Origin of the sequence: Micromonospora sp. NPDC005979 (genome assembly GCF_040614415.1) — a bacterium.
Lineage (GTDB): Bacteria > Actinomycetota > Actinomycetes > Mycobacteriales > Micromonosporaceae > Micromonospora.
Window position 1 is genome coordinate 113,885 of record NZ_JBEXUR010000011.1, and the last position, 111,116, is coordinate 225,000.

General features: G+C 72.5%; 110 protein-coding genes, 1 tRNA gene, 1 other RNA gene, 1 pseudogene and 1 riboswitch (2 of these 114 running past the window's edge). Of the genes and pseudogenes, 61 read left to right on the plus strand and 52 right to left on the minus strand.

Translation table 11 applies throughout. The features are described from left to right. A protein-coding gene (locus ABZ272_RS19615) for a discoidin domain-containing protein (protein WP_355051372.1) crosses the window boundary here: on the plus strand, positions 1–65 show its 3' portion. 3,079 nt of this gene lie to the left of the window's left edge; 65 of the gene's 3,144 nt are visible here — the last part of the coding sequence; its start codon lies off the left edge, out of view; the stop codon is at positions 63–65. A 60-nt stretch (positions 66–125) separates the two neighbouring features. Here ABZ272_RS19615 and serS read toward each other — a convergent pair whose 3' ends face one another. The 5 genes from serS to ABZ272_RS19640 form a co-directional block, all read right to left on the minus strand. Continuing rightward, complete coding sequence (serS, locus tag ABZ272_RS19620) at positions 126–1,412, minus strand: serine--tRNA ligase (RefSeq protein ID WP_355051373.1); 1,287 nt, start codon at positions 1,410–1,412, stop codon at positions 126–128. 96 nt (positions 1,413–1,508) lie between these two features. After that, complete coding sequence (locus tag ABZ272_RS19625) at positions 1,509–2,609, minus strand: MerR family transcriptional regulator (RefSeq protein ID WP_355051374.1); 1,101 nt, start codon at positions 2,607–2,609, stop codon at positions 1,509–1,511. 25 nt (positions 2,610–2,634) lie between these two features. After that, the gene (locus tag ABZ272_RS19630; protein ID WP_355051375.1) at positions 2,635–3,885 is read right to left on the minus strand and encodes a saccharopine dehydrogenase NADP-binding domain-containing protein; all 1,251 of its coding nucleotides are present in this window, start codon (positions 3,883–3,885) and stop codon (positions 2,635–2,637) included. 51 nt (positions 3,886–3,936) lie between these two features. Further along, positions 3,937–5,079 carry an alcohol dehydrogenase catalytic domain-containing protein gene (locus ABZ272_RS19635; RefSeq protein WP_355051376.1) on the minus strand — a complete coding sequence of 381 codons (1,143 nt, stop codon included), beginning with the start codon at positions 5,077–5,079 and terminating at the stop codon, positions 3,937–3,939. Continuing rightward, positions 5,076–5,519, minus strand: coding sequence for a hypothetical protein (locus ABZ272_RS19640; RefSeq protein WP_355051377.1), 444 nt, complete (start codon positions 5,517–5,519; stop codon positions 5,076–5,078). Before ABZ272_RS19640 ends, ABZ272_RS19635 begins: the two co-directional genes overlap by 4 nt. A 181-nt stretch (positions 5,520–5,700) precedes the next feature. Here ABZ272_RS19640 and ABZ272_RS19645 point away from each other — a divergent pair, with 181 nt between their 5' ends. Continuing rightward, on the plus strand, positions 5,701–8,415 hold the full coding sequence (locus tag ABZ272_RS19645) for a LuxR C-terminal-related transcriptional regulator (RefSeq protein WP_355051494.1): 2,715 nt from the start codon (positions 5,701–5,703) through the stop codon (positions 8,413–8,415). A 13-nt stretch (positions 8,416–8,428) separates the two neighbouring features. On the opposite strand, the gene ABZ272_RS19650 is transcribed toward ABZ272_RS19645, so the two are convergent. The 3 genes from ABZ272_RS19650 to ABZ272_RS19660 all read right to left on the minus strand — a co-directional run bounded on the left by ABZ272_RS19650 (position 8,429) and on the right by ABZ272_RS19660 (position 10,219). Further along, positions 8,429–8,977 (minus strand): thioredoxin domain-containing protein, encoded by a 549-nt coding sequence (locus ABZ272_RS19650; protein WP_355051378.1) that lies wholly within the window; start codon positions 8,975–8,977, stop codon positions 8,429–8,431. Further along, positions 8,974–9,471 (minus strand): redoxin domain-containing protein, encoded by a 498-nt coding sequence (locus ABZ272_RS19655; RefSeq protein WP_355051379.1) that lies wholly within the window; start codon positions 9,469–9,471, stop codon positions 8,974–8,976. The genes ABZ272_RS19650 and ABZ272_RS19655 overlap by 4 nt, the downstream gene beginning before the upstream one ends. Before the next feature lie 61 nt (positions 9,472–9,532). Next, the gene (locus ABZ272_RS19660; RefSeq protein WP_355051380.1) at positions 9,533–10,219 is read right to left on the minus strand and encodes a BON domain-containing protein; all 687 of its coding nucleotides are present in this window, start codon (positions 10,217–10,219) and stop codon (positions 9,533–9,535) included. Between the two features lie 405 nt (positions 10,220–10,624). Here ABZ272_RS19660 and ABZ272_RS19665 point away from each other — a divergent pair, with 405 nt between their 5' ends. Next, entirely contained in the window at positions 10,625–13,381 is a 2,757-nt protein-coding gene (locus ABZ272_RS19665) for a cellulose binding domain-containing protein (RefSeq protein WP_355051381.1), read from the plus strand. Between the two features lie 170 nt (positions 13,382–13,551). Here ABZ272_RS19665 and ABZ272_RS19670 read toward each other — a convergent pair whose 3' ends face one another. After that, positions 13,552–13,959, minus strand: a complete 408-nt coding sequence (locus tag ABZ272_RS19670) for a hypothetical protein (RefSeq protein WP_355051382.1) — start codon at positions 13,957–13,959, stop codon at positions 13,552–13,554. A 140-nt stretch (positions 13,960–14,099) separates the two neighbouring features. Next, entirely contained in the window at positions 14,100–14,240 is a 141-nt protein-coding gene (locus ABZ272_RS19675) for a hypothetical protein (protein WP_355051383.1), read from the minus strand. Positions 14,241–14,616: 376 nt separating this feature from the next. Here ABZ272_RS19675 and ABZ272_RS19680 point away from each other — a divergent pair, with 376 nt between their 5' ends. After that, positions 14,617–14,979: an STAS domain-containing protein gene (locus ABZ272_RS19680; protein ID WP_355051384.1), complete on the plus strand. Its 363-nt coding sequence runs from the start codon at positions 14,617–14,619 to the stop codon at positions 14,977–14,979. A gap of 16 nt (positions 14,980–14,995) precedes the next feature. Here the strand turns inward: ABZ272_RS19680 and ABZ272_RS19685 are convergent, their stop codons facing one another. Then, positions 14,996–15,823, minus strand: coding sequence for a 5'/3'-nucleotidase SurE (locus ABZ272_RS19685; protein WP_355051385.1), 828 nt, complete (start codon positions 15,821–15,823; stop codon positions 14,996–14,998). Further along, positions 15,820–16,797: a PfkB family carbohydrate kinase gene (locus ABZ272_RS19690; RefSeq protein ID WP_355051386.1), complete on the minus strand. Its 978-nt coding sequence runs from the start codon at positions 16,795–16,797 to the stop codon at positions 15,820–15,822. Before ABZ272_RS19690 ends, ABZ272_RS19685 begins: the two co-directional genes overlap by 4 nt. A 170-nt stretch (positions 16,798–16,967) precedes the next feature. Between ABZ272_RS19690 and ABZ272_RS19695 the strand changes: the two genes are divergently transcribed. Then, positions 16,968–17,420 (plus strand): SRPBCC family protein, encoded by a 453-nt coding sequence (locus ABZ272_RS19695; RefSeq protein ID WP_355051387.1) that lies wholly within the window; start codon positions 16,968–16,970, stop codon positions 17,418–17,420. Between the two features lie 469 nt (positions 17,421–17,889). On the opposite strand, the gene ABZ272_RS19700 is transcribed toward ABZ272_RS19695, so the two are convergent. The 5 genes from ABZ272_RS19700 to ABZ272_RS19720 form a co-directional block, all read right to left on the minus strand. After that, the gene (locus ABZ272_RS19700) at positions 17,890–18,450 is read right to left on the minus strand and encodes a hypothetical protein (protein ID WP_355051388.1); all 561 of its coding nucleotides are present in this window, start codon (positions 18,448–18,450) and stop codon (positions 17,890–17,892) included. Positions 18,451–18,543: 93 nt separating this feature from the next. Continuing rightward, positions 18,544–19,566 carry a hypothetical protein gene (locus tag ABZ272_RS19705; RefSeq protein ID WP_355051495.1) on the minus strand — a complete coding sequence of 341 codons (1,023 nt, stop codon included), beginning with the start codon at positions 19,564–19,566 and terminating at the stop codon, positions 18,544–18,546. A 53-nt stretch (positions 19,567–19,619) separates the two neighbouring features. Continuing rightward, a riboswitch (cyclic di-AMP (ydaO/yuaA leader) is annotated at positions 19,620–19,751 on the minus strand. Positions 19,752–19,863: 112 nt separating this feature from the next. Then, positions 19,864–20,781, minus strand: a complete 918-nt coding sequence (locus ABZ272_RS19710; protein ID WP_355051389.1) for a cation diffusion facilitator family transporter — start codon at positions 20,779–20,781, stop codon at positions 19,864–19,866. Between the two features lie 107 nt (positions 20,782–20,888). Next, positions 20,889–23,006 carry an AAA family ATPase gene (locus ABZ272_RS19715; protein WP_355051390.1) on the minus strand — a complete coding sequence of 706 codons (2,118 nt, stop codon included), beginning with the start codon at positions 23,004–23,006 and terminating at the stop codon, positions 20,889–20,891. 107 nt (positions 23,007–23,113) lie between these two features. Beyond that, positions 23,114–24,088, minus strand: coding sequence for an alpha/beta hydrolase (locus ABZ272_RS19720; RefSeq protein ID WP_355051391.1), 975 nt, complete (start codon positions 24,086–24,088; stop codon positions 23,114–23,116). A 149-nt stretch (positions 24,089–24,237) separates the two neighbouring features. Here ABZ272_RS19720 and ABZ272_RS19725 point away from each other — a divergent pair, with 149 nt between their 5' ends. Then, positions 24,238–24,897 carry a carbonic anhydrase gene (locus ABZ272_RS19725; RefSeq protein WP_355051392.1) on the plus strand — a complete coding sequence of 220 codons (660 nt, stop codon included), beginning with the start codon at positions 24,238–24,240 and terminating at the stop codon, positions 24,895–24,897. 62 nt (positions 24,898–24,959) lie between these two features. Here the strand turns inward: ABZ272_RS19725 and ABZ272_RS19730 are convergent, their stop codons facing one another. Then, a complete protein-coding gene (locus ABZ272_RS19730; RefSeq protein ID WP_355051393.1) occupies positions 24,960–25,289 on the minus strand; it encodes a hypothetical protein in 330 nt (109 codons plus the stop codon). A gap of 307 nt (positions 25,290–25,596) precedes the next feature. Here ABZ272_RS19730 and ABZ272_RS19735 point away from each other — a divergent pair, with 307 nt between their 5' ends. After that, a complete protein-coding gene (locus tag ABZ272_RS19735) occupies positions 25,597–26,088 on the plus strand; it encodes a DUF3145 domain-containing protein (RefSeq protein ID WP_355051394.1) in 492 nt (163 codons plus the stop codon). A 96-nt stretch (positions 26,089–26,184) separates the two neighbouring features. Next, positions 26,185–27,918 (plus strand): glycoside hydrolase family 3 N-terminal domain-containing protein, encoded by a 1,734-nt coding sequence (locus ABZ272_RS19740; RefSeq protein WP_355051395.1) that lies wholly within the window; start codon positions 26,185–26,187, stop codon positions 27,916–27,918. 32 nt (positions 27,919–27,950) lie between these two features. Here the strand turns inward: ABZ272_RS19740 and ABZ272_RS19745 are convergent, their stop codons facing one another. Genes ABZ272_RS19745 through ABZ272_RS19755 form a run of 3 tightly spaced genes read right to left on the minus strand, consistent with a single transcriptional unit; the run spans position 27,951 to position 30,165 of the window. After that, positions 27,951–28,244 (minus strand): DUF1330 domain-containing protein, encoded by a 294-nt coding sequence (locus ABZ272_RS19745; RefSeq protein WP_355051396.1) that lies wholly within the window; start codon positions 28,242–28,244, stop codon positions 27,951–27,953. Positions 28,245–28,276: 32 nt separating this feature from the next. Then, positions 28,277–29,710: an MFS transporter gene (locus ABZ272_RS19750; RefSeq protein WP_355051397.1), complete on the minus strand. Its 1,434-nt coding sequence runs from the start codon at positions 29,708–29,710 to the stop codon at positions 28,277–28,279. Beyond that, positions 29,707–30,165, minus strand: a complete 459-nt coding sequence (locus ABZ272_RS19755) for a MarR family transcriptional regulator (protein ID WP_355051398.1) — start codon at positions 30,163–30,165, stop codon at positions 29,707–29,709. The genes ABZ272_RS19750 and ABZ272_RS19755 overlap by 4 nt, the downstream gene beginning before the upstream one ends. 98 nt (positions 30,166–30,263) lie before the next feature. Here ABZ272_RS19755 and ABZ272_RS19760 point away from each other — a divergent pair, with 98 nt between their 5' ends. Beyond that, on the plus strand, positions 30,264–30,482 hold the full coding sequence (locus ABZ272_RS19760) for a hypothetical protein (protein ID WP_355051399.1): 219 nt from the start codon (positions 30,264–30,266) through the stop codon (positions 30,480–30,482). A gap of 76 nt (positions 30,483–30,558) precedes the next feature. Here the strand turns inward: ABZ272_RS19760 and fabF are convergent, their stop codons facing one another. The 9 genes from fabF to ABZ272_RS19805 all read right to left on the minus strand — a co-directional run bounded on the left by fabF (position 30,559) and on the right by ABZ272_RS19805 (position 38,382). Further along, positions 30,559–31,785 (minus strand): beta-ketoacyl-ACP synthase II, encoded by a 1,227-nt coding sequence (gene fabF / locus ABZ272_RS19765; protein ID WP_355051400.1) that lies wholly within the window; start codon positions 31,783–31,785, stop codon positions 30,559–30,561. Positions 31,786–31,787: 2 nt separating this feature from the next. Further along, positions 31,788–32,027 (minus strand): acyl carrier protein, encoded by a 240-nt coding sequence (locus tag ABZ272_RS19770; RefSeq protein WP_007463517.1) that lies wholly within the window; start codon positions 32,025–32,027, stop codon positions 31,788–31,790. Between the two features lie 87 nt (positions 32,028–32,114). Beyond that, the gene (locus tag ABZ272_RS19775; protein WP_355051401.1) at positions 32,115–33,059 is read right to left on the minus strand and encodes a beta-ketoacyl-ACP synthase III; all 945 of its coding nucleotides are present in this window, start codon (positions 33,057–33,059) and stop codon (positions 32,115–32,117) included. Beyond that, on the minus strand, positions 33,056–34,012 hold the full coding sequence (locus tag ABZ272_RS19780) for an ACP S-malonyltransferase (protein ID WP_355051402.1): 957 nt from the start codon (positions 34,010–34,012) through the stop codon (positions 33,056–33,058). The genes ABZ272_RS19775 and ABZ272_RS19780 overlap by 4 nt, the downstream gene beginning before the upstream one ends. 78 nt (positions 34,013–34,090) lie before the next feature. After that, positions 34,091–35,407, minus strand: coding sequence for a helix-turn-helix domain-containing protein (locus tag ABZ272_RS19785; protein ID WP_355051496.1), 1,317 nt, complete (start codon positions 35,405–35,407; stop codon positions 34,091–34,093). Further along, a complete protein-coding gene (locus tag ABZ272_RS19790) occupies positions 35,404–36,243 on the minus strand; it encodes a septum formation family protein (RefSeq protein WP_355051403.1) in 840 nt (279 codons plus the stop codon). Before ABZ272_RS19790 ends, ABZ272_RS19785 begins: the two co-directional genes overlap by 4 nt. Before the next feature lie 100 nt (positions 36,244–36,343). Beyond that, on the minus strand, positions 36,344–37,000 hold the full coding sequence (locus ABZ272_RS19795; protein WP_355051497.1) for a response regulator transcription factor: 657 nt from the start codon (positions 36,998–37,000) through the stop codon (positions 36,344–36,346). A 2-nt stretch (positions 37,001–37,002) separates the two neighbouring features. Further along, complete coding sequence (locus ABZ272_RS19800; protein ID WP_355051404.1) at positions 37,003–38,190, minus strand: histidine kinase; 1,188 nt, start codon at positions 38,188–38,190, stop codon at positions 37,003–37,005. Positions 38,191–38,202: 12 nt separating this feature from the next. Next, positions 38,203–38,382 (minus strand): hypothetical protein, encoded by a 180-nt coding sequence (locus ABZ272_RS19805; protein ID WP_355051405.1) that lies wholly within the window; start codon positions 38,380–38,382, stop codon positions 38,203–38,205. Here ABZ272_RS19805 and ABZ272_RS19810 point away from each other — a divergent pair. After that, positions 38,381–38,920: a hypothetical protein gene (locus ABZ272_RS19810; protein WP_355051406.1), complete on the plus strand. Its 540-nt coding sequence runs from the start codon at positions 38,381–38,383 to the stop codon at positions 38,918–38,920. The genes ABZ272_RS19805 and ABZ272_RS19810 overlap by 2 nt on opposite strands. Before the next feature lie 104 nt (positions 38,921–39,024). Further along, positions 39,025–39,348 (plus strand): hypothetical protein, encoded by a 324-nt coding sequence (locus ABZ272_RS19815; protein WP_355051407.1) that lies wholly within the window; start codon positions 39,025–39,027, stop codon positions 39,346–39,348. A 55-nt stretch (positions 39,349–39,403) separates the two neighbouring features. Here ABZ272_RS19815 and ABZ272_RS19820 read toward each other — a convergent pair whose 3' ends face one another. Further along, positions 39,404–40,054: a hypothetical protein gene (locus tag ABZ272_RS19820; protein ID WP_355051408.1), complete on the minus strand. Its 651-nt coding sequence runs from the start codon at positions 40,052–40,054 to the stop codon at positions 39,404–39,406. A 238-nt stretch (positions 40,055–40,292) separates the two neighbouring features. On the opposite strand from ABZ272_RS19820, the gene ABZ272_RS19825 reads away from it, so the two are divergent. Next, complete coding sequence (locus ABZ272_RS19825) at positions 40,293–40,973, plus strand: copper resistance protein CopC (protein ID WP_355051409.1); 681 nt, start codon at positions 40,293–40,295, stop codon at positions 40,971–40,973. Between the two features lie 538 nt (positions 40,974–41,511). Here the strand turns inward: ABZ272_RS19825 and gltX are convergent. From gltX to ABZ272_RS19840, 3 genes are all read right to left on the minus strand, one after another. Further along, the gene (gene gltX / locus ABZ272_RS19830) at positions 41,512–42,921 is read right to left on the minus strand and encodes a glutamate--tRNA ligase (protein WP_355051410.1); all 1,410 of its coding nucleotides are present in this window, start codon (positions 42,919–42,921) and stop codon (positions 41,512–41,514) included. An 86-nt stretch (positions 42,922–43,007) separates the two neighbouring features. Beyond that, positions 43,008–44,285, minus strand: coding sequence for an MFS transporter (locus ABZ272_RS19835; RefSeq protein ID WP_355051411.1), 1,278 nt, complete (start codon positions 44,283–44,285; stop codon positions 43,008–43,010). After that, a complete protein-coding gene (locus ABZ272_RS19840) occupies positions 44,282–45,631 on the minus strand; it encodes a GH1 family beta-glucosidase (protein WP_355051412.1) in 1,350 nt (449 codons plus the stop codon). The genes ABZ272_RS19835 and ABZ272_RS19840 overlap by 4 nt, the downstream gene beginning before the upstream one ends. A 188-nt stretch (positions 45,632–45,819) precedes the next feature. On the opposite strand from ABZ272_RS19840, the gene ABZ272_RS19845 reads away from it, so the two are divergent. After that, entirely contained in the window at positions 45,820–46,263 is a 444-nt protein-coding gene (locus tag ABZ272_RS19845; protein WP_355051413.1) for an SRPBCC family protein, read from the plus strand. 264 nt (positions 46,264–46,527) lie between these two features. Here ABZ272_RS19845 and aceE read toward each other — a convergent pair whose 3' ends face one another. Continuing rightward, the gene (aceE, locus tag ABZ272_RS19850) at positions 46,528–49,266 is read right to left on the minus strand and encodes a pyruvate dehydrogenase (acetyl-transferring), homodimeric type (protein WP_355051414.1); all 2,739 of its coding nucleotides are present in this window, start codon (positions 49,264–49,266) and stop codon (positions 46,528–46,530) included. Between the two features lie 174 nt (positions 49,267–49,440). On the opposite strand from aceE, the gene ABZ272_RS19855 reads away from it, so the two are divergent. Further along, a complete protein-coding gene (locus ABZ272_RS19855; RefSeq protein WP_355051415.1) occupies positions 49,441–49,872 on the plus strand; it encodes a hypothetical protein in 432 nt (143 codons plus the stop codon). A 26-nt stretch (positions 49,873–49,898) separates the two neighbouring features. Next, entirely contained in the window at positions 49,899–50,303 is a 405-nt protein-coding gene (locus ABZ272_RS19860; protein ID WP_355051416.1) for a secondary thiamine-phosphate synthase enzyme YjbQ, read from the plus strand. A gap of 50 nt (positions 50,304–50,353) precedes the next feature. On the opposite strand, the gene ABZ272_RS19865 is transcribed toward ABZ272_RS19860, so the two are convergent. Further along, a complete protein-coding gene (locus ABZ272_RS19865) occupies positions 50,354–51,136 on the minus strand; it encodes a helix-turn-helix domain-containing protein (protein ID WP_355051417.1) in 783 nt (260 codons plus the stop codon). A 111-nt stretch (positions 51,137–51,247) separates the two neighbouring features. On the opposite strand from ABZ272_RS19865, the gene ABZ272_RS19870 reads away from it, so the two are divergent. The 8 genes from ABZ272_RS19870 (at position 51,248) to ABZ272_RS19905 (ending at position 58,592) form a co-directional block, all read left to right on the plus strand. Further along, positions 51,248–52,708, plus strand: coding sequence for an MFS transporter (locus ABZ272_RS19870; protein ID WP_355051418.1), 1,461 nt, complete (start codon positions 51,248–51,250; stop codon positions 52,706–52,708). A gap of 95 nt (positions 52,709–52,803) precedes the next feature. Next, positions 52,804–53,208 (plus strand): MarR family transcriptional regulator, encoded by a 405-nt coding sequence (locus tag ABZ272_RS19875; protein ID WP_355051498.1) that lies wholly within the window; start codon positions 52,804–52,806, stop codon positions 53,206–53,208. A gap of 51 nt (positions 53,209–53,259) precedes the next feature. After that, positions 53,260–55,710 carry a thiamine pyrophosphate-dependent enzyme gene (locus tag ABZ272_RS19880; RefSeq protein WP_355051419.1) on the plus strand — a complete coding sequence of 817 codons (2,451 nt, stop codon included), beginning with the start codon at positions 53,260–53,262 and terminating at the stop codon, positions 55,708–55,710. Positions 55,711–55,822: 112 nt separating this feature from the next. After that, a complete protein-coding gene (locus ABZ272_RS19885; RefSeq protein ID WP_132237238.1) occupies positions 55,823–56,260 on the plus strand; it encodes a DUF3052 domain-containing protein in 438 nt (145 codons plus the stop codon). Between the two features lie 86 nt (positions 56,261–56,346). After that, the gene (locus ABZ272_RS19890) at positions 56,347–56,811 is read left to right on the plus strand and encodes a peroxiredoxin (protein WP_355051420.1); all 465 of its coding nucleotides are present in this window, start codon (positions 56,347–56,349) and stop codon (positions 56,809–56,811) included. A gap of 67 nt (positions 56,812–56,878) precedes the next feature. Then, a tRNA-Val gene (locus ABZ272_RS19895) sits at positions 56,879–56,953 on the plus strand. Positions 56,954–57,101: 148 nt separating this feature from the next. After that, positions 57,102–57,866, plus strand: coding sequence for a hypothetical protein (locus ABZ272_RS19900; protein WP_355051421.1), 765 nt, complete (start codon positions 57,102–57,104; stop codon positions 57,864–57,866). 189 nt (positions 57,867–58,055) lie between these two features. Continuing rightward, positions 58,056–58,592 (plus strand): hypothetical protein, encoded by a 537-nt coding sequence (locus ABZ272_RS19905; protein ID WP_355051422.1) that lies wholly within the window; start codon positions 58,056–58,058, stop codon positions 58,590–58,592. A 106-nt stretch (positions 58,593–58,698) separates the two neighbouring features. On the opposite strand, the gene ABZ272_RS19910 is transcribed toward ABZ272_RS19905, so the two are convergent. Together ABZ272_RS19910 and ABZ272_RS19915 are read right to left on the minus strand one after the other, a co-directional pair. Continuing rightward, positions 58,699–60,144, minus strand: a complete 1,446-nt coding sequence (locus tag ABZ272_RS19910; protein ID WP_355051423.1) for an RICIN domain-containing protein — start codon at positions 60,142–60,144, stop codon at positions 58,699–58,701. Between the two features lie 191 nt (positions 60,145–60,335). Next, a complete protein-coding gene (locus tag ABZ272_RS19915) occupies positions 60,336–61,208 on the minus strand; it encodes a class I SAM-dependent methyltransferase (RefSeq protein ID WP_355051424.1) in 873 nt (290 codons plus the stop codon). Between the two features lie 240 nt (positions 61,209–61,448). On the opposite strand from ABZ272_RS19915, the gene ABZ272_RS19920 reads away from it, so the two are divergent. Continuing rightward, a complete protein-coding gene (locus ABZ272_RS19920) occupies positions 61,449–62,000 on the plus strand; it encodes a DinB family protein (RefSeq protein ID WP_355051425.1) in 552 nt (183 codons plus the stop codon). A 61-nt stretch (positions 62,001–62,061) separates the two neighbouring features. On the opposite strand, the gene ABZ272_RS19925 is transcribed toward ABZ272_RS19920, so the two are convergent. Beyond that, positions 62,062–62,520: a hypothetical protein gene (locus tag ABZ272_RS19925; RefSeq protein WP_355051426.1), complete on the minus strand. Its 459-nt coding sequence runs from the start codon at positions 62,518–62,520 to the stop codon at positions 62,062–62,064. A gap of 95 nt (positions 62,521–62,615) precedes the next feature. Between ABZ272_RS19925 and ABZ272_RS19930 the strand changes: the two genes are divergently transcribed. After that, a complete protein-coding gene (locus tag ABZ272_RS19930) occupies positions 62,616–63,245 on the plus strand; it encodes an HAD-IA family hydrolase (RefSeq protein ID WP_355051427.1) in 630 nt (209 codons plus the stop codon). Positions 63,246–63,256: 11 nt separating this feature from the next. On the opposite strand, the gene ABZ272_RS19935 is transcribed toward ABZ272_RS19930, so the two are convergent. Continuing rightward, a complete protein-coding gene (locus tag ABZ272_RS19935; protein ID WP_355051428.1) occupies positions 63,257–64,189 on the minus strand; it encodes a phosphotransferase in 933 nt (310 codons plus the stop codon). A 94-nt stretch (positions 64,190–64,283) separates the two neighbouring features. Here ABZ272_RS19935 and ABZ272_RS19940 point away from each other — a divergent pair, with 94 nt between their 5' ends. Then, positions 64,284–64,823, plus strand: coding sequence for a GNAT family N-acetyltransferase (locus ABZ272_RS19940; RefSeq protein WP_355051429.1), 540 nt, complete (start codon positions 64,284–64,286; stop codon positions 64,821–64,823). Positions 64,824–64,887: 64 nt separating this feature from the next. Next, positions 64,888–66,030 carry a polysaccharide pyruvyl transferase family protein gene (locus tag ABZ272_RS19945; RefSeq protein ID WP_355051430.1) on the plus strand — a complete coding sequence of 381 codons (1,143 nt, stop codon included), beginning with the start codon at positions 64,888–64,890 and terminating at the stop codon, positions 66,028–66,030. A gap of 7 nt (positions 66,031–66,037) precedes the next feature. Here the strand turns inward: ABZ272_RS19945 and ABZ272_RS19950 are convergent, their stop codons facing one another. Further along, the gene (locus ABZ272_RS19950) at positions 66,038–66,244 is read right to left on the minus strand and encodes a hypothetical protein (protein WP_355051431.1); all 207 of its coding nucleotides are present in this window, start codon (positions 66,242–66,244) and stop codon (positions 66,038–66,040) included. 82 nt (positions 66,245–66,326) lie between these two features. Between ABZ272_RS19950 and ABZ272_RS19955 the strand changes: the two genes are divergently transcribed. Beyond that, positions 66,327–66,848 (plus strand): DinB family protein, encoded by a 522-nt coding sequence (locus ABZ272_RS19955; protein WP_355051432.1) that lies wholly within the window; start codon positions 66,327–66,329, stop codon positions 66,846–66,848. 10 nt (positions 66,849–66,858) lie between these two features. On the opposite strand, the gene ABZ272_RS19960 is transcribed toward ABZ272_RS19955, so the two are convergent. After that, positions 66,859–67,734 (minus strand): PfkB family carbohydrate kinase, encoded by an 876-nt coding sequence (locus ABZ272_RS19960; protein ID WP_355051433.1) that lies wholly within the window; start codon positions 67,732–67,734, stop codon positions 66,859–66,861. A 155-nt stretch (positions 67,735–67,889) separates the two neighbouring features. Here ABZ272_RS19960 and ABZ272_RS19965 point away from each other — a divergent pair, with 155 nt between their 5' ends. Both ABZ272_RS19965 and ABZ272_RS19970 read left to right on the plus strand, forming a co-directional pair. Next, a complete protein-coding gene (locus tag ABZ272_RS19965; RefSeq protein ID WP_355051434.1) occupies positions 67,890–71,063 on the plus strand; it encodes a DEAD/DEAH box helicase in 3,174 nt (1,057 codons plus the stop codon). Continuing rightward, positions 71,060–71,980: an SWIM zinc finger family protein gene (locus tag ABZ272_RS19970; protein ID WP_355051435.1), complete on the plus strand. Its 921-nt coding sequence runs from the start codon at positions 71,060–71,062 to the stop codon at positions 71,978–71,980. The genes ABZ272_RS19965 and ABZ272_RS19970 overlap by 4 nt, the downstream gene beginning before the upstream one ends. A gap of 4 nt (positions 71,981–71,984) precedes the next feature. Here ABZ272_RS19970 and ABZ272_RS19975 read toward each other — a convergent pair whose 3' ends face one another. Beyond that, positions 71,985–72,242 carry a DUF3040 domain-containing protein gene (locus tag ABZ272_RS19975; protein WP_234586377.1) on the minus strand — a complete coding sequence of 86 codons (258 nt, stop codon included), beginning with the start codon at positions 72,240–72,242 and terminating at the stop codon, positions 71,985–71,987. Positions 72,243–72,672: 430 nt separating this feature from the next. On the opposite strand from ABZ272_RS19975, the gene ABZ272_RS19980 reads away from it, so the two are divergent. From ABZ272_RS19980 to ABZ272_RS20000, 5 genes are read left to right on the plus strand one after another with little or no spacing between them, the layout of a single operon-like run. Then, complete coding sequence (locus tag ABZ272_RS19980; RefSeq protein ID WP_355051436.1) at positions 72,673–74,796, plus strand: DUF1800 family protein; 2,124 nt, start codon at positions 72,673–72,675, stop codon at positions 74,794–74,796. Positions 74,797–74,804: 8 nt separating this feature from the next. Further along, positions 74,805–76,187, plus strand: a complete 1,383-nt coding sequence (locus ABZ272_RS19985; protein WP_355051437.1) for a DUF1501 domain-containing protein — start codon at positions 74,805–74,807, stop codon at positions 76,185–76,187. After that, the gene (locus tag ABZ272_RS19990) at positions 76,184–77,602 is read left to right on the plus strand and encodes a ferredoxin reductase family protein (protein WP_355051438.1); all 1,419 of its coding nucleotides are present in this window, start codon (positions 76,184–76,186) and stop codon (positions 77,600–77,602) included. Before ABZ272_RS19985 ends, ABZ272_RS19990 begins: the two co-directional genes overlap by 4 nt. An 11-nt stretch (positions 77,603–77,613) precedes the next feature. After that, complete coding sequence (locus ABZ272_RS19995) at positions 77,614–78,225, plus strand: FMN-binding protein (protein ID WP_355051439.1); 612 nt, start codon at positions 77,614–77,616, stop codon at positions 78,223–78,225. 49 nt (positions 78,226–78,274) lie between these two features. Then, complete coding sequence (locus ABZ272_RS20000) at positions 78,275–78,997, plus strand: FAD:protein FMN transferase (RefSeq protein ID WP_355051499.1); 723 nt, start codon at positions 78,275–78,277, stop codon at positions 78,995–78,997. 427 nt (positions 78,998–79,424) lie between these two features. Here the strand turns inward: ABZ272_RS20000 and ABZ272_RS20005 are convergent, their stop codons facing one another. Beyond that, positions 79,425–80,096, minus strand: a complete 672-nt coding sequence (locus ABZ272_RS20005) for a bifunctional DNA primase/polymerase (protein WP_355051440.1) — start codon at positions 80,094–80,096, stop codon at positions 79,425–79,427. Between the two features lie 246 nt (positions 80,097–80,342). On the opposite strand from ABZ272_RS20005, the gene ABZ272_RS20010 reads away from it, so the two are divergent. The 7 genes from ABZ272_RS20010 (at position 80,343) to mctP (ending at position 87,165) form a co-directional block, all read left to right on the plus strand. Then, entirely contained in the window at positions 80,343–81,572 is a 1,230-nt protein-coding gene (locus ABZ272_RS20010) for a helix-turn-helix domain-containing protein (protein WP_355051441.1), read from the plus strand. A 13-nt stretch (positions 81,573–81,585) separates the two neighbouring features. Continuing rightward, the gene (locus ABZ272_RS20015; protein WP_355051442.1) at positions 81,586–82,161 is read left to right on the plus strand and encodes a flavoprotein; all 576 of its coding nucleotides are present in this window, start codon (positions 81,586–81,588) and stop codon (positions 82,159–82,161) included. 212 nt (positions 82,162–82,373) lie between these two features. After that, a complete protein-coding gene (locus tag ABZ272_RS20020) occupies positions 82,374–83,246 on the plus strand; it encodes a Nif3-like dinuclear metal center hexameric protein (protein WP_355051443.1) in 873 nt (290 codons plus the stop codon). Beyond that, positions 83,236–83,973, plus strand: coding sequence for a C4-type zinc ribbon domain-containing protein (locus tag ABZ272_RS20025; protein WP_355051444.1), 738 nt, complete (start codon positions 83,236–83,238; stop codon positions 83,971–83,973). The genes ABZ272_RS20020 and ABZ272_RS20025 overlap by 11 nt, the downstream gene beginning before the upstream one ends. Positions 83,974–83,976: 3 nt before the next feature. After that, complete coding sequence (locus ABZ272_RS20030) at positions 83,977–85,134, plus strand: bifunctional RNase H/acid phosphatase (protein ID WP_355051445.1); 1,158 nt, start codon at positions 83,977–83,979, stop codon at positions 85,132–85,134. 139 nt (positions 85,135–85,273) lie between these two features. Further along, positions 85,274–85,516 (plus strand): DUF3311 domain-containing protein, encoded by a 243-nt coding sequence (locus ABZ272_RS20035; RefSeq protein WP_355051446.1) that lies wholly within the window; start codon positions 85,274–85,276, stop codon positions 85,514–85,516. After that, positions 85,516–87,165 (plus strand): monocarboxylate uptake permease MctP, encoded by a 1,650-nt coding sequence (gene mctP, locus ABZ272_RS20040; protein ID WP_355051447.1) that lies wholly within the window; start codon positions 85,516–85,518, stop codon positions 87,163–87,165. Before ABZ272_RS20035 ends, mctP begins: the two co-directional genes overlap by 1 nt. A gap of 922 nt (positions 87,166–88,087) precedes the next feature. Here mctP and ABZ272_RS20045 read toward each other — a convergent pair. Next, a complete protein-coding gene (locus ABZ272_RS20045; RefSeq protein ID WP_355051448.1) occupies positions 88,088–88,546 on the minus strand; it encodes a MarR family transcriptional regulator in 459 nt (152 codons plus the stop codon). Positions 88,547–88,600: 54 nt separating this feature from the next. On the opposite strand from ABZ272_RS20045, the gene ABZ272_RS20050 reads away from it, so the two are divergent. After that, positions 88,601–89,833, plus strand: coding sequence for an MFS transporter (locus tag ABZ272_RS20050; RefSeq protein WP_355051449.1), 1,233 nt, complete (start codon positions 88,601–88,603; stop codon positions 89,831–89,833). A gap of 145 nt (positions 89,834–89,978) precedes the next feature. Here ABZ272_RS20050 and ABZ272_RS20055 read toward each other — a convergent pair whose 3' ends face one another. Further along, positions 89,979–90,740 (minus strand): sulfite exporter TauE/SafE family protein, encoded by a 762-nt coding sequence (locus tag ABZ272_RS20055; RefSeq protein WP_355051450.1) that lies wholly within the window; start codon positions 90,738–90,740, stop codon positions 89,979–89,981. A 152-nt stretch (positions 90,741–90,892) separates the two neighbouring features. On the opposite strand from ABZ272_RS20055, the gene ABZ272_RS20060 reads away from it, so the two are divergent. From ABZ272_RS20060 to ABZ272_RS20075, 4 genes are all read left to right on the plus strand, one after another. Further along, complete coding sequence (locus tag ABZ272_RS20060; RefSeq protein ID WP_355051451.1) at positions 90,893–91,849, plus strand: threonine/serine dehydratase; 957 nt, start codon at positions 90,893–90,895, stop codon at positions 91,847–91,849. Positions 91,850–92,002: 153 nt separating this feature from the next. Further along, positions 92,003–92,419: RNase P RNA component class A (rnpB, locus tag ABZ272_RS20065), an RNA gene on the plus strand. A 178-nt stretch (positions 92,420–92,597) separates the two neighbouring features. Next, the gene (locus ABZ272_RS20070) at positions 92,598–93,233 is read left to right on the plus strand and encodes a hypothetical protein (RefSeq protein ID WP_355051452.1); all 636 of its coding nucleotides are present in this window, start codon (positions 92,598–92,600) and stop codon (positions 93,231–93,233) included. Between the two features lie 41 nt (positions 93,234–93,274). Further along, on the plus strand, positions 93,275–93,955 hold the full coding sequence (locus ABZ272_RS20075; protein WP_355051453.1) for a hypothetical protein: 681 nt from the start codon (positions 93,275–93,277) through the stop codon (positions 93,953–93,955). Here the strand turns inward: ABZ272_RS20075 and ABZ272_RS20080 are convergent. Continuing rightward, on the minus strand, positions 93,934–94,125 hold the full coding sequence (locus tag ABZ272_RS20080) for a DUF397 domain-containing protein (RefSeq protein ID WP_355051454.1): 192 nt from the start codon (positions 94,123–94,125) through the stop codon (positions 93,934–93,936). The genes ABZ272_RS20075 and ABZ272_RS20080 overlap by 22 nt on opposite strands. Continuing rightward, the gene (locus tag ABZ272_RS20085; protein WP_355051455.1) at positions 94,112–94,918 is read right to left on the minus strand and encodes a helix-turn-helix transcriptional regulator; all 807 of its coding nucleotides are present in this window, start codon (positions 94,916–94,918) and stop codon (positions 94,112–94,114) included. Before ABZ272_RS20085 ends, ABZ272_RS20080 begins: the two co-directional genes overlap by 14 nt. A 268-nt stretch (positions 94,919–95,186) precedes the next feature. Between ABZ272_RS20085 and ABZ272_RS20090 the strand changes: the two genes are divergently transcribed. From ABZ272_RS20090 to ABZ272_RS20100, 3 genes are read left to right on the plus strand one after another with little or no spacing between them, the layout of a single operon-like run. Beyond that, entirely contained in the window at positions 95,187–95,435 is a 249-nt protein-coding gene (locus ABZ272_RS20090) for a hypothetical protein (protein WP_355051500.1), read from the plus strand. Next, on the plus strand, positions 95,432–95,707 hold the full coding sequence (locus ABZ272_RS20095) for a hypothetical protein (RefSeq protein ID WP_355051456.1): 276 nt from the start codon (positions 95,432–95,434) through the stop codon (positions 95,705–95,707). Before ABZ272_RS20090 ends, ABZ272_RS20095 begins: the two co-directional genes overlap by 4 nt. A 52-nt stretch (positions 95,708–95,759) precedes the next feature. Continuing rightward, entirely contained in the window at positions 95,760–97,145 is a 1,386-nt protein-coding gene (locus ABZ272_RS20100; RefSeq protein WP_355051457.1) for a hypothetical protein, read from the plus strand. 87 nt (positions 97,146–97,232) lie between these two features. Here ABZ272_RS20100 and ABZ272_RS20105 read toward each other — a convergent pair whose 3' ends face one another. Further along, complete coding sequence (locus ABZ272_RS20105; protein WP_355051458.1) at positions 97,233–100,028, minus strand: TIM-barrel domain-containing protein; 2,796 nt, start codon at positions 100,026–100,028, stop codon at positions 97,233–97,235. Positions 100,029–100,376: 348 nt separating this feature from the next. Between ABZ272_RS20105 and ABZ272_RS20110 the strand changes: the two genes are divergently transcribed. Continuing rightward, positions 100,377–100,550 carry a hypothetical protein gene (locus ABZ272_RS20110; RefSeq protein ID WP_355051459.1) on the plus strand — a complete coding sequence of 58 codons (174 nt, stop codon included), beginning with the start codon at positions 100,377–100,379 and terminating at the stop codon, positions 100,548–100,550. Positions 100,551–100,739: 189 nt separating this feature from the next. Here the strand turns inward: ABZ272_RS20110 and ABZ272_RS20115 are convergent, their stop codons facing one another. Beyond that, the gene (locus tag ABZ272_RS20115; protein WP_355051460.1) at positions 100,740–101,663 is read right to left on the minus strand and encodes an expansin EXLX1 family cellulose-binding protein; all 924 of its coding nucleotides are present in this window, start codon (positions 101,661–101,663) and stop codon (positions 100,740–100,742) included. 229 nt (positions 101,664–101,892) lie between these two features. On the opposite strand from ABZ272_RS20115, the gene ABZ272_RS20120 reads away from it, so the two are divergent. The 6 genes and pseudogenes from ABZ272_RS20120 (at position 101,893) to ABZ272_RS20145 (ending at position 106,487) form a co-directional block, all read left to right on the plus strand. Further along, entirely contained in the window at positions 101,893–102,294 is a 402-nt protein-coding gene (locus ABZ272_RS20120) for a hypothetical protein (protein WP_355051461.1), read from the plus strand. Between the two features lies 1 nt (position 102,295). Further along, entirely contained in the window at positions 102,296–102,964 is a 669-nt protein-coding gene (locus tag ABZ272_RS20125; protein WP_355051462.1) for a haloacid dehalogenase-like hydrolase, read from the plus strand. A 177-nt stretch (positions 102,965–103,141) separates the two neighbouring features. Beyond that, positions 103,142–104,368: an epoxide hydrolase family protein gene (locus ABZ272_RS20130; RefSeq protein ID WP_355051463.1), complete on the plus strand. Its 1,227-nt coding sequence runs from the start codon at positions 103,142–103,144 to the stop codon at positions 104,366–104,368. After that, positions 104,369–105,322 (plus strand): thioredoxin, encoded by a 954-nt coding sequence (locus ABZ272_RS20135; protein WP_355051464.1) that lies wholly within the window; start codon positions 104,369–104,371, stop codon positions 105,320–105,322. It abuts the gene before it with no gap. A gap of 7 nt (positions 105,323–105,329) precedes the next feature. Then, positions 105,330–105,533: pseudogene (locus ABZ272_RS20140) on the plus strand (N-acetyltransferase); the annotation flags it as partial. An 87-nt stretch (positions 105,534–105,620) separates the two neighbouring features. After that, positions 105,621–106,487: a helix-turn-helix domain-containing protein gene (locus ABZ272_RS20145; RefSeq protein WP_355051465.1), complete on the plus strand. Its 867-nt coding sequence runs from the start codon at positions 105,621–105,623 to the stop codon at positions 106,485–106,487. Positions 106,488–106,506: 19 nt separating this feature from the next. On the opposite strand, the gene ABZ272_RS20150 is transcribed toward ABZ272_RS20145, so the two are convergent. Both ABZ272_RS20150 and ABZ272_RS20155 read right to left on the minus strand, forming a co-directional pair. Continuing rightward, positions 106,507–107,004, minus strand: coding sequence for an NUDIX domain-containing protein (locus tag ABZ272_RS20150; RefSeq protein ID WP_355051466.1), 498 nt, complete (start codon positions 107,002–107,004; stop codon positions 106,507–106,509). 60 nt (positions 107,005–107,064) lie between these two features. After that, positions 107,065–107,550, minus strand: a complete 486-nt coding sequence (locus ABZ272_RS20155) for a hypothetical protein (protein WP_355051467.1) — start codon at positions 107,548–107,550, stop codon at positions 107,065–107,067. 183 nt (positions 107,551–107,733) lie between these two features. Here ABZ272_RS20155 and ABZ272_RS20160 point away from each other — a divergent pair, with 183 nt between their 5' ends. The 4 genes from ABZ272_RS20160 to npdG form a co-directional block, all read left to right on the plus strand. Continuing rightward, the gene (locus ABZ272_RS20160; RefSeq protein ID WP_355051468.1) at positions 107,734–107,937 is read left to right on the plus strand and encodes a hypothetical protein; all 204 of its coding nucleotides are present in this window, start codon (positions 107,734–107,736) and stop codon (positions 107,935–107,937) included. 82 nt (positions 107,938–108,019) lie between these two features. Further along, complete coding sequence (locus ABZ272_RS20165) at positions 108,020–108,925, plus strand: histone (RefSeq protein WP_355051469.1); 906 nt, start codon at positions 108,020–108,022, stop codon at positions 108,923–108,925. A 163-nt stretch (positions 108,926–109,088) separates the two neighbouring features. Then, on the plus strand, positions 109,089–110,519 hold the full coding sequence (locus ABZ272_RS20170) for an RNB domain-containing ribonuclease (protein WP_355051470.1): 1,431 nt from the start codon (positions 109,089–109,091) through the stop codon (positions 110,517–110,519). Between the two features lie 90 nt (positions 110,520–110,609). Continuing rightward, a protein-coding gene (gene npdG, locus ABZ272_RS20175) for an NADPH-dependent F420 reductase (RefSeq protein WP_355051471.1) crosses the window boundary here: on the plus strand, positions 110,610–111,116 show its 5' portion. 192 nt of this gene lie beyond the right edge of the window; the window shows 507 of its 699 coding nt (coding positions 1–507); it begins with the start codon at positions 110,610–110,612; its stop codon lies beyond the right edge, outside the window.

Below are 111,116 nucleotides of genomic sequence, written 5' to 3' on the forward strand. Positions count from 1 at the left end.
TCGCGGTCGCCGACTGGCAGCCCGGTGACGCCCGGCTGACCTCCGTGGAGGTGTTCGCCGCCTGAAAGTTCGAACAAACGACGGCGGGGCTGGTGCGGATCGCACCAGCCCCGCCGCCGACTGACTCAGCGCAGGGGGGTCAGCCGGTCGATGCCCAGGCGGTCCTGGAGGACCTTGGGGACCAGGACGCTGCCGTCGGCCTGCTGGTACTGCTCCAGGATGGCCGGGAAGAGGCGGCTCGTGGCCAGGGCGGAGCCGTTGAGGGTGTGCACGAAGCGGGTCTGCTTGCCACCCGGCTCGCGGTAGCGGATGGCCGCCCGACGCGCCTGGTAGTCGCCGGCCCAGGAGACCGACGAGACCTCCTTGTACTTGCCCGTGCTCGGCATCCACACCTCGATGTCGAGGGTCTTCTTCATCGAGGCGCTGGCGTCACCGGCCGAGAGCAGCGTGCGCTGGTAGTGCAGGCCCAGCCCCTCGACCAGGCTCTCGGCGTGGGCGAGCATCTCCTCCAACGCCGCGTCCGCCTGCTCGGGCAGGGTGAACTGGAAGATCTCCACCTTGTTGAACTGGTGCCCGCGCACCGTGCCACGCTCGTCCGAGTGCGACCCGGCCGACTCCCGCCGGTAGCACGGCGTGTACGCGAACGCCTTCAACGGCAGCTTCGTGGTCTCCAGGATCTCGTCCTGGTACGCGCCCAGGATCGCCGTCTCCGAGGTGGGCAGCAGGAACTGTCCACGCGGCGCGGAGGCGGCGTCCAGGTGGTAGACGTCGTCGTAGAACTTGGGGAACTGGCCGGCGGCGAACCCGGCCGAGTCGAGCAGCAGGTGCGGCGGGAGCAGGAACTCGTACCCGGCCTTGATGTGCTGGTCGACGAAGTAGTTCAGCAGCGCCCACTCCAACCGGGCGCCGATCCCCGTGTAGATCCAGAAGCCGGAGCCGCCGAGCTTGACGCCGCGCTCGTAGTCGACCAGACCGAGCGCCCGGGACAGCTCCACGTGATCGCGGACCTTCTCGATCACCGGCGGCTCACCGAAGGTCTTGACGACCCGGTTGGCCTCCTTGCCGCCGGGGAGGATGTCGTCGGCGGGCAGGTTCGGCAGCTCGCTCATCGCGTCGCGCAGCCGGGCCTGCACCTCGTCCAACTGGGACTCCAGGTCGGCGAGCTGCTTGCGCTCCGCCTCGGGGGCGGAGACCTGCGGCTCGGTGCCGGCGCGCTTCGCCTGCGCGTACGCCCGGGCCTCGGCCTTGCGGCGTTGCCGCTCGGCGTCGATCTCCGTGATCAGGGCGCGGCGTTCCTGGTCGAGCCGCTGGATCTCGTCCAGGGATCGGGTGACCTCGGCGGGATCCAGTCGCTTCGCCAGCGCGGTCGCCACCGCCTCGCGATCCTTCCGGATCAACTCCATGTCGAGCATGCTGCTCCGTACGCCTCCGTCCGGGGTTCACTGGTGAACCATCAGATGTTACCGTCGCGCACGTTTCCACCCCGGGACGGGGAGCGCGAGGGGTTTCTACAACCGGATCGGCATCAGGACGGAGAACGTGTCCTCGTCGTCCGGGCGGCGTACGGCCAGCGGGGCGATCGGCCCGTCCAGCTCCAGCACCAGTTGCGGGCCGCCGGCCGCGTCCAGCGCGTCGAGCAGGTACGCGCCGTTCACCCCGAACCGCAGCTCGCCGTTCGGATCGGCGGGCAGCCCGGTCAGCTCGGTGGGGTGCAGCAGCCGCAGGCCACCCGCCTCGTCGAGGCCCAGGACGGAGACCGCCAGCGGCGTGCCCGCGTACTCGCGGGCGAGCGTGGGTGCGGCCGGGTCGCGCAGCGCGGCGCGCAGGGCCACCACGTCCACCGGGATGCGGTACGCGGCCGGCCGCGCGCCGACCGCCTCGCGCAGCAGCCGCCGGTAGTCCGGGAAGTCGTACGGCAGGGCGACGCCCGTGAGCGTCCGGCCGGCCACCATGACCCGCAGCTCGGGCCCGGCCACCGTCAGTCGTACCGGCCCGTCGTCGGTGTCCAGCAGTCGGCGTAGGCGGTCGACGAGGTCCACCGGCAGCAGCACCCGCACGGGCGGCCCGTCGACGGCGGCCCCGGCCCGGGCCAGCGCGAGGCGGTGCCGGTCGGTGGCGACCAGCCGCACCCCGTCCGGCTCGACGTCGAGCAGCATCCCGGACAGGGCCGGCAGCTCCGGGTCGACGCCGACGGCGAAGCGGACCGCGTCGAGCGCGGCGGCGAACTCGGCGGGGGAGAGCAGCAGCGTGGTCACCACGGCCGGGCCCGGATCGACCAGGGTACGCAGCCGCGTGATCTCACGGCGTGCGTCGGCGAGCCCGTCGCTCAGCCGGCGCAGGTGCGCGTCGAGCAGCCGGTGCACCTCGGCCGGCTCGGCGCGGACAGCGGCGGCGATGTCGGGCACCGGCATGCCGACCCGGCGCAGCCCGGCGACCAGCCGGGCCGGGGCGACCTGCGCGTCGGTGTACCAGCGGTAGCCGGTCACCGGGTCGACCAGGGCCGGCGTCAGCACGCCCGCCGAGTCGTAGAAGCGCAGCGCGCTGACGGTCAGGCCGCTGGCCCGGGCCAACTCGCCGATGCTGTGCAGGTCGCTCACCACGTCGGGCATCCTGCCCCCTCGACCTGGTCGAGGGTCAAGCGGCCGACCCGGCCCCACGCGCCGCCGTGTCGCGCGTCGCTTCCGCCGCCGACGAGCCCACTGCGACCTCGTCCCGCTTCAGCACCCGGAAGGTGAGCCCGGCGCGGACCAGCCGGTCGAGCAGCGCGTCGCCCATCGCGGTGACCGGGGTGAGCTGGCCGGCGGTCGGCGGCAGGTCGTCGAGCGCCAGACACAGCGCCGACTCGGCGAGCATCTTCGCCGTCTCGTCGTAGCCCGGGTCGCCGCCCGCGACCTCGGTGACCACGCGCTGTCCGCCCCCGGTGCCGACGAACCGGACCCGGAACCAGGACGACGCCCGCTGCTGCGCGCTGGGCCCCTGCCCGGAGGCGAGCCGACCGAGCAGCCACCGCCGGGTGGGCGGCACCTTCACCAGGCCGATCAGCGCGCCGAGCCCCACCGCGCCGACGAGCACCGTCGGCAGCCGCTTCAGCGCCGCGAAGTGCCGGTAGCGGAAGTCCGGCCCGTACTCCGGGCGGGCCGCGGCCGACCGGCGGACGACCTGCGGATCGATGGTGGGCAGCGGCACGGTCCAGATGCCCAGCTCCGCCGAGCGGGCCAGCCGGCCGGGTACCGCGCGGACCCGGCGGTCGGTGGGACGTGGCTCGACCGCCCGGCGGGCCCGGGCGGCCCGGCTGGCCTCCCCGGTCCGGGCGAAGGCGGTGAGCGCGGAATGGTAGGTGCCACCGGAGAACCGGGCGCCGGCGCGCACGTAACCGTCGACGGTGATCGGTTCACCGGCCGGCAGGTGCTTGACGGTGAACCAGACGCCCAGGTCGTGCGGGACGGAGTCGAACCCGCAGGCGTGCACGAGGCGGGCGCCCGTGCGGGTCGCCTCGGCGTGGTGGCGGACGTACATCAGGTCGACGAACTCCGGCTCGCCGGTGATGTCCAGGTAGTCGGTGCCGGCCCGGGCGCAGGCCGCGACCAGCGGCTCGCCGTGGTGGACGTACGGCCCGACGGTGCTGGCGACCACCCGGGCGCTCTCGGCCACCACCCGCAGCGACCCGGCGTCGCCCACGTCGGCGTGCAGCAGTGGCAGGTCGACCAGCGCGGGTTCGATCGCGGCGAGCCGGTCCCGCACGGCGGCCAGGCGACCGGGGTCGCGCCCGGCCAGGGCCCAGCGCAACCCGGGCGGGGCGTGCCGGGCCAGGTACTCGGCCGTCAGCCCGCCCGTGAAGCCGGTCGCGCCGAACAGCACCACGTCGTACGCCCGCTCGCCAGTCATCCTCCGAGTCTGCCACCGGTCATCGTCGCGCGCCGATCCGGCGAGGGCGGGTCACGGCGTGAACACGACCCGGATGCAGCCGTCGGCGCGGTCGGCGAACAGCGCATACCCCGAGGGGCCGTCCGCGAGCGGCAACCGGTGGGTGGCGAGGTGCTCGGTCCGCAGCTCGTCGCGGGCCATCCGGTGCAGCAGCATCGGTACGTCCCGCAGGTCCGGCCGGCGGGCCCCACGCACCGTGAGCCGCTTGTCGGTGACCGTGCCCAGGGCGAACCCGTCGACGGACCCGTGCGTGCCGCCGAGCACCACCACCACGCCGTCCTTGCGGCAGGCGTGCACCGCCTCGCGTACCGGGTCCGGCCGGCCGCCGCCGGCCAACCGGTCGACGACCGAGCGGGGTGGCGGCGGACCGGCGGCGACCACGCACACGTCCGGGCCCCGCCCACCGCTGCGCTCGCGCAGCTCGGTCGTCACATCGGCCCGGCGGTAGTCCAGCGGCTCCGCCCCGGCGTGCCGTTCGGCCATCCGCAGTCGCTCCTCGTAACGGTCGACGACGAGCACCCGGGCCGCCCCCCGCAGCACGGCGGCATGGGCGGTCAACTGGCCCACCGCGCCGGCTCCCCAGACCGCCACCACGTCGCCGGATCGCACCTCACCCAGTTCGGCCGCGAGCCAACCGGTCGGCGCCGCGTCGGCGGCGAAGAGCGCCCGATCGTCGTCGACCGCGTCCGGCACCCGGAACGCGCCGACGTCGGCGTACGGCACCCGCACGTACTCGGCGTGCCCACCGGCGAAGCCGCCCGCCGCCCGGGGCCGGCCGAAGCAGCCGGCGTCCGGACGTTCCCAGTCCGGATCGACGCTCGGCACGTCGACGCCCGCGTTGTCGCAGCACGAGTGTCGCCCCTGGCGGCAGTACCAGCAGCCGCCGCATGCCACGCCCGCGCCGACCACCACCCGGTCGCCGATCCGGTGCCGCCGGATCGCCGGCCCGGCCTCGACCACCTCGCCCACGAACTCGGCCCCCAGCACGTCACCGGCGCGCAGCAGCGGGTCCCGTCCCGCCAGCAGGGGCAGGTCACCGCCGCAGGTGGCGCTGCGGCGGACGCGGAGGATGACGTCCCGCTCGTTGCGCAACTCCGGGTCGGGCACCTCGCGTACCGCCAACTCGTCGGCGGCCACCCAGCACAGCGCCCTCACCCGGGGACCCTCGGGCGGTCCAGCGCCGAACGGTCCGCGCGCAGCACCTCGCCGGCCTCGGCGCGCTGCTTCACCTGGCGCAGGGCCCGCCGGACCAGCAGGCGCGGATCGTCGCCGACGAGGTGGGCGGCGAGGCCGGCCGTCGCGGCGGCACGGGCCAGTGGCCGGGCGGCCAGCTCGGTGCCCCGGTCTCCCGGCGCCGGTCGTACCCGCACCTCCACCACGCCGTCCAGGCGGCGCAACGGCTCCGGCCACCGGCCGTCGGGAAGCACCTGCCCCGGGGCCCGATCCACGGTCACGACCTCCCACCCGGCCGCGGTGAGGTCGCGGTCCGCGCCGGACCCACGCCACCGGGGTACGCGCAGCAGCCGGGCCGCCCCGGCCAACGCGCCGCCGCCGAGGGCCGATCCCGCCCGTACCAGCCGTCCTCTGCGCCCCATCGGTCCTCCCGGTCCACGTCCCCCGATCGTCGGTCGGGTCCGGGTGAAGCGGGCTCGCCCGGAAGGGGTGAACCGGTCCCCGCCGGGTAACCGCTCGCCGACCGGGGGGCGGAACGCGGGCGGTGGGGGTGGGAGCCGGGTGCCGGAACAGCAGGATTCCGGGCGGGTCGGCACGGCGGCGGTGCGGCCGGGGGAGCGGCGGCCGCTGCTGTCGTCGCGGCTGACGCCGTCCGTGCCGCCCGAGCCGGTGGTGGCCCGGCCGCGCCTGCTGCGCCTCCTCGACGAGGGCAGCGCCGGGCCGGTCACCCTGGTTGTCGCGCCCGCGGGATGGGGCAAGACGACCCTGCTCGCCTCCTGGGTACGGCTGACCGAACCCGAGGACGCGCCAGCGCCGGCGTGGGTCTCGGTGGAGGTCGGCGACGACGGCGACCGGCTGTGGGCGTACCTGGCGGCGGCCCTGCGCACGGCCACCGGCGCGGCGGACGACGACCTGGTCGCGCCCCTGCCGACCGGTCCGCCGCGCCCCGACCAGCTGGAGCTGCTGGCGGCCGGGCTGGCCGCCGCCGAGCGGCCCGTACTGCTGGTCCTGGACGATCTGCACCGCATCACCGACCCGGCCGCGTTGAGCGGGTTGGAGTTCCTGCTGCGGCACTCCGAGCAGCGACTGCGCCTGGTCGTCGGCGCGCGGGCCGGGCTGCCACTGGCCCTGCACCGCCTCCGCCTCGCCGGCGAGCTGACCGAGGTCGGCACGGACGAGCTGGCCTTCACCGACGACGAGGTGGCCGACCTGCTGACCGCGCACGCCGCGCCGCTGCCGGCCGCCGCCGTACACCGGCTTCGTGAGCGCACCGGAGGCTGGCCGGCCGCGTTGCGGATCGCCGCGCTGGCGTTGCGCGGCCGGCCCGACCCGGAACGGTGGGTGGGGCAGTTCGGCGGCGACCAGCCGGAGATCGCCGGCTACCTGCGCGAGGAGGTGCTGACCGCGATCGACCCGGCCGATCGGGACCTGCTGCGTCGTACGGCCCTCGCCGAGAGCGTCTGCGCCGACCTGGCCGAGGCGTTGACCGGCCGCGCGGACGCCGAGCAGGCGCTGGCCGACCTGGCCGGGGCCGGTGGCCCGTTACGCCGGGAGGACAGCCGTCCACCCTGGTACCGCTGCGACCCGCTGCTCGCCGACCTGCTCCGCGCCGAGCTGGCCCGCCTGCCCGCCGACGAGGTGCGCGAGCTGCACGCGCGGGCGTCCGACTGGTACGCCGGCGCGGACCGACCCGCCGACGGCCTCCGGCACGCCCTCGCCGCCGGCCGCTGGGACCTGGCCGCCGAGCTGTTCGTCGCGAACTGGCCGGAGCTGACCCGCTACGACCACGATCCGGTCGGTGGCCCGCCGCCGCCGTCGCCGCCCCCGGAGGCGGTCGAGGCCGATCCGGAGGTGGCCCTGGCCAGTGCCGCCGAGCGGGCGTACGCCGGCGACCTGAGCGCCGCCACCGGCCACCTGCGCACCGCCGCGTCGTACGCGGACGCGCTGCCGACGCCACGGCGGGACCGGTTCCTGCGGTTGGCGACCGCGCTGGAGCTGACCCTCGCCCGGCTCGCCGGTGACCTGCCGCAGACCCGTGCGGCCGCAGCGCGACTGCTGCGCATCCGCCCGACCGCCGCACCGACCGCCGGCTCACCCGACGGCCCGCCGGCCGGGCCGCTGACCGACTCCTCGCGGCCCGGGGACGCCGACCTGCGGGCGTTCACCGGGACCGCGCTGGGCCTGGTCGGGATGTCCGCCGGCGGGCTGCCCGACGCGCGGTTCGTCCGGGCCCGGGCGGCGGCCCGGGAGGCCGGCCGGCCGCGTACCGAGCTGGTCGCCGCCAGCCGCACCGCGCTGCTGCTCGCCGTGCGCGGTGACCTGCGTGCGGCGGAGCAGGCGGCCCACGACGCGCTGGGCATGCCGCCCTGCCGGGGCTGGTCCTGCCGGCTCGACTGCGGCTACGCGTACCTGGCCCTGGCGGTGGTGGCCCTGCACCGGGACCAGCCCGAGGAGGTCGCCGCGAACCTCGCGCTGGCCGCACCGGCCACCGACGCGCCCGGCGACGAGCCGGTGGCGGCGGCGGTCCTGGCGCTGTGCCGCGCGGGTCTGGCCCGGGACGCCGGTGACCCGGCCGCCGCCCAGCGGCTGCTCGTGGGCGCGCGCGAGGCACTGCCCGGCGAGCCGGCCGCCGCCGAACTGTCGAGCCTGCTCCGGGCCGCCGAGGCCGACGCCCGCGGCGAGCGGGGCGACCTGGACGCCGCCCGGGACCTGCTCGCGGACGTCACCGGCGACCCGGCCACCCCGGCGCTCGACGTGGCCCTGGCCCGGGTCGAGCTGCGGGCCGGCGACCTCGGCGCCGCCGGGCGGGCCCTACCGGACTGGCAGGGGCCGCCGGCTGCGGCCTGGCCCCTGTCGGTACGCCTGGACGCCGGCCTCCTGGAGGCGGTACTCGCCGAACGGGCCGGGGACGGACGACGGGCCGGGCGGGTCCTCGAACAGGTGCTCGACCTGGCGGGCCCGCAGGGCTCCCGTCGGGCGTTCACCCGGGCGCAACCGTCGGTCCGGGACCTGCTGGCCGCCCACCTCGACGCGGGTACCGCGCACTTCCCGCTGGTCGGTGACCTGGTCCGGGGCGTCGAGGAGGGCACGCCCCGGGCGGCGGTCGAGCCGGGCGGCCCGCTCGACGAGCCGCTCACCGAGCGGGAGCTGACCATCCTGCGGTACCTGCAGAGCATCCTGTCCAACGTGGAGATCGCCGGCGAGCTGTCGCTGTCGGTCAACACGGTCAAGACGCACGTACGCAACATCTACCGCAAACTCGGCGCGACCCGCCGGCGCGAGGCGGTCCGGCGGGCGCGCGAGCTGCGGCTGATCTGAGCGGTGGAGCTTGTCAGGCGTTCGCCGCCGCGTCCACGGCGGCCAGCAGGTCGGGCAGGTCGTACCCGCCGTCGTGCCGGACGTCGTTGACGAAGAGGGTCGGTGTGCCGTTGACCCCGCTGCGGATCCCGCCCACGAAGTCCCGACGTACGCGGTCGGCGTACGTCCGGCGGTCCACCTCGCCGTTCACCTCGTCCGTCGGCAGCCCGAGCTGCTCGACGCCGAGCGAGAGGTGGACGGGGTCCAACTGGTCCTGGTGCTCGTACAGCCAGTCGTGCATCTCCCAGAACTTGCCGCGCGCCGCGGCGGCCTCCGCCGTCTCGGCGGCCCGTTCGGCGTACGGGTGGACGTTGGCGATCGGGAAGTACCGGTAGACCAGCCGTACCGTGTCGGCGCGCTGGCGCAGCAGCTCGTGCAGGTTCGGGTACGCGGCGCCGCAGAACCGGCACTGGAAGTCGCCGTACTCGATGATGGTCACCGCGGCGTCGGACGGCCCGCGGACATGGTCCTCGACGGTCAGCGGCTCGCGCAGCCGCGCGGTGACCTGCAGTGGCGTGGTCATCGGGCCATCACCTTCCGCTCGTTGGTCAGGTTGTCCAGCGCGTCGAAGATCCCGTCCGCGCCCGGGTTGACGTCGGGGGCCGACAGGTAGCTCCACGCCACCGTCCCGGCCTGGTCGAGCACCACCAGCGCGCGGGCCGACTCACCCCGCGAGGTGTACGCGCCGTACCGGCGGGACACCTCACCCTTGGGCTCGAAGTCGGACAGCAGCGGGAAGGTGATGCCCTGGTTCTCGGCGAACGCCCGGTGCGACCAGATGCTGTCCACCGAGATGCCCAGCACCATGGCCTGGTACTGCTCGAACACCGGCGCCGCCGCCTGGTAGAGCGACATCTGGTCACCGCAGACGGGGCTCCAGTCGGCGGGATAGAAGGCCAGGACGACCGGGCGACCCCGGAACTGCTCGGGGCCGGTCTGCCGCCCGTCCGGAGTGCTTGCCAGGGTGAAGCCGGGGGCGGGGTGCCCGGGTTGGATCAGCCCGTTCGGATCACTCATGCCACCAGCCTGCCGCCGGGACGGGTGAGACGGACTCACCCGTCCCGGGTGGTACCCGTGCTCAGCGCAGCACCGGGGCGACCGCGATGTGGTTCTGGACCTCCCGGATGCCCGGCGCGGACCAGGCCACCTGCTCGACCTCGGCGCGTTCGGGCATGGAGTGCACCAACCCGGCGAGAACCGCCGTGTCGCCGTGCACCCGGACGGTGATCCGCTCGGCCTCGGTGGCGCCGGCCCGGGCCAGCGCGTCCACGATCTTCTCGGCCAGGTTCACGCCGTCCGGCGTCGCGTTCGGCTGGACGGTGATGCCGTTGCTGACCCCACGGACGCCGGTCAGCCGGCACACCGCTCGTTCGGCGGCCCGGCGCTGGTACTCCCACTCGACCTCACCGTGCAGCGTCACCCACCCGGCCGAGACGGTGACCTGGAGCTTCTCGATGGGCACGAACGCGTCCCACTCCAGGGCGTCGCCGGCCGCGGCGGCCAGGTCCGGGTCGGCGCGTTCGTCGCTGCCGGCCAGTTGCACGGTCAGGTCGTTGGCGACCGCCCGGACACCGGCGACGCGGTGCGCGGCGCGTTCCCCGGCCCACTTCTTCGCGTAGCTGTCCACCCGTCCGCTCAGCGTGACGACGCCCTCGGCCACGGTCACGCCGATCTCGTGCGGCTGCACCCGGGGTTCCCAGGTCAACTCGTCGAGGACGGCGGACTGGATGTCCTGGTCGGTACGCGTGATCGTCGCGATGGCCATCTGCCCCTCCCATCCGCTCGCGTGCCTGGCGGACCGGGTGTTGGCCGTGAACGGCCCGCCGAGGTCCGATCCTGCCGGCCGGGCGGGTTACCCGTCCTCACCCGATGCGGGTGGGGCCACCAGGCGGACCTGCGTGCCAGGCGGGCTCACGAGCGGCGTTGGGAGCGCTTCCATAGCGGCGTCGGATCGGTTAGGGTGAGTGCGTTCCTCGATCGCGGGAGCCTCGCGTCGGGTGGTTGGAGCCAGGGCAGCTCCGATCCGTCCCCCGCGTCGTCGTCCGTCCCCCGGGCCGCGACGCGCCATTTCCGGTCGACCCGTCCCCGCGTCGCCGTGCTCGTCCCCCGGGCCGCGACGCCACCCCGGTCGATCCCGACTCCCGGGTCCCCACCCCCGAGAGGAACGCAGATGCCCAGATCACTGGCCAGCGTCGTCGTCGCGGCGCTGACCGTCGCCACGGCCGTCGTGGCGGTCCCGATCACCGCCGCGGGTTCGGCGCCGGTCCCGGCCGCCGCCGAGGCGTACACCTGGCGCAACGTGCCGGTCGGCGGCGGTGGCTTCGTGCCGGGCATCGTCTTCAACCCCACCGAGAAGAATCTGATCTACGCCCGGACCGACATCGGCGGGGCCTACCGCTGGGAGCAGGGCAGCCAGTCGTGGACGCCGCTGCTCGACTGGGTCGGCGCGGACCGCTGGGGCTACAACGGCGTGGTCAGCATCGCCACCGACCCGGTGCAGACCAACCGGGTGTACGCGGCCGTCGGCATGTACACCAACGGCTGGGACCCGAACAACGGCGCGATCCTGCGCTCGACCGACAAGGGCGCCACCTGGCAGGTCACCGAGCTGCCGTTCAAGAACGGCGGCAACATGCCGGGCCGGGGCATGGGCGAGCGGCTGGCCGTCGACCCCAACCGGAACAGCACCCTCTACTACGGCGCCGAGGGCGGCAACGGGCTGTGGCGCAGCACCGACTACGGGGCGACCTGGGCCAAGGTCACCGCCTTCCCCAACGTCGGCAACTACCGGGCCGACCCCAGCGACCCGAACGGCTACAACGGGCAGAACCAGGGCCTCACCTGGGTCAGCTTCGACAAGAGCACCGGCACCGCCGGCGCCACCACGCAGACGATCTACGTGGGTGTGGCCGACAAGGACAACCCGGTCTACCGCAGCACCGACGGCGGTGTCACCTGGGCGCGGATTCCCGGGCAGCCCACCGGCTACCTGGCGCACAAGGGCGTCGTCGACCCGGTCGGCGGTCACCTCTACATCGCCACCAGCGACACCGGTGGCCCGTACGACGGCGGCAAGGGCGACGTCTGGAAGTTCACCCGGTCCACCGGCTCCTGGACGCGGATCAGCCCGATCCCCTCCACCAGCGGCGACGACTACTTCGGCTACAGCGGGCTGACCATCGACCGGCAGCACCCGAACACGCTGATGGTGGCCACCCAGGTCTCCTGGTGGCCGGACGCGATCTTCTTCCGCAGCACCGACGGTGGGGCGACCTGGACCCGCATCTGGGACTTCACCAGCTACCCGCAGCGGTCCAAGCGCTACACCATGGACATCAGCTCGGTGCCCTGGCTGACCTTCGGCACCAACCCGGCGCCTCCCGAGGAGACCCCCAAGCTCGGCTGGATGAACGAGTCGGTGGAGATCGACCCGCACGACTCCAACCGCATGATGTACGGCACCGGCGCCACCATCTACGGCACCACCGACCTCACCAAGTGGGACACCGGCGGTCAGTTCACGATCCGGCCGATGGTCCGGGGCCTGGAGGAGACGGCCGTCCTCGACCTGGTCAGCCCACCCAGCGGCGCGCCCCTGATCAGCGCCCTCGGCGACGTCGGCGGCTTCCGGCACACCGACCTGGAAACCATCCCGTCGATGCTCTTCACCCAGCCGGTCTTCACCAGCACCACGAGCCTGGACTACGCCGAGAGCAAGCCCGCGGTGCTGGTGCGTGCCGGCAACTTCACCGACTCCGACCGGCCCAACGACAGCCACGTCGCCTTCTCCACCGACGGCGGGGCCACCTGGTTCCAGGGCACCGAGCCGTCGGGCGTCAACGCCGGCGGTACGGTCGCCGCGGCGGCCGACGGCAGCCGGTTCGTCTGGGCGCCCGGCGACGCGGGCCAACGCGTCGTCTACGCGGTGGGCTTCGGCAACTCGTGGGCGCCGTCCACCGGCATCCCGGCTAACGCGACGATCGAATCCGACCGGGTGGATCCCAACCGGTTCTACGGCTTCAGCGGCGGCCGGCTCTACCTGAGCACCAACGGCGGCGCGAGCTTCACCGCGACGGCGGCGACCGGCCTGCCCACCTCCGACGTGCGCTTCAAGGCGTTGCCCGGCAAATCGGGTGAGCTGTGGCTGGCCGGTCCGGGCGGGCTCTGGCGGTCCACCGACTCCGGGGCCAGCTTCACCAAGCTGGGCGGCGTCAGCGCCTCCGGCAACGTCGGCTTCGGCAAGGCCGCGCCGGGGCGGACCAACCCCGCCGTCTTCCTCTACGGCACGGTGGACGGTCAGCCCGGCGTACACCGCTCCGACGACGGCGGCACGACGTGGGTACGCATCAACGACGACCGCCACCAGTACGGCAACCCGACCGAGGCGCTGACCGGCGATCCCCGGGTCTACGGGCGTGTCTACCTGGGCACCAACGGTCGCGGCATCCTGGTGGCCGACCGCACCGGCGGCACGCCACCTCCCACCACGCCGCCTCCCACGACCCCGCCTCCGACGACGCCGCCTCCCACGACCCCGCCTCCGACCACGCCGCCTCCCACGACCCCACCTCCCACGACCCCGCCTCCGACCACGCCGCCTCCGACCACGCCGCCTCCGGTTGGTGGGTGTGCGGCGACCTACCGGGTGACCGGCTCGTGGACGGGCGGATTCCAGGCCGAGGTCGTGGTCAGCAACCCCGGCACCAGGCCCATCGCGGGCTGGACGCTCGGCTGGACCTTCCCCAACGGCCAGCGCGTCAGCCAGCTCTGGGGCGGCACCCACACCCAGACCGGGGCGGTCGTCTCGGTCGTGGACAGCGGCTGGAACGGCGCGCTCGCCTCCGGGGCAAGCACCACGATTGGCTTCCTCGGTTCCTGGACCGGCACCAACTCGCCGCCCACCTCGGTGAGCTGCACGAGTCGCTGACCCGGTGGCCCGGCGTCGCCCGGGCCACCCCAGAACACCGGTCCGCCGGGGCTGCCTGAGGGGTCCGGCACCCCGGCGGACCGGGCGCAATTCCGCCCAGCGCCGCCACCGGTACGCGAGCGGGCCCCGCCGACGCGATGTCGACGGGGCCCGCTCGCGTACCGAAAGTGCTAGTCGTCCAGGCCGACGGGGGAGTTGGGGCGGTCGACGTCGACGAACTCGACGTCGTCCACGGCGCGGTCGTCCCGACTGCCGGCGGCGCGGGCGGCGGAGCCCACGGCCCAGCCGACCGCCGCGCCGACCAGCGCGGCGCCGATCAGCAGCGTCCACGGCAGCGCCGGCTGGCGTCCGGCGAGCGCGTCGAAGGCGCGCGACGCGCGACGCCGTGCCTCCTCCGCCGCCGAGCCCACCAGGTCACCGGCGCCGTCGGCGAGGTCGCCGCTGCTGCGACGGGCCGATCGCGCGGTGTCCCGGACACTGTCGCCCGCGGAGCTGACGGCGGAGAGCAGCTGCTCCCACGCCTGGTCCGCGATCCGCTCCGGCTTGCTGCGCCGGTCCAGCAGGTTGGTTCCGAACATCGTGGTTACCTCCTCAGGTGCCGAAGCCGCCGGCCACTTCGGACCTCGGCGTCCGTCCAGCGCGACACGGTTCGCTGACTGCGCAGTGCCCCGGGCCGGTCGCGCGCAAACCCGGCCCGGCATGGCGCACGCGCGGGAGGTCAGCGCACCGCCACCGCGGCAACACCGCGGGCGAAGTCGTCGTCATCGTCATCGTCGTCGTCTCCGCCGCCGAAACCGCAGGCCAGTACGAGGGCGAGCAGCAGACCGACGCCGGCCAACCCGGCCAGTCGCTTGATCATCGAAGGTCCTCTCCGTCACGGTGGGTGTCCCGGCCGATGCTAGGAAGCGTCGGCAACCACGTTGGCGGGTCCGACCGCGACACGCCGGTCCCACGCGGGGCGGGCGTGCGGGACGGTACGGATGTCGGGCTTGCCGGACCGCGACCGCTACCCTGGTCCGGCGGCGCGTCGGTTCCGACCGATCGTCGACTGATCAGATAACGAAAAGTATTGAATGATCAGATGCCGAAAAGTGAGGATATGGGCGACTTTGTCCGCTCGGATCCGTGAATTGCTCATCCCGAGGGGTGGCGACCGAGGCCGTTGGAGGAATACTCTCGGTCGCGGCCCGCGTACTGATGAGGCGCCCGGGGGACGGGCGGGTGGAGGTGCTCGCGTGAGCCTGTCGATTGTGAAGTCGGTCCTGTCCGGTGGTGTCGTCGAGATCGCCCCGCGGGGTGAGATCGACGTCGACACAGCGTACGAGGTGCGTGAGGCGATTGCGGAGGTGCTGGCCAAGAGCCGCCCGCTCCGCATCGAGCTGAACATGAGGCTGGTCACCTTCATCGACTCCGTGGGCATCAGCGCCATGGTCGCCGGCTTCCAGACCGCCGAGGTCAGTGGCGTCAAGCTGGTCGTCACCGAGCCGAGCCGGTTCGTGCACCGTCAGCTCTGGGTGACCGGCCTGCTCGGTCTCTTCGGCGCGCCCGAGCCCTACTTCGCCGGAACGGCCACGCCCGAGGTGCTTCCCGGCGCCTGAGGCGCGGCTGCCACCGTCAGGCCTGCTCGTCCAGACCGGTCAGGTCCACGTCGGTCACCTCGGTGACCGCCCGGATCGCCGTGACCGACGCGTACCCGGCGGCCAGCAACGCCACGTCGGTGCCGGGCTGCGCGGCCTGCCCGGGCTCCTCCAACGAGGTACGCACGAAGCCGTGACCCGACTCCGCCACCGTCATCTGCACCTGGCCGAAGCTGGCCAGCGCGCCACGGCGTACCCCGTGCAGCCGCTCGTGCGGCAGGTCGGGGGCGTTGACGTTGAGCACGCTCTCCGGCGGCGCAGAGGTCAGCCGGGGGAGCAGGTCCAGGGCCACCCTTGCGGCGGTGCTCCAGTGCCGCTCGGCGTCGCGTACCCGGCCCGCTGCGTCCACGGCGGCGCCACCGCTGGCCGCCGTGGCCTCGCCCGCGCTCAGCACGTCCAGCGAGACCGCCATGGCACGGCACCCGTTCGAGGCCGCGGTGAAGGCGGCGCCCACCGTGCCCGAGTGCAGCACCGCCCGACCGGCGTTGGCGCCCCGGTTGATGCCCGACAGCACCACCGACGGCGGCGGGCCGAACGCGCCGTGCAGCGCGATCAACGTGATGAAACCCGGCGAGCCGCCGACCCCGTACGCGGGCACTCCCTGCAGGTCGGGCAGCGGATGGTCGTTCACCACCACCCGTCCGTCCCGCTCGATCGCGCTCATCGAGGCGCTGGTGCCGCTGGCTTCTTCCAGCGGCGCCGCGACCACCACGTCCAACCCCCGCTCGGTGGCGGCCCGGGCCAGCGCCTGGATGCCGGGTGCGCCGATCCCGTCGTCGTTGGTGACGAGCACCCGCAGCGTCATCGCTCCACCACCCGGTCGGCCAACTCGTCGGGGGTGGTCCGCTCGTGTTGCCGGCTGTCTGTCGGGACGAGTCGGACCCGCTCCACGAGACCGGTGATCGAGTCCACCCGTCCGGTGCCCAGCCCGTGTCGGGTCACGTTCAGCGCGCCCGCCGCCGCACCGGTGCGGATGGCCGTACGGATGTCGCCGCCACGGGCGACCACAGCCGCCACGCCGGCGGTCATCGAGTCGCCCGCTCCGCGCGGGTCGGCGGCCTCCAGCCGGGGCATCTCCACCTCGAAGAGTTCCCCGTCGACGAGCGCCAGCGCGGGCTGCTCGGCGCGGCTCACCACGACCGTCTCCGCGCCGGCGGCGTGCAGGTCGTACATCGCCCGCGTCAGCTCCGGGCCGCTCCCGTCGCGGGCACGACCGTCCCGGATCAGCTCCTCGTGGCTCACCTTGAGGAAGAACACGCCGCTGTCCAGCACCGCGCCGAGGTGGTCACCGGACAGGTCGACGACCACCCGGCTGCCATTGGCGCCCAGGTCGGCGGCGAAACGCCGGTACAGGTCGGCCGGGACGAGCCACGGTGCGTTCGGGCCACTGAGGACGCTCACCTCGGCGCGCAGTCCTTCGCCGAGCGCCAGGTTGTACAGCTCGTCCAACTCGTGGCGGCTCAGGCGTTCGCCGGGCACGTCGACGACCTCCTGCCGGGAGCCGCCGCGACGGTCGTGCACGTACGCGCCGCTGCCGGAGTCGCGCACCACGACCTTCAGGTCGACCCCCTCGCTGACCAGCAGCGGCTCCAGCACCTGGCCGATCTCGCCGCCGAGCGCGGCGCAGAGCACCACGTCGACCCCGAGGGACAGCACCATGCGGGCCTGCCAGACGCCCTGACCGCCGGGGTGCAGGTGCAGCTCGGGCTGGTCGTTCGGCTGGTCCACGGTCACCGTCAGCTGCGGCGTCGGCGCGAAGACCATCACGTGCCCGCTCACCGGTCGTCACCGTTCATGTGTCCCCCTTCGTCACAACCGGTGATCTCCCATCAGCCGACCGTAGTGGGAACGCTGCGCGAATGCCGGGACAACGCACGGTGTCCGTCCGGCCGTTGCCAGCCTGGGCGGCGTACGGGACGATCGTGCGACCAGCGACGTCGGGAGACGGTGTGCTCAGCAGCGATACCTTCAGCTACACCGTCCAGGCCCGCTGCTCACTCGCCGACGCGGCGGCGCTGTTGAGCGACCTGAGCCGTCAGGGTGAACTGCATCCCCTGATCGTGCGGGTCCGCGAGGTGCCGCCCCGCCCGGGCGCCCGCGCCAGCTACACGATCAACGACAGACTGGTCGCCGGCCCGCTGCGCTTTCGCACCACGTACCGCGCGGACGTGCTGGTCAGCGAGCCCGACGAGATCGTCACCGTGGCCCGCCAGTGGCCCGCCACCACGGTTCGCAACCACACCCGGCTGCGCGCCGAGCCGGACGGTCTGGTCCGCATCGACGTCGACATCACCCTGCGCGCGCCGACACCCCTGTTCCGGTACGCCTTCGGCCAGGCCCGCGCCGCCCACCTAGCCCTGGCCGCGCGCCTCGGCGCGGCCCTCGACACCCCGGCGCCCTGACCGCAGGACCCTCCCAGATGGCCGACGCGGCACCGACGAGGCCCTGCCTCGGCGTAGCCCCGACCGCCCGTCCGGCCCAACACAACGCGGCCCACCCTGCCCCGCCCCGGCCCGCCCCGGCCCGACGCAAGGCAATGCGGCCTGGCCTGGCCCGGCTCGGCCCGCCCCGGCCCACCCCGCCCTGACGCCAGGCAATGCGGCCTGGCCTGGCCTGGCCTGGCGCGGCGCGGCGCGGCTCGGCCCGGCGCGGCTCGGCCCGGCCCGGCGCGGCTCGGCCCGGCGACCGGATGCCTCAGTTCGGTCCTTTGCTCTGCTTCAGCGGAGGCAACACAAATGGCCCCCGACTGTTGCCTCCGCTGAAGCAGAGCAAAGGGCGCGTGCACACCCTCCGGCACCCGGCGTGCGGCCGTCGTGATCAGGCTCCTAATGCGCCGGCTGCCCTGATCGTGATGGCGACTGCGTCACCGCGTCACCGCGTCACCGTGTTGCCGGTGTTGCCGGTGCTGCCGGTGCTGCCGGCGTGAGGGGCATGCGTCGCGGCTTGTGTCGCCTCGGGGCGGCGGGGTCGCGCGGGTCGGCGTCCCCAGGGCTTGTACGTCGACAGCACCGTCGCGATGATCATGAGACTGGTCGACACCGCGGGCGCGATCACCAGGTCGGCGCGGTCCCGCGCCGGTAGCGCGGCGCCCAGCGCGCCGGCGTGCCGCAGGTTCGGGGTGAGCAGGAACAGCACCAGCCCGACCATCACGGTGGTGATCACGAGCTTGATCACCACCCACCGGTAGCGCAGCAGGCCCCAGGGGGTGAGCAGCGCGCTGGCGACACCGACGAGCCACACGAGCACGCTCAGCGGCGCGAAGAGCACGGTGCCGACGAGCCCGGCGACCGGGTAGACCGCCGCCGGGTCGGCGCCGCGCTGTGCCGCGATGCCGAGGGTGAGCAGCACCAGGTCGGCCCCGAGCCAGCCGAGGGAGGTGACCAGGTGCAGGGTGAGCAGGGCCTTGCGGGTGCGGGGCGCGATTCGCGGCATACCCGAATGCTCCCGGCCCGACCCCGCGTGGTCGTCCGACCAGCGACGACGTCCGGGGTACGCCCGCTGACGTACCCCGGACGGCCTCGGCGGTCAGTACACCGACAGATGCACGTGGTTGGTGTGGTCGCTGGAGGGGTCGCCGTTCCCCCCGCTGTACGACTTCCAGCCGCTGCTGGGTAGCCAGATCTGCTTGAACCAGATCACGTAGAGCACCGCGAGCCGGTCGGCGTTGCGGATGAAGTACGCGGCCAGGTTGTTGCCGTACGTCTTGTCGCCGCCGCTGGCGATCCCGCCGAAGCCACCCTTCTGCGCGGCGAAGTCGCAGGCCCGGCCCTTGGGGTGCTCGCCCGAGCCGCCGTTGCGGTGACAGGAGACGTACCGGGTGAAGCCGGCGGCCTTGGCCTGGTTGAGCGCGTGCAGGGTGCGGGGGGTGATGCAGCCGCTGGCCGGGGTGGGGTCGTTGATGCTGCACGACTCGGACGGCCAGGAGCCGTCGGAGTTGCGGGGGGCGGGTTGAGCGTTGGCGGTGGAGGTGCCACGGTTGGAGCCGGTGTCGGCGGCGGCGGTGGCGCGTGCCTTGTCGTTGGCGACGGTCAGGGCCCGCTCGGCCTGCTCCTTGCGCTTGGCCATCACCTCGACCTGCTTACGCTGCTCCCGGATCTCGCCGTCGAGGGCGACGCGGGTGCGGTTCGCCTCGTCCCGGGTGGCGTGCAGGTCGCGCAGCACCCGGTCCTCGTTGGCGGCCACCACGTCGAGGGTGGCCGCCCGGTCCATGAACCCCTCGGGGGTGTTGCTGTTGAGCAGGGCCGAGACGGTGCTGAGTCGGCCGGTGCGGTACGCGACGCCGGCGATCTCGCCGACCTTGCCGTTGCGTACGGTCATCTCGGCCTCGGTGGTCTTGAGCTTGACCGCGAGCTGCTGCTGCCGCTGGACCGAGGTGTCCAGCGCGCGCTTCGCGTCCAGGTAGCCCTTGCTGGCCGCCTCGAGCTGGGCCCGTAGCGCCGGGGTGCCGCCCTCCTCGTCGCCGTCGGGAGCGGCGGCGGCCCGCAGGCCGCCGGGGGCAGCGGCGGTGGCGGCGCCGACCGGAAGCGCGACGCCGAGGGTGACCATCATGACGATCAGTGCCGCAAGTCGGGCGGCGGGTGGGCGTGCTGGTGCCACTACGCATGTCCTTCCGTCAGCCGCCGACCGGGTTAGCTGACGGGTTCGGGACGGAAGATCCCTACCGCTGACGCGGATGCACCCCAGGAACATGGTTCCCCGGTTCGCCCTGTCGGGCGATTAGGCGACGGCCGCCACCGGCGCCGGGAGGCGCCGCCGGGTGGTGGCCGGGACAGAGCCTACCGGTGCTGGTGGGGTCTGTGCAGCCGTTGTGACGGAAGGTGCTTACGCGGTCACGATGGATGACGGTCACCACTCGACGGAACCGCAGGCGCCCGGGGCGGCGCCGGGTTCGGTCTGCAGCGTGGCGTGCTCGATGCGGAAGTCGTCCCGCAGGGCGGTACGCGCCGCGGTGAGCACCGCGCCGACCTCCGCGCCGGGCGCCATGGTCAGGTGCGCGGAGGCCACCTCCATGCCCGAGGTGAGCGTCCAGACGTGCAGGTCGTGCACCTCGACCACGCCGGGCACCGCGGCCAGTCGGTCGTGCACGGCGGTGACCTGGAGGTGTTCCGGGGCGGCCTGCACGAGGATGCGGACGGCGGCCCGCCCCAGCCGCCAGGTGCGCGGCAGGATGAACACGCCGATCCCGACCGCGACCAGCGGATCGGCCCACCACCAGTCGGTGACGGCGATCAGCAGCGCGGCGCCGATCACGCCGAGCGAGCCGAGCAGGTCGCCCAGCACCTCCAGGTAGGCACCCCGGAGGTTGATGCTCTCCCGGGCGCCGGCGCGCAGCAGCCCGAAGGCGACCACGTTCGCGAGCAGGCCGAGGATGGCCACCGTGAGCATCGGACCGCTGAGCACCTGGTGTGGGTCGCCGAACCGGCCGATCGCCTCGATCACCACGTAGATCGCCACGCCGGAGAGCAGGACGGCGTTGGCCAGCGCGGCGAGCACTTCGAGGCGGTAGAGCCCGAAGGTGCGTTGCGGGTCGCCGGTGGCCCGCCGCGTGGCGGTGATCGCGGCGAGCGCCATCCCGATGCCGAGCACGTCGGTGAACATGTGCCCGGCGTCGGAGAGCAGGGCCAGTGAGCCGGTGTGGAAGGCGGTCACCGCCTCGACCACCATCAGGGCAGCGAGCAGTCCGAAGGCCGCCCAGAGCCGTCCCCGATGCTGGTGGGCGGCGTTGGCGACCGACCCGTGGTGGTGGTCATGTCCTGCTCCCACGGAACCCACCCTCCGACGCCGCCCGGGACCCGGTCAAATGTATGCTCACATCGCTATGTGTGCAAGTGTAGGGCGCGGGCCGCCCACGGGCGATGCCAACGCGACGGTCAGCCGGTCGGGTCGACGGTGGTGAGCCGCTGGGTGGCGCGGGAGAGCGCCACGTAGAGCGTGCGTACGCCGGAGCCCGGATCGGCCCGGATCTCGCTGGGGGCGACCAGCACGACTCCGTCGTACTCCATGCCCTTGGCCTCCAGGCTGGTCACCACCTGCAAGCGCGTCGCGCCGAGCGCGTCGAGCCAACCGGCGACCTCGTCGCGGCGGGTGACCGGCGTGATCACCCCGACCGTGCCGTCGACCTCGCCCAGCAGGCCGGTGGCCGCCTGCACGGCGGCGGCCTGGAGCCCGGCGGGCGGCACCACCAGCTCGACCGGGTCGACGCCGGTGGAGCGGACGGCCCTCGGCAGGGGCAGGTCCGGGTAGAGCCGGCGGATCTCCGCCGCCGCCACCGCGAAGATCTCCGCCGAGTTGCGGTAGTTGGTGGTGAGCGTGAACTCGTGCCGTTTGCGCCGGCCCAGCGCCTGGTCGCGGGAGCGGGTCAGCTCCTCGGGGTCACCGGTCCAGGCGGTCTGCGCCGGGTCGCCCACCACCGTCCACGAGGCCAGCCGCCCACGCCGACCGATCATCCGCCACTGCATCGGCGAGACGTCCTGCGCCTCGTCGACCACCACGTGCGCGTACTCCCGGTAGTCCTCCGGCCGCTCCCGGGCCGCCGCGCGGGCGGCCCGCTGCCGGTCGGCCGCGGTGCTCAGCTCACGAACGCCGCCCGCGAGCTGGAACGGGTCGCGCCGGGCCCGCGCCGGTTTCACCGGCTTGCCGAGCAGCGCGTCCAGCTCGTCGAGCAGCGCCACGTCCGCGATGGTCAGGCCCTCGGAATCCAGACTCTGGTACGCCGTGCCGAGCAGCCGGATCTCCGCGCCGGAGAGGATCCCGCCGGCGTACCGGCGCAGCCGATCCGGTCGAGCCAGCCAGCCGAGTACGTGCCGGGGGTGCAGGCGCGGCCACCAGGCCTTGAGGAACTCCCGGAACTCCGGCCGCTCCGCGATCTCGTCCTCGAAGGCCCGCTGCTCGGGCAGCCGGCCGATGTTCACGCGCCGGGCCTGCGCCCACAGCGCGGCGAAGACACCGTCGAAGCCGGCGCGGCGAACCTCGTTGCGCCGGGCGCCACGGTGCAGCGCGCGGTCCCGGATCGCGTCCAGCTCGCGGCGGTCCAACCGCAGCAGCCCTCCCCGGTAGAGCAGCCGCAGCTCGCCAGGAGCCCCCGGCGCCGCGTCGCGGGCCGCCCGTTCCAGCACCCGGCGCATGCGCAGCGAGCCCTTCACCGCCGCCACCTCGGGCGGATCGGTTCGGGTGGCCGTCATCCCGGGGAACAGGGTGCCCAGCGAGTGCAAAGTCGCGGTGTCCTCACCGAGCGACGGCAGCACCGAGGCGATGTACTCGACGAAGACGGTCGACGGCCCGACCACCAGGATGCCGCCACCGGCGTACCGGCTGCGGTCGGAGTAGAGCAGGAAGGCCGCCCGGTGCAGGGCGACCGCCGTCTTGCCGGTGCCCGGACCGCCCGCGACGATCGTCACCCCGGAGCCGGGCGACCTGATCGCCTCGTCCTGCTCCCGCTGGATCGTCGCCACGATGTCGCGCATGCCCCGACCGGTGGCCCGGGAGAGGGTGGCCAGCAGCGCGCCGTCACCGACGACCGTCATCCCCTCCGGGGCGGCCTCCGGATCGAGCAGGTCGTCCTCGATGCGGGTGACCCGCTCCCGCTGGGACTGGATGGTGCGGCGACGTACGACGCCCAGCGGCTGCGCGGGGGTGGCCTGGTAGAACGCCGACGCTGCCGGCGCCCGCCAGTCGACGACGAGGGTGCTGGCGTCCTCGTCCCGGATGCCGAGCCGTCCGACGTGCAGTACCTGCCGGTCGCGCAGGTCCAGGCGGCCGAAGACCAGCCCCTCGTGTTCGGCGTCGAGGGTGTGCCGCCGCTGTGCCGCGTGAAAGACCATCGCGTCACGTTCGACGAGCGCGCCGAACGTGCCCACCCGCGCCATCCGGTAGCCGTCCCGCTCGGCGCGCACCGCCGACTGCCGCAGCTCGGCCAGTCGGGCGTACACCCGGTCGAGGTGCCGTTGCTCGACGGCGATCTCCTGCTCCAGGGCGGTCTGGTCGGTCAACGCACGCTCCTTCGATGTCGCCGGCAAACGGCGCGAACCGCGCGGGCCAACCGCAGAAGGGTACGGCCCCCGACCCGACCCGCCGCGCCCGAGGTGCGCGAACGTGCTCAGCGACCCGCCGCGACGGCGCCCACGACCTGACCGCGCGGCGGCGGCGCGGCGCTCGGGCCGGGCCCGTGCGGCGGCGCGGCGAGCACCCGGCCCAGGACGCCGGTCAGGGCCGCGTTCACCTCAATCGGACGCTCCATCATCAGCATGTGGCCGGCGCCCGGGCAGACGGTCAGCTCGGTGGCCGGCAGGACGGCGGCGATCGACTCGGCGCACGGCGGCGGGGTCAGTCGGTCCCGGTCACCGACCAGGGCGGCGGCCGGCAGGTGCGCCAGGGCGGCGAGGGTGTCCAGACGGTGCTGAGCGCCGATCGAGGCGCGGAAACCGCCGATCGAGCGCAGCGAGGCGCGGGCCACCGCCGATGTGACCAGGCGGATGTCGCCAGGGTCGCAGCGGTCGCCGAAGAGCATCCACCGGATGCTCGGCTGTAGCGCGTTGAGCAGCGCCCGGGGCGCTCGCCACGAGCCGCAGCGGGCCAGTACGCCGGCGCCAGTCGTCTCGGCGAGCCGGATCAGCCGGGCGATGCGTGGCGAGAGCCCGTACACGGTGTGCGTGTGCCCCTCGGCGGTGGTCGAGACGAAGACCAGGCCGGCCGTACGCGCGGCGAAGTGCTCCCGGTGGCGGTGCGCGTACTCCATGATCGTCATTCCGCCCATCGAGTGCCCGACCAGGACCACCCGACCGCTCGGCGCGACCGCGTCGAGGACGGCGGCCAGGTCGTCCCCGAGCTGGGCCAGGGTGGCCGTGGGCAGCGCCATGCAGCTCGACCGGCCGTGACCCCGCGCGTCGTAGGTGACCACCCGCACCGAGTCGCCGAAGGACGACGTGAGCGCGTCGAGCTGCCGGTGCCAGCTGCGCCCGTCCAGCGTCCAGCCGTGCAGGAGGACCGCCGTCACCGGGGCGTCCACGGGACCGGTGGTCTCGACGTGCAGCCGTACGCCGTCGGGCATACCGACTTCGAATCGCTCCGGCATCGCCACCTCCCAGGGCCACCCAGGCATCAGCCGTACCTCCGATACCCGGCGGTAACACCGGCTACCCGTCGGACGCCACGCCAATCGCGGTCGAGCGAACATTCCCGGACCCGCCCACGGCCGTGTGCCGGCGGGCCAAGCTGAACGGCATGGAGTCGGCGCGGGCGACGCCGGTTCCGCCGGCGGGCGGGTCCGGGGGGCGGGGACGGCAGGCCGGCGGCACGCCCCGGGCCGCGTTGGCCGACCTGCTCGGTGGCAACCGGAGGTTCGTCAGCGGCCAGCCGATCCACGGGCACGACGTCACCGCCGCCGCGGCGGCCGCCTCCGGAGACCAGCAGCCGTACGCGGTGGTCCTCGGCTGCATCGACTCGCGGGTGCCGCTGGAGGCGATCTTCGACCAGACCTTCGGGGCGATCTGCGTGATCCGCACCGGCGGGCACGTGCTCGACCGCGCGGTGTGCGGCTCCATCGAGTACGTGGTGGGCCAGCTCGGCGTGCCGCTGGTCATGGTGCTCGGGCACGAGCGGTGCGGTGCGGTTGGCGCGACCGTGGACGCCCTGCGCACGGGCGAGCGCCCCGGTGGGTCGCTGGCCCACCTGGTCGACGAGATCGCCCCGGCGGTAGTCGAGGTGGGGCTGGACGATCCGGCGGTGCTCGCTCTCACGGTCCGCCGACACGTCCGGCGCACCGTGGACGCGCTGCGGGTCGACGACCTGTTGGCCGGGCCGGTGGCCGCCGGCCGGGTGGCTGTGGTGGGCGGCCTCTACGACCTGAGCACCGGCGAGGTCGCGTTGCTCGAAGCGTCCTGACAAACGAACGACCGCCCGCCGGGAACTCCCGGCGGACGGTCGATGGTGCGGTGGGGGAGGGCTCAGCCCTCGAAGACGCCGGCCGCGACCAGACGCTTCTCGGTGGCCTCCCAGCCGTCGTTCGGGTGAACGGTGGCCAGGTTGTTGATCTCCGCCCGGATCTTGGCGGCGTGGCCGGCGGCGGCCAGCGCCCGGATCTCCTCGACGAAGGCGTCGGAGTCGGTACGCAGGTGCGCGGTCTTGCCGTTGGTCAGGTTACGCACGTAGGCGTGCTTGCCGCCGTTGAGCGGGATGAGGTACTTGAACTCGCCCAGCACGCTGAGGGCGCCACCCTGGCCAGCCTGGCCGGCCCGGACGGACGCGCGCGCGGTCTTAGAGGTGTTGCTCGCCACGGAGGTACTCCTTGCAAGACGTACGGGAGGACTGGACGTCCGGGGGCTGTGTGCGGGTGACACTGCGTCGACCCGCAGAGGTGGAACGCGGCAGAAGCCGCCGATGGAACTGTACATGACCACGACATCAGGCTGGTCGTCGCGGTGTCCTGAGAGGCAACGGAGACCACCCGTCCGGCTATTCCGGGAGGCGTTTTTTCCGATTCCCTGGCGCACCATCCGTCACAGCAGTCATCATGTGTTGCAGCAACCACTCGGGTGGACGAGGTCGTAGGGGAAGACGCACCTCGCTCTCCGGGAGGTCACCGTGCCAACGCGTGGCGTCGTATACGTCCACTCGACCCCGCTCGCCGTGTGCTCGCACGTCGAGTGGGCGATCGCGCGCGTCCTAGCCGCGCCGGTCAACCTGCAGTGGACGGCTCAGCCCGTCGACCCCGGCGCCCGCCGGGCCGAGTGCGGGTGGACCGGCCGTCCGGGGACGGGCGCCGAGCTGGCTGCTGCCCTCCGGCAGTGGCCCATGATCCGTTTCGAGGTCACCGAGGAGCCGAGTCCCGGCGTCGACGGTGAGCGCTTCATGTACGTGCCCGCCCGTGGCCTGTTCCGGGCCACCGTCGGGGCGGCCGGTGACATCCAGCTCGGCGAGGACCGGCTGCGGGCCCTGATGGCCTCCGCCCGGGCCCCGGAGGCGCTCTCGCACGCCCTCGACAAGGCGCTCGGCACCGCATGGGACGCTGACCTGGAGCCCTACCGGTACGCCGGCGACGGCGCTCCGGTGACGTTGCTCACCCGGGTCGGCTGACGGCGGGGCCTTCCGCGCTGCCGACCTGGGTGTCGCGTCACCCTGACGGTGGCGACCGGTAAGGTCAAGTTGCCCCGATAAGGGGGAACTGGTGGGATGGTCGGCGTGCCGATTCGCTCGCGACACGCCGGTGTCGCCGTCGCCGCCCTGACCGCCCTGATCGTCTCCGGCTGCTCGGGTACCCCGGATCGTCCCGACCCGACGCCCGGCCCGACCGGCGCGTCGGCGGCCCCGAGCGCACCCGCCTCGCCGCCGACCGACGACCCGGCCGCGCGGGCCGCCGCGCTGGTCGCGACGCTCTCCGACGAGGACCTGGTCGGGCAGGTGCTGATGCCGTACGCGTACGGCGATTCGGCCACCAAGGTCTCCACCGGCTCGGCGGCCGGCAACCAGGCGCTCGCCGGCGTCGACACCCCCGCCGAGATGATCGCCAAGTACCGCCTCGGCGGGCTCATCCTGGTCGGCTTCAGCGCCGACGACCCCACCAAGGGCAACCAGGAGACCACGAACGTCGACAACCCGAAGCAGGTCCACGACCTGACCACCGGGCTGCGCGGGGCCGCCGGACGGCTGGCGGCCGGCCCGGCGCCCTTCCTGATCGGCACCGACCAGGAGTACGGCGTGGTCACCCGCGTCACCGACGGCGTCACCATCCTGCCCAGCGCCCTCGCGGCGGGCGCGGCCGGTGACCCGAAGCTGACCGAGGCCGCCTGGCGGGCCGCCGGCGCCGAACTCGCCGCCATGGGCATCAACATCGACTTCGCTCCGGTGGCCGACGTGCTGGCCACCCGCAGCACGGTGATCGGCTCCCGGTCGTTCGGCGCTGACCCGAAGATCGCCGCCGCGCAGGTCGGCGGCGCGGTCCGTGGTCTACAGGCCAGCGGCGTCGCGGCCACCCTGAAGCACTTCCCGGGGCACGGCCACAGCGCCGACGACTCGCACAAGGACCTGCCGGTGCTCACCCAGTCCGCGGCGACGCTGCAGAGCGGGGCGTGGCCGCCGTTCAGCGCCGGGTTCGACGCGGGCGCGATGGCCGTGATGTCCGGCCACCTGGACGCGCAGGCCATCGACCCCGGCACCCCGGCGACCTTCTCCCACAAGCTGCTCACCGACGTGCTGCGCGGTCAGCTCGGTTTCAAGGGCGTGGTGATCACCGACGGGATGAACATGCCACCGGCGAAGCGGTGGGCGCCCGGCGAGGCCGCCGTCCGCGCGCTGAACGCCGGCAACGACCTGATCCTCATGACTCCGAACGTCGGTCAGGCGTACGACGGGCTGCTCGCCGCCCTGCGCGGCGGGTCACTGCCCCGGGCCCGCCTCGTCGACGCGGTGACCCGGATCCTGACCATGAAGTTCCGGCTGGCGGCGGGCCCCGCCGAGCCGATGTCCACGCTCAACACCCCGGCGCACCGGGCGGCGGCCGACGCGCTGGCCGCCGGAGCGGTCACCGTGCTGCGCGGTGCCTGCGGCGGCGCGGTGCACGCCCCCGTCACCGTCACCTCCTCCGCCGGTCGGGACGGCACCCGGGCGGCGCTCACCGCCGCGCTGACCGCGGCCGGCGTGACGGTGAAGCCGAGCGGCGGGACGGTGGTGCACCTGGTCGGCTACGGCGACGGGGAGAAGGACCTGAGCGCGAGCGCGGCCGTCACCGTCGCCATGGACACGCCGTACGTGCTGGCCAAGGCCAAGTCGCCGACGCTGCTGGCGACGTACTCCTCCAGCCGGGCGTCGATGACCGCGCTCGCCGCCGTACTGGCCGGCAAGGCCCGCCCGGGTGGCCGGTCACCGGTGGTGGTGCCCGGCCTGCCGGCCACCACCTGCAAGAGCTGACGGCACCGGCGGGAGATCCGACCGCGCCCCGGTCAGTCGACGCCCTCGACGATGCGGAAGTCGCGCTCGACGCCGTCGGAGAGTGCGGCCAGCGCCTCCTGGTAGGCCGCACTCTCGTGCGCCGCGACGGCCTGCTCGAAGCTGTCGAACTCGACCAGGACCGTGCGCTCGGCGATCCCGGCGCCGTGCGCCACGATCCGACCGCCCCGGACGAGGGTCCGACCGCCAGCGGCCCGGACAGCGGGACCGGCCAGCTCGTTGTAGGCGGCCAGCTTCTCGGGGTCGGAAATGGTGCGGTAGGCGCTGACCCAGTAGCCCTTGGGCATGGAACCTCCTGTGTTCAGAGAGTGCGTCCGACTCACCTGTTGGTCGCGGACGATCGTCGTCGAGCGAGAGCGAGGCTCGTCAGCGTCGCGATCGCCATGGCGCCGATCCCGACCAGCGCCGCCGTGGTGTAGGCGCGGTCGTCGGGAAAGAGGTGACCGGGGCGAGTGCCCGCGGCCAGGACCAGGCCGCCGACAGCGCTGCCCAGCGAATACCCGACGCTGCGGACGACGTAGTTGAAGCTCATCGCGCTCGACGTCTCGCTCCTCGGAGTGACAGCCAGGATGACGCCGGGCATCGCGGCGGAGAAGCCGCCGACGCCGAAGCCGAGCACGCCCATCGCCGCGAACAGTTCGACCAGGTCCGACCGGGCCGCCGCGAACAGGGCGAACCCGACGCCGACCACGATGGCGCTGCCGGCCAGGAGCAGCGGGTCGGCGATCCGCGTGCGGATCCGCGGTGTGAGCTTGCCGGCGACGAACCCCAGCACGGAGAACGGGATGAGGACCAGCCCGGCGACGAAGGTCGTCAGCCCGAAGCCGTAGCCGACGCCGGGCGGCGTCTGCGCGTACCGGGTGATGAGCGTGAGCAGGAGGTACATGCCGATCCCGGCGACGAACATGGCGAGGTTCGCTCCCGCGACCGCCGGGTGCCGTACCGCCCGCACATCGATCAGGGGTGTCGGGCTGCGCAGCTCGATGACGGCCCAGACGCAGAGCAGCACCACCGCGACGACGGCGAGGCCCGCCGCCACGGCGAGGTGCCCGCTCCACAGATTCCGCTCACCGGCGAGGAACAGCACCAGGAGCAGCGCAGCGCTCAGGACGACCGCGCCTTTCACGTCCACGTGGGCGGATCGGCCTTCGGGAGCTTCGGGCATGGCGCGCCACGCGGTCAGGAGAGCGGCGGCGGTGACGACCAGGCCGAGACCGTAGGCGGCCCGTACTCCGCCGAACTCGGCGAGCAGTGCGGCCAACGGGTAGCCGACGCCGGCGCCGATGATCGAGACCACCGAGATCAGAGCGATCACGGCCGCGCTGCGCTCCTCGGGGAGGTGGTCCCGGGCCACGCCCATCATCAGCGCGGTGAGCCCGAGCCCGACCCCCTGGGCCGCCCTGCCGGTCAGTAGCCACGCGAACGGCAGTGGCAGCACGGTGAGCGCGCTGCCGGCGACGACGACGGCCAACGTGGCGAGGATCGTGGCCCGCCGGTGTGGACCGGCTCCGAGCCGACCCAGGACCGGCGTGGCGACGGCACCGCTGAGCAATGCGACGGTCAGCGTCCACTGCGCGCTGCCGAGCGAGACGTGGAACGAGGTCGCCACGCTGGTGATGAGCGGCGTCCCGAGACTGGCGACCGCCGCCACGACCAGCGCGATGAACATCAGGGCGGGGACCAGCAGCCGCGTCTCGGAGCGGGGCACCGGGAACGCCTCCAGCGCGCCCCCGCCGACCGGTTGCCCGGTCACCGCTTCGGCCCTTCGCGGTGCTGACCTTCGAGCTCCGCCAGATGCTCCAGCGCCGGCAGGGCCGCCACCAGCGCGTCGACCTCGTCGCCGGTGAGCCGGCCGATCAACCGCTCGAACGCGTGGATCCCCGCCTGGCGTCGCGTCCGGACGTAGGAGGCGCCGGCCTCGGTCAGGCACACCAGCGTGACCCGCTTGTCGGACGGGTCACCCCGCCGCTCGACCAGGCCGGATTCCTCCATCACCCGGACCAGGGTGGTCATCGCGGGCTGGGTGACGCCCTCGACCGCGGCCAGGTCGGTGATGCGCCGCGGACCCGTCCGGTCCAGGGTCGCCAGGGTGGCGGCAGACGTCAGGCTCATGTCCCGGGGCAGGCGTCTCGCGGCCCTGGTGGCCAGGCCGTAGAGGGCCGCCCCGATGGCTGCGGACGTGCCAGGAGGAGTGTCTGGACGACTCACGCCAAAAGCATAGCGCTTTTATATTCATGGTCTATGCAAGAGGCCATGGCCCGGGAATCCGGTCGCGCCCGCAGGGCCACCCTGGCAGCGTGTCGCCCATGGGTCAGGCGCAGGGCTTCCGGTACGACCAGCGGGCCGACGGCACGGTGGTGATCACCCATCACGGCCGGGTGGCGGGCACGCTGCGGGGCGCCCGCGCGGCGGAGTTCCTCGCCGAGGTGGACGACGACCCGCAACTGGTGATGGCCCGCTGGACCGGCAACTACCGCCACGGCAACGAGCGCACCGCCCGGCAACACCCCCGCAACCGACGCTGAACGCGAAAGGGCCCCCTCGGGAGAGGGGACCCTTTCGGAACGGCCAGCTCACGGCCGCTGTCTCACCGCCGCTGTCTCACGGCCGTGCGAACACCAGCGCCACGTTGTGACCGCCGAAGCCGAACGCGTTGTTCAGCGCGGCGGGGATGTCCATGTGGCGTGGCTTGTGCGCGGCGACCTCCAGGCTGAGCCCGGGCTCCGGGTCGTCCAGGTTGATCGTCGGGGGTACGACGCTGTCGCGGATCGCCAGGATCGTGGCGATCGACTCCAACGCTCCGGCCGCGCCCAGCAGGTGACCGGTCATCGACTTCGTCGCGGCCAGCACCGGGTGGTCGCCGAGCGCCTTGTGCAGCGCGCCGATCTCCAGCATGTCGCCGACCGGGGTCGACGTGGCGTGCGCGTTGACGTGCACGATGTCCTGCTTGGCGATGTCCGCGTCCGCGATCGCCTTGGCGATGGCCCGGATGGCGCCCTCACCCTCGGCGTGCGGCTGCACGATGTCGTACGCGTCGGACGTGATGCCGGCGCCGGCGAGGCGGGCGTACACCCGGGCGCCCCGGGCCGCGGCGTGGTCGGCCCGCTCCAGCACCACGATGCCCGCGCCCTCGCCGAGGACGAAGCCGTCGCGGCCGGTGTCCCACGGACGGGAGGCACGTTCCGGCTCGTCGTTGCGGGTCGACATGGCCCGCATCGAGCTGAAGCCGGCGATCGGCAGCGGGTGGATGACCGCCTCGGTGCCGCCGGCCACCACCACGTCGGCCCGGCCGGCGCGGATGATGTCCAGACCGAGCGCGATCGCCTCCGCGCCGGTCGCGCAGGCGCTGGCCACCGTGTGCACGCCGGCCTTGGCGCCCAGCTCCAACCCGACCCAGGCGGCCGGACCGTTGGGCATCAACATCGGGATCGTGTGCGGGGACACCCGCCGCGGCCCGGACGCCTCCAGGATGTCGTCCTGGGCGAGCAGGGTGGTGGCGCCACCGATGCCGGAACCGACGCTGACCGCCAGGCGCTCCCCGTCGATGCCGGCGTCAACCAGACCGGCGTCCGCCCAGGCCTGCTGCGCCGCGATGAGCGCGATCGCCTCGGAGCGGTCGAGCCGGCGCAGCTTCACCCGGTCGAGCACCTCGGACGGCTCCACGGCCAGCTGGGCGGCGATCCGCACCGGCAGTTGCGCGGCCCACTCCTGGGTGAGAGCACTCACCCCGGAGCGGCCGGCGAGCATGGCGTCCCAGGTCGACGCGACGTCCCCGCCAAGCGGGGTCGTCGCGCCGAGCCCGGTGACGACGACGTCAGGACGACTCATGATCAGGACTGCGCCTCGATGAAGCTGACGGCGTCCCCGACGGTCTTGAGGTTCTGCACCTCGTTGTCCGGGATCTTGACGCCGAACTTCTCCTCGGCGGCCACCACGACCTCCACCATGGAGAGCGAGTCGACATCGAGGTCGTCGGTGAAGGACTTCCCCTCGGCCACGTCGTCCGGGTTCACCCCGGCAACCTCTTCGAGGATCTCGGCGAGGCCGGTGGTGATCTCGTCACGGGTCATTGCGGTTGGTTCCTCTCATAGGGGGTTCTCTGGCGGCCGGCGTCGCCGGCCACCGCTCCTTCAGCGCGTACGCGCCTCAAGGGGGCTTCAGGGGCAGCGAACGACCTGACCGGCGTAGGTCAGGCCACCGCCGAAACCGAACAGCAGGACCGGGGCGCCCGAGGGCACCTCCCGCCGCTCGACGAGCTTCGACAGGGCCAGGGGGACGCTCGCCGCCGAGGTGTTGCCGGACTCGACGATGTCCTTCGCGATGATCGCGTCGGGGATGTTGAGCCGCTTGGCGATGCCGTCGATGATCCGGGCGTTGGCCTGGTGCGGCACGAACGCGGCCAGCTCCGACGGGTCGACCCCGGCCCGCTCGCACGCCTGCAGGGCCAGCGGCGCCAAGGCGGTGGTGGCCCAGCGGAACACCGACTGGCCCTCCTGCTGGATGTACGGGCGCCAGCCCTCGATGCGTACCGCGTCGCTCTTCTCCGGCGCCGAGCCCCACACCACCGGGCCGATGCCGGCGGGCTCGTCGTCGGCGGTGGCGGTGACCACCGCGGCGCCGGCGCCGTCGCCGAAGATGATGCAGGTGGAGCGGTCGGTCCAGTCGGTGAAGTCGGACAGCTTCTCGGCGCCGATCACGATCGCGTTGCGCGACGCGCCGGCCCGGATGGCGTGGTCGACGGTGCCCAGCGCGTACGCGAAGCCCGAGCAGGCGGTGTTGACGTCGAACGCGCCCGGTGCGGCGATGCCCAACTTGCCGGCGACCCGGCAGGCCACGTTGGGGCTCCGGTCGATCGAGGAGCAGGTAGCGACCACGACCAGGTCGATGTCGGCGGCGCTGAGCCCGGAGTTGGCCAGCGCCTTACCGGCGGCCGCGGCGGCCATGTCGGCCACCGTCTCGCTGTCGGCGATCCGCCGGGTGGCGATGCCCACCCGGTCGCGGATCCACTCGTCGTTGGTGTCCACGAGCTGGGCGATGTCGTCGTTGGTCACCACCCGGGATGGCTGGTAGTGCCCCATCGAGACGATGCGACTGCCGGTCATGAGTGTCCTCCGATGGGGGCGAGCGGTTGGCCCGCGGTGCCGTGGCGGGCGATCAGGTCCCGGGCGGCCGGCAGGTCGTCGGGGGTGTTCAGGGTGACGATCTCCGGGGCGCCCTCGCCCCTGAGCTCCCGCTTGACCAGGCCGGCGAGGGTGCCGGCCGGGGGCAGCTCGATCACGCCGGTCACACCGTGCTCGGCGAGGGCGCGCATGCACAGGTCCCAGCGCACCGGCGCGGTGACCTGGCGGACCAGGCGTCGCACCAGCTCGTGCCCGTCGGTGACGGCGGTCCCGTCGAGGTTCGACAGCAGGATCCGTGCCGGGTCGACGGGGGCGATCCCGGCGGCGACGGCGGCCAGCGCGGTCTCGGCCGGGGCCATGTACGGGGTGTGGAAGGCCCCGGCCACCTGGAGCCGGATGACCCGGGTCTTCGCGGGCGGCGCCGCGGCGAACGCGTCCAGCCCGTCCAGCGAGCCGGCGGCGACGATCTGGCCGGCGCCGTTGCGGTTGGCGGGGTGCAGCCCGTTGGCGCTGATCGCGGCCAGCACCTCGTCCGGATCGCCGCCGAGCACGGCCGCCATTCCGGTCGGCTCCAGCGCGCAGGCGGCGGCCATCTCGCGGCCACGGATTCCGGCGAGGGTGAGAGCGGCCTCGGCCGACAGCACCCCGGCCACCGCCGCGGCCCCCAGCTCGCCGACGCTGTGCCCGGCGGTGAGCGCCACGCCGTCCAGCGGCAGGTGCTCGGCGGCGAGCAGCGCCGCCGCGACGAGCAGCGGCTGGGTACGCGCGGTGTCCTTGATCTCGTCCGCGTCGGCGGCGGTGCCCAGGTGCACCAGGTCCACGCCAGCCAGCGCGGACCACCAGCGCAAGCGCGCCTCGGTGCCGGTCAGGTCGAGCCAGGGGGTCAGAAAGCCGGGTTTCTGGGAACCCTGGCCGGGACTAAGTACGGCGAGCACGCCTATGACTCTCCCGGATACGCGTGGGTAGCGCTGTGCCGGGGCCGACCAAACCGCACTAGAACCTTTGGAGGTTTCTTACAAAGATCGGCGGGGATCATCGCTGGTTTGGGCGGATTTCCGGGCGGCCGGGGTCAATGTCTGGGTCGGGACCGCCGAGGCCGCCGGGACCACCGGGTCCAGCCGACCGACAGTCAACGCCACCTGGAGGGCGAACGCGTCCCGGGGCGACAGCGGCGAGAAACCGGTCACCTCGGCGATGCGGCGCAACCGGTACCGCACCGTGTTCGGGTGGACGAACAGCGCCCGCGCCGCGCTCTCCAGCGTGCCACCGGCGGCCAGGAACGCGTCCAGGGTCTCCAGCAACTCGCCACCGGCGCGGACCAACGTCGCGTACACGTCGTGACGCAGCCGCCGGCGGGCCTCCGCGTCCCCGGCGAGGGCCCGCTCCGGCAACAGGTCGGCGGCCGCGACCGGCCGGGGGGCGCTCGGCCAGGCCGGCGCCGCCCGGAAGCCGGACAGCGCCGACCGCGCCGACTCCGTCGCCTCGTCCAGACTGGGTACGGCCGGACCGACCACCACCGGGCCGTCACCGAACGCGTCCAGCAGCTTCGCGGTGGCGCTCAGCGGGTCCGCCGCGCCACCCAGCACGATCACCAACCGGTCGCCGTGCACCCCGCCGATGACCTCGACACCGATCCGCCGCGCCAACCGGTACACCACGTGCAGCACGGCGGAGACCTCCCCGCCCGGGGAGTGGCCGACCGCCACCGCGACCGGCGGTGCGTCCGCCCAGCCCAGCGCGGCGGCCCGGCTCGCCAGGACGTCCGGCGAGTCACCCCGCAGCAGCGCGTCGACCAGCAGCGCCTGCAACCGGGCGTCCCACGCGCCGCGCGACTCGGCGGCCCGCGCGTACACCCGGGCAGCGGCGAACGCGATCTCCCGGGAGAAGCGGAGCACCGCCTCGCGCAGCAACTGCTCCTCGCCCTCGGCGGCGAGCTGTGACACCTGTTCCTCGACGACGTCGATGGTCACCTTGATCAGCGCCACGGTCTGCTGGAGGGTGATCGACCGGGCCAGCGCCTGCGGCGCCGCGTCGAACACGTCGTCGGAGACCTCCTGCGTGCTGTCCGCCGTGCCGCCGCCCTCGCGCAGCCACTGCACCAGCGAGCGGGCGCCCGCCTGGGCCACCAGCATCACCCAGGAGCGCTGGTCGGCCGGCAGGGCCCGGAACCACGGCAGCGTCTCGTCCATCCGGGCCACGCTGGCAGTGGCCAACGCTCCCGCCGAACGCTCGATCCGGCGCAGCGTGGCCGCCAGCTCCCCACCCTCGGCCGTGCTCACCGCTCTAGCCTGACACGTCGTGAGCAGGCCACGAACGCCGGCACCGGTCAGCGGGCCGCCAGGCCGGTATTCCTGAGGGACCGGTCGAGCTGCCGGTTCGGGCTGTGCAGGAAGCAGATGGCGCTGAGTCGGCCCGCGAGCCATTCCGGCTCACTCTCCAGGACGTACGCCAACACCTCCAGCCGGCCCTTCAGGGCGGCCTCTGGCGCACCGACGTACCGGGCAACCGTCGATCGGCATCCCGCCTGCATGACCTCCTCGGTGAGCTCCTCCACCTCCGGGCCGGCCGGCCAGATGCCGGCGAACTCGGTGCCGTGCGGTCCGGTGCAGGAGGCCGGCGGCAGGTCGACCAGGTCGTCGGCGTTCTCCTCGGGCGCGGTGAAGCACGTCAGCCGCAGCGGTGAGTCACCCGTCAGACCGGCCCGCAGGCTGTTCGCCCGAGGGTTCGGCACCCACCGGTCCAGCGCGAGCATCTCCACCAGGTCACAGCGGTACCACCGTTCGCCCGCCTGCCAACGCGCCGTCGACGGGGTCAGCGTCCGCATCGCCACTCGTGACTCGCGCCACTCCCCGCCCAGGAAGCGGGCCGCCTCGCTGTCGCAGGCATCGTGGAGACGCCACATCGCCTCGGTGTCCGCTGCCGGAGGCGCCGACGCGACACCATCCGTGCCACGGATGACGCCCACCAGGAACGTCTCCGCCTCGTGCTTGGAGGAGCAGGGGATCGGCGTGTACGTCTCGGGGCTGCGATCGTCCGAGGCGGTGGCATGGCACACTCCCGACGCGGGAGCGAAGGTCGAGGTCGACTTCCCGGCGGGACTGCCGTCACAGCCGCCCACCCCCACGGTCAGCGCCATCAGGACCGTCGTCCCCCACAGCCGTCGCATGTCGTCTCCGTTCGGGACAGCCATCATCGGTACCACTGGCCCGCAGCGTACGAGAGCCGGGCCGCCCCGCGTTGTCCCTAGTGGATCTTCCGGCCCGGAGTTACGGGGGTGTCGGCAGGCCCAGCTCCTGGGCCAGGATCGCGGCCTGCACCCGGCTGCGCAGGTCCAGCTTCGCCAGGATGCGACTCACGTGGGTCTTGGTGGTGCTCTCCGCCAGCACCAGCCGGTCGGCGATCTGTTGATTGGACAGGCCGAGTCCGAGACAGGCCAGCACGTCGCGTTCGCGCGGTGTCAACGTGTCCAGGGCGGCCCGGGTGGCGGTCGACGCGCCCGGAGCGGTGGCGGCGAAGGCGGTGATCAACCGGCGGGTCACCGCGGGGGCGATGAAGCCGTCGCCGCGCGCCACGGTTCGTACCGCCGCGACCAGCCCCGCGGCGTCGGTGTCCTTGAGCAGGAAACCGGCCGCGCCGGCGCGCAGCGCGCCGAAGACGTACTCGTCCCGGTCGAAGGTTGTCAGCACCAGCACGTCGGCGAGCCGGTCGGCGACGATCGCCCTGGTCGCGGCGATGCCGTCGAGGCGTGGCATCCGCACGTCCAGCACCGCCACGTCGGGGCGTACCTCCCGGCACAGCCGTACCGCCTCGTCGCCGTCGGCCGCCTCGCCGACGACCTCGATGCCCGGCGAGCCGGCCAGGATCAGGACCAGGCCCGCCCGTACCGCCGGCTGGTCGTCCGCGAGCACCACCCGTACCGGCACGGTCACCGCCCCGCTCCGGTGGGGAGCGCGGCCTGGACCTGCCAGCGGCCGTCCCGCGGCCCGGCGGTGAACCGTCCGGCCAGCAGCGCCGCCCGCTCCCGCATCCCGATCAGCCCGGCCCCGGCGCCCGTCAGCCCCGCCCCCTCCGGACGTACCGGGTTCTCCACGGTCAGCACCACCTCCGCCGGGCCGTACGCGATCGTCAGTTCCGCCTCGCCGGTGCCGTGCTTGAGGGCGTTGGTCAGCGACTCCTGGACGATCCGGTACGCGGCGAGATCCACCCCCACCGGCAGCGGACCCGGCGTGCCGTCGGTGCGGAACCGCACCGCGAGGCCGGCCGCGCGGATGCGCTCGATCAACCCGTCGGCCTCGGCGAGCCGCGCCGTGACCGCCTCCGTGCCCACCCCGCCCTGTTCGCCACCATCCGGCTCCCGCAGCAGTTCGATCATCTGCCGCATCTCGGCCAGACCCTGCACGCTGCTCTCCCGGATCACCCGCAACGCGGACTGCACCTGGCCGCGTTCCAGGCTCGGCACGGACAGCACGGCGGTGGCGTGGATGGCCACCGCGCTGAGGTGGTTGGCGACCACGTCGTGCAGTTCCCGGGCCATCCGGGCCCGCTCGGCGCTGACCGCCTGCCGACGGTCCAACTCGACCAGCCGGGCGGTCTGCTCGGCCCGCGTCCGCTCGGCGGCGGCCTGGTCGCGGTACTGCCGCACGCTGATCCCGGTCAACACCGGCAGCAGCCCGGCCAGCACCACCGGCACCCCGACGGCGGCCCCGCGCCACTGCCCGAAGCCGAGTACTCCGGCCGCCGCCCCGATCACGCTCAGCGTCACGGTGATCCCCAGCAGCCACCGCCAGAGCCGGGGCGGACCGTACACGCAGGCGTCGTAGAGGACCTGTGTGTAGACCACCACCGTGCCCAGCGAGTTACCGAGAGCCGTGTCCACCACCAGCGCGACGGTGCCCACCGCCAGACTGGCGCGGGGCGCCACCCGGCGCAGGCCGACCGCCACACACACCGCCAGCAGGGGCCCCAGGAACAGGGCGGGCGGCACGTCCGGGTGCGGGACGATCTGCGGCTGCATGCCCAGGCCGTAGAGCACCAGGCCACCGGCCAGCGACGCGCCGGCCAGCGTGAGGTCCCGGCCGGGCGTACCGGAGCCGAGCCACGGTGGCGGTCGCATGCCCCGATCCCATCACAACCGGCGGCCCTCCGACTCCGACCGGGGGAGGAGCCCGGTCGCTCCGACATGCGCCGAAAGGGGTACGCCGGACGGTCGGTCCATCGAAGGGAGGACCCGGATCTCGTCTCCGGTGTCGAGGTCCGGGCCCTGCCGGTAGGCGACGCTGGTGGCGTCGACGGGGGAGGCCGCCATGGTGGTCGCGGTGATCATCGCTTGTGAGATCGCGTTCTGGGTGCTGATCGGTGCCGGGCTGATCGCCCGGTATCCGCTGCGCCGGCCACGGGTCGGTGCGGTGCTGCTGCTCTGCGTACCCCTTGTCGATCTGGCGCTGCTCGCCGCGTCGGTGATCGACCTGCGGCGCGGTGCCACCGCCGACTTCGGCCACGGCCTCGCCGCCGTCTACCTCGGCTTCTCGGTGGCCTTTGGGCATTCGATGGTGCGGTGGGCGGACCAGCGCTTCGCCCACCGGTTCGCCGGTGGCCCGCCGCCCGTGCGCCCTCCCCGCCACGGCTGGGCCCGCGCCCGGCACGAGTGGCGGGAGTGGGCCAAGGCACTCCTCGGCTGGGCCGTCGCGTGCGGCCTGCTCGGCGCGGCGATTCTCTGGGTGAACGATGCGGAAAGAACCCGTGAACTGGGCAACTGGATCCGCAGCCTGACCACCGTGATCCTCATCTGGCTGGTCGCCTTCCCGGTCTGGGCGACCCTCTTCCCCGGTCGCCCGAAGCGCTGACCCCGGGGTACGCCGTGCACAGGCCGTCGGTCCCGGCCAGTACGGTGACAGGGCACGTACGGGGGCAGCACCTGCGCGTGAGTGCGAGCGTGAGGAGACCGGGGATGGCGCACGGGGAGGCCGAGCACGGCTGCGCCCAGGGCGAGCCCTGCCGCCTGGGGCACCACGACCCGCAGCTGGCCGGCAAGCCTCGCCGGCCGGTCGGCCCGGCGGCGGCGCACCCGAGCGAGGCGCCCGCCGGGCGGCCGGAGGAGGAGATCCCACGCCAGCGGGCCGCCGAGCCGGTGGCCCTGGGCGAGCCGGAGTCGGGCGACCCCGCTGGTTGCCTCAGTGAACTTCCTGGATGGGCGGGCGCCCACCGGCACGGCCCGGTCCGGCCACGTCAGCGGGGCACTCGGCGGGAGCGCCCGCCACGCCGCTGGTGCTGACCCCCCGAGGGCCGAGCGCTATGGCCCGCTGAACCGGCGTCTTCCGGCGGTCGTGTCAGCGGGTCCGGCGGCGGATCAGCAGGGCGATCCCGGCGAGGCCGACCGTGATGGTCAGCATCACCCCGACGTTGAGCAGCAGCAGTCGCTGCAACTCACCGAGCGCTTCGTCGATGTCCCGCACCGGATCCATCGTGTCCTCCGGCAGCACCCGCTCGCCGCCGCCCACGCCGCCACTGACCGTGTCGAACTGCCGCTCCAGCGGCACCCCGGCGGTGCGCAGCGTCTCGGACATGCTGAGCCGGCCCAGGAACCAGCCGGCGTTGGTTCGGCGACCGTCCGGCTGTTTGGCCGGGCGATAGACGCGCGGGCCGCCGGCCGCCTTGGGGTAGAGGTCGAAGGTCTGCTTCGGGGTCTCCCCGGCCAACACCACAACCGTGTACTTCGGACCGAGGTCGGCCGCCTTGGGGCCGGTCGGCATACCGGTGCGACCGAAGAAGTTGACCTGGTCGATGACCGCGAGGACGTGCGCGGGCTGGGTCTCAGACCGTAGCCGCAGAGGCTCGGTGAGCCCTTCGCCGGTGACGTCCACACCGGCGGGCGCAGGCTTGGGCGCCGCGCTCGCCGGGTTGGCGACGCCGAGCACCAGCACTGCCGCAGCCAGCGTGCCCGCCAGCACGGCGAGCCACCGCCTCATCTGTCGGACCATCCCGCCTCCTCGCCCCGTTCGATGGATGGCTTCGCCGTGACGTCCGGGTCGGTCGGCCGGTGACGGCACCGACCGGGTCGGTCCCACTCTCACAGACTCCGCAGAACGTCGATGGATTGCAGCTTGTGGAACAGTATTTGGAACTATCTGCGATCTCTGCTCGACTAACGAGGAGCTGTTTGATCAGCGGGCGGATCGTACCCTTACGGAGGGGTTCATGGGGGGCAGGGTTACACGGATGGCACGGCTCGTGCCAGTGGTACTCGGCGTGGCGTTCGGTGTGTCGTTACTGGCCCCGGCGACGCCAGCCGTCGCGCACAACTCGCTGACCGGCAGCGATCCGCGCGACGGTGCCCGGGTGGCCACCGTGCCCACCCGGATCGAGCTTCGTTTCCTGGCCAAGCCACCGCCGGCTACGACGAAGATCACAATAACCGGACCGGACAATGTGGTCGCCGGCGGGCGGCCCACGTTCGACGGCACCAGGGTGCGCGTGCCGTTCACGCCCGCCGCGGCGGGGCTCTACATCGTCGCCTACCAGTTGCCGTCGACCGACGGCCACCCGATCAAGGGCGAGGTGCGGTTCACCCTCACCACCGGCACGGCCGCCGACCCGTCCGCCAGCCCCGCAGTCCCCGGCTCGTCCGGTAGCCCCGCAGCCCCCGGCCCGTCCGGTAGCCCCGCAGCCCCCGGCCCGTCCGGTAGCCCTTCAGCGGCCGACAGCGGCCCGTCAGCGCCCGGCTCGCCCACGGCATCCCCGGCCGGACCCGTGTCACCGCCGGCCGACACCGTGTCCGCCGTGCCGACCGCCGAGGAACAATCCGACTCCGGTGTCCGCTGGTGGCCCTGGGCACTCGGCGGCGCGGTACTGCTAGCCACCCTGACAGTCACCCTGCTGCTCCGCCGCCGATCCCGCTAACTGCCCCGGGCCCCCGCCCCCGCCACCCCCCCCACGCCCCGACGCCCCGGCCCGGGGCCCCGCCCTCGGGGCCCCGCCCTCGGGGCCCCGACCGCGCCGATCTTGCACTTCCTGCGGCGACGTAACGGGCATCCAACCCCATACCGACAACCGAAACTGCAAGATCGGCGCGGCGGCGTGCGACGGCAGGGCCTGGCTCGGCGACAGCCGCTCCACCCCGGCGCCGATCTTGCGCTTTCTGTGGCGACATAGCCCGCGTCCCACTCATTTCGCCAGCCGAAACTGCAAGATCGGCGTAGCGGGGAGCGCAGACGCGACACCGCCTAAAGCGAGCCGACCCCTCGCCGCCCCGTCCTCCGCGCCGCCGCGGCGCCGCCGCCGGCCCGCTCAGTCTGGGCCGATCATGGACTTGTGGTGGGGGCGAAGTCGTCATAAAGGTGCCCAACCCGGCACCACAACTCCATGATCGGCAGGGCAGGGCCGGGGCAGAGGCAGAGGCAGGGCCGGGGCAGAGGCAGAGGCAGGGGCAGAGGCAGAGTTAGGCGAGGCGGAGGCGGGTTGCGCGCATTCTGGTCAGGGTGCGCTCGCGGCCTAGTACCTCGAGGGACTCGAACAGCGGCAGGCCCACGGTGCGGCCGGTGACCGCGACTCGTACGGGCGCCTGGGTCTTGCCGAGCTTGAGGCCGCGCTCGGCGCCGACGGCCTCCAGAGTCGACTTCAGCGACTCGGCGTCCCAGGACTCCAGCGCCTCGAAGGCCGCGACGGCGGCGTCCAGCAGATCGCCCGAGCCGTCCTTCATCGCCTTCGTCCAGGCGGCCTCGTCGATCGTGGGCGAGGCCAGGAAGAGGAAGTCGACGTTCGGCACGATCTCGCTGAGCACCGCGATCCGGGTCTGGGCCAGCGGTGCCACGGCGGCGAACGCGTCGGCGTCGTACTCGTCGGGCTGCCACGGCGGCGGCGCGATGGTCCCGGTGCCGGTCAGCCACGGCTGGCAGGCGTCGACGAAGTCGGCCACCGGCAGCGCGCGGATGTACTCGCCGTTGAACGCGCGCAGCTTCTTCTCGTCGAAGAACGCGGGGGAGGGGTTGACCTCCTCCAGGCGGAACTCGTCCTCGATGACCGACCAGGGCACGATCTCCCGGTCGCCCGAGGGCGCCCAGCCGAGCAGCATGAGGTAGTTGCGCATCGCGCCGGCGAGGTAGCCCTCGTCGCGGTACGCCTCCAGGGCGACCTTGTCGCGGCGCTTGGAGAGCTTCTGCCGCTTCTCGTTGACGACCACCGGCACGTGCGCCCAGACCGGCGGCTTGACCCCGAGGGCGTCCCACAGGAGCTGCTGCTTGGGCGTGTTGGGCAGGTGCTCCTCGGCGCGGATCACGTGGGTGATGCCCATGGTCATGTCGTCCACGACGTTGGCCAGTAGGAACACCGGCGAGCCGTCGCCCCGGGCGATGACGAAGTCCTCGATGAGCTTGTTCTCGAAGGTGGGCTCGCCGCGGATCAGGTCGACGACCACGGTCGTGCCCTCGTCGGGCGTACGGAAGCGCAGCGCGTGGCCCGGCCCCGGCCCGAGGCCACGGTCGCGGTGGTAGCCGTCGTAGCCCTGGTACTGCGAGCCGGTGCGGGCCTGTACGTCCTCGCGGGTGCAGTCGCAGTAGTAGGCGCGGCCCGACTCGTAGAGCCGGGTGGCGGCGGCCCGGTGCTCGCCGGCGTTCTCGGACTGGAAGTACGGCCCCTCGTAGCTGCCCCGGGAGATGCCGATCCAGTCCAGCGCGGAGAGGATGCCCTCGGTCCATTCGGGCTTGTTGCGCGCCGCGTCCGTGTCCTCGATGCGCAGCACGAACACCCCGCCCTGCTGCTTGGCGTAGATCCAGTTCTGCAGCGCCGAGCGGGCGCCGCCGACGTGGAACATACCGGTCGGGGAGGGGGCGAAGCGCACACGTACCGTCACGTCCTCCAGCCTACGGCGGCGGACAACCGAGTGAGGAAGGGCCCCTTGCTATCGCCTGGTGTTGTAAAGGTGCCCTTCCTTTCACCTCAGGCGACCGAGCGGATCTTGACGACGAGGGCGCTGCCCACCACGGTGACCACGGCGGTGACCGCGTAGAGCGTCGGATAGCCGCCCAGGTGGACCACGAGCGGGGCGGAGAGCGCCGGACCGAGCACCTGCGGCGCCGAGTTGGCGATGTTGATCACGCCGAGGTCCTTGGCCCGGTCGGTGGCGCGTGGCAGCACCTGCGTGATCAACGCGGCGTCCACCGAGAGGTAGACGCCGTAGCCGGCGCCGAGCAGCAGCGCGGCGACGATCGCCATCGGCCAGGTGGGCGCGACGGCGAGCAAAAGCGCCGCCACCGCCATGATCAGGCCGGAGACGATCACGTAGATCTTGCGCCGCCCGGAGCGGTCGGACAGCCGGCCGGAGACCACGGCGGTCAGCATCATGCCGAGCGTGTAGAGCAGGATCAGCACCAGCAGGCCGCCCTCGGGGTCGGGATAGTGCACCCCGTCGGTGAGGAAGTACAGCAGGTATAGGGTGCCGAGCGCGTTGCCGAGCTGGACCAGGAACCGGGTGATCCACGCCCAGGCGAAGTCCGGGTGCCGGCGCGGGCTGATCCACATCGAGGCGAACAGCGTGCGGACGCGCAGTGCCGGGCGGTTCGCGCGGGGCAGCGGGTCGTCGGGGGTGAGCAGCGCGAACGGCAGCGAGAGCAGCAGGATGGCCACCGCGATGGCCAGGTAGCCGGCGGCGTTCCCGGTGACCACGGCGGTGACCAGCACCGCCCCGAGGACCAGCCCGAGCGCCTGCGGGATGCCCACCCAGCCCGAGACGCCGCCGCGCTGGGTCACCGGCACCCGGTCCGGGATGGCGGCGGTGAGGCTGGCCAGCATCGCGTTGAAGCACGCCTGCGCGGCGACCCAGCCGACGGCGACCCCGAGGATCGTCCGCTGCTGGGCCAGCAGCACCAGCGCCGCCGCGCCGAGCACCGCGCCGCCGGCGGTCCAGACGTGCCGGCGACCGAACTCCCGACCGCCGATCCGCAGGCAGGTCCGGTCGGACAGCGCGCCCGCCAGGGGGTTGGCCAGCACCGCCGCCAACGCGCCCAGGCCGGTGACCACGGCCAGCATGGTCTCCTTGTCGCCGGGCGCGATCCGCTCGATCTGCTGTGGCAGCAGCACCTGGATGGGGGTGAAGAACGCCATCCACACGCCCAGGTTGGCGGCGAAGACCAGGCCGATCCAGCCGCGCCGCACCGGCACCGTCGGCTCGGCGAGCGCCGCCGGCAGCGCCGCCGCCGTCGGGTCCACGGTGGTCACCGCGCCGACCCCGGCGCGCTGCCCGCGATCAGGTCCCGCAGCCAGGTGTACGACGACTTCGGCGTACGCCTCTGCGTGGCGTAGTCGACGTGCACCAGACCGAAGCGCTTGGTGAACCCCTCGGCCCACTCCCAGTTGTCCAGCAGCGACCAGACGAAGTACCCGCGGACGTCCACCCCGTCGTCGATGGCGGCCCGGACCGCCCGCAGGTGCCCGTCGAGGTACGCGATCCGTTCCGGGTCCGCCACCTGCCCGTGCGCGTCCGGCTCGTCGTCGTACGCGCAGCCGCCCTCGGTGATCTCGATGGGCGGCAGCGCGTCGCCGTACGTGTCCCGCAGCCAGCGAAGCAGCTCGTGCAGCCCGTCCGGGGCGACCGGCCAGTCGAAGGCGGTACGCGGGTAACCGTCCAGCGGCACCAGGTCGAACGGCAGCGGCGAGCCCTCCTCGGCTGCCCGTACCCCGGTGGGGTTGTAGTAGTTGACCCCGAGCACGTCGATGGGCGCGGCGATGGTGTCCAGGTCGCCGGCGCGGACGACGGTCGGGTCGAGGCCGGGCAGGTCGGGGTACCCGCGTCCGAGCAGGGGGTCGGTGAAGAGCCGGTTGTGCAACGTCTCGTACGCGGCCCCGGCGGCCCGGTCGGCGTCGCTGTCGCCGAGCACCCGCACCGGCGAGTAGTTGTTGGCGATCGCGACCGGGCTGGTGGTGTGCGCCCGCAGCGCCTGTACCGCGAGCCCGTGGCCGAGCAGTTGGTGGTGGGCGACCGGAAACGCGTCGAAGAGCAGCATCTGGCCGGGGGCGTGCACGCCCATGCCGTAGCCGAGGCTCATCTGGATGAACGGCTCGTTGAGGGTGATCCAGAGCCGGACGCGGTCGCCGAGGCGGGCTGCGGTCCGCTCGGCGTACTCGGCGAAGTGGGCTGGGGTGTCGCGGCGCAGCCAGCCGCCGGCGTCTTCGAGGGGTTGCGGAAGGTCCCAGTGGTACAGGGTGGCCACCGGGTCGATCCCGGCGGCCAGCAGGTCGTCGACCAGTCGGTCGTAGAAGTCCAGGCCGGCGGCGTTGGTCGCGCCGCTGCCGTCCGGCTGCACGCGGGGCCAGGCGATCGAGAACCGGTACGCCCCGACGCCCAACCCGGCCATCAGCGCCACGTCCTCGGCGTACCGGTGGTAGTGGTCGCAGGCGGCCGCGCCGCTGCTGCCGTCGCTGATCCGGCCCGGCTCGCGGGCGAAGGTGTCCCAGATGGACGTTCCGCGTCCGTCGGCCGTGGTGGCCCCCTCGATCTGGTGGGCCGAGGTGGAGACGCCCCAGCGGAAGCCGTCGGGGAACTCGGGCATCGGTGCGGTCGACATGCGCCCTCCCGGTGAACGTGAAACGTGTTCGGGACTCTAGGACGCCGTCGATGAATGCGCCATAGGCCGGGCTGGCGTAATCCGCAATGGTTAATCGGCGTGTCTTTTTCCGAACCCGTCCAGGTAAGTCCGATTTGACGCATAGAGTGCCGATATCGTGGGATGTCCTCACTGGAGGCAAGACGGAAATGATCCTCGTGGAACGTAGTGCGCACGTGGCGGCGCCGATGGAAGTGGTCTGGGACGTCGTGCAGCGGGCCGAGCAGTTGCCGGCCTGGCTGGCGGGGGTTCGCGCGGCCGAAGTGCTCTCGGGGGAGGGCTTCGGGCGGCGACAACTGGTCCAGGCGGGGCGCTCGGCGCATGAGGCCGAGGTGATCGCCTATCAGGAGCCGACGCTGATCGGCTGGCGGGAGCGGGCCAAGGGGGCCGGTGCCCGTGCGGAGGCGCGCACCGAAATCTACGTCCAGCTCACCGAGGACGAGGAGGAGGGCGGGACGGTCGTGCGGCTCATCGTGGTCCGCTGGCCGGCCGGCCCCGTCAAGGCGGCTCTGCTGCGCCTGGGCCTGCGCCGGGTCGGCGCCGACCTGGAGGACTCGTTGGCCCGGCTCACCGACCTGGCCGCCGTCGGCTGACCATCCGTCCTTCCGGCGTCACCCGCCCCGGCGGTGGCCCGGCGTCCCCACCAGGAACGTCGGCCCACCGCCGCCGCATCCCCGCCGCCCCCGAGGAGCCGGGTCGATCATGAACTTGTGGTGCCCGGAACGAGGCGACTTCACCGCTTCGTCCCCCACCACAACTCCATGATCGACGCAGTGAAGGGCGGGGCGGGGTCCGGGGTGGGGATAACGGGGAAGGGCCCGGCGCGACGCGCCGGGCCCTTCTCTGGTAGTGCGGGTTTAGCTGTCGCCGCCGGTCTCGCCTACCGGGGCGGCGTTGACGTCGTCGATCGCGTACTTCTTGGCGGCCTCGGCCGGCACGGTGGCCTCGACCGCGCCGCTGCGGGCGAGCTGCCGCAGCGTGGCGACCACGATCGACTCGGCGTCGACGTGGAAGTGCCGCCGCAGCGCGTGCCGGGTGTCCGACATCCCGAAGCCGTCGGTGCCGAGCGACGTGTAGTCGCCGGGTACCCAGCGGGCGATCAGGTCCGGTACGGCACGCATCCAGTCGCTGACCGCAACCTTCGGCCCGTCCGCGTCGGCCAGCTTTTGCGCGATGTACGGCACCTTGGCCTCGGCGCCCGGGTTGAGCAGGTTGTACTCCTCGGTCTCCACCGCGTCGCGGCGCAGCTCGGTCCAGGAGGTCACCGACCAGACGTCGGCGGCCACGCCCCAGTCCTGGGCGAGCAACTGCTGGGCCTTGAGCGCCCACTGCATGCCCGTGCCGGAGGCGAGGACGTTGGCCTTCGGGCCGTCGACCTGCGGCGCCGGCGAGTAGCGGTAGATGCCCTTGAGCAGTCCCTCGACGTCCACGCCCTCCGGCTCGGCCGGCTGCAGGATCGGCTCGTTGTAGACCGTCAGGTAGTAGAAGACGTTCTCCTGCGCGTCCCCGTACATGCGGTGCAGGCCGTTCTCCATGATGTGCGCGATCTCGAAGGAGAACGCCGGGTCGTACGCGACCACCGCCGGGTTGGTGGCGGCGATCAGCATCGAGTGCCCGTCCTCGTGCTGCAGGCCCTCACCGTTGAGCGTGGTGCGCCCGGCGGTCGCGCCGAGCAGGAAGCCCCGCGCCATCTGGTCGGCCGCGGCCCACAGCCCGTCGGCGGTCCGCTGGAACCCGAACATCGAGTAGAAGATGTACATCGGGATCATCGGCTCGTCGTGGGTGGCGTACGCCGAGCCCGCGGCGGTGAACGAGGCGACCGAGCCGGCCTCGTTGATGCCCTCGTGCAGGATCTGCCCGGTGGTCGACTCCTTGTACGACAGGAACAGCTCCCGGTCGACAGAGGTGTACCGCTGACCGTGCGGGGAGTAGATCTTCGCGGTCGGGAAGATCGAGTCGAGACCGAAGGTGCGTGCCTCGTCCGGGATGATCGGCACCCAGCGCTTGCCGAACTCCTTGTCCTTCATGATGTCCTTGAGCAGGCGGACGAAGGCCATCGTGGTGGCCACCTTCTGCTTGCCCGAGCCGCGCTTGACGTCGGCGAACCGCTCCGGACCGGGGATGGTCAGCCGCTTGGTGCTGGTCCGCCGGGTCGGCAGGTAGCCGCCGAGCTGCTCGCGGCGCTCCTTCAGGTACGCCAGCTCCTCGGACTTCTCGCCCGGGTGGTAGTACGGCGGCAGGTAGGGGTTGTCCTCCAGCGCCTTGTCCGGGATGTCCAGGTAGAGCCGGTCGCGGAAGGTCTTCAGGTCCTCCAGCGTCAGCTTCTTCATCTGGTGCGTGGCGTTGCGGCCCTCGAAGTGCGAGCCGAGCGTCCAGCCCTTGATCGTCTTGGCCAGGATGACCGTCGGCTGACCGGTGTGCTCGGTGGCCGCCTTGTAGGCCGCGTAGAGCTTGCGGTAGTCGTGCCCACCCCGCTTGAGGTTCCAGATCTCGTCGTCGCTCAGCAGATCGACCATCTTGCGGGTACGCGGGTCACGGCCGAAGAAGTGCTCCCGCACGTACGCGCCGGACTCCGCCTTGTAGGTCTGGTAGTCGCCGTCGGTCGTGGTGTTCATGAGGTTGACCAGCGCGCCGTCGGTGTCCGCGGCGAGCAGCGGGTCCCACTCGCGGCCCCAGACCACCTTGATGACGTTCCAGCCGGCCCCCCGGAAGAACGCCTCCAGCTCCTGCATGACCTTGCCGTTGCCCCGGACCGGGCCGTCCAGCCGCTGCAGGTTGCAGTTGATCACGAAGGTGAGGTTGTCCAGCTCCTCGCGGGCGGCCACACCGATCGCGCCCAGCGTCTCCGGCTCGTCCATCTCGCCGTCGCCGAGGAACGCCCACACGTGCTGCTGCGAGGTGTCCTTGATGCCGCGGTGCTGGAGGTACCGGTTGAACCGCGCCTGGTAGATCGCGTTCAGACCGCCGAGACCCATCGAGACGGTGGGGAACTCCCAGAAGTCCGGCATGAGCCGCGGGTGCGGGTACGACGGGAGACCGCCGCCCGGGTGCGACAGCTCCTGGCGGAACCCGTCGAGCTCGTGCTCGTTGAGCCGCCCCTCCAGGAACGCCCGCGCGTACATGCCGGGCGAGGCGTGACCCTGGTAGAAGATCTGGTCGCCGCCGCCCGGGTGGTTCTTGCCCCGGAAGAAGTGGTTGAAGCCCACCTCGTAGAGCGACGCCGAGCTGGCGAAGGTGGAGATGTGCCCGCCGACGCCGATCTCCGGGCGCTGCGCCCGGTGCACCAGCATCGCGGCGTTCCACCGCACGTACGCCCGGATGCGCCGCTCGACGTGCTCGTCTCCCGGGAACCACGGCTCGCGCTCGGACGGGATGGTGTTGATGTAGTCGGTGGTGGTCAGGGGCGGAACCCCGACCTGGCGCTCACGGGCCCGCTCCAGCAGGCGCAGCATGACGTAGCGGGCGCGTTTGGCTCCCCGCTCGTCGATGACACCGTCAAGCGACTCGACCCATTCGCTGGTCTCTTCAGGGTCGATGTCCGGAAGCTGGCTCGGTAGGCCGTCGCTGATCACCGGGCGCTTGCGTTCCGTAGCCACAGGCGTTCCCTCGGTTGTGTGTGGGATAGGTCTCTAGCGCCATCCTGCCCCCTGGTGGCACCCGTCGTCACGTCTAGGTCCCCCGGACGCGATGCTGAACACAGGTACCCGCCGGTAACTTAGCGCTACGGCGGCCGGCTCGCCCGCTTGCCCGGGCTCGCTACGGTGCCGGATATGAACGGGCGGCGGGTGGTCAGCGGCGGCGTCATCCTCTCGGTCGGCGCGCTCGGGGCGCTGTTGTCCGTGCCGGTTCTCCTGGCCGGGGACACCGCCGTGCTGCCGATCACGATTCTCGGCGTCGTGGCGGTGGCGCTCGGCGCCGTCCAACTCCGCGCCGGACTGCGCGCGTCCGCGCCCCGCCGGGGGCCTCGTCGGGTGCCCGGTCCGCGCCGACGGCACGCCGACACCAGCGTCCCCCTGATGTACTACGGCGACTCGGGCGGCGGGGACCGCTCCGACGGCGGCGGTGGCGGCGATTCCGGCGGCGGCGGCTTCTTCGGCGGCGGCGGGGACTCCGGCGGTGGCTTCTTCGGCGGTGGCGGGGACTCCGGCGGTGGCTTCTCCGGCGGTGGCGGCGACTCCGGTGGCGGTGGCGGCGGTTCCTGATCGTCGACTGCGGCAGAATGCGACGTATGCGCAGTGACGTGATCACCGTCCAGACCGGGTCCCGGCCGGCCGTCCGGGACATCACCGCCGAGGCCCAGAGCTTCGTCTCCGGCGAGGGGGACGGTCTGCTGCACGTCTTCGTGCCGCACGCCACCGCCGGGCTGGCGATCATCGAGACCGGGTCGGGCTCCGACGACGACCTGCTCACCGCGATCGACGCGCTGCTGCCCACCGACAACCGCTGGCGACACCGGCACGGCTCGGCGGGTCACGGGCGGGACCACGTCCTACCGGCGTTCGTTCCGCCGTACGCCACGCTGCCGGTGCTCGACGGCCGGCTGGCCCTGGGCACCTGGCAGTCGATCTGCCTCGTCGACACCAACGGCGACAACCCCACCCGCCAGGTCCGCTTCTCGTTCCTGCCCGCCTGATCGCGCGCGGGCCGCCCCCGAGACTGTGCTCGGTCGTCGGCCGGGTGGGGTCAGACCTCTCCCAGCACCCGACGTAGCTGCCCGGGCGTGTGGCCCAGGTGGGCGTGCAGCGTCCGGGTCAGGTGCGCCTGGTCGGCGAAGCCCAGCTCGGCCGCCAGTACGGCGAGGCTCGGCGCCCCTTCGGCCAGCCGGTCGAGCGCACGCCCCACCCGCAGCCGGTTGCGGTAGCGGGTCACCGGCACACCGACCAGCGCCTGGAAGGACCGGCTCAGCCGGTACGGCGACACGCCGAGCGAGCGGGCCAGCGGGACGAGGGCGTCGGTGTGCGGCCCACCGTCGTGCAGCGCCGAGCGGGCCGCCTCCACCATCGCCCGGTCCCGTGGCGGCGCGTCGACCGCCGGACCGGTGGCGGCGCCCACCAGTCGAACCAGGCGTTCGGCGGCGGCGAAGCCCGCGTCGCCGAGGCGTACCGCCCGCAGCAGTCGCCGGTGCGCCAGGTCGATGCGGGCGTCCAGGTGCAGCACCGACGTGGCGGACCGGCCGGCGAGCAGTTCCCGCCACAGCCGGGGCGAGAGATGCACGGAGGTGCAGTCGTCGCCGCCGGCCGGGTGGGCGAACCGTTCCTCCTCGCCCGGCACCGTCAGGTAGCCCACGGTCGGGTCGACGAACTCCTCCCCGCCCCGACCGCGCCGCCGGAAGCCGCCCCGGCGGGCCAACACGATGCCGTGCGCCAAGGCGGGCTCCGGGCGCGACCAGCCGGTGTGGTCGTCCCGGCAGCGCACCGCGTGGACCACGAAGTCGGGCTGGCGCACGAGGGTGTGGCTGCTGCGCATGCCGTCAGGCTAGGCCCACCCGCCGACACGACACGCGACGTCGTACGTCGGATCTGGCGGCCGCAAGGATCGTCAAGACACGCGGCCGCCCAGGTCGCCAGGGTGGCCGGCATGACTTCCACCACGACCACGCAGGGACGCCGCGCCCCGCTCGTCGTCCTGCTCACCGGGCAGGCGATGGCCTCGATGGACACCTCGATCGCGGCGGTCGCCGCCCCGACGATCCGGCTCGACCTGGCTGGGCCGCCGGCACTGGCCCAGCTGGTGTTGGCCGGATACACCCTGGCCTTCGCCGTGCTGGTCGTCACCGGCGCCCGGCTCGGCTCCCGACACGGGCCGGCCCGGGTCTTCCTGCTCGGCCTCACCGGGTTCACCGTGGCGTCGCTGGCCTGTGGCCTCGCGCCGGGTCCGGTGACGTTGGTCGGCGCCCGCGTCGTGCAGGGCGCCATGGCGGCGCTCATGGTGCCGCAGGTCCTCGCCCTCATCCAGGCCACGTACGTGGGCGCTGCCCGAGGTCGGGCGATCGGGGCGTACTCGCTGATCCTGGCGCTCGGTGTCGCGGCCGGGCAGGTGGCCGGCGGCCTGCTCGTCACCCTGGATGCCGGCGGACTGGCCTGGCGTACCGCGTTCCTGGTCAATGTGCCGGTCGGCGCGGTGCTGCTGGTGGCCGGTCGGCGGGCGCTGGCCGCCGTGCCGACGACGGCCGTCCGGCCGGCGGCGCTCGACCTGCCGGGGGTGCTGTTGCTGGCCGCCGCGATGCTGGCCCTGGTGACGCCGGCGGTGCTCGGTCGGGACCTCGGTTGGCCGGACTGGTCGACGCCGGCGGGGGTGGCGGCGGGCGTGATCGGCGTCGGCGTGTTCCTGCGCCACGAGAGCCGCGTGATCCGGCGCGGAGGCACACCGCTGTTGGACGTGGCGGTGCTGACCCGTGCCGGCGTGCCGGCCGGGCTGCTCGCCGCCTGTCTGGTGATGGGTTGTTACGCCGGCTTCCTGTTCACCCTCACCCTGCGGTTGCAGGAGGGGCTCGGTTTCACCGCCCTCGCCGCCGGGCTGGCCTTCCTGCCCTACGCCGCCGGGTTCGCGCTCTGCGGCCTCGCGGTGTCCCGCCTGCCCGCGCGACTGCGCGACGTGCTGCCGCTGCTCGGCCCGCCGCTGTTGGCGGCCGTCGTGCTGCTGGTCGCGATGCTGACGCGGCATGGTTGGCCCTGGCTGCCCGGAAGCCTGTTGCTGCTCGTGGCCGGTGCCGCACACGCCGCCGGCTTCACCCCGCTGGTCGACCGGCTCGCTGCCGCCCTGCCGGCCGGCGCGGCGACCGCGTTCTCCGCGTTGATCTCCACCGGCACCCTGCTGGCCGCGGTGCTCGGCGTGGCCGTCATCGGAGGCCTGCACCTGGCGCGGCCCGACACACCTGCCGCCGCACTGGTGACGGCCGTCCTGCTGGTGACCGCCCCGGTGGCTGCCGGGCGCTGCGCCCGCGCCCTGCGTCGGCCCGCGGGACCGTCGTCCGCCACGACCGATCCGGCGCCATCGTCGGTCGGCGCCCCGGCCGAGGTCAGCGAGCTCGAACGCTGAGCCGGCCGGGCGGACCCGTTGCGTACGATGTCACCGTGACGCCAGCGGACGGGCAGGTGGACCGCGCCGGGTTGGCCGCCGACGTGGTGCGTCGGATGGCGCACCTGACGGCGTCCCTGCGGCATCGGCAGGGCACGGCCTTCGCCGAGTTGGGGCTCACCCCGGCGGCGGCCCGGGCGTTGCACGAGCTGGACCCGGACCGGCCCCTGCCGGCACGTGACCTCGCCGACCGGCTGAGCTGTGACCGGTCGAACGTGACCGCGTTGGTCGACAAGCTGGAGCAGGCCGGCCTGGTCGAGCGTCGGACCGACCCGGCCGACCGCCGGCAGAAGACGCTCGTGGTGACCGGGGAAGGCCGCGTCGTACGGGACCGGGTGGCCGAGGTGATGTCCGACTCCCGACTTCTCGCCGGCCTGCGCGACGAGGAGCTGTCCACCCTGCGTGACCTGGTGTGGAAGGTGTCCGACGGCGGTTGGCCGGAGCCGTGCGACCCGCAGTGAGTCGACCCGTGCCGGCCGTGTCCCACTGGGCGACGGTGGCCCGCGTCGGTAATGCTGTCGGACGTGACCACCCCGCAAGATCTCGACGACCGGTTCCGCGAGACGCTGGCGGCGCTACCCGCCGCACCGCAACGGCGTGACCTCGCCGATCCGGTCACCGACGATGCCCCGCTGACCGGCGCCCAACTGCTCGACCTGTTCGACGCGCAGGTGGCCAGCCGGCAGCTCGACCTGGCCGGGCGCTGGCTGCGCAGCTTCGGGGAGGGCTTCTACACCATCGGCTCGTCCGGGCACGAGGGCAACGCGGCGGTCGCCGCCGCGCTGCGCCCCACCGATCCCGCGCTGCTGCACTACCGCTCCGGGGCGTTCTACTGCGTGCGGGCGGCCCAGGTCGCCGCCGCCGTTCCGGCGTCCGCCGCCGACACCCCGACGCCCGCCGTGGACGATCCGGAGCCCGCCGCCGAGGCCCCGGAGTCGGCCTCCGACGCCGAGCCGGCCGGGTCCGCGACCCCCACCGGTGGGTTCGGGGGGTACGCGGAGGCCGCCCGGGACGTGCTGCGGGGCATGGTCGCGTCCAGCGAGGAGCCGATCGCCGGTGGCCGGCACAAGGTGTTCGGCCGGGCCGACCTGGCCGTCGTGCCGACCACCTCGACCATCGCCTCGCACCTGCCCCGCGCGGTCGGAATGGGGCTGGCCGTGGAGCGGCTGCGCCGGCTGGACACCGCCGGGCGGCGTACCGGGACGGGCGTACGGGTCGGCAGCGGCGCTGGCGCGGCCCACGTCCCGTGGCCGCCGGATGCCATCGTGGTCTGCTCGTTCGGCGACGCGTCGGTCAACCACGCCAGCGCCACCGCCGCCTTCAACACCGCCGGCTGGTACGACCACGCCGGCCTGCGCATCCCGGTGCTCTTCGTCTGCGAGGACAACGGGCTGGGCATCAGCGTCCGCTCGCCGGAGGGCTGGGTGGAGGCGACGCTGCGCGCGAAGCCGGGCATCCGCTACTTCAGCGCGGACGGCGCCGACCCGCTGCGGGCGTACACGGTGGCGCGGGAGGCGGCGGCCTGGGTACGCCGGTACCGGCGGCCCGCCGTGCTGCACCTGCGCACGGTCCGGCTCATGGGCCACGCCGGGGCGGACGCGGAGTCGGCGTACCGCAGCCCGGCCGAGCTGGCCGAGGACCTGGACCGGGACCCGGTGGTCGCCACCGCGCGGCTGCTCGTCGAGGCCGGTGTGGCGACCGCCGACGAGCTGCTGGCCTGGTACGACGAGACGGGCTGGCAGGTACGCCGGCTCGCCGAGGAGGTGCTGGGCGAGCCGAAGCTGGCCTCCGCGGCCGACGTGGTGTCGGCGCTGGCGCCCCGCCGCCCGGTGCGGGTCGCGCGGGCCGTGGCCGACGCGGCGGCCCGGGCCAGCGGGCCGGGCGCGGGGGCCCGCGAGGAGGCGTTCGGCGGCAAGCCGCCCGAGCTGGTCGGCCCGATGACCCTGGCGCAGAGCATCAACGCGGCGCTCGCCGACGGGCTGCTCGACCATCCCCAGATGGCCGTCTTCGGCGAGGACGTGGCCGCCAAGGGCGGGGTGTACGGCGTCACGAAGGGCCTGCGCGACCGCTTCGGGGCGGCCCGCGTCTTCGACACCCTGCTGGACGAGACGTCCGTGCTGGGGCTCGGCCTCGGCGCCGGGCTGGCCGGGATGCTGCCGGTGCCGGAGATCCAGTACCTGGCGTACCTGCACAACGCCGAGGACCAGCTCCGCGGCGAGGCCGCCACCATGCAGTTCTTCTCGCGGGGCGCCTTCCGCAACCCGATGGTGGTGCGGGTCGCCGGACTGGCGTACCAGGAGGGGTTCGGCGGGCACTTCCACAACGACAACTCGGTGGCCGTACTCCGGGATGTTCCCGGTCTTGTGGTCGCGGTGCCGGCGCGGCCGGACGACGCCGCGCCCATGCTGCGGACCTGTCTGGCGAGTGCGGCGGTGGACGGCAGCGTGTGTGTGTTCCTGGAGCCGATCGCGCTGTACCACACCCGCGACCTGTATGCCGATGGTGACGGTGAGTGGCTGGCCGGCTATCCCGAGCCGGGCTCGTGGGTGGCCGGGCACGTGCCGATCGGCCGGGCCCGGGTCTACCGGGTCGGGTCGGCCGACGACCTGACGATCATCACGTTCGGTAACGGCGTGCGGATGTCGCTGCGGGCCGCAGCCGTGCTCGCCGAGGAGGGCGTCGGCACCCGCGTGGTGGACCTGCGCTGGCTGGCGCCCCTGCCGGTGGCCGACATCATCCGGGAGTCCTCGGCGACCGGCCGGGTGCTGGTGGTGGACGAGACACGCCGGTCAGGCGGGGTCGGCGAGGGCGTCATCGCCGCCCTGGTCGACGGCGGATATGTGGGCGCAGCGCGGCGGGTGGCCGGAGTTGACTCGTTTGTACCATTAGGTCCGGCGGCACGTCATGTTCTGGTCTCCCCGGAAGCCATTACCGACGGTGCCCGTACGCTGCTGGCACGGTAAATTCCGTTCCACCCGGTGCGCCACTTGCGCGCAGACCCACAACTGTGTGGACTTTGCCTGACGGCGTCGGTCCGACGCCGCGAGCAGGGACGAGATGAGGAGGCACGCGACAGTGAGCGCGACCGCTGGTCAGGCCGCCGACGGGGTACGCAGCCTGGCGGACCGGTTCGGCATCGAACCGGGGATGGTCGTCATGGAGATGGGGTACGACGACGACGTCGACCAGGATCTCCGCGACGCCCTGACCGACCGCTGTGGAGATCTGGTCGACGAGGACACCGACGAGGTGGTCGACGCGGTGCTCGTGTGGTACCGCGACGGCGACGGTGACCTCTTCGAGCTGCTCGTCGACGCCCTCGGCCCGCTGGCCGACAACGGGGTCGTGTGGCTGCTCACCCCGAAGGCGGGGCGCGAGGGGCACGTCGAGCCGAGCGAGGTCGCGGAGTCCGCGCCCACCGCCGGTCTCCAGCAGACCTCGACCGTCAACGCCGGCCGCGACTGGAGCGGCGCCCGCCTGGTGCTGCGCCGAGGGGCCAAGGGCAAGAAGTAACCCACCCTCGTCCCCTCGCGCCCCGGCGGTTCGCCGCCGGGCGCGCTGGGCTGACCTCGTCCCCCGAGTCGACCCGAGGAGTTCGCATGCCGATCGAGGTGGGCGCCGAGGCGCCGGACTTCGTGCTGAAGGACCAGAACAACCAGCAGGTCCGACTCTCGGACTTCCGCGGCCGGCGCGCCGTGCTGCTGGTCTTCTACCCGCTCGCGTTCACCGGCACCTGCCAGGGCGAGCTGGCCGAGGTGCGGGACAACCTCGACGAGTACGCCAACGACGACGTCCAGGTGCTGACGGTCAGCGTCGACTCGGTCTACAGCCACAAGATCTGGGCCGACCGGGAGGGCTACCAGTTCCCGATGCTGGCCGACTTCTGGCCGCACGGCGGCGTCGCTGCGCTGTACGGGGTCTTCAACGACGTGGCCGGCTTCGCCAACCGGGGTACCTTCGTCATCGACAAGGCCGGCGTGGTCCGCTTCGCCGAGATGAACGGCCCCGGCGAGGCCCGCGACCAGCAGGGCTGGCGCAAAGCCATCGCCGACCTGACGGCCTGATGCGGCCGGGCCGGCGGCGAGCAGGTAGGCTTGCCAGCCACCGGCCCGCCGCAGACGGGGCGTTCCGGGGCGCGTAGCTCAGCGGGAGAGCACTCGCCTTACAAGCGAGGGGTCGCAGGTTCGAAACCTGCCGCGCCCACCAATCACCAACAGCCAAACCCGCCCGGATCACTGCCCGGAGACCTTGGTTACAGATCGGTCTGAGAACGTCTGTGACCCCTTTGGCTAGACGATCCTGTCCGCCAGGTGGCGCGCGAAAGGTGGCCCGCCGCAGAACTGGAGGAAGCGACGTGGGCGCGAAGACAGCCCTTCTGGCGTTCGCCGACGGCGACATCCGTCCGGCGCTGCGCGGCGCGCCGCGGTCAGAGCGAGCCGAGACCGAAGCGTTGGTACGTCGAATCCACCCCGGCTACGTGGTCGAACCCGCTGATGACAACACCTTGCTCGACGGCACCTACCCGCCAGATGACTTCGTGTACGCCACGGTCATGGCCGGGGTAGAGCTGTACTGCGACCGACGGCTCATGCTCGATCGCCCTTCTGAGCTACCGGAGCACCTGCGCGGCGCTGGAGCAGGCCGCCGAATCATCGTCCACGGGATGCACTCGGTCGTGGACTGGCTCGGCTTCGCGGTGTGGGAGGACGGCGTGCTGATCAGATCGCTGAGCTTGTCGCCCGATAGCGGCATCCAGGAGAACATCGGCAAGCCCTACGACTTCGAGTTGCCGTACTGGGCCGGTGAACATTCCGTCGAGCCAATACCCGGCTGGCATAACCAGGACCCCTACCCGCTGCCGTTCCATCCCCTCGACCTCGGCGAGGAAGCGTTGCGTGCGCTGTTCGGTTTCATCATCGAGGGCCATCCTTCCCCCGACGACATCGACGCTGACGCCGTTCATCTGCACGGCTTTCGCGTGACCGACCCGTCCAACGAGGAACTGACTGACGCTGGCGGTGCTGTCCTGAACACTTTGCACAGGACATCTTGGCGAAGCTCGAACCCCACGGGAGCAGCTCTTCCTGGTCCGGGTTCGCCTAGCAGTTTGTGCTCCTAGGGGAGGTTTCGTCCGACGGCCCGGCACGGAATGTCAACGGCATGGCCCTGAGCGTCAACTATGTTCTTGCATCGACTGTCATGATTTAATGCATCGGTCCGGATGCGTGGACCCGCCGAAAGTGCTGGTCTCCATGCGGCCCAGGTCGGCCGTCAGGTACGACATCAGCAAGGACAACGGGGAGCGAGAATGGGTTTTGCACTGAAGCGTCGACTACGTCGTATTGCTGCCGGACTTCTGGCCAGCATCGCCGTGGCTGGCACCCTGGTCGTTTCGTCCGCCGCACCGGCCAGCGCGGACCACTACACGTCGTGGACGTACGTGAGGAACGCGGCAACACTGGATTGCCTGGCCACCGACTGGAGCACCCGCGTCTACACCTTCACCGGCTGCGATGGGCCGCAGCGGTGGCGACTGCAATTCCTCGACGCCTACCCGGGAACCCTCATGCTGCAGAACGAGGCGACCCTACGCTGCCTGAAGCAGGTGGACTTCTATCGGGTGGTCAGCGCTTCCTGCGACGGGTCCATAATCGAGTTCCGGTGGCGATCGCGTGGGGAGTTCATCTCTAGCGCCAACACCGGCGGTCTCCTCGTCACGGACTTCACCCGCAAGGTTTCTCTGTACAATTCGGACTCTTGGCCCAGTAATCAGACCTGGGGCCTACCCTACTTCTTCTCTGCTACCTCAGGAAATCTGCCGCCGAATGTGAGCCTCGTTCGTTAGGTCGGTGCGGCACGACGAGATGTGACGAACCACGAGTGGGCTGTGCTGGCGCTGTTTCTGCCAGCACAGCCCTCGTCATCCTGCTGCAGGATGCGTGCCGGCGGTGTCAGGACTGGGTCCGGGTCCACTGCTGGTTGGCGCCGGTTCCGCAGGTGTACTGGGTGATGTCGGTGCCGTCTGCCGTGCCGCTGCTCACCACGTCCAGGCACTTGCCGCTGTGTCGGGCGCGCAGGTGGTAGTAGCTGCCGGTGGCGACCCACTGCCACTGCTGGTTGGTGCCCCCGCCGCAGGTGTACTGGACGACGTTGGCGTTGTTGGCGGTGGAGGCGTTGGCGACGTCGAGGCATTTGCCGCTGTTCTGGTTGACGATCCGGAAGTAGCCGTCGCCGGTGTCGCGGAACTCCCACTTCTGGTTCGCGCCTCCGTTCCAGGACCACTGTTTGACTTCGGCGTTGTCGGTGACGGCGTGGTCCATCACGTCGACCACCTTGCCGCTGTTGCGGTTGGTGATGCGGTAGGAGAGCGGCGCCTCTCCGGTGACGGTGCCTGCGGCGGCGTCGATGGTGATGGTGGGATACCAGGTCAGGCTCATGGTCGTGGCGGTGAGGAAGGTGATCGGCAACCACACGTACTGGGAGTCGTTGACCGGCCCGCCCCAGGCTCCGGCCCAGCGGTCGCCGAGGTAGAGGTAGCTCGTCGTCGACGTGCCCTGGATGGGGAGCACGAAGGCCGACTGGGAGCGGAAGGTGGTCGAGTCGGCGACGTTGGTCATGCCGGTCCACGGACCGGAAATGCTGGACGCCGTGGCGTACCTGGCCTGGTTCGGGCTCCAACCGGTCAGGCCCGAGGTGAGCAGGAAGTAGGTGCTACCGCGCTTGAACAGGGCCGGCGCCTCACGGTTGCCGTCGTTCCAGAAGTTGCCGACCAGGGTGGCCGCGGTGAGGTAGTCGGCGCTGAGGCGGTAGATGAGCAGGTCGCGGTTCTCGTCGCCAGCGGAGATCATGTAGGCGGTGCCGCCGTCGTTGTAGAGCGTGATGTCCCGCGACATGTTCCCTAGGGGCCGGAAGCTGCCGTGGTAGGTGTAGGTGCCGTCCACGGTGGCCGAGGAGGCCACGGCGGCCCTGGCCTCGCCGTAGTCGGAGCCGTTCTCCTTGTGCATCCACATCACGTACCGGTTGGTGCTGGCGTTGTAGATGACCTTTGGCCGCTCGATGTTGGCCGATTGCAGTTCCGCCGCCGACGACTGGGTCAGTACGTTGTTGCGGAACTCCCAGTCGCGCAGGTTGGTGGAGCGGTAGACGGAGACCGCCCGGAACGTGTTGTTGGCGTTGCGGTTCTCACCGAACCAGTAGTAGTAGTCGCCGACCTTGAGGACCCCACCGCCATGCGCGTGCAGCACGTTGCCGGCGGTGTCGGTGAACTGCGTGCCGTTGGGGATCGTGACCGGCGCGGCCTGGGCCGGGGCGGCGGCCAGGGTGGTGACCGCGACGATCGCCGTTCCGACCAGGGCGAGCGCCGCCACCAGGGATGGAACTAGTTTGTTGCGTCTCACTACGTTCGTCCTTCCGTAGGCGGGCGGCGACCGCCACCGTCCGAACCGATTCGCTCATCAATGTACATCCATTCACGTCGATGAAAGTCGATGGTGATCAGCGGTGGCGCGGTGCCGCCGTGGGCCGACCGACCGTGGTGCAGGATGCAGCGGTGACGCCCATCGGTTGGTCGACTGACCTCGGACGAGCGTTACGAGCGATCGGCGACCATCACCCGGCTGTGTGCCAGGGACGTGGTCCTGCGGATCGGCAGGGACAGCTCTCGCGCCGTCTCGAGCAGGTCGTGGTCGCCGGTGACCGTGAAGCCGTGCCGGGCGAGCAACGCGGCCATGGCGGCCGGCGTCCAGGTCGAGCGCCACGGCTCGGTCGCCCAGAAGCTGCGCCTTCCGGTGGACGCCATCAGCACCCGTGCGACGAGCCGGCCCAGCGTCAGGGACGTCCCGGGTAGCTGGAAGTTGACGACGAGGCGGCTCGTCGGGGCCGAGCAGGCGGCGAGCGCGGCGACCGTCGTGGACACCTCCGTCGTGGTCAGGTACGGCACGACGCCCTCCCAGATCCACGTCGTCGGCTCGTCGGGGCGGTGCCCGGCGGCGGCCAGCGCCTCGGCGAGCCGGTCCCGGCCGAAGTCCACCGCCACGAATGTCGGGGCAGTGCCGGCCAGTACCTCGGCGCGTTCGCGTTTGTCGCGTTGGCTTGCCGGCTGGTCGACCTCGAAGACCGTCCGGCCCACGAGTTCCGGCATCCGCCAGGCCCGACCATCCAGCCCGGCCCCGAGGATCACCACCTGCGGGCTCGGGTGGGCACGTACGGCGTCGTCGATCGCCACCGTGCGGGGCACGATCATGTCGGCGCAGGCCCGTACCGTCTCGAAGTCGACCCGGTGTCGCCACGACTGGGGTACGGCATCGTCGCGTACCCGATCGACGGCCTCCCGCTCGGCGGCGCGGAGCAGGCGCATGGCCGTCGGGTCCGCGAAACGGCCAGGAGCGACCAGGCCGTCCGCCGCCGCGCGGCCCTGGCAGACGAGCACCGCCGTACGGCTCGCGGCTGGCGTCTTCGACATCGCTCGCGCTCCCGTCCGGGTCCCGGCATCTGCTATGCGTGCCGACGGTACCGCCGCGCGGAGCCGCTTGACCGCACCCGATAGCCTTCGCGGCTATGGGCGCGATCAAACCATGGCACCTTGCGGTCCTCAGCCTCTGCTGCCTGCTTCCGTTCACGGCGGCAGTCGCTGGCGGAGTCTGGGCCGTACTCCGCAAGCGCAACCGACGCTGAGCCCGGTCGGCCCGTAGTGTCAACGGCTATGACCAACGCGGACGAGCACGGTCACCCCGAGCCGCCGATCGCGGGCGACGAGACTGCCACCCTGCTCGGCTCCCTCGACCGGCAGCGCGCCACCCTGGCCTGGAAGACCGGCGGGCTCGACGCGGCCGGCCTGCGGGCGACGCTCGGCCCGTCGTCGATCACCCTGGGCGGGCTGCTCAAGCATCTGGCCCTGGTCGAGGACCTCTACTTCTCCTTCAAGTTGGCCGGGCGCTCACCGGGACCGCCGTGGGAGACGGTCGACTGGGACGCCAACCCGGGCTGGGAGTGGCGTTCGGCCGCCGAGGACACCCCGGAGCAGCTCTACACGCTGTGGCGGGAGGCCGTGGCACGGTCGCGCGCCACGGTGGCCGAGTTGCTGGCCGACGGTGGCCCGGAGCAGTTGGCCCGGGGCGAGTGGCCCGACGGCCAGGTGCCCAGCCTGCGGCGGGTCCTGGTCGACCTCATCGAGGAGTACGCGCGGCACGTCGGGCACGCCGACCTGATCCGCGAGTCGGTGGACGGGCTGACCGGCGAGGACCCGCCCCGCTGAGCGCCACGGGTGCCGTCAGAATGGGCGCGTGCAGGACACCGTCGCCATCGCGCTGATCACGTCACTGTCCACGCTGAGCGCCGCCGCCCTGACCGGGCTGATCGCCGCCCGCAGCACCCGCCGGCAGCTCGCCCACCAGCTCACCCTCGCCCGCGAGGAGAGCGCCGACCGGGCCGCGACCCGGCGCGAGGAGCTGCGGCGTGACGCGTACGTCGGGTTCCTCGGCGCCTGCGACGCGGCGTACCGGCGGCTGGACCGGCGGTGGGTCGAGCCGGGCGCGGACGCGGTGACGCCCGGCTACGACGAGACGTACGCGGCGATGCGCGCCGTGGACGAGGCGTACAACCTGGTGTTGCTCCAGGGCCCGGCGGACGTCGCGGCGGCGGGCCGGTCGGTGGTGGCCAGCCTGACGACGGGAGTACGCCGAGCAGCGCCGGCTCGCCGCCGAGCCAGGCGATCCGGCGGCGGCGCTACGCGACCGGCACCGGGAGCGGTGGCTCGCGGCCATCGAGGTACGCACGGACCGCCGCGTCGCGTTCGTCGACGTCGCGCGTCCCGCCGTCGACCGCGAGGGGTGACCGCGTGCCCCCTATGCTCGGGCGGGGAGGTGGTCAGGTGGATCTGTCCGGCATCGGCGCGGTGCTCTTCGACATGGACGGCACCCTGGTGGACTCCGACGCCGCCGTCGAGCGGGCCTGGGAGCGGTGGGCGTCCGAGTACGCCGTCGAACCGGCGGCGGCCCTCGCGATCGCGCACGGCAGACCCGCCGACCAGACGATCCGTCGGCTCCTTCCCGCGCTCGACGAGGCGGCGGTCGCCGTGGCGGCGGCACGGCAGTTGGCGTTGCAGTACGACGACCTGTCCGACGTGACCGCCACCCCGGGCGCCCATGAGCTGCTGTCGACGTTGGCCCGGTCGGGGTTGCCCTGGGCGGTGGTGACCAGCGCCGACGTGCGGTTGGCCGAGGCCCGGCTCGGTGCCGCCGGCATCGTGCCACCCGTGTTGGTGACGGTCCAGGACGTGCGCGAGGGCAAGCCGGCGCCGGAGGGTTACCTCCGCGCCGCCGCGTTGCTCGACGTGCCACCGGCGCGCTGCCTGGTCGTCGAGGACGCCGAGGTGGGGTTGCGGGCCGGGCGCGCGGCCGGCGCGATGACCGCCGCGCTGAAAGGGCTCGACGGCGACGTACGCCTGGACGACCTGGGGCAGTTGGCCCGCCGGTTCCAGGCGGCGACGGCCGCGAGCTGACCGGTCGGGCGTCAGCCGAGGCGGGCTGTCAGCCAGGGCAGCAGGGCGTCGGCCTGGGCCTGCTGGAACGCCCGCAGGGTGGGGATGCCGGGCGGTGGGGGACGGCGGGCGCGGTCGGCCAGGAAGCCGGCCAGCCCGGCGTACACGCCGGTGATCGCGGCCGGGTCGACGTCGGCGGTGAGCGGCAGCCGGCGCAGCATCGCCTCGGTGTCGTGCCCGCCGTGCAGCCGGACGTTCACCAGCAGCAGCGCCGTGTCCAGCCAGGCGGGCCCCCGGCAGGCCCACGGCCAGTCGACCACAGTCACCGTGCCGGCGGCGTCGAACAGCAGGTTGTCGGCCCGTACGTCGACGTGGCAGAGCGTGTCCCCGGCGAGCGCGGCGACGCCCTCGTCGGCGGCCGCGCGCAGCTCGTCCAGGTGGGCGCGGGCCCACGGATCGAGTCGTGGCGGCGGGTCGGCGGCGATCCGGTGCCAGCCCGCGAAGTCGTCCGCAAGCAGCTCGGCGGCGGTCGGCACGTGTGCGACGGGGCTCGGGGTGAGCGCGACGGCCATCGCCTCCAGGGCGTCCATGACCCGGGTCAGCTCGTCGGCCCGCCACGGGGTGGCCGGGTGTCGGCCGTCCACGTCGGAGAAGACCAGCGCCACCCAGTCGCCGTCGTCGTGGCAACCCAGCAGGCGGGGCGTCGGCGCGGTCGCCGGGAGCGCGCCGGCGACACGGGCTTCGGCGCGGTGCATGACCGGACTGTCCGGGTTCAACGCCGGGTTGACCGCCTTCACGAACGCCCGCCGGCCGGTCGCGGTACGGACCCGGTCGGCGGTGCCCGGCGAGTAACCACCCGACTGGGAGACCGCCTCGACCACCCGGTCGCCGATGATCTCCTCGACCGCGGACCGTACCGTCGCCGGCAGATCACCCCAACCGATCCGCGTCGCTGTTCCCTGCATCCCGCCACGGTGCGCCCGACCGCTTCCGACGAACAACCCATTTCCCTGCGGCGCTTTCGCGGGTCAGGGCCCGGTGGTCGGTATCCCGGTGGCGATGTCCCGCCTGGTTCTGCTGCACTACGCGCCGGACCGGACGACGAAGGAGAGGCCCCCGGTGGAGTTGACGTTGACGCCGATGACCGAGCAGGAGTTGGTGCGGCTGCGGGAACCCCTGGAGGTCGGGTACGCCGAGGATCTCGTCGCGCACCGCGGCCTGACCCCGGAGGCGGCCCGGGAGCGGTCGGACGAGCAGCTCCGGGAGCTGCTGCCGGCGGGCGCGGCCACCGAGCGGGCACTGTTGCGGGTGGGGCGGGTCGACGACACCGAGGTCGGTTGGATCTGGGTCAACCTGCCGGCGAGCGCCGAGACCCGACAGGCCTGGATCTACAACATCGAGGTACATCCGGCGCACCGGGGACGCGGACACGCACGGCGGATGATCCAGCTCGTCGAGGCCGAACTGGCCGAACTGGGCGTACCCGAGCTGGGGTTGAACGTCTTCGGCACGAACACCGTGGCGATCGGCCTCTACCGCAGCCTGGGCTTCGAGGTCACCGCGCAGCAGATGGCGAAGCGGATCGACCCACCGAGCTGAACCGGGACTGTTCACCTGCCCAGCGGGAAACCCGCGCGGACCGCACCTGGGGAGGAGCGAGGAGATGACGCACGGCGCCGGACTGACCATCGGTGTGCTCGGCTCGTACGGTGGCCGGAACCTCGGCGACGAGGCGATCCTCACCGGCCTGCTCACCGATCTGCGCACGCAGGAGCCGAACGCCCGGATCATCGTCTTCTCCCGCCACCCGGAACACACCCGGGCCGCGCATCCGGACGTCGAGGCGGTGCCGTGGGAGGGCGTCAGCCGTACCGACTCGGCGTTGGTGCTGGCCCAGCTCGATCTGCTGATCCTGGGCGGTGGCGGGATTCTCTACGACCGGGAGGCCCGCCGCTACCTGCGGGTCGTCCGGGTCGCCCAGGAACGCGGCCTGCCGCTGATCACGTACGCGGTGGGGGTCGGACCGCTCAGCGACGCCGTCGACACCGGCATGGTCCGCGAGACGTTGGCCGGCGCCACCCAGGTGACCGTCCGGGACCAGGAGTCCCGGATGGTCCTGGAGGAGGCCGGACTGCTCAACCCGATCACGGTCACCGCCGATCCGGCGTTCCTGTTGCAGCCGGCCGAATTCCCCGCGCACCTGCTCAGCGAGGAGGGGGTGCCGGTCGGCAAGAGGCTGGTCGGGATCAGCGTCCGGGAGCCGGGACGCGCCGCCGAACGACTCGACGTCGACGGCTACCACCGGCTGCTGGCCCAGATCGGTGACTTCCTGGTGCACCGCATCGACGCGTACGTGCTGTTCGTGCCGATGGAACGCGACGACATCCGGCACTCGCACGGGGTGCTGTCGCACATGGTCGCCGCGGATCGGGGGCGGATCCTGCACGGCAACTACTCGCCGGAGCAGGTGCTCGGGCTGATGCGCCACTTCGACCTGGCCGTCGGCATGCGCCTGCACTTCCTGATCTTCGCGGCGATGGTGGGTACGCCGTTCCTGCCGCTGCCGTACGCCGGAAAGGTCTTCGACCTGGCCCAACGGCTCGGTGTGCCGGCGCTGCGGGGCGTGGAACGGGAGGTGGAGGGGCCGCTGCTGGCCGAGGTCGACCGTCTGTGGGACGAACGCGAGCAGCGCGCCGAGGCCACCGCCCGCCGGGTCGCCGAGGTCTGTGAGCAGGCCCAGGGCACCTCCGAGGTCACCCGTGGCGTGCTGGACCAACTGCGCAGCCAGACCCTCACCCGGGCCTGACCGACGCTCACACCGCCGGGCCGGTCCAGCGGTAGCGCCACTCGCGGGCCTCCTCGCGGGCGGATTCCAACTCGTAGATCTGCGCCTCGGCCAGCCCACCGGACCCGAGGTGGTGGTGGGTGAGCGGCGGGCGGCCGTTGGTGTCCAGCTCGACGGTCACGGTCTGCCCGTCCGCCGCGCCGCCGACGAGAAGAATCTGCACGGATGAAGCCATGCGCCCATCCTGCCCGTCGTGCGGCCACCTCGCAGCGGGATGCGGGGCAGCGCGAAGCCTGCCGCGTGGTTAGTGTCGGCGGATGGCAGAGCAGACCATCGATCCGACGCTCGGCCCGGTGCTCGCCCGCGTCGGCGACGAGCGCGCCGTCCTGGAGTCGTTCCTCGACTTCCACCGGGCGATGGTGGTGCGCAAGGTGCGGGGTCTGTCCGACGACGAGGCCGCCCGCCGGCTGGTGCCCACCGCGACCACGCTCGCCGGGCTGGTCAAGCACCTGACCCTGGTCGAGCGGAACTGGTTCCCGGTGCTGCTGGCCCCCGAGCCCGGCGACGTCTACCTCCGCTCGGAGCAGGACGCGGTAGCGAGCTTCACCCTCGACGAGCGGGACACGGTCGACGGGCTCGTCGAGGCGTACGAGCGGGCCTGTGACCGGTCCCGGGCGGTCGTCGGCCGTTTCGACCTCGACCACGTGGTGCCGCACCCACAGCTCGGTGAGGTGTCGGTGCGCTGGATCCTGGTCCACCTCATCGAGGAGACCGCCCGGCACGCCGGCCACGCCGACATCCTGCGTGAACTGACCGACGGGTCGACCGGAGCGCTCTGAGCCCGGCCGTTCATCGGAGAGGTAGCAGGCCCGACGGGTATTCCATGCCGTCGTGGGTGCAGGCCGCCGCGGCGACGCGTGCCGCGTACCGGGCCGCCTCCGTCAGCGGCTCGCCCCGCAGTCGCCCGGCGATCAGTCCCGCGGCGAAGGCGTCGCCCGCCCCGTTGCTGTCCACCACCGGCGCGGGCGCTGCGGCGGCCGGCACCGGCACCCGCGTGCCGTCGCCGGGGAACAGTTCCGCGCCGTCCGCGCCCCGGGTCACGACCACGGTCCGGGGCGTCAGCGCCTCGGCGAGCGTCCCGGCCCGGTCGGCCAGCCGTACGCCGCTGACCAGGACCAGGTCGGCGACCTCGGCGAACGGCCGGTGGTAGGGGTTGGCGCCGTCCCAGTCGTGCAGGTCGGTGGAGAGCGACACGCCCGGCGCGAGCGCGGCCCGCACGGTGGGCAGCAACGGCACCGTCCAGTCCATGATCGAGAGGTGGACGTGCCGGGCGTCGGCCACCAGCTCGGCCACCTCCGTCGTCGAGAACGGCGGGCCGCCGCCCCGCCACGGGCGCGGGTCGTAGAGGGAGGTGCGTGCACCGCCCGGGTCCACCAGGTTCACCGATCGCCGGGTGCCGCCCCGGTCCTCGGCCAGCGCCGCCGGCACCCCGGCGCGGGTCAGCGCAGTGCGCACCACGTCGCCGGCCGGATCCGCGCCGAGGGTGTCGACCACCCGCACCCGCAACCCCAGCGCCCGAGCGGCCAACGCCACCCCGGCTCCGGTGTTGCCGATCCGCAGCTCGATCGGCTCGACGGTGTGCGAGTCGGCGGCCGGCAGCGGAAGCGCGGGCACCCGAACCCGCACATCCATCCCCAACCCGCCCAGAACCAGGAGATCGACCACGACGCGACGCTAGCCCTCGGCCTCGCGATCTTGCACTTTCTGTCCCGGCACAAGGGGCAATACCACGCATGTCGACGACACAAAGTGCAAGATCGGCGCGAGCTTTCCGCGCGGGGCCGCCTATCCTGGGCGCGGGCGGCGACGAGGGGGAGTACGTGCTGGTCATCCACGGGCTGTGGCTGCCCGGCTCCGGGCTCGCCGTGTGGGCCGAGGACAGTGCGGCGCCGGTAGCCGTCGCGCGCTCCGGCCGCCCTCCCCGGGAGCGCCCGCATCCGTTCGCCGCCGGGCACGCCGACCTGGTCGCGGCCCTCGCCGACGCCGCCGCGCCGGCCCGCCCGGCCACCGCGCTGCTCACCCTGCCCACCCGGGCGGGCACGCCGACCGACTCGCCCGAGCTGATCCGCACCACCGTCGCACCCCCGGCCCGCAGCCGGCTCGCCCTCGCCGCGTGGCGGGTGCCCACCCTGGTGTACGCCCCAGACGCCGCCCTGCCCCTGCTCCGCGCCCTGGACGACCTGCCCGTGGTGTGCGGCGCGACCCTGCGGCACCTCGGCGAGCTGGCCGACTTCGCCGCCGACCTGGTGGCCCGGGGCCGTGTCCTGCCCGGCGTCAGCACCCCGATCGACACGACCGCCCTGGCTGATGTCGCCCTGGCTGATGCCGGCCCGCCGGGCGTCGACCTGGCGGTCGCCGGCACGGCCCACTCGACGGCGGACCGGGTGGTCGCCTGGGCGGTGTGGCGTCCGCTGCTGACCGGCACCGACGCCGGCTGGGCGCGCTCGCTGGCCCTGGCCCTACCGCCGGCCGCCCGCGCCGCCGCCGTCGACGCCGCGGACGACGGCGAGCTGACCGCCGCCGAGCTGGTGGCGGACGCGCTCGACGGGCTCACCGACGCCGCCGCCCGGGCCGCTCTCGCGACCACCACCCTGGCCCGGGGAGTGCGCCCGGCTGGCCCGGCGCCGGCCTGGCTGGCCGCGCTGGCCGGGCCCCGCCGCGACTTCGCCGTCGACGAGGCGGCGCTGGACGTGCTGCGTACCGAGCTGGACGACTGGCAGCGCGACGCGGCCGGCGGGGCCGTGCGGGCCAGCTTCCGGCTGGTCGAGCCGGCCCCCGACGAGGTCACCGAACCGATCCTGGCCACTCACCCGTCCGGGGACAGCGCCCCCGTCACCCCGACCGAGACCGCGCGGTGGCGGTTGGAGTTCGGGTTGCAGGCCGCCGACGAGCCGGGCCTGCACGTCGACGCCGCCGACGTCTGGCGGGCGCACCCGGCCGGCCGTACGGGCAGCCCGCAGGAGACCCTGCTGGCCGAGTTGGGCCGGGCCAGCCGGCTCTGGCCCGACCTGGACGCCGCGCTGCGCACGGCCGCCCCCGAGGCGATGGAGTTGGACGTCGAGGGCGCGCACCGGTTCCTCAGCGAAGGTGCGCCGGTGCTGCACGCCGCCGGCTTCGGGGTGCTGCTGCCCTCGTGGTGGCAGCGCCCGTCGGCGCGGCTCGGCGCTCGGCTGCGCGCCCGCAGCCGTACCGCGCCCGGCACGGTCGCCGGCACCGAGGCCGGCGTCGGGTTGGACGCGCTCGTCGACTACCGCTGGGAGATCGCGCTGGGCGACCAGCCGCTGTCGGCCGAGGAGTTGGCGGCGCTGACCGAGCTGAAGACCCCGCTGGTCCGGCTGCGCGGCCGGTGGGTGGAGCTGGACCCGGGACGGCTCGCCGCCGGTCTGCGGCTGCTCCGCTCGGCCGGCGAGCTGACCGTCGCCGACCTGCTGCGCCTGGGCCTCACCGACGGCGAGGACACCGGGGCGCTGCCGGTGCTGGAGGTGAGCGCCGACGGCGCCCTGGGCGACCTGCTGGCCGGGGCGGTCGAACACCGGCTCACCCCGCTCGACCCGCCGCCGGGATTCGCCGGGACGCTGCGGCCGTACCAGCAGCGGGGGTTGGCCTGGCTGGCCTTCCTGCGGTCGCTGGGGCTCGGCGGGGTGCTGGCCGACGACATGGGGCTGGGCAAGACCGTGCAGCTGCTCGCGCTGCTCGCCGGAGACCCGCCGGACGCCGGACCGACGCTGCTGGTCTGTCCGATGTCGCTGGTCGGCAACTGGCAGCGGGAGGCGGCGAAGTTCACGCCGGGGCTGCGGGTGCACGTACACCATGGCGCGGAGCGCGCGCGAGGGGCGGAGTTCACCACGGCCGCGCACGGCGCGGACCTGGTCCTCACCACCTACTCGGTGGCCGCCCGCGACGCCGTTGACCTGGCCGGCATCGACTGGCACCGGGTGGTGGTGGACGAGGCGCAGGCGATCAAGAACGCCTCCACCCGGCAGGCCGAGGCGGTCCGCGCGCTGCCCGCCCGGCAGCGGGTGGCGGTGACGGGCACACCCGTGGAGAACCGGCTCGCCGACCTCTGGTCGATCATGCAGTTCGCCAATCCGGGGCTGCTCGGCCCGGCCGCGACGTTCCGCAAGCGGTTCGCCGAGCCGATCGAGCGCAACGGCGACGCCGAGGCCGCCGAGCGGCTGCGCCGGATCACCGGCCCGTTCGTGCTGCGCCGGCTCAAGACCGACTCGTCGATCATCTCGGACCTGCCGGAGAAGCTGGAGATGGAGGTGGTCTGCAACCTCACCGCGGAGCAGGCGGCCCTCTACCAGGTGGTGGTCGACGACATGCTCGCCCGGATCGAGACCAGCGACGGAATCGAGCGACGAGGGCTGGTGCTGGCCACCATGACCCGGCTCAAGCAGGTCTGCAACCATCCGGCCCAGTTGCTGCGCGACGGCTCCCCGCTGGACGGACGTTCGGGCAAGCTGGCCCGGCTCACCGAGATCCTGGAGGAGGTGCTGGCGGCGGGGGAGCGGGCGCTGCTGTTCACCCAGTACGCCGAGTTCGGGGCGATGCTGCGCGGTCACCTGTCGGCGCGGTTCGGCCGGGAGGTGCTGTTCCTGCACGGTGGGCTCGGCAAGGCCGAGCGGGACGCCCTGGTGCAGCGCTTCCAGTCCGCCGACGGTCCACCGCTGTTCGTGCTGTCCCTCAAGGCGGGCGGCACCGGCCTCACCCTGACCGCCGCCAACCACGTGGTTCACGTGGACCGGTGGTGGAACCCGGCGGTGGAGGACCAGGCCACCGACCGGGCGTTCCGGATCGGGCAGCGGCGACGCGTGCAGGTCCGCAAGTTCGTCTGCGCGGGCACCGTCGAGGAGAAGGTGGCCGCGCTGATCGCCGACAAGCGCAGCCTCGCCCAACGGGTGGTCGGCACCGGCGAGCAGTGGATCACCGAGCTGTCCACGGGTCAGCTCCGGGACCTGTTCGCCCTGGAGGCCGGGGCGGTGGTGGAGTGAGCGAGCGGAGCGAGCGAACCATCAGGCACAGCACCGACTTCTCCGACTACGGCCGCCCCCGCCGCGTCGACGGAGGGCTGAAGGCGCGCAGCACCCGGGGCGCGATCGGACGGTCCTGGTGGTCCCGGCGCTTCCTGGAGGTGCTGGAGTCGTTCGCGCTCGGCACCCGGCTGACCCGGGGCCGGTCGTACGCGCGGGCCGGTCAGGTGCTCCGGCTCGACGTCACGCCCGGCCGTGTCACCGCCCAGGTGCAGGGCTCCCGGCCCCGCCCGTACGAGGTCTGGATCGCGCTGGCGGCGTTCCCGGAGGCGCTCTGGTCCCGGATCGAGGACGAGCTGGCCGGTCAGGCGTTCTTCAGCGCCCGCCTGCTCGCCGGGGACCTGCCCGACGAGTTGGAGGAGCTGTTCGCCGCGGCGGGCGCCCCGCTCTTTCCCGCCGCCGTCGACGAGCTGACGCAGCGCTGCAACTGCCCCGACTTCGCGGTGCCGTGCAAGCACCTGGCGGCCACGTTCTACCTGCTCGCCGAGGCGTTCGACGCGGATCCGTTCGAGCTGCTGCACTGGCGTGGCCGATCCCGGGCGGACCTGCTGGACCGGCTGCGCGCCCGCCGTGCCGAGGCGACCGGCACGACGGCGTCGCCCGCACCGGCCTCCATCGTGGACACCAGCCCGTCGGCGGTCGACGTGCTACCACCGACCGGCGCGTCCCGGGCGCTCGCCGGGCTGGCCGCCACGCCCGTCGCGGAGGCGGTGGACCGCTTCTGGACGGCGCCCGTGCCGCTGCCCGACCGGCCACCCCGACTGGCGACCGGGCCGGACCTCCTGCTGCGCCAGCTCGGTCCGCCGGCGCCGGCCATCGGTGGGCCGGGCCTGCTGGAGCGGCTGCGCCGCGCGTACCGGGCCTTCGGACCGGGGTGAGCCGTCACGTCCAGCGGCGGCGGAACCGCCACATGATCGCCGCGTTGGCGACCAGCACCACCGCGCAGATCGCGCCGGCCAGCCGGCCGGCGAACACGGCCATCGCCGGGAGCGACGCCCACAGCACGATGGTCAACAACATCAGATAACGGCCCCGACGGGCCCGGACCCGATGGTCGAGCCGGGCGAAGAACGCCGGGTCGCTCTCCCGGAGCTGACGGGTGATCTGGTCGAACCTGCGCTGATCCTCTTTGCTGAGCATGGCGCTGCCTTCCCCTCACGCGTTCAGCGGTTCGGCGGCATACCCGCTGCGACGGCGGCTCACGCTCCTGCTCCTCGTACTTTTCCCCAGCGTGAGAGCACCTCACGTACGGCTTATCCGAACCTTAAGTTTGCCTGTGGTGGTGAACAGCGGTGAACGTGGCGCGTACGGCCGCGTGGTCCGATCCGTACCCGGCTGGCGCGCGTCCGCCCTGCTGGGAAGGTTGGAAACCGCCCGCGTCGACCCGTCGACCTTGAATGCCGTGGTGAGGGCTGTCTTAAGTGCCCTCACGGGCGTGTTCGGCCCACCTTGAAGGCACCTGAGCGCTTGGTTACCTTGCCGTAGCAACCCCCTCAGGCAACAGTCGCCGCACCTGCCGCACCTGCCCGGTCGCAGCTTTCCGGCGCTCATCAGAAATCGGGATTGGTACATGGCCGACCAGAATGTGCCACCACGTCGACCGCGGGACGACCGCGGCTGGGACGGACGCCAGCACCACACCTCGGACACGTACGGCGACCCCACCGCGTCCGCGTCGTACGGATACGACTCGCCCCACCCCTACCAGGGCGGCTACCCGGCGCAGGGCGACCCGCGCGAGCAGTACGTCGACGGGTACGCGTACAACGCGCAGCCCGCCCCCGCCCCGCGTGGGCCGCAGTGGGTCGGCCCGGAGGGCCTCGGCCGTCCCGCCCCGTCCGCCCCGGCCGGCGCCGGACTGCCCACTCTGGACGACGACAGCGAGCCGGGCCGCAAGGTCGGCCGGCGTAAGGCCATGGCCGCGCTCGGTGGCACCGCCGCCGTCGTGGCCGGTGGCGCGGCGCTCGCCATGACCCCGCAGTTCCGTGACCTCTTCGGTGACGAGGCGGCGGCCGACGCGACCGGCAGCACGGTGACCGACGGGACCGCCGCGCGCCCCAGCGGCCAGCAGCCCAGCACGGTGCGTACCTACACCGAGCAGAACGAGAGCTACATGGGCTCGCGCGCCGGTGAGGCGCTGAAGAAGAACGCGCCCGCCGGTGGCCGTACCTTCTCCGGCCCGGCGGCGGCCGCCGCGGCGACCGAGGTGACCGTCAAGACGGTGCTCGCCAAGGACCCGATCCTGCACCTGGCCCGGCGGACCACCTTCGGGGCGACGCCCGCGGTGGTCGCCGACATCAAGAAGCAGGGCATCGACGCGTGGATCCGGGCGCAGCTCGACCCGGACAAGATCGAGCCGAGCAAGGCCGAGCTGAAGCTCTCCGAGCTGCCCACCCAGTCGCTCTCCGTGCAGCAGCTGCGGGACCAGCGGGACAAGCTCAACGACATGGGCGCCCAGCCGGAGCGGGAGGTGGTCGACGCCACCCTGGCCCGGCAGATCTGGTCGAAGCGACAGCTCTTCGAGGTGATGGTCGACTTCTGGAACGACTTCCTGCACGTCGCCGCCGACTTCGACGGCGGGGAGGTCTACCGCACCTCGTTCGACAAGGACGTCGTGCGCAAGCACGCGCTGGGCAGCTACCCCGAGATGCTGGTGGCGGCGAACAAGCACCCCGCGCTGCTGATCTACCTGAACCAGAAGGACTCCCGCAAGGACGCCATCAACGAGAACCTCGCCCGGGAGAACCTCGAGCTGTACTCGGTCGGCGTCGACGGCGGCTACAAGGAGGGTGACGTCCGGCAGGCCGCCATGCTCCAGACCGGCCGTGCCGTCGACGACAAGGGCCAGTACGTCCTGCGCGTCAACCAGCACTACATGGGCAAGGTGAAGATCCTCGGCTTCACCCACGCCAACACGTTCAGCATCAAGGACGTCAACAACCCGACGGCCAAGGAGATCGCCGCCGTCGACGCGGCGATCGACAAGTACATCACCTACATCGCGCTGCACCCCTCGACCGCGAAGTACGTGGCGCAGAGCCTGGCGACCCGCTTCGTCTCGGACACCCCGCCGAAGTCCCTCGTGGACCGGCTGGCCAAGACGTACAGCAGCAACAACGGCATGATCAAGCCGGTGCTGATGACGCTGTTCAGCTCGTCGGAGTTCTGGGCGGCCGTGGGCCAGAAGGTCCGCCGGCCCATGGAGTACCTGGTCGCCACGTACCGCACGCTGGGCGTCTCGCCCGAGGCGTCGCCGAAGAACAACAACGGCGACAACAAGCGCACCCCGTTCGCCCGGGGCCTGCGGCAGATCCACGACAAGCTGCGCGAGCTGGGCCAGTACCCGATGGGTCAGCCCACCCCGGACGGCTACCCCGACGTCTACGTCGCGTGGACCTCGGCGGGCACGATGGTCAACGGCTGGAACGAGGCCGGCGAGATCGTGGCCGGTTACCGCACCGTCTTCACGTACACCGCGCCGGAGAAGCTGGTCAAGGCGCCGGCCACCGCCGGGGCGTACGTGGACGCGCTGTCCCTGCGGCTCGTGGGCCAGAAGCTGAGCACCCGGGAGAAGAACCTGATCCTCGGCGTGGCCGGTGTGGCGGCGACCGCCAAGGTCGACGCCACGTTCAACGGGGCCATCACCGCCGTCGCGCGGGCGATCCTCGCTTCCCCCCAGCACCACCTCCGGTGAGGCACCCGATGGAGAAGACTGTGTACAACTCATTCCCCCTGCACCCCGAATGCCCCGACGTGCGACGGCTGGCCGACAACCCGGCCGAGGCGCTGCTGCGCGCCGAGGCCGACCTCGTGGCCGCCGAGAACGCGGCCGAGGCCGACCGCTACCGCCGGCTCGAGGACCTGGAGGAGGCCCAGCAGGACGGACGCGGCGTCACCCGACGGACGTTCGTCGCCGGTGCCGCGGCCACCGCCACCGCGCTGGCCACCGCCCAGTTCGTCACCACCTCGGCGTCGTTCGCGGCGACCAAGACCGGCACGCTGATCCACGTCTTCCTCTACGGCGGTCTCGACGGGCTGAGCCTCGTCGCGCCGGACGGCGACGCGGTGCTCGCCAAGGCCCGGCCCGACCTGCTGCTCGGCAACGACTCGCTGGCCCTGAGCCGCGGCTTCAAGCTGACCAGCGCGTTCAAGCCGCTGGAGAGCTTCCTCAAGGCCGGTCAGCTCGGCTTCATCCCGGCGGTCTCCGACGAGCGGCTGTCCCGCAGCCACTTCCAGGCCGCCGACGCCTGCAACCTGGGTGGCCTGCCCAACGAGACCGGCGGCCGCGGCTGGCTCGACGGCCTGGTCGACAACCTCGGCAAGGGCACCGCGTTCCGCAGCGTCGGCATCGGCAGCACGCTGCCCCGCTCGCTGGTCGGCAACAACGGCGCGCTCTCGCTGAACAGCGTCGGCTCGCTGCGCCTCAACGGCGACGACAAGTTCCGGGCCGCCACCGAGAAGGCCATCAAGGGGCTCTTCACCGGGATCAACCACCCGGTGGAGGAGGCCGTGCAGGAGGGCATGGGCGCGCTCGCCACCGCCCAGAAGCTCGCCGCCAAGCCGTACCAGCCCGCCGCGGGCGTCAAGTACGAGGGCGTCGGCAACGCGTTCCAGCAGCTCGCCCAGCTCATCAAGGGCGGCGCCAACGTCCGGGTCGCCACCGTCGGCATGGGCGGCTACGACACCCACGAGAACCAGGGCACCCAGAGCGGTGGTCAGCTGCACCGCCGGCTGAACGAGCTGGCCAGCGCGATGGCGGCGTTCTTCACCGACCTCGGCCCGCAGGCCGCCGACGTGACGATCATGGTGTCCAGCGAGTTCGGCCGCCGGGTCGGCTCGAACACCGGCGGCACCGACCACGGCCACGGCGGCGTGGTCACCGTCCTGTCCGGCAAGAAGCTGGCCGGTTCGCTGCTCGGCACCTGGAACGGGCTCAGCAAGTTGGACTCCGGCGACGTGCCGGAATACAACAACATGTTCAACGTCTACGGCTCCCTGGCGCAGGGCCGCTTCGGGCTCACCAACGCCGAGGTACAGAAGGTCTTCCCGCGCATGAAGTACGCCCCCATGAAGCTGTACGCGTGACGTACCCGGGCACCCACGCCGCCGGCCGCCGCACCGGGACCTCGTCCCGGCACGGCGGCCGGTCGGCTGCTCCCGTACCCCCGCAGGTCCCGGACCGGCGCGGACCCGGCGGCCGGCGGTTGCTGGCCGTGCTGCTGCTGGTCGGGTTGCTGGCCAGCGTGCTGCCGTGGTGGTTGGGCACCCCCGCCGGTTCGCTGCGCAGCACCGCCTCGACCCTCACCGCCGGCGGCCGGATCACCGGCCTGATCGCCGGTTACCTGCTGCTCGTGCAGGTGCTGATGATGAGTCGCCTGCCGGTGCTGGAACGGTGGATCGGCGGCGAGCAGATCGGCCGCTGGCACCGCGACATCGGCGCGACGCTGCTGGTCACCGTGCTGGCGCACCTGTCGTTGATCCTCGTCGGGTACGCCGACCTGCGGAAACACTCGGTGTTCGCCGAGGTGGGCACGCTGCTCGGCAGCTACGAGGACATGCTCTCGGCCTTCGTCGCCACCGGCATCATGATGGTGGTCGGGTTCAGCAGCGTCCGGGCCATCCGGCGCGCGCTGCCCTACGAGCTGTGGCACCTGCTGCACCGGTCCAGCTATCTGGTGCTGCTGCTCGGCTACGGGCACCAGTTCAGCCACGGCGCGCAGCTCTACAAGCCGGGCCCGGTACGCACCGGCTGGATCGCGCTCTACCTGCTGGTGGTCGCCGCGCTGCTCTGGGGACGGGTGATCGCGCCGCTGGCGTTCAACCTGCGCTACCGGCTGCGCGTCGCCGACGTGGTCGCCGAGAGCCCGGACACGATCTCCGTCTACCTCACCGGCGAGCGGCTGGGGCGCCTGGAGATGCTCGGTGGGCAGTACTTCCGCTGGCGTTTTCTCAGCCCCGGCTGCTGGTGGCAGTCGCACCCGTTCTCCGTCTCCGCCGCCGCGAACGGCCGCTGGCTGCGGCTCACCGTCAAGGTCGTCGGCCGGCACACCGCCGACCTGCGCGACCTCGAACCGGGCACCCGGGTGTGGGCGCAGGGACCGTCGGGCACCTTCACCGCCGCGCACCGGGTGCGCGAGCGGGCGCTGCTGATCGCCGGTGGCAGCGGCATCACGCCCATTCGGGCCATGCTCGAGGAGCTGCCGCCGGGCGCGGCCCTGATCTACCGGGCCCGCACCCCCGCCGACGTGCTGCTCAGCCGCGAGCTGGACTGGCTGGCCCAGGAACGCGACACGTCGATCTGGTACGTCATCGGCTCCCGCGACGACCCCGGCCCCCGCCAGCTCATGAGCCCCGACGGGCTGCGCCAACTGGTGCCCGACGTGGCCCGGCGGGACGTCTACCTGTGCGGACCGTCCGGGCTCGTCGAGCAGTCGGTGCGCGCGCTGCGCCGCGCCGGCGTACCCCGCCGACAGATCCACCTGGCCACCTTCGAACTGTAGGAAGGCATCGCATGCGTCGCGCGTTGCTCGCCATCACCGGTCTGGCCGCCAGCACCACCGCCCTGGTGGTGCTCAAGGGCTCGCCAGGCACCACCCAGGTCGCCCAGAACCTGCCGACCGCGCAACCGGTCAACCCCAGCGGACCGGGGGTCGACCCGAGCGTCGCCCCGGCCGCCGACCCGTCGGGTGCGGCGCCGAAGCCGTCGGAGACCGCCGACGCGTCGGTGTCGCCCAAGCCCGGCAAGACCACCGCCCGGCCGTCCGGCACGAAGACCACCGCGAAGGCCCCGACCGCGCCGAAGACCACCAAGGCGCCGCAGCAGCCCACCACCCGCCGGGTCACCGGCACCGGCTTCGACGCGACGGACGGCCGCGAGATATACGGGTTCGTCCAGGTGCAGATCGTTGTTTCCGGCAACAAGATCATTGACGCGACCACGCTGTCGTTGCCCAGCGGCGGAGAGTCCGACATCCACAGCGGCGACGTCCGGAACAAGTACAACGGCACCGGTGGTGAGGTGGTGCAGAAGCAGAGCGCCAACCTGAACACCGTCTCCGAGGCCACCGCCACCAGTAACGCGTACAAGTCGTCGCTGCGGTCCGCGATCGAGCAGGCGTTCTGACGTGCCGGCCGCGATGACCCGTCCCGGGTTGTGCCGGGTCGAGCACATCATGGGTACGACGATCACCGTGGATATCGCCGACGACCTGCCTCCGGCGCGTCTGCGGGAGCTGGCCGACGACGTCTTCACCTGGATGCACGAGGTGGACGCCCGGTTCAGCACGTACCGGCCGGACAGCGAGGTGTGCCGGTTCGACCGGGGCGAGGTGCTGCTCTCCGAGGCGTCGGCCGACCTGCGCTTCGTGCTGGAGGCCTGCGCCGACCTGTGGGGCGTCACCGACGGGTTCTTCGACGCGTACGCCACCGGCGGGCTCGACCCGTCCGGGTACGTGAAGGGCTGGGCGGCGCAGGTCGCCTCCGACCGGCTCCTCGCCGCCGGGGCGGCGAACCACTGCGTCAACGCCGGCGGCGACGTCCGCGTACGCGGCTTCTCGCCCACCGGCGAGCCGTGGCGCATCGGCATCCGGCACCCGTGGGACGAGATGGCGACCTGCCTGGTGCTCGCCGGCACCGACCTGGCGGTGGCCACCTCCGGCGTCTACGAGCGGGGCCGGCACGTGCGGGACCCTCGGAAGGGCGCGCCGGCCACCGGACTGCGCTCGGTGAGCGTGGTCGGCAGCGACCTGGGTGTCGCGGACGCCTACGCCACCGCCGCCCTGGCCATGGGCGCCGCGGGAATCGGCTGGCTGGACCGGCTGACCGACCACACCTACGCGGTGATCACCGACGACGCCCGCCAGTTCCACTCCGCCGCCCTCCCGCAAACGGCCTGACCCGCTCCCTGCCCCCGTCCCCGTCCCCGCGCCCCGCCCCTGTCCCCCGCGATCTTGCAGTTTCGGTTGTCGATTCGTCCCTTGTGAGGGGGAATGTCGCCACACAAAGTGCAAGATCGACGAGGTGGGGGGTGGGGGCCGTGGAGGGTGGGGGTGGGGTCTAGCGGAGGGGGCGGTGGGTTGTGGCGGGGCGGGTGCCGGTGGGGCGAGGGCGGCCGGGGCGGGAGCCCGTTGGGCGGGTGCCCGCCCAACGGTGGCCTCGTTGGCCGCGCCGGGGCGGCTCGGTGCCGCCGGGATACGGCGACCGGTCGTGTGTGGACATCGTTCCCCCGTTCGTGGCGCGCGTTCGCGCCGTCACCTGCTCAACGAGGACCGGTGGCCCGGCGACGCTGTCGGTCACCGGATCGGATCGTCGGCCGGCCCCGACTCACCTTCCCCGGCGGGGCAGCGGCAGGTGCCCGGGGAGCAGGTCGTGGGTGAGCGTCACCCCGCTGGCGCGCAGCGCCTCGATCAGGGTGTTCTGCACCAGGTACGAGTCGGGGAGCTGCCAGCGGGCCTGCTCCGGCGCGACCGCCCAGCGGACGGTCCCCTCCGGCAGCCGGGTCGGCGGCGCGGGGATCCACGAGCCCGGCCCGTGCCGGACCACGTGGAAGCAGTGCTCCAACTCGGGCCGCAGCGGGTCACCGGGACGCACCAGGAACATCCACCGGCCGGTGGGGGTGACCAGCACGGGCCCGCGTACGCCGGTGCCGGCCGGGTGGGTCTGCACGGCGTCGAGCACGTGCCGGCCGAGGTGCGCCGGCACCTCCAGCACGTCGAAGGTCCGCCCGGTGGGCAGCAGCACGCCGTGTGGGCGCGTCCGCCACCAGGTGGCCACCCGGGCCGGGTCGGTGGTGGCGGCCAGCTCCCAGTTCTCCAGCGCGGGGTGGCAACCCACGGTGGGACAGCCGGCCCGGCCGCACACGAACCTGCTGCGGGCGAGGCAGGCGCCGGGCGTCACCTCCCACCCGTGTACGGCGTACCGGATGGCGACCCGGCGCAGCCGGACGCGTTCCAGCGGCGACAGTTCGGCGACGCGCGGTCCGACGTTCCCCCACATGTGTGCCATCTCCCCTCGGTCGGGCCCGGCGGACGCCAGGTCGCAGTTCGAGCACCGTCACTGCCGTAACCCACGATCGTTGAGGTTGACGAACGGCTCGTGCAACTTGCACGAAAAGTACGAGGACTGGCTGTCCGGCTGACGTACAGGCTGTGCGACCAGCGGAAACTGCAAGACGAACGACTGATCGCCGCACCCGCGGACAGTGCCCCGCCCGTTCGGCGGTGGCAGGGGAGGGATGGGGAGATGGACGAGCTACCCATTGGCCGGCGAGTGGCCTACTGGCGGGGGCGACGCAAGATGTCGCAGCAGGTCTTCGCGGACCGCCTGGGCAAGTCGAAGAGCTGGGTCGACAAGGTCGAGCGGGGCGTCCGCCGGCTGGACAAGTTCTCGGTCCTCTACGAGATCGCCGACATCCTCCAGATGGACGTGCAACTGCTGATGGGCCGCGACCCGGAGCGGCGTACCGACGCCTTGAACTGCATCGACCAGATCGAGGTGCAGGAGATCCGGGCCGCCCTGGAGCGGTACGACTCGATGAGCGCGTACTTCGACGCCGTGCCGTACCCGCCGCCGCTGGACGACATGCGCAAGGCCGTCAACCACGCCTGGCTCACCTACCAGTACGGCCGCTACGGGATGCTCACCCGCGCGCTGCCCAAGCTGCTGCGCGACGCGCAGGCCGCCGACGCCGCCTACAGCGGGGCGCAGGCGCCGGAGGCGGCGCACCTGCTCGGGCAGGTCTACCAGATCGCCTCCTCGGTGCTGCGCAAGCTTGGCGAGTTCGAGCTGGCCTGGCTGGCCGCCGACCGGTCGATGGCGGTGGCCCAGCGCGCCGACGACCCGCTGCTGGCCGGTATCGCCACCACGCGGGTCTGCAACGCCCTGGTCGCCATGGGCCGGGCCCGGCCGGCGCTGGAGCTGAACGTGCAGATCGCCAACCGGCTGGCCCCGGGCGGCGGCAACGACGTCTCGCCGGCCCGGCTGTCCGTCTACGGGATGCTGCTGTTGCAGGGTGCCATGGCGGCGTCCCGGATCGGCGACTCGGCCAGCGTCGACGACCTGATCAACTGCGCGCAGGAGGCCGCCACCCTGCTCGGTGGCGACCACAACCACTACTGGACCTCGTTCGGCCCGACGAACGTGGAGCTGCACCGGGCCGCGGCCGCCGTCGAGCTGGGCGACGGGGGCCGCGCGGTGGAGGTTCACCAACTGCGCATCGCCGAGCCCGACTTCAACGCGCTGCTGCCCGAACGCCGGGCCCACCACCTGCTCGACATCGCCCGCGGGTACGCCCAGATCGGCGACGTGGCCAACGCCGGCGAGATGCTGCTGCTCGGTGACCGGCTCGCGCCGTCGGAGATCCGCTGCCGACCGATCGCCCACGAGGTGATGTCCGACGTCCTTCGTCGCACACGGGGTGCGCCGCCTTCTCCGGTAGCGGAGTTGGCTGAGCAAATGGGAGTAGGGGTATGAGCGCGGAGCCGGTGTGACGACCGGCCAACCACACACCAGCGAGCACCGTGCGGTGCTCTACGTCATCGCCTGCGGTTCGCCGTTGGCCCGTCACGTCGGCCGCCTCGTCGAGTTGGCCCAGGCCGACGGCTGGGACGTCTGCGTGGTCACCACGCCGGACGGCGCGAAGTTCGTCGACCAGGCCGCCCTTCACCGACAGACCGGCCACCCGGTACGGACGCACTACAAGAACCCCGGCGACCCGGACGTGCTGCCGCCCGCCGACGCCATGGTCGTCTGCCCGGCGACCGTGAACACGGTCAACAAGTGGGCGGCCGGCATCGCCGACACCCTCGCGCTCGGCCTCCTCGTCGAGGCGCAGGGCAAGGGCATCCCGATCGTCGCCGTGCCGTACACCAACGTCGCGATGGCCGCTCACCCGGCGTTCCGGGCCGGCGTGGCCCGGCTGGCGGACTGGGGGATCACGGTGCTCTTCGGTGACCACGTGGTCGCCCTGCACCCGCCCGGTACGGGGGAGCAGCACATGCACGACTTTCCCTGGGCGATGCCGCTGGCCGCAGTGCGGACCGTCGCGTACCGCGCCGCCTGAGCCCGCCCGGCGCGGCCAGAGGGTCGGCGGCGCTGCCGCACCGGCAACCGGCGCGGTGTCGCCCGACCGGCGGAGCACGCAGTGCGGTCAGACCGGCGGCCCGCACGGCGTCGTCAGTCCGCGGCCGGCGACGGGCGGCCGGACCGTGGGTCGGCGCGGCCGGAACCGGGTGTCACCGCCTGCGGGCCTCCGCGCCGGTAAGCTGGCCCGCCGTGAGCACAAGCCGATCCGCCTCCACCGTGAGCGACGTGGTGGCCGAGATGGAGCGCCGCTATCCGCCCGTCTGGGCGCAAGAGTGGGATCGTGTCGGCCTGGTGCTCGGTGAGCCGACCGCCCCGGTCCGCCGGGTGCTGTGCGTGGTCGACGTGGTGCCCGAGACGGTTGCCGAGGCGCTCGCCGTCGAGGCCGACATGATCGTCGCGCACCATCCGCTGCTACTGCGCGGGGTGTCGTCGGTCGCGCCGACGACCGTCAAGGGGCGGATCGTCCACGAGCTGATCCGGGCCGGCGTGGCGCTCTACGCGGCGCACACCAACGCCGACGTGGCCTCGCCGGGCGTCTCCGACGCGCTGGCCGCCCGGTTCGGTCTGACCGGGCTGCGTCCGCTGCAACGGCCCGCGCCCGGCTCGCCGGCCCATGGTGACGACCGTGGCTTCGGCCGGATCGGCGAGCTGCCCCACCCGATGACCCTCGCCGAGCTGACCCGGCACGCCGCCGCCGTGCTTCCCGTCACGTCCTGGGGAGTTCGCGCCGCGGGCGATCCCCGGCGTATGGTTCGTACCCTCGCCGTCAGCGGCGGGTCGGGAGACAGCTTCCTCGGCGCCGCGACCGCCGCCGGGGTGGACGCGTTTCTCACCTCCGACCTGCGGCACCACCCGGCCAGCGAGCACGTCGCCGCCGATGGTCCCGCCCTGATCGAGGCCGCCCACTGGGCGACCGAACGACCGTGGCTGGACGACCTGGCCGCCTTCCTGCGGGAGGCGCCGGGCGTCGAGACGCTGGTGTCCGACCTGGACACCGACCCGTGGACCGTGCACGCCGCCGCACCCGTTGTGGACGACAAGGAGCCCGACCGTGAAGGCTGACCCCCAGGTCCAGCGCCGCCTGCTCGACCTTCAGGCGATCGACACCAACCTCGCCCAGCTCGCGCACCGCCGCCGGTCACTGCCGGAGCGGGCCGAGCTGGAGGCGCTGGCCCGGGAACTGTCGTCGCTGGAGGACGAGCGGGTACGCGCCCAGGTGGCGGTCGACGACCTGGACCGGGACATCGCCCGCCTGGAGAAGGACGTCGAGCAGGTCCGGGCCCGCAAGGAGAAGGACCAGAACCGGCTCGCCGCCGGCACCGGTCCGGCCCGGGAGCTGGAGGCGCTCCAGCACGAGCTGGCCTCGCTCAACCGGCGTCAGGGTGACCTGGAGGACGCCGAGCTGGAGTTGATGGAGCAGCGGGAGACCGCCCAGGGCGTCCTCGACGGTGTGGAGCAGCGGCTGGCCGACGCCCGGGACAAGCGGGCCGCCACCGAGCAGCGCCGCGACGACGCGCTGGCCGAGATCGCCAAGGACGAGGAGTTCAAGCGGGGCGCGCGGCAGCCGCTCGCGGCCGACCTCCCCGCCGAGCTGGTCACCCTCTACGACAAGATCCGCGAGGACACCGGGCTGGGCGCGGCGCTGCTCACCGCCGGCCGTTGCGGCGGCTGCCGGCTGGAACTCTCCGGCGCCGACCTGGCCCGCATCCGCGCGGCCGCCCCGGACGACGTGATCCGCTGCGAGGACTGCCGGCGGATCATGGTCCGTACCAACGAGTCGGGCCTGTAGGTCGTGGCGCCACGCGTGGTCGTCGTCGAGGCCGACGGCGGGTCCCGGGGCAACCCCGGGCCGGCCGGCTACGGCGCGGTGGTGCGCGACCCGGAGACCGGCGAGGTGCTCGCCGAGCGCGCCGAGTCGTTGGGTACGGCGACCAACAACGTCGCCGAGTACCAGGGCCTGATCGCCGGTCTGCGGGCCGCCGCCGAGCTGGACGCCACCGAGGTGGACGTCCGGATGGACTCCAAGCTGGTGGTCGAGCAGATGTGCGGCCGGTGGCAGATCAAGCACCCCGGCCTGCGTCCGCTCGCCGCGCAGGCGGCCGCGCTGGTGGGCCGCTTCGGCGCGGTCCGCTTCACCTGGATCCCGCGCGAGGAGAACCGGCACGCCGACGCGCTCGCCAACGCCGCGATGGACGCCGCCGCCGGCCGACCCACCCCGCCGGCGTCCCCCGGCGTACCGGCCTCGGCCAGCGCCCCGGCCGCAGGCGCGTCGACGGGCAGCGACCCGGCGACCGCGCCGGCCTCGTGGGAGCCCCGTCCGAGCTTCACGGCCACCCGGCTGATCCTCGTGCGGCACGGCGAGACCGCGTACACCGAGCAGGGCCGCTACTCCGGCCGCGGCGACGTGCCGCTCTCCGAGCGCGGGCGCGCCCAGGCCGCCGCCACCGGCGCGCGCGTGGCCGCGCTGGCCCCGTCCGTCGCGGCCGTGCTCAGCTCACCCCTGTCCCGGTGTACGGCCACCGCGGCGGCGATCGCCGCCGCCGTCGGCGACGTGCCGGTCCGCACCGAGGCCGACCTGATCGAGTGCGACTTCGGGCAGTGGGAGGGGCGCACCTTCGCCGAGGTACGCCAGCAGTGGCCGGGGGAGATGGACGCCTGGCTCGCGTCGCCGCGGATCGCCCCGCCGGGCGGCGAGTCGTTCACCCACGTCGCCGAACGGGTTCACCGGGTCGTCAACGCGCTGCCGAAGGCGTACCCCGGAGAGACCGTGGTGGTCGTCTCGCACGTCTCGCCGATCAAGCTGGCGCTGCGCGACGCCCTCGCCGCCACCGACGGCTTCCTGCACCGGCTGTTCCTGGACGCGGCCGGCATCTCGGTGCTCGACCTGTGGCCCGACGGCGGCATCGCCGTCCGCACGGTCAACGACACCGCCCACCTGCCGGCCGCCTGAGCAGCGCGCCCCCCGCCGTTCGGCGCAGCCCATGCGCCGTTCGGCGCAGAGCCGTCCGCGCCCTGATCGTGACGGCGGTCACATAGTCGTAGCCTCCGGCCGTTACATCGAGTGCCTCGACTCCCCGGAGGTGTGTCAGATGGCTGCACCCGAACCGGAGGCGCCTACCACGGCGTCATCCAGGGCGAAGGACCACAGCCCCTGGAACTGGTTGCTCCTGATCCCCATCGTGGTGCCGCTGGTCCCGGCGTTCTTCAACAGTGACGCGCCCCGGATCTTCGGATTCCCGCGCTACTACTGGCTGCAACTCGCCTGGATCCTGCTCGGCGTCGCCACCACGACGCTCGTCTACCAGATGACGAAGAAGCGGGGGACCCGCTGATGTGGCGCGACCATCTGACCGAGATCATCGTCTTCTCGCTGCTGTTCCTGTTGGTCAGCGTGATGGGCTTCGTGGCCGCCCGCTGGCGCGCGCCGAAGGACATGGCGCACCTCGACGAGTGGGGCCTGGGCGGGCGCAGCTTCGGCGGCTGGATCACCTGGTTCCTGGTCGGCGGTGACCTCTACACCGCGTACACCTTCGTGGCGGTGCCGGCCCTGATGTTCGGGGCCGGGGCGGCCGGGTTCTTCGCCGTGCCGTACACGATCGTCATCTACCCGCTGGTCTTCCTGGTGCTGATCCGGCTCTGGTCCGTCTCGCACCGGCACGGCTTCGTCACCCCGGCCGACTTCGTCCGTACGCGGTTCGACTCGCCCGTGCTGGCGCTGCTCATCGCCATCACCGGGATCGTCGCCACCATGCCGTACATCGCGCTGCAACTGGTGGGCATCGAGGCGGTCCTCAAGACGATGGGCGTGACGGGGGACAGCACCCTGGCCCGGCACCTGCCGATCATCATCGCGTTCGCCATCCTCGCCGCGTACACCTACCAGTCGGGGCTGCGCGCGCCCGCGTTGATCGCGTTCGTCAAGGACAGCCTGATCTACATCGTGATCCTGGTGGCGGTCATCTACCTGCCGTACAAGCTCGGCGGTTGGGGCGACATCTTCGACGCGGCGGACGCGAAGTTCCAGGCGTCACCCAACCCGAACGACGGCATCCTGCTCAACGGCAACAACCAGTTGCAGTACGTCACGTTGGCGCTCGGCTCGGCGTTGGCCCTGTTCCTCTACCCGCACAGCATCACCGGCGTCCTGGCCAGCCGGAACCGTGACGTGATCAAGCGCAACATGTCGGCGCTGCCCGCGTACAGCCTGCTGCTCGGGTTGATCGCGCTGCTCGGCTACATGGCCATCGCGGCCGGCGTGAAGCCGCTGCCGGGGGCTTCGGCCGGCAGCGTGGACAACAACACGATCGTGCCGCTGCTGTTCGACCAGCAGTTCCCGGACTGGTTCGCCGGCGTCGCGTACGCGGCCATCGGCATCGGCGCGCTGGTGCCGGCGGCCATCATGTCGATCGCGGCGGCGAACCTGTTCACCCGCAACATCTACAAGGAGTACCTGAAGAAGGACGCCTCCCCGGCTCAGGAAGCGAACGTCTCGAAGATCACCTCACTGGTGGTCAAGGTCGGCGCGGTCGCCTGCATCGTCTTCCTCGACCCGCAGTTCTCGATCGACCTCCAGCTCATCGGCGGCGTCATCATCCTCCAGACGCTGCCGGCGGTAGCCCTGGGTCTCTACACCCGCTGGTTCCACCGCACCGCCCTGATCGCCGGCTGGGTCGCCGGCATGGGCCTCGGCATGTGGATGCTGTACCAGGTCGCCAGCCCGACGAAGAAGCACTTCGGCGGCTCGGCGTTCCCGCTGTCCGAGTTCGGCTTCGACACCAAGAAGACGATCTATGTGGGCATCGTGGCGGTGCTGGTCAACCTGGCCGTCGCGGCGCTGGTGACGCTGGCGCTGCGGGCTCTGAAGACGCCCGAGGGGGTCGACGGCACCGAGCCGGACGACTACTTCGCCGACGAGGGCGACCCGCGCGTCAGCCCCGGCGCCGACCGCGACGCCGACGCCGCCCGCGAACCAGTCGCCTGACCGCGTTCCCTGTTGCTGTTGCTGTTGCTGTTGCTGTTGCTGTTGCCCGGGCGCCCGCCGCGAGGCCGGCGCCCGGGGCCGCTCAGCGGTCCCACCGCCCCTCGCCGGTCGCCGGTCGCCGGTCGCCTGTCGCCCCTCGCCGGTCGCCGGTCGCCGGTCGCCTGTCGCCTGTCGCCTGTCGCCCCTCGCCGGTCGCCGGTCGCCTGTCGCCTGTCGCCCCTCAGCTGTCGCCCCTCGCCTGTCGCCTGTTGTGTGCGCCCGTCGCTCCTCACCATCCGTCAAGATCGTGCTCGATCCTTGTTGTAGTGGTGTCGGGCGGCGGGGATGCCACTACATCCAGGATGTTGCGCGATCTTGGCGGCGAACGGGTGCGGCGCAGCGCTCGGAAGCTGGGCGGTGGCGGTGAAAAGGGCCGCGGGCCGACCTCCCGCGTCGATCATGGAGTTCTGGTGCCCGGATGATGGCTAACTGCGCCTATTCGTGCCCCACCACGACTCCATGATCGGCCGGACAGAACAGGACAGGGCCGGGCCGGGCCGGGCAGGACGGGGCCGGGCAGGGCCGGACGGGGCGGGCAGGGCCGGGCAGGGCCGGGCAGGGCCGGGCAGGGCCGGGCGGGGCGGGGCGGGGGCGCGCCGGGCCGGGGCCGGGCAGGGCCGGGGCCGGGCCGGGGCCGGGCAGGGCCGGGGCCGGGCCGGGGCCGGGCAGGGCCGGGCGGGGGCAGGGCCGGGCGGGCAGGGCCGGGCGGGGGCGGGCTGGGTCGGGTTGGGTCGGGTGGGCTGGGTCTCGAGGGGGTGGGCAGGGCGGGCCGCGTGGGCTCGGGCCGGGCCGGGGTCGGGTGGGTGCGCGCAACTTCGGGGATGTTGCTGCCTCCGGCGCGACCGAGGCAGCAACTTCGGTGTAGTTGTGCGGATCTTGGCGGTTAGCGGGGGCGGTTGCGGTTTACCAGGGCCTGGTTGAGGCGGCCCAGTAGCCGGGCCAGGGTTTCTCGGTCCTCGGGGCTCCAGTCGGACAGCATGTCGCCGTAGAGCCGGGTGCGGGCGGCCTGCACGGCGGCCATCCGTTGGAGGCCGGCGGTCGTGGGGGAGATGACCGTGCCGCGCCCGTCCGTCGGATCGGGGGCGCGGGCGATGAGGCCGTCGCGTTGCAGGGCGGAGACCTGCCGGGTCACCGTCGAGCCGTCCAGGTTGAGCCGCGCGGCGAGCGCGGAGACGTTCTGCGGGCCGGCGGCGTCGAGGTGCCGCAGGATGACGTACGCCGCGCGGTCGAGCACCCGGTGCTCGGCGGACCCGCTGGCCCGTCGGGTGGCCTCGCCGAAACGCATCAGCAGGGCAACCTCGGTCTCGATCAGTCCGAGGGTGCTCTCGTCGTCGTCGCTCATAGCTGTAGGATACAGGGTAAATACCTGTACGATACAGCTAATTGGGGAGTCGGAGTGGATCGGTCATCCGAACCAAACCGCAGTGCCATCTACGCCACCACGCTGGTGGCGTTCCTCGCCATCGCCGGCATCGCCGTCGTCGACCCGATCCTGCCCGCCATCGGCGAGGCGATCGGGGTCACCGCCTGGCAGGTGGAGTTGCTGTTCACCGCGTACATCGCGGTCATGGCCCTGGGGATGATCCCGGCGACGCTCGCCAGCGGCCGGTTCGGCTTCAAGCCGGTGTTGATCACCGGCGTCTCGGTGGTCGGCCTGGCGGCCATCCTCGCGTCGTTCAGCAACAACATCGTGCAGCTGTCCGTGCTGCGGGGTGTCTGGGGCCTCGGCAACGCGATGTTCTTCGCCACCGCCATGGTGGTACTGGTCAACCTGGCCGTCGACCGGGAGTGGGTGGTCGGCCTGTTCGAGACCGCCCTGGGCCTCGGCTTCGCCGTCGGCCCGCTGATCGGTGGCCTGCTCGGCCAGGTCTCCTGGCGGCTGCCGTTCTTCGTCTGCGGCGTGTTCATGGTCCTCGCGCTCGGCGTAGCCGCCGGCAAGCTGCGCGAGCCCACCAACCGGCAGGCCCCGGTACGCGTCGGCCAGATCTTCGCCACCTACCGCCGTCCGGCGTTCATCGCCCTGTGCGTGGTGACCGCCGCGTACAACTTCGTGTTCTTCGTCGTCCTCGGCTACACGCCGCTCTTCCTGGGCCTGGACGTCGTCCCGCTGGGGCTCGCCTTCACCGGCTGGGGCCTCGGCCTGGCCACCGGCATCCTGGTGATCGGCCACCGGCTCGCCCACCGGATCGGCGCGGTGCAGACCGTCGGCGTGGCCATCGCCGGGCTGCTGGTCTGCATGGTCCTCTTCGCGACCTCGACCAGCACCGCCGAGGCGCTCGTGGTGCTGGTGCTCGCCGGCCTGTGCATGGGCCTCGCCAACGCCAACCTCACCGACCTGGCGCTCGGCCTCGGCTCCAGCGACCGCCGGCTCGCCACCGGCGCGTTCAACCTGGTCCGCTGGGGTGCCGCCGCGCCCGCCCCGATCATCTCCGGCAAGCTCGCCGAGCAGTCCCTGGCGCTGCCGTTCTGGGTCGGGTTCGGGGTGCTCGCCGTCGGCGTGCTGGTGTACCTGGCGTGCGCGCACATGATGGCCGCCGGCTACGGCGAGCGGGTCCTCTGGTCCCGCTGGAACCGCGCCGCCGCGAACACCGAGCACGCTCCGGAGGAGCCGGTGGGCGAGGCCTACTGACCCGTCCCACCCCCACGCCCGCGCCGAGCCGCCCGCCCCAAGATCCGCGCACTTTCGGGGATGTTGCTGCCTCCGGGTTTGCTGAGGCAGCAACATCCCGGATGTTGCGCGGATCTTGGCGGCGACGCCGGGCGGGCGTGGCGCGTCAGCGTAGGGCGCGGTAGAGCAGGTAGAAGCCGATCGTCGTACCGAACACCACGATCAGCGTCTTGAGCACCACCGCCGGCAGCCGGCGGACCAGCCGGGCGCCCGCGTACCCCCCAAGGAGGGTGGCGGGCGCGACCACCGCGACCACCGCCCAGTTCAGCGGGCCGAACAGGGCGAAGATCACGAGCGTGGTCAACCCCACCACGGCCGAGAGCAGATTCTTGATCGCGCTCACCCGCGCCAGGGTCGCGTCGAGCACCAGCGCCAGGCCGGCGACCAGCATCACCCCGAGGGCCGCACCGAAGTACCCGCCGTACACCGCACCGAGCGCGACCATCGTCTGGACCGCGACCGTCCGCCGGCGTGGCGACAGATCCCGCGGGTGACCGACCAGTCGGCGCAGCGGGTCCTGGAAGGCCAGGACCGCGGTCGCGCCGAGAACCAGAAAGGGTACGACCAGCTCGAACGCGCGGGCCGGGGTCGCCAGCAACAGCAGCGCCCCGACGATCGTGCCGACGATCGTGGTGGGTACCAACGTGGCGAGTGCGCGGGGGCGCGGCAGGTCCTGGCGACTGCCCGCCACACTGGCGACGTACCCGGGGAAGACGGCGACGGAGTTGCTGACGTTCGCGGGCACCGGCGGCAACCCGACCGCGATCATTGCCGGAAATGTGATCAAGGAACCACCACCGGCCACCGCGTTGACAGTGCCCGCGGCGAGACCGGCGGCGAGCAGCAGCGCGGCGTGGGAGAGATCCATAGCCCCACGAGGCTAGCCCGGCCGACGGAACCCCCGCACGATCGGCCGGCTAATCGCCCGCTCGCCGACGCCAAACCCCGTTCCGCAGGTCAGCCCCGGCGCGTACCCGGGGTGACCGGGGTAGCGTGCCGCCGCTGTGGCACGCTTCAGCGATGATCGAACTCGCGGACATCGAGGCGGCCGCCGGCCGGATCGCCGGCCATGTGGTTCACACACCCACCGTTCCCAGCCCCGGCCTGTCCGAGCTGCTCGGCGTGCCCGTCACCGCCAAGCTGGAGCTGCTGCAACGTACCGGGTCGTTCAAGGCGCGCGGCGCGGCGGCGAAGCTGCTCGTCCTGGACGACGCCGAGCGGGCGGCGGGTGTGCTGGCGGTCAGCGGCGGCAACCACGGCATCGCGGTCGCCGTGATGGCCGGCGCCCTGGGTGTGGCGGCGACCGTCGTGATGCCCCGGACGGCGCCGGCGCGTGCCGTCGAGGTGGCCCGCGCGGCCGGTGCCGACGTCCACCTGACCGACGGGATGTCCGCCGCGTTCGCGCTCATGTCCCGGCTGCGCGAGGACGGACTGACCCTGCTGCACCCGTTCGACGACCCAGTGGTGCTCGCCGGGCAGGGCACGGTGGGACTGGAGTTCGCCGACGACGCCGGCGAGTTGACCGACGTGCTGGTCAGCGTCGGCGGTGGCGCGCTGATCTCCGGGGTGGCCGCTGCGCTACGGGCACGCCGGCCGGGGGTACGGGTCTGGGGCGTCGAGACCGAGGGCGCGCAGGCGATGTCGCTGGCCCTGGCCAAGGGTGGGCCGGTCGAGGTGCCGCTGTCGTCGATCGTCACCACGCTCAGCGCGCCGACCGTCTCGCAGCTCACCTACGACCACGTGAGCGCCCTGGTGAGCGACGTGCTCGTGGTCTCCGACGCCGAGGCGGTGCGGGGGACGGTGGAGTTGGCCGAGCACGCGAAGGTCTGGGCCGAGCCGGCCGCGGGATGCCTGCTGCCGGCCGCCCGCCGGGTACTTGAGCGGGTGGATGACGACGCCCGGTTGGGCCTCGTGCTGTGCGGCGGCAACTCGACGGTCGCCGACGTGGTGTCGTGGACGGCGCGCCTGGGGGCCTGAGCGCCGTTGCGCATCTCCTACCGGTAGCGCGTCGTTCCTGCGTCGTCCCGGCCGTCTCGCCCTCGTCGGCCGCGCCGGCACGCCCCCGTCATCGGCCGAGCCGGGGTGGGAAGGAGCGTCCCCACCACGTCGTTAGGATGGGGGCGCGACGGACGAGTCGACCGGGCGGTCGCGTCGGCGGGCTGCGGCCCGCCGCCGAGGAACGTCCGGACTCCACAGGGCAGGGTGGTTGTTAACGGCAACCCGGGGCGACCCGCGGGACAGTGCCACAGAAAACAGACCGCCGACCCCAACGGGGACGGTAAGGGTGAAACGGTGGGGTAAGAGCCCACCAGCACCCCGGGTGACCGGGGTGGCTCGGTAAACCCCACCCGGAGCAAGGCCAAGCAAGGGCCGTCACCGCAAGATGACGACCCGGCGCAGACGCTTGAGGGCTGCCCGCCCGATGTCTGCGGGTAGGCCGCTAGAGCCTGCCGGCAACGGCAGGCCGAGATGGATGGCCGCCGCCGGCGCGAAACCCCTCGGGGTACGCGCCGGACACAAAATCCGGCGTACAGGTCGACTCGTCCGTCGCCCACCAGCTCAGAGCCTTGATCACGGCTGTGAGCTCTACGCTTCAGTAAAAAGGTCGCCCGACCAGTGAACCACAGCGCCGCTTATCCGTTGGAGTGCCGACAGGCATCTGCATCATTCATCTCCGGGAGGGCCAGCGCTGATGAATAACTCGGGAACTGTCGGCCTTGAATATATGACAAACGCCGACCTGTACCACGGGCCTTCTGAATTTGTTTCGAACTCCAGCACGTTCTATCGTCCCGTCGAGATGGGCGTGGCTATCCGATTCTCGGCCCCGCAAATCAAATCGAGTGAGTATCGGAAAGCCCTGAAAGGGTTGAAGGACGCGGTCAAGAGGGATCCAGATCTGCAGGAATATCAAAGGAATGATCTGGGCAGGGTGGTGGGGAAGATGGCTTCCGGAACGCCTCCACGAAATGCTGATCATGCTTTCAACATGATGTGGTACCTTCGCGTCAACGTACGTGATTACCCGACGAGTGGGCCAACGTTCCAGAAAATCGAAGCGTTTTATAACCTGCACTCTCCACAACTCGTTCACGACAGATACCACCGACCGCCGGCGTCGCACGATATCGAGCCGTCGCGGTCGCAAGGTGACGTTGCTGCCAGCGGTGACCTCGGCCGTAGGGTCGGCTTGCAGGAGAAGGCGAAGATCGGAACATCCGCCTTTGTGGAATTGGCTGCGATGCAAATGACTGGGGCGGCCCATTTTTCCTACGACGGCGATGAAAAGTTCGGAACCCGACTTCGGGACAGGTTCAACAATGCAGTCGACGAAACTAAAAGAGCACGTGGTCTGAAGTAGTGGTGTCGGCGAATTCGACGTGAGGGCGGTAGCGTGCCGGGGTGAGCTTCGGCACCTACGCCCGCCGCGTGCGCAACCCTGAACTGCCGTACCGGCACCGGGTCGGTGCGTTGAGGTCGTGCGTGCAGTTGTACCGACCGATCGGCTTCCACGCCACGCTGAGTTTTCTCGAGGAGATCGCGGGACCGTTTCACCGTGACGATGCCGCGTTGCGGCGTGCGTTGGACGCTCTCATGGCGAGTCGTGCGGGCTGGCACGCCGATCTCCGCGACTACGCCGTCGAACGGACGCTCGCCAAGCGCCGTGGCCAGCGAAGCCCTCGCCCGACCGATCCGAATCCGAACGGCTTCCCTCGGTGCTGGTACGGCGCTCCCGAACAGGCTGCCCTGCACGCCGTGCGGTACTGGCGTCGGCATGAGGCACCTGCGCTGATGGCAGAGCCGGATCCGACCACGTTGGACGTGGACGCCTGCGTCACCGCGTCCCTGGGCGCAGGCGGCTCACTGCTACCCGCTCAACGAGAGGTGTTGAGCGCAACTGTCGAAGCCCTTCGGCAGCAGACACGAACCGATACGTGGCGCGATGACCCGCGGGCCTACTACCGGGCGTTGAACCTGTTGAAAGTCGCGCGGCATCTCGAAACGGCTGCCGGTGCAGTGCCCGCACTCGCCGAAAGCGCACGACCTGCATCTGGCCGCGGTTACGGCCGTGCGGCGACCTGAGCGACGAACGCCCGCCAAGCCGCCGGACCGAAGGTCAGTGCTGGACCGGCAGGGTCCTTGCTGTCCCGGACACCAACGAGACCGGGCAGATTGCTTGCCACCTCGATGCAGTTGCCGCCGCTCGCGCCGCTGCGGGTGGACTTGCGCCACCGGGCGTTACTGAGGTCCATGATGGCTCTCAACTTCCTTCAGCAGATCGATGGACTGCCGGCGCGGTAGAGCCTCGTTCCGGACGCTCTCCCACCTTGCCTGAAGCGTAGCCACCTCATCGTCCTTGTCGATGACGTCCCCGCCAAGCTGGTTTTCGAGGTGGCCTACCCACCCGCCCTCTTTGGAGCGGGCCAGCGCGAACGGCCCGGACAGCCCGATGTGCAGGCCTGCGCCCGCCGGGATCACGTGGACGTGGACGTGCGGCAGTTCGGCCATCGCGACCAGGTGGGCGATCTGCTGCGCCATGATGCCGCCCAGGTCATCGCCGGTACGCCGGATCGTGCCTTCGTCCAGCACGGCGACGAACTGTGGCCGGCGCTCGCCGGTCAGGATGGACTGTCGGCTCATGCGCGCCTGCACCCGCTGCTCAACCTCGTCGTCGGTGAGGCTCTCGTCTGTGCGCAGGACGGTGCGGGCGTAGTGCTCCACCTGCAGCAGGCCGGGGATCAGGTTGGGCTCGAAATAGCGAAGCTGGGTCGCCTCTCGCTCGGCGTCGAGCCAGGGCAGGAACCACGACGGTGCGCCGAACTTCGCGGCCAGGCGCTCGAAGAGTCCGCCGTTCCTCAACGCCCGATCGGCGCCCTTGATGAAGTCCATCGTCAGTGCTCGGGTGCCGCTCTCCACGGCGCTCACGTGTGAGGCGCTGAAGCCCGCCGCCCGACCGAACGCCTCCTGCGTCATCCCGGACGCTCCGCGAGCCCGGCGGATCTCGCCCACGATGAAGTCCGCCAGCGGACTCGGCACGTCAGCCATGCAACGCTCCTCAGATCGGAGATCGACTACCCGGGGCGCTACACGCTGGGCACCTGTCCTGCCAGCTCCGGCCCGGACCCCACGGATACCTTCCGAGCGTAGTGGCCTGCACAGCAGAGTGTCACCAGGCGGCGCGGCTGGTAGGGACCTCGAGACCGGCGGTCGCGTTCGTAGCGGGGCCGCTTCCGGCGGGCGAGCACTCACGGGAGCGGCCCCTTCTCCACGCCACCGAGGGGGACCCGTGCCCACCGTCGAGTCAGACCAGCCCATGAAGGCCGGCGACGTCATCCACCTGACCACCGCCGCTAGCGTGCAGTTCCTGCGGCCGATCGTCGTACGCGTCATCCGCGAGTTGCCCGAGTGGCACACGTACGACGGGTGGGTCTGGATCGAGGGTTACCAGCTCAACGCGGCGGGCGACGCCGTGGCGCGACGAGAGCTGTACGTGCGGCGTGCGGGTGTGCGGATGCAGACGATGCCAGCCAGATACCGGCGAGCGCAGGTGCGGGTCGGATGACCAACCGCCCCCGCCCGCACCTGCCGATGCGTCCGGCGTGGCGGTGCCGCAACTGCGCCGCGCCCTGGCCGTGCGGACCGGCCCAACTCGCGCTCGCGGCCGAGTTCCACGGTCACTCCATCGCCTTGGCGTTCTACCTGGCCGCGTCGATGAAGGACGCGATCGACGACGCGTACGGCCTCGGGTTGCGCCCGAACCTGCCGGCGATGCACGCCCGGTTCCTCGGGTGGTTGTCGCTGGCCCGGCGGCCTCGACGGTCCGGTCGAGCCTGAGGGCCTGTGCCAGGGCGGCAGTCGCTTTGACTCCGCGTCCGATGATGATCTGGTGAAGCTGCGCCGCCCGTACATCGACCGCCTGAATCCCTTCCTGTTCGGGTCGTTGATGCTCGGGGGAGCAGCCTCGACCGCGTACAAGGCGGTGACGGAAGAAATCGGCTGGATCGGCCTGCTCTTCTGCGGGGCGGTTGTGCTGTTCGGTTTGGCGATCGCTGGTCCGATGCTGCGGCACGCGGTGATGCCGTTCCGCGTCGATGTCGACGCGCGAGGCTGGTCGGTGCGCACACCGAAGCTGAATCGGTACCTGCGGTGGGACGAGATCGCGGCGGTCGTGCTCGCCGACGCCCCCGTGACGGCTCGGCGGCGCGTCACGGCGGCTCCGCGGCTGCTACTGGTGCCGGCGGACGGGGTGAACCTGGGAGTCCCGCTCACCGAGGAGACCGGGTTGGGCGGCCAGGCTGCCGTGGAACTGTTCCAGCTCGACGAGGTGGACTACGGGGACGATCTGCTCCTGCGCGACGTGGCCGCGCTGGCCGGCGACCGCTTCCACAACCTCTGCCGACAGCTGACTCGGCCAGCCGGCGCGATCCCGCTGCGCCGTTTTCCCGACGAGCCCGACCACGCCCGGTTGACACGGTGGCTGGATCGGCGGAAGGCCCTGCTGTTCGCTGGCTGGTACCTGCTTGTCCTGGTCCCTACGCTGCTGTTCGTCGGCCTGGGGGCGCAGCGCAACGAGCTGCTCGGCGTCATCATGCTGGTCGCGGGCCTGGCCGCGATCGGTGCGACCACCTTCGGAATCTGGCAGATCTTTGGTGATTGCCGGAACCTCGTGGACGGGTCGGCGATGATCAACGGGACGAATCTCGTGATCGGCATTGATACCCCGACCCACCCGACGAGCCTGCATTCCGGAATCGTCGACATCCTGCCACCGGGCCTTCTGAAGGGCTACGGCAAGGCGTGGCTGCTCACCGAGCGGGGACACAAGGGACGTCCGGGGGCCATCCTGCTGCTCAGCGATCCGCGTACCGGGCGGCTGCGCAGCCGGGACGACCTCCGCGCGTTGGAGGCGGTCCTGCGTGTCTCTCCGCACGAACGGGACCGGGCCGCTGGGCGGCAACTCCAGGAGTTGGCGATGCGGGCACCCGAGGCGTCGCCCATCGCGGCGCCGTCGAGAGTTGTGCCCGCCTCCGCGTACGCGATTGCTCTCTGGCAGGCGTTGAAGGGCATGGGGCGCGCTGTCGTGCTGCTCGGCGTCGTGGCCACCGTCGGGATCGGGGGAGGTTGGGCGGGCGGGGATTCCTCGCTTGTGGGTCCTGCGCTGTTCATCACCGCCGTCTGCCTGTTCGGTGTGTGGATCTTCTACGCGCTGTACCGCACGCTGGGACTCCTCAACGCGCTACTGACGATCGCCGCGCGAGCGATCCGCGGATGAGGGCCGGGCAGTGCCGTTGGGCCACGCCAGTTGACGAACCGGCCGGGTGGGTTACCCCACCCGGCCGGCGTCCTGCTTCCTGAAACGTCAGTGCTTCTTGAACACCGGCATGGTGTCCAGGGTGGTGGTGACGTTCTGCGTGGTGCCGCCCCGGTACGTCTTGCCGGTGAAGATGTCCGTCCAGGTGTTGCCCGGCGGGAACCAGACCGACGTGGTGGCGGTGTCGCCCGGCGTCGTCACCGGTGCCACCAGGTAGTCCGGGCCGTAGAGGTATTCCGAGCCGGCGGTGGCGTACGCGGCCTGCTCGTTCGGGTACGCCAGGTACATCGAGCGGACGATCGGCGTACCCGTGCGGGTTGCCTCCTTGGCGGCGGCGTAGGTGTACGGCTGCAGTTCCTTGCGCAGGTTGAGGAACTTCTTGGCCGACGCGTTGGCTGCCGGGCCGTACTGCCAGGGCAGCCGGTCGCTGTGGTTGGAGTGCAGCCGGTCGATGGGCTGGAACGTACCGAACTGCACCCACCGGGCGTACAGGTCGTCGGGGAGCTTGGTGCTGCCCGGTTCGGTGCCCGGCTCCCGCAGGCCGCCGGTGTGCCCGCCGATGTCGTGGCTGACGGCGGCCAGCCCGGTCGCGGCCGACTCGCCCGGCGTGTAGCCGACCTCCATCTTCAGGGTCGACCAGTCGCTGGTGGTGTCGCCGGTGAAGTGCAGCGTGGTGCGCTTGTCGGCCCACGGTCCGGTCGCCACGGGGGTGGGGCTGCTGTAACCGCCGGCCTGCAACGACCCGTACGCCCGGGAGAAGGCGAAGCCGGTCTTGTCGGCGTACTGCTGGTTGATCCACGCGTCTGCGGTCACCCCGGCGAGGGATGACGTGGTGTTGTCGCAGCACCAGTCCAGCCACCACAGGTCCGGGCCCTTGCTGTTCTTCGGCAGCATCCCGTCGTGGAGCTGCATATACGCCTTGAGCTGGTCCGGGTCGCCGAAGTCGAACGTGTAGCAGTCCGGGCCGCCGTTGCAGCCGACGCGCTGGAGCTTGCCCTTCGCGGTGGCCTGCGCCTGGGCGAACTTCGGGTCCGAGCCGAGGATGCTCGGGTGGATGTTGATGCCGGTGCGCAGGCCCTGCTTCTTCGCCCAGTCGAAGAACGCCTTCGGGTCGGGGATGCGGGTGGGGTCGATGCTCCAGCCGTTCCACTTGTCCGGCGCCTTGATGTCGGTGTCAAGGACAAGGACATCCATGGGTACGCCCTCAGCCCTGGCCCGCGCCACGATGTCCTGGAATTCGGTGGCGGTGCGGTCGTAGTACTCGGAGTACCACACCCCGTACGCCCACTGGGGCAGCAGCTTCGTGGGGCCGGTCAGCGTCGACAGGTCCGCCAGGCCACGGTTGAAGTCCTGCCCGTACGCGAAGACGTAGCCGTCCTGCTCGGGGGCCGGCCGGGGCTTGGTGGTGCGCAGGGCCGAGGCCGAGTCGTCGAGCAGGTACCAGCCGTCCTGGTAGAGCAGGCCCGGGGCGGTGAGCGCGGAGCCGGTGACGCCGTCCAGGCCCCGGCGGTAGCCGCCGAGCGGCGCGTGCGGGGCGAGCAGCGGGGAGTCCTTGCCCGTGACGGCGACCGTGTCGACGTTGACGTTGCAGCTGGCGTCGGTGGGGCAGCCCAGCGTCACGGTGTTGGTGCCACGGTCGAGGTGGACCGGGACGGCCACGGTGTTCCAGTAGTCCCATCCGCTGGTCGGTGGCAGGGCCGCGGTGACCGGTGCCGCCGTCCCCGCCGTCACCGACATGGTGCGCGCCTGGCTCGGCTGGGCGCCGGCCTGGCCGTTGGCGTAGCGGATCTGCACCTGGTAGTCACCGGCGGCGGGTACGTCCGTCACGGTGAGCGCCACGGCGGCGCTGGTGTTCTCCAGGCCGGCCAGGAAACCCGTACCCGAAGCGCCGTTGTGGTCGTTCGCGGGCCGCGCGCCGCCGGTGAGCGCGCCGGTCTCGGCCTCTCCCAGGGTGCCGAAGGGCAGCGGCTGCGGCTGGGGTGCGGCCGGCGCGGGGAACGGGTCACCCGGGTTGACCACCGCGAGGCTGTCGATGTTCACGTTGCCGGAGTCGTTGGGACCTCGCACGACGCTGATCTCGTGCCGGCCGGCGGTGAGATCGACCGGCACGGTGGCCAGGCCCCAGGTGTCCCAGTTCGCGGTGGGCGGCAGGGTCAGCGGGTGGCCGGCGTCGCCGTCGACCTGAACGGTCAGGGTGCGGTCCACGTTCTGGCCGTCGCCGCCGGTGCTGTTGGCGTAGCGGACGGCGAGCTGCTTGGCGCCGCCCTGCGGGGCGTCGAGCGCGAACGTGACCGAGTCGCCGGAGGAGGAGAAGCCCGCCGCGAAGCCGCGTCCGGTGTATCCCCGGTGGTCGGTGGCCACGCCGGGACCGTTGAGTTGCAGCGACTCGGCCTCGCAGAGCGCGCCGAACGCGCAGGCCGGCGCGGTGTGGCCGGCCCAGGGCTGGCCCTGCACGGTCTGCTTGCCGGTCGTGAGCCGCACGCTCAGGTTGTCGGCGGTGAACGCACCGGAGCCGACCTGGTAGCGCAGCGTCATCGCGCCGGTGTCGATGGTGAGCCAGCCGTGCTCGACGCGCTTGGTGAATCGGGTACGGGAGAAGTCGTCGCGCCCGATGGCGTTGAACGTGGCGGCGTCGGTGAACCGGCCGTCCTTCTGGTACTCGGTGCGGATCAGGGTGGGGGAGAGCACTTCGAAACGTGCGTTGCCCGAACGTACGGCGTCGTCCTGCGCACCGTGAGGTTTGGCCTGGGCGGGCGCGGAGGGGGCGAGCGCCAGGCCCGTGACGAGAATGCCGGCCGCGGCGGCCGCTGTCGCCCGGCGGCGGGGTGAGTTCCGATAGAGCAAGATGCGCTCCTCGTCTCATATGGAGGAAATGAGTCGATGACAACGCTGTCACCAGCCTGAAACGCATGTCAACCGGCGGCAGCAGGTGTCTCTTCTCTCTTTCCGGCGTGATGTGCGCTCGTCGCGTGCGGCGTGCGGCGGCGTGCGCTCGGACGGCGCGTGGCGTTGCGGGCGGTGTGCGGGCGACCTGCGCGCGGCGGGCGGTCGGCCCGTGGCGTGCGCTCGACCGGCGTGCGCTCGGCCGGCGCGTGGCGTGCGCTCGACTGGCCTGGGTGCGGCCGTCCGCCTGCGGGACGGTACGCCTTCTGATCGGTTTGCCGCGGCTGGTGCGCGGGGATGGTCTGACGCATGTCTTTCTGGAGTCGGTTGAAGCAGAGGCGGAGCGAGCAGATCGAGCAGCGGCGTCAGGAGGCCATGGCCAAGGCGATGGCCCGTGGCGCCACCCCGGAAGAGGTGGTGGCCGCGGGCGAGCGTGCCGCCCGTGGCAACACCGCCGCCGTGCTGGGTGCCATCAGCACCTGACGCGCCACCGGCCGCCGTGATCCACTCCAGGTCGGCGATGTGGGGGCATCGCGCCGCTCGGATGCCGCCACTTCGGCGATCTGGAGTCGATCACGCCGCAAACGCAGGCACGAACGCAGGCGCTCGCCGGGTGCACCCGCTCGCCGGCTGCCGGCCGCACGCACGACAAGCGCGCCAGCGTGGTGCGGGTCAGCAGCGGGCGGCGGCCAGTGGAGCTGCGCCCGCCAGGGCCTCGACCGGCGTCGTCGGGACGGCTGACTCCGCCGTTGGCGTCGGCGAGGTGGAGGGCGGAAGCGAGGGCGAGGGCGACGCGGGCGTCGGGGGGGCGCTGGGCGGGGCGGCGACGAGGGACGCCGTGGTGCGCTGGACCTGCTTCGGCGTCATGCGGATGCCCGTGGCGGTGCTCTGGTGGCCGTACACGTCGGTGACCCTGATCGTGTACGGGCCGGGACCGATCCCGTCCTCGACCGTCCAGTAGTTGTCGACCTGGCGGGCCGTCTTGCGGAAACCGCCGGTCGGGCCCTTGGCCTCGACCGAGCGCAGCGGGTTGCCGTGGTTGCCGACCTGGACCGCGAACCACCACTGCGACGCGCCGCCCTTGAGCCGGAAGGTGAGGCCGCCATTGAGCGGAGGGTTCACCACCGCCCGGTACCTCACGGAAGCGATGCCCTGCGAGCGGTCGGCGATCCGGGCGAACGCCTCGTCGGACAGATCGATCTTGCTGCTTCCGCAGCCGCCGCACTGGTCCATGACCAGCACCCGGACCGTGCCCCTGGGGCCGGTGACGTCCAGGTAGCTGCCGCAGGCGGCCGCGTTGGCGTACCGCGACGAGCCGACAGCCACGTAGAGCCGGTCGGCCGGCGGGCCCGGGAAGGAGCAGGTGCCGCCCGAGCGGCCCGCGTCGTAGAAGCTGGCCGTTCCTCTGTGGACGGTGCTACCGCTGGGCGGCGCGGCGCAGGCCGGGGTGACGCCGCCGCGTACGGCGAGGGTGATGCCGAGGACAGCGGCCAGGGCGGCGACCCCGGCGCCGGCCATCCAGCGTCGGACCCGCCGACTCGACCGGGGCGTACTGGCCGGGCTCTCGCTTGTGGGTTCCGTGCCTGGTGCCGTCACGGCGCCTGATGTTGCCGCATGATCCGCAGCCAGCGCAAAGCCCGTAAGCATTCCGTCACACGCCGGATCGGCGGGCGCGCAGTCCGTGGTGGGCTGGCCGTAAGTCCACTCGACTTCGCAGACATCGGGGTGTCCGGGGGCCGGGGATAGGCCGGTTTCGCCGAAGGCGAGTGGATCATGGCTGACCGCGTTGCTCCGGGTCCGTACCGTGTTGTCGAGGGAGGTACGGATGATTGATCTGGTGACGGTCGGCGCGGTCGTGGGCGTACTGCTCGTCGGTGTCCTGGTCGTGGTCCGCAAGCCGGTCGACGCTCGGCGGGTCCTGCGGTGGTCGGCCCTGGCGATCACCGTGCTGGTGGCGGCCGCGCTGACGCCCTTCACCGTGGACGATTCCGGCCCCGCGGCCAGCTTCCTGCTCGGCGTTCCGGTCGTCGCCGCGCTACTGCCGGTTCTCGCGCAGCGGTTCGGTCGGCTGGGCGGGGTCGTCGATCTGGCGGCCGCATTGGTCATCGGCGGGTGGGGTCTGCTGCTCGGGCTGGGCATCGGCGCCGCGTTCCTGCCGGCAGCCGTGCTCCTGATCGCCAGCGCCGCCGTCGGCACCAGGCCAGCTCGACCGTCCAACGCCACCTGAGATGGGGCGGGACCCCGAGGAAACGACCCCAACCGTCGTCTTCGATCTCGACGGCGTGCTGCTGCGCGGGGACGCGTTCGGGCTCTTTCTGCGGCGCGTCGTCTTCACGGGTGCCCGGCTCCCGCTGGCCGTCGGCCTGCTCGTCCTCCTCGCGCCCATGAGCGCCGTTCCCGCCTACCGCGTGCGGGCGGCGCGATGGATGAGTCGGATCGGCCTGTGGGGCCGGAACGCGGATCGATTGCAGGCCGAGCTTCGGCGTTTCGGCGCCGATCTCGGCGCCGAGCCAGGTCGGCTCATCGGACCGGGTCTGCGGATGATTCGTGCCCACCTGGCGGCGGGGGACCGCGTCGTCGTGGTGACCGCGTGCGAGCACACCCTGGCGCGCGCGTTGCTCGACGCGATCGGCCTCGCCGAGGTCGACCTGGTGGCGTCGCACATCCGGGGCCCGAAGCTGATCGTGCACAACTACGGGCCGATGAAAATGGTGCAACTGGCCGTCCACGGGGTGACGCCGCCCTGGCGGGTGGCCTACAGCGACTCGCTGTCGGATCTGCCCATCCTCGCCGCTGCGGAGCAGGCGGTGCTGGTCAACGCGAACGCGCGTCAGGTTGCCCGGGCGCGGCGGCTGCTCGGTGCCCGGCTGACCACCGTGACCTGGACGGGCAGGTAGCGGGATCTCCACCGACCGCGTGACTGCTCGTATCGCCACGACCGCGAGGTGCTGCGTTCTAGGCTCCGAGATAGGGCGGCGGCGTGCCTTTCTCGAATTGGCGCACACATCCGGGCAGTGCCCTCACCCCATGATTCCCCTCGCGAGGCGCGAACTGGTGACAGAGAGGAAGAAGGCATGGCGGTCAAGACGAAGACGCGGCCCGGCACCACGGAGATCCGGCCGTTCACGGTGGAAATCCCCCAGGCGGACCTCGACGACCTGAAACGGCGGATCGCCGCCACCCGGTGGCCGGAAAAGGAGATCGTCGACGACCAGTCGCAGGGCGTGCCACTCGCGACCATCCAGGCCGTCGCGCGTTACTGGGAGAACGAGTACGACTGGCGCAAGGTCGAGTCACGGCTGAATGCCGTACCGCAGTTCATGACCACCATCGACGGGGTGGACATCCACTTCATCCACGTGCGCTCCAAGCACGAGGACGCGCTCCCGCTCATCGTCACCCACGGGTGGCCCGGGTCGGTGATCGAGCAGATGAAGATCATCGAGCCGCTGACCGACCCGACGGCACACGGCGCGAGCGCGTCGGACGCCTTCCACCTGGTGATCCCGTCCCTGCCCGGGCACGGCTTCTCGGGCAAGCCCACCGCGACGGGCTGGAACCCGCAGAAGATCGCCACCGCCTGGACCGAGCTGATGACGCGCCTCGGGTACGACCGGTTCGTCGCGCAGGGCGGCGACTGGGGAGCGGTCGTCGTGGACCAGATGGGCGTGCAGGCCCCGCCGGAGCTGCTCGGCATCCACACCAACATGCCCGGCGCGGTCCCGCCCGAGATCGACCTGCTGTTCCAGGGCGACACCACCGGGGCGAACAACGCCATGGGGTCGCTGCCCTCGGGCCTGTCCGACGACGAGATGCGCGCGGCCACCGAGCTGGACTACGTCTGGAAGCACGTCGCGTACGCCCTGATGATGGCGACGCGCCCGCAGACGCTGACCGCCCTGGCGGACTCCCCGGTGGGTCTGGCGTCGTTCCTGCTCGACCACGACGCGAAGAGCCTCGCCCTGATCGCGAAGGTCTTCGACGGCGCCCAGGCGGGCCTGACCCGCGACGACATCCTGGACAACATCTCGCTCTACTGGCTGACGAACACCGCGGTCTCCGCGTCCCGCCTCTACGCGGAGAACAAGCTCTCGTTCTTCGCCACCAAGGGCGTCAACGTCCCCGTCGCCGTGAGCGTCTTCCCCGACGAGCTGTACGAGGCCCCGCAGAGCTGGGCGGAGCAGGCGTACCCGAACCTCATCTATTACAACAAGCTCGACGTGGGTGGGCACTTCGCGGCCTGGGAGCAGCCGAAGATCTTCTCCGAGGAGTTGCGCACCGCCTTCCGGTCGCTGCGGTAGATGGCCGCGTTCGGTCGGGTGCACCTGCCGCCGCTCGGCGGGGCGGTCGAGTGGCTCAACTCCGCGCCGCTCGGCCCCGCCGAGCTGCGCGGACGCGTCGTACTCGTGAACTTCTGGACGCTGACCTGCATCAACTGGCTGCGCCAGGAGCCGTACGTGCGGGCCTGGTCGCGGGCGTACCGGGACGACGGGCTGCTCGTCGTCGGGGTGCACACGCCGGAGTTCGGATTCGAGCGCCGGATCGACTGGGTACGCGCCGCCGTCGCGGCCCGCGACATCGACTACCCGGTCGCGGTCGACAGCGACTACGCGATCTGGGGCGCGTTCGCCAACCAGTACTGGCCGGCGCTCTACTTCGTCGACCCCGACGGCGTGATCAGCGACGAGCACTTCGGTGAGGGCCGCTACGAGCAGTCCGAACGGGTCATCCAGCGGCTGCTCGGTATCGAGCGGGCCCTCGTACCCGTCGAGGGGGTCGGCGTCGAGGCGGCGGCCGACTGGGACCAGGTGCGCACGCCCGAGACGTACCTCGGCTTCGGTCGCGGCGAGCACTTCGCGTCGCCGAACGGACCTGTCCTCGACGAACGCCGCGCCTACGACCTCCCGGAGAGCCTGGGTCTCAACCAGTGGGCCCTGGCCGGAGAGTGGACGATCGGCCCCGAGAAGGCGGTGCTCGCACAGTCCGGCGGGAGCATCGCCTTCCGCTTCCACGCCCGCGACGCGCACCTCGTGCTGTCGCCCGACGGGCAGGGGCCGATCCCGTACCGGGTGCTCCTCGACGGCGGGCCGCCCGGGCCGTCGCACGGCGTGGACGTCGACGCCGACGGCAACGGCGTCCTTCAGGACGGGCGTCTGTACCAGCTCATCCGGCAGGACGGCGCGATCCGCGAGCGGACCGTGGAGATCAGGTTCGACGCGCCGGGCGCCGAGGCGTACGCCTTCACGTTCGGTTAGGTCCCGGGGTACCCCGGACAGCGCCGGACGCGGCTGGGGCCGCGCGGTCATGCGGGCCGGACTGGCCCGCGCGGCCGCCGACGGCGTGCCGGCGATCCTGGAGACCAGCAACCCGGCGAACGTCGAGCTGTACCTCCGCGCCGGCTGGGAGGTGCTCCGCACCCTGCCGGAGCCGGTCCCCACCTGGATCATGCAGCAACCGCCCCGCTGAGACACCCGATCATCGCGGGCATCGGATGTCGGGTGGGCCTCCTGCCCTGCCGCCTAGCGTTGCTGCTCGTAAGGGAAGGAGGCCCAGGTGCTGGATCGGCTCAACGAGGCCATGGCGCACATCGAGCGGCACCTCGACCAGCAGATCGAGGTGGCGGACCTGGCGCGGATAGCGCTCACGTCGGAGTACCACTTCCGGCGGCTGTTCTCCGCGCTGGCCGGCATGCCGCTGTCGGAGTACGTCCGCCGCCGCCGGCTCACCGTCGCCGGCGCGGACGTGCTGGCGGGGGAGCGGACGCTGCTCGACGTCGCGGTGCGCTACGGCTACGGCTCGGCCGAGGCGTTCGCCCGTGCGTTCCACGCCGTGCACGGCGTGGGACCCGGAGAAGCCCGGCGTACGGGGGCGGCGTTGCGTTCCCAGCCCCGGATGTCCTTCCGACTCACCGTGGAAGGGAGCGGCAGCATGGAGTACCGAATCGTCAGTAAGGACGCGTTCGCGCTGGTGGGGCGCAAGGCCCGGGTTCCGCTGGTGCACGAAGGGATGAACCCGTCGATCGTCGCGTTCATCAGGAGCATCGACAAGGAGACGACCGCCCGGATCGAGGCGCTCTCCGACCAGGAGCCGACCGGGATCGTCAACGTCAGCGACAACCTGGCCGACACCCGGGCCGAGGGCAGCGAGCTGGACTACTGGCACGGGGCCGTCACCGGGGCCACGCCACCGGACGACCTGGACGCGCTGCCGGTGGCGGCCGGGTCGTGGGCGGTGTTCACCACCTCCGGCGCGTTCCCGCAGGCGGTGCAGTTCCTGTGGCGGGACGTGTTCACCCAGTGGTTCCCGTCCAACCCGTACCGCAGCCGGCCCGGACCGGAGATCTCCCGGGTGCGGGTGTCCGCGGACGGAACCACGGCGGACGCGGAGCTGTGGATCCCCGTCGAACGGGTCGCGGTCTGAGGACGTCGCGGCCGGAGGCTCAGTCGGGTACGTCGTCCCAGGTGGTGCCCGGCGGTAGATAGCCGGCCGACGGGTTGTCGCGCAACGCGTAGGCGATGACCAGCAGCGCGTGCCGGTCCAACTCGGGCAGCCGGTCGAGCGGGAACCACCGCACGTCCAGCGACTCGTCGTCGTTGACCCGCGCGGTGCCGGACACCACCGTGCAGGCGAAGCCCAGGTTGAGGTACTCGCAGCGGTCGCCGTTGGGGTAGGTGTGCGGGTGGGAGACGGCACTGGTCAGGCGCAGCGGCGTCACGTCCAGGCCGGTCTCCTCCCGCACCTCCCGGACCAGCGCGGTGGCCGGCTGCTCGCCCGGCTCGACGAAGCCGCTGATCACCGACCACCGCCCGTCGTCCGAGCGTTGGCCGAGCAGCAGCTCACCGTCGTCGTTGCGGATGACCGCGCTGACGCTGGGCAGCCACAGCAGGTCGTGGCCGACGTGCTTTCGCATCCGCACGATGTAGTCCGGTACCGCCATCGGGCGATCATAGGCCGCGCGTCGGCGGCCACCGCCGTCCCGTCGCGGTCCGCGTCGTGCTCAGCCCGACCATTCGACGGTACGACGAAAGCGCTTGTACTCCGCGGTCAGCTCGGCGTCGATGCGCTCCAGCCGGGCGGGGGTGAGTACCACCGACGGATCCTGCCACGGGCGTCCGGCGAGCAGTTGGCGACGCAGCCCGATCGGCGGGTGCGCGGCGAAGAGCGAGGCCTCGTCACGGACCGACAGTTGGCGCAGCAGCGGCAGCCGGTCTGTGTTCGCCGCTCGGGCCTCGGCGAACGCCGAGCGCCAACGGTCCGGGCCGTGCCCCGCTCGGGCATGGACACGTACCGCCAGCGCCATCGACGCCAACCGGTGGGTCCACCGGTCGATCCAGGTCCAGCCGAACTCGCGCTCGCGCCGCCCGGGGTCGTACGCGTCCAGGTTCCACTCGCAGCCGGGGCACCACGGCGCCGCGTCCCTCAGCGATGCGGTGGTCGTGCCGCATCGCGGGCACGCCCCCGTGCCCGTCACCGTGTTGATCACGGCCACGAATCCTGCCCCGGACCGTCGTACCGGGGAATCAACCGTTCGGCTTTCCAATGCCCCCACCTGCACTTCTTTCGGCGTTTTCGCCCGCGGTGCGGTAAGCGTCTCTACTGTGGAGAGGGTTAGGCGACTTGCGTGATCCGGTGGCGGGCGACCGGTTCGCGGTGCACAGTGTTTCCCATGAGCGACAGCGGACGTAGTGGGCAGTTCTACTGGTGCACCCGACACCACCGGGTCGAGACGGACGCCGACGTGTGTCCGGCGAAGCACGTCCTCGGCCCGTACAACTCGGCGGCCGACGCGGAGAACGCCCTGCAGCGAGTGCAGGAGCGGAACGAGGCGTGGGAGGCCGAGGACGCGCGTTGGGCCGGGGAGGACAGGTAGACGGCGCGGGACGGCCCGCGTCGCGGTAGTTCGTGCTCCGCGAGGACGCACGCGAGAGCACGTCCCCAAGGAGGGAACCACGATGGCCGTTACACAGCAGGCCACCACCCGCCCGGCCGCCCGCAAGACCACCGCGAAGAAGACCGCCGCGGCGGAGCGTGGCACGTCGGCGAGCCGGACCACCCCCGTGCGCAAGTCCACCACGGGCGCGGCGAAGGCGCCGGCCCGCAAGGCGGCCGGCGGCGCGGGGCGTGCCCCGGCGACGAAGACGACCACGGCGGCGAAGAAGGCCCCCGCCAAGAAGGCCACGGCGACGAAGACGACGAAGACCACGGCGGCGGCCAAGCGGACCACGGCGGCCAAGAAGGCGCCCGCGAAGAAGACCGCGACCACGGCCCGGACCACGGCGGTCAAGACCACGGCGGCCAAGACCACGGCGGCCAGGAAGGCGCCCGCGAAGACCGCCTCCGCCCGCGGTACGACCACCGCCGCGAAGCGGAGCCCGGCGTCCACGGCGCGCAAGAGCGCCACCGCGACCAAGACGGCCGGCGCGGCGAAGAAGACGACCGGCGCGGCGAAGAAGACGACGAGCGCGGCGAAGAAGACCACGGCCTCGGCGGCCAAGAGGACCACGGCCGCGACGAAGGCGCCGGCCCGCAAGGTCGCGACCAAGGCGTCGGCGGTGACGAAGACGGCCGCGAAGAAGGCTCCCGCCAAGAAGACCACGGCGGCGAAGAAGACGGCGACCCGTCCGGCCGGCGGCGCCCGCAAGGCGGCGGCGAAGAAGGCCCCGGCCTCGAAGGTGACCGGCACGTCGTCGACGACCGCCCGTAAGGCGGCGGCGAAGAAGGCCCCGGCGAAGAAGACCACCGCCGCCAAGGCGCCGGCCCGCAAGGTGACCGCCCGCAAATCGCCGTCGCCGCCGGTCGCCGCACGGGCAACCGCCCCTCGGGGTACGCGGACCACGGCGCGTAGGGCGACCGGCTGACCGCTGGTCGCCCCGGGCTGACCGCTGGTCGCCCGGGGCCGCCGGGGCTGACGCTGGTCGCCCGGGCTGGCGCTGGTCGTCGCCCCGGGCTGGCCGGGCGGCGCGGTACCGACTCGGCCGGTCACCGGAAGCGGATCACCGGCGGCGCTGTCAGGATTGACCCGTGGTCATCCGACGCGTACTCGCCCCCCGCATCGACTTCGGCGCGCTGCGCCGCGAGCTCGGCCTGCCCGAGAGCTTCCCCGTGGCCGCCCAGCGGGAGGCCGACGCGGCGGCTGCCGCGCCGCCCCGGCCGGCCGTCGACCGCACCGACATACCGTTCGTCACGGTCGACCCGGCCACCTCCCGTGACCTGGACCAGGCGATGCACCTGGCCCGCCGGCCGGGCGGTGGCTACCGCGTGCGGTACGCGATCGCGGACGTCGCCGCCCACGTCCAGCCGGGCGGCGCGCTCGAGGAGGAGACCTGGCGGCGGGGGCAGACGGTCTACCTGCCCGACGGCAACGTGCCGCTGCACCCGGTGACGCTCAGCGAGGGCGCGGCCAGCCTGCTGCCCGACGACGACCGTGCCGCCGTGGTGTGGACCATCGACCTGGACGCCGACGGCGGCACGGTGGCCGTCGAGCTGGAGCGCGCCCTGGTCCGCAGTCGGGCCAAGCTCGACTACACCGGCGTGCAGGCGGCGGCCGACGCTGGTCGGCTGCCCGAGCCGATCGCGCTGCTGCCCGAGATCGGCGACCGGCTGACCGCCCGGGGGCTGCGCCGGGGGGCCATCAATCTGCCGCTGCCCGAGCAGGACGTGGAGCCCGAGGGCGACGGGTGGCGGCTGGTGCTACGCGGGCCGGCGCCGATGGAGGAGCACAACGCGCAGATCTCGCTGCTGACCGGGATGGCCGCCGCCGATATCATGCTGGCCGGCGGGATCGGCCTGCTGCGGACGATGCCCCCGCCGAAGCCGGAGGCGGTGCAACGCCTGCGGGCGGCCGCCGCCCCGCTGGGTGTGCGCTGGCCGGACGGCGTGAGCCCCGGCGAGGTCCTCGTCGGCCTGGACGCCGCGCAGCCACGTGCCGCCGCGTTCATCGACCAGGCCGCCGAGTTGATGCGCGGCGCCGCGTACACCGCCTTCGACGGCAGCCGCCCGGAGCAGCCGGAGCACGGCGGGGTCGCGGCCGCGTACGCCCATGTCACGGCGCCGTTGCGGCGTCTGGCCGACCGGTACGCCACCGAGGTCTGCCTGGCCCTGCACGCGGGCCGGGAGGTGCCCGACTGGGCCCGAGCCGCGCTGCCCCGGCTGCCCGAGGTGATGGCCAGCACCGACCGCACCGCCTCGGCGGCCAGCCGGGGCGCGGTCGAACTGGCCGAGGCGGTACTCCTGGAACACCGGGTGGGGGAGACGTTCGACGCGGCGGTGCTCGACGTCGACGCCCCCGCCAACGGCAAGTCCCGGCCGCGCCCGCCCGGCGGAACCGTGGCCCTGGACGCCCCGCCGGTCCGCGGCCGCTGCCTCGGTGAACTTCCCCTCGGCGAACGGGTCCGCGTCCGCCTGGTCACCGCCGACCCGGCGGCCCGCACGGTGCTGTTCGAGCTGGCCTGAGGAGGCCGCGCGGTCGGGTCGCCCGTGCAGCGGGCATTGTCACAGTGGCTGGCGACTCTGGCGCGCCGAGCGATTTGCGAGGATGAGCCCATGGCATACGACGCGAGCACGCTGCCCGACGTTTCCGGGCTGACGGTCGGCATCATCGGCGGCACCGGCGACCAGGGGCGCGGCCTCGCCTACCGACTCGCCCGGGCCGGCCAGACGGTGCTGATCGGCTCCCGGTCGGCCGAGCGGGCCGCCGAGTCCGCCGCCGAGATCGCCGCGTTGCCCCGGATGCCGGCCGACGTGCGCATCACCGGCGCGGCCAACGACGAGGTGGCCCGCCGCAGCGACGTGGTGATCATCGCGGTGCCGTGGGACGGGCACGCGGCCACCGTCGCCGCCCTTGCCGAGCCGCTGGCCGGCACGATCGTCGTCGACTGCGTCAACCCGCTGGGCTTCGACAAGCAGGGTCCGTACGCGCTCAGCGTCGCCGAGGGCAGCGCCGTCCAGCAGGCCGCCGCGCTGCTGCCCGACTCCCGCGTCTGCGCCGCGTTCAACCACGTGAGCGCCCCGCTGCTGGCCGACCCGGAGGTCGACCGGATCGATCTCGAC

Excerpts from the sequence above, each read along its gene's own strand:
- ABZ272_RS19660 (WP_355051380.1), bottom strand. The coding sequence starts at position 10,219 with ATGGCCATCGCGACGATCACGCGTACCGACCAGGACATCCAGTCCGCC.
- ABZ272_RS20130 (WP_355051463.1), top strand. The coding sequence starts at position 103,142 with ATGGCGGTCAAGACGAAGACGCGGCCCGGCACCACGGAGATCCGGCCG.
- ABZ272_RS19745 (WP_355051396.1), bottom strand. The coding sequence starts at position 28,244 with ATGCCCAAGGGCTACTGGGTCAGCGCCTACCGCACCATTTCCGACCCC.
- ABZ272_RS20165 (WP_355051469.1), top strand. The coding sequence starts at position 108,020 with ATGGCCGTTACACAGCAGGCCACCACCCGCCCGGCCGCCCGCAAGACC.
- ABZ272_RS19940 (WP_355051429.1), top strand. The coding sequence starts at position 64,284 with ATGTCCCGCCTGGTTCTGCTGCACTACGCGCCGGACCGGACGACGAAG.
- ABZ272_RS20125 (WP_355051462.1), top strand. The coding sequence starts at position 102,296 with ATGGGGCGGGACCCCGAGGAAACGACCCCAACCGTCGTCTTCGATCTC.
- ABZ272_RS20150 (WP_355051466.1), bottom strand. The coding sequence starts at position 107,004 with ATGGCGGTACCGGACTACATCGTGCGGATGCGAAAGCACGTCGGCCAC.
- ABZ272_RS19855 (WP_355051415.1), top strand. The coding sequence starts at position 49,441 with ATGAACGGGCGGCGGGTGGTCAGCGGCGGCGTCATCCTCTCGGTCGGC.
- ABZ272_RS20060 (WP_355051451.1), top strand. The coding sequence starts at position 90,893 with ATGATCGAACTCGCGGACATCGAGGCGGCCGCCGGCCGGATCGCCGGC.
- ABZ272_RS19985 (WP_355051437.1), top strand. The coding sequence starts at position 74,805 with ATGGAGAAGACTGTGTACAACTCATTCCCCCTGCACCCCGAATGCCCC.
- ABZ272_RS19980 (WP_355051436.1), top strand. The coding sequence starts at position 72,673 with ATGGCCGACCAGAATGTGCCACCACGTCGACCGCGGGACGACCGCGGC.
- ABZ272_RS19810 (WP_355051406.1), top strand. The coding sequence starts at position 38,381 with ATGGTGGTCGCGGTGATCATCGCTTGTGAGATCGCGTTCTGGGTGCTG.
- ABZ272_RS19625 (WP_355051374.1), bottom strand. The coding sequence starts at position 2,609 with ATGCCCGACGTGGTGAGCGACCTGCACAGCATCGGCGAGTTGGCCCGG.
- ABZ272_RS19955 (WP_355051432.1), top strand. The coding sequence starts at position 66,327 with ATGGCAGAGCAGACCATCGATCCGACGCTCGGCCCGGTGCTCGCCCGC.
- ABZ272_RS19700 (WP_355051388.1), bottom strand. The coding sequence starts at position 18,450 with ATGCCGCGAATCGCGCCCCGCACCCGCAAGGCCCTGCTCACCCTGCAC.
- ABZ272_RS20085 (WP_355051455.1), bottom strand. The coding sequence starts at position 94,918 with ATGGCTGACGTGCCGAGTCCGCTGGCGGACTTCATCGTGGGCGAGATC.
- ABZ272_RS19825 (WP_355051409.1), top strand. The coding sequence starts at position 40,293 with ATGGCACGGCTCGTGCCAGTGGTACTCGGCGTGGCGTTCGGTGTGTCG.
- ABZ272_RS20090 (WP_355051500.1), top strand. The coding sequence starts at position 95,187 with ATGAAGGCCGGCGACGTCATCCACCTGACCACCGCCGCTAGCGTGCAG.
- serS (WP_355051373.1), bottom strand. The coding sequence starts at position 1,412 with ATGCTCGACATGGAGTTGATCCGGAAGGATCGCGAGGCGGTGGCGACC.
- ABZ272_RS19880 (WP_355051419.1), top strand. The coding sequence starts at position 53,260 with ATGCTGTCGGACGTGACCACCCCGCAAGATCTCGACGACCGGTTCCGC.
- ABZ272_RS19640 (WP_355051377.1), bottom strand. The coding sequence starts at position 5,519 with ATGGGGCGCAGAGGACGGCTGGTACGGGCGGGATCGGCCCTCGGCGGC.
- ABZ272_RS19815 (WP_355051407.1), top strand. The coding sequence starts at position 39,025 with ATGGCGCACGGGGAGGCCGAGCACGGCTGCGCCCAGGGCGAGCCCTGC.
- ABZ272_RS19870 (WP_355051418.1), top strand. The coding sequence starts at position 51,248 with ATGACTTCCACCACGACCACGCAGGGACGCCGCGCCCCGCTCGTCGTC.
- ABZ272_RS19945 (WP_355051430.1), top strand. The coding sequence starts at position 64,888 with ATGACGCACGGCGCCGGACTGACCATCGGTGTGCTCGGCTCGTACGGT.
- ABZ272_RS19740 (WP_355051395.1), top strand. The coding sequence starts at position 26,185 with ATGGTCGGCGTGCCGATTCGCTCGCGACACGCCGGTGTCGCCGTCGCC.
- mctP (WP_355051447.1), top strand. The coding sequence starts at position 85,516 with ATGTGGCGCGACCATCTGACCGAGATCATCGTCTTCTCGCTGCTGTTC.
- ABZ272_RS19725 (WP_355051392.1), top strand. The coding sequence starts at position 24,238 with ATGGAGTCGGCGCGGGCGACGCCGGTTCCGCCGGCGGGCGGGTCCGGG.
- ABZ272_RS20005 (WP_355051440.1), bottom strand. The coding sequence starts at position 80,096 with ATGTGGGGGAACGTCGGACCGCGCGTCGCCGAACTGTCGCCGCTGGAA.
- ABZ272_RS20045 (WP_355051448.1), bottom strand. The coding sequence starts at position 88,546 with ATGAGCGACGACGACGAGAGCACCCTCGGACTGATCGAGACCGAGGTT.
- ABZ272_RS20160 (WP_355051468.1), top strand. The coding sequence starts at position 107,734 with ATGAGCGACAGCGGACGTAGTGGGCAGTTCTACTGGTGCACCCGACAC.
- ABZ272_RS19905 (WP_355051422.1), top strand. The coding sequence starts at position 58,056 with ATGGGTTTTGCACTGAAGCGTCGACTACGTCGTATTGCTGCCGGACTT.
- ABZ272_RS19705 (WP_355051495.1), bottom strand. The coding sequence starts at position 19,566 with ATGATGGTCACCCTCGGCGTCGCGCTTCCGGTCGGCGCCGCCACCGCC.
- ABZ272_RS19665 (WP_355051381.1), top strand. The coding sequence starts at position 10,625 with ATGCCCAGATCACTGGCCAGCGTCGTCGTCGCGGCGCTGACCGTCGCC.
- ABZ272_RS20135 (WP_355051464.1), top strand. The coding sequence starts at position 104,369 with ATGGCCGCGTTCGGTCGGGTGCACCTGCCGCCGCTCGGCGGGGCGGTC.
- ABZ272_RS19865 (WP_355051417.1), bottom strand. The coding sequence starts at position 51,136 with ATGCGCAGCAGCCACACCCTCGTGCGCCAGCCCGACTTCGTGGTCCAC.
- ABZ272_RS19915 (WP_355051424.1), bottom strand. The coding sequence starts at position 61,208 with ATGTCGAAGACGCCAGCCGCGAGCCGTACGGCGGTGCTCGTCTGCCAG.
- ABZ272_RS19995 (WP_355051439.1), top strand. The coding sequence starts at position 77,614 with ATGCGTCGCGCGTTGCTCGCCATCACCGGTCTGGCCGCCAGCACCACC.
- ABZ272_RS19655 (WP_355051379.1), bottom strand. The coding sequence starts at position 9,471 with ATGAGTGATCCGAACGGGCTGATCCAACCCGGGCACCCCGCCCCCGGC.
- ABZ272_RS19670 (WP_355051382.1), bottom strand. The coding sequence starts at position 13,959 with ATGTTCGGAACCAACCTGCTGGACCGGCGCAGCAAGCCGGAGCGGATC.
- ABZ272_RS19675 (WP_355051383.1), bottom strand. The coding sequence starts at position 14,240 with ATGATCAAGCGACTGGCCGGGTTGGCCGGCGTCGGTCTGCTGCTCGCC.
- ABZ272_RS19840 (WP_355051412.1), bottom strand. The coding sequence starts at position 45,631 with ATGTCGACCGCACCGATGCCCGAGTTCCCCGACGGCTTCCGCTGGGGC.
- ABZ272_RS19650 (WP_355051378.1), bottom strand. The coding sequence starts at position 8,977 with ATGACCACGCCACTGCAGGTCACCGCGCGGCTGCGCGAGCCGCTGACC.
- ABZ272_RS19775 (WP_355051401.1), bottom strand. The coding sequence starts at position 33,059 with ATGACCGGCAGTCGCATCGTCTCGATGGGGCACTACCAGCCATCCCGG.
- ABZ272_RS19890 (WP_355051420.1), top strand. The coding sequence starts at position 56,347 with ATGCCGATCGAGGTGGGCGCCGAGGCGCCGGACTTCGTGCTGAAGGAC.
- ABZ272_RS19950 (WP_355051431.1), bottom strand. The coding sequence starts at position 66,244 with ATGGCTTCATCCGTGCAGATTCTTCTCGTCGGCGGCGCGGCGGACGGG.
- ABZ272_RS19920 (WP_355051425.1), top strand. The coding sequence starts at position 61,449 with ATGACCAACGCGGACGAGCACGGTCACCCCGAGCCGCCGATCGCGGGC.
- ABZ272_RS20110 (WP_355051459.1), top strand. The coding sequence starts at position 100,377 with ATGTCTTTCTGGAGTCGGTTGAAGCAGAGGCGGAGCGAGCAGATCGAG.
- ABZ272_RS19935 (WP_355051428.1), bottom strand. The coding sequence starts at position 64,189 with ATGCAGGGAACAGCGACGCGGATCGGTTGGGGTGATCTGCCGGCGACG.
- ABZ272_RS19820 (WP_355051408.1), bottom strand. The coding sequence starts at position 40,054 with ATGGTCCGACAGATGAGGCGGTGGCTCGCCGTGCTGGCGGGCACGCTG.
- ABZ272_RS20095 (WP_355051456.1), top strand. The coding sequence starts at position 95,432 with ATGACCAACCGCCCCCGCCCGCACCTGCCGATGCGTCCGGCGTGGCGG.
- ABZ272_RS20035 (WP_355051446.1), top strand. The coding sequence starts at position 85,274 with ATGGCTGCACCCGAACCGGAGGCGCCTACCACGGCGTCATCCAGGGCG.
- ABZ272_RS20000 (WP_355051499.1), top strand. The coding sequence starts at position 78,275 with ATGGGTACGACGATCACCGTGGATATCGCCGACGACCTGCCTCCGGCG.
- ABZ272_RS19800 (WP_355051404.1), bottom strand. The coding sequence starts at position 38,190 with ATGCGACCGCCACCGTGGCTCGGCTCCGGTACGCCCGGCCGGGACCTC.
- ABZ272_RS19770 (WP_007463517.1), bottom strand. The coding sequence starts at position 32,027 with ATGACCCGTGACGAGATCACCACCGGCCTCGCCGAGATCCTCGAAGAG.
- ABZ272_RS19685 (WP_355051385.1), bottom strand. The coding sequence starts at position 15,823 with ATGACGCTGCGGGTGCTCGTCACCAACGACGACGGGATCGGCGCACCC.
- ABZ272_RS20055 (WP_355051450.1), bottom strand. The coding sequence starts at position 90,740 with ATGGATCTCTCCCACGCCGCGCTGCTGCTCGCCGCCGGTCTCGCCGCG.
- ABZ272_RS19720 (WP_355051391.1), bottom strand. The coding sequence starts at position 24,088 with ATGCCGGAGCGATTCGAAGTCGGTATGCCCGACGGCGTACGGCTGCAC.
- ABZ272_RS20120 (WP_355051461.1), top strand. The coding sequence starts at position 101,893 with ATGATTGATCTGGTGACGGTCGGCGCGGTCGTGGGCGTACTGCTCGTC.
- ABZ272_RS20080 (WP_355051454.1), bottom strand. The coding sequence starts at position 94,125 with ATGGACCTCAGTAACGCCCGGTGGCGCAAGTCCACCCGCAGCGGCGCG.
- fabF (WP_355051400.1), bottom strand. The coding sequence starts at position 31,785 with ATGAGTCGTCCTGACGTCGTCGTCACCGGGCTCGGCGCGACGACCCCG.
- ABZ272_RS19875 (WP_355051498.1), top strand. The coding sequence starts at position 52,804 with ATGGCGCACCTGACGGCGTCCCTGCGGCATCGGCAGGGCACGGCCTTC.
- ABZ272_RS19805 (WP_355051405.1), bottom strand. The coding sequence starts at position 38,382 with ATGGCGGCCTCCCCCGTCGACGCCACCAGCGTCGCCTACCGGCAGGGC.
- ABZ272_RS19760 (WP_355051399.1), top strand. The coding sequence starts at position 30,264 with ATGGGTCAGGCGCAGGGCTTCCGGTACGACCAGCGGGCCGACGGCACG.
- ABZ272_RS19860 (WP_355051416.1), top strand. The coding sequence starts at position 49,899 with ATGCGCAGTGACGTGATCACCGTCCAGACCGGGTCCCGGCCGGCCGTC.
- ABZ272_RS20070 (WP_355051452.1), top strand. The coding sequence starts at position 92,598 with ATGACAAACGCCGACCTGTACCACGGGCCTTCTGAATTTGTTTCGAAC.
- ABZ272_RS19975 (WP_234586377.1), bottom strand. The coding sequence starts at position 72,242 with ATGCTCAGCAAAGAGGATCAGCGCAGGTTCGACCAGATCACCCGTCAG.
- ABZ272_RS19630 (WP_355051375.1), bottom strand. The coding sequence starts at position 3,885 with ATGACTGGCGAGCGGGCGTACGACGTGGTGCTGTTCGGCGCGACCGGC.
- ABZ272_RS20010 (WP_355051441.1), top strand. The coding sequence starts at position 80,343 with ATGGACGAGCTACCCATTGGCCGGCGAGTGGCCTACTGGCGGGGGCGA.
- ABZ272_RS19790 (WP_355051403.1), bottom strand. The coding sequence starts at position 36,243 with ATGCGACGGCTGTGGGGGACGACGGTCCTGATGGCGCTGACCGTGGGG.
- ABZ272_RS19845 (WP_355051413.1), top strand. The coding sequence starts at position 45,820 with ATGATCCTCGTGGAACGTAGTGCGCACGTGGCGGCGCCGATGGAAGTG.